The following is a 115,343-nucleotide window of genomic DNA, read 5'->3' as shown; positions in this document are numbered from 1 at the left end:
GTGCACCACTTCGCTCGTCGTCGCGATCATTTTACAGCTTCGACGCGATTTCGGCCGCGGCGGGGCACGCCGACGCGCATCGCGCCGCTGACAGCGGCGATCGTCTCGGTCTCCGCCATGCCGCTCTCGATCGAAACGCCCGGGGTAAAGCCGGGGTGGAGAGCCAAGCAAAAAGCTGGCTCGCCACAACCGGCCCATAACCGCCGCGCTAGCGAAGGATCGGTTCGAAAGCCTTCAGAGTGCCGAACCGCCGAGCTTGTAGGTCAACTGCAGAAACACGCTGCGCCCGACGCTGTCGAACCAGCTGGTGTTGTAATAGGGATAGCTCGACCAGGTCGGGTCTTTCACCGGGTTGGTGTCGAACAGGTTCCGGATCGTCAGCGACCCGCGCATATGATCGGTGAAATCATATTGCAGCGTCGCGTTGAACAAATAGCTCGCCTTCAGGAACGCGTCCTCGTCATAATTGGGCAGCTTGCCGAGACGGGTGCCCGAGAAAGTGAGCTGCAATCCGTCGCTGGCCCAGGTGATGCTGCCGTTCGACTTGTCGCGCGGCAGGTAGAATCCGCTGTCGAACGCCAGCTTGTTCTCGATCGGATCGCCCGGATATTGCTGGAAGCTGTGCTTGAACACATGGCTGTGCGCGAGCGACAGGGTGAAATCGCCGAAGCTGGTGGGCAAGGTGCCGCGGAAGGCGATGTCGATACCGCTGGTCTTTTCGCGCGCAATATTGATCGGGTTGACGCGGATCGATTCGATCTGTCCCGCGAAGCTGCCGCCGGTGAAGCGCGACACGCGCGCGATCGCGTCCTGACAGGTCGGCGAGGCGGGATCGAGTTCGGTGTTGCCATTGGCGTCGGGCCGGCAGGCGGCCTCGTCGCGCGCGATCTGGTCGATGCTGAGGTCGTCGACCTGATTGTCGAGCGAGACGCGGAAATAGTCGACCGACAGGTGCAGGCGGCTCGACGGAGCGAAGACGATACCGGCGGTCAGCGTCTTGCCCGTTTCGGCCTTGAGATCGCGGTTGCCGGTCCGGTTCACGACGACGCCGGTGCCCGAATAGCTGCAGTCGCCGATGTCCTCGTCGGGTTCTTCGATGCCGCAGAGGTAATAATCGTCGACGCCGCTCGACACATTACCCGGTCCGGTGAACACATAATGGAGGTCGGGCGCGCGGAACGCGGTGCCATAGGCGGCGCGGAACAACAGGCTGTCCATCGGCCGCACTTCAAGGCCGCCATTATAGGTGAATTTGCCGACGTTGCGGCCCGCAAAACCGAAGCGATCGTAGCGTCCGGCCCCGGTCACCGTCACAAAATCGAGCACCGGCACGCGCAATTCGCCGCCCAGGGCGGCGTGGCTGCGCTTGCCCTCGCCATCGCTGTCCTTCCAGCTGTAATAATAGTCGGTGAGCGCCAGCGGATCGGGCCGGAGATTATAGCCCTGCTTGCCATATTCGGCGACCATCGCGAAGCCGACCGGACCGGCGGGCAGCTCGAACAGCTCGCCGTTGGTCAGCGTCGCCTGCAAATTGTTGGTCCAGGCGTAAGGGCGATAGACGGTGTCGGCCGAAATGCTTTCATATTCGGCGCGCGTCAGCGGCGTGTAGAGCCGCGCCGGGTCGGCGTTGTAGATCGGATAGCCGCTGTCCTCGTCGAAGCCGACCCGGTCGCCGAGGAACAGCTTCTGCGCCTTGCTGTTGATGATCTGCGGCCAGCGGACGGTCGACTGGTAGCGGCTGTAATTGAACGACAGCTCGTAATTCCATTTATCGGCAACCGTGCCGCGGATGCCCGGCGTGATGCTGTAGGTCGTCTGCTTGATCCGCTGCAGCTCGAACCCGCCGGTTTCTTCCGGCGTGAACTGGCGCGACCAATCCTCGAGCTGGTCGGTGAAGCTGTTGTAGAAATAATTGTCGGCGCTCGAAGACGATTGTTCGAACGCCCAGGCGGTGACGTCGTACATCAGCCGCACCTTGCTGATCCCGAACTGGAAGTCGGTGAACAGCTTGGCATTGTCCGACAGCTCGTAGGACATGGTGCCAAAGCTGTTGAAGCCCTTGCGCCCCGAAATGATCGTCCCATAGGCGATCGATTGCTTGCTGCCGCAGAAATCGCCGTAGCGCGGACGGTTATATTGCTGGATCGTGCCCATGTTGAGTCCCGACAGCGCGGCGCAGGCGCCCGGCGGCGGGGTGATATAGTCGACATTGTCGTCGATGCGCAGGAAGGTACGCCGCGCCAGCGTGTTCACCGGATTGTCGTCGGTGCTGTCCTGGATGCTGCGGTCGAACGCCCATAGCGGACGCTGGTCAAGATATTCGATCCCGCCGGCGATGTTGAACCGATCGGTCGACCAGCCGCCCGTCGCGGTGACGCGGTGCGACATGCCGCCGCCATGCTCGGTGCGTCCGTGGCGATAGTCGAGCGTGATGCCGTCGAGCTTTTCCTTCATCTTGAAGTTGACGACACCGGCGATCGCGTCCGAGCCATAGATCGCCGACCCCGCGCCGCTCAGGATTTCGACCTTGTCGATCAGGCTGACGGGGATGTTCGAAATGTCGGTGAAGTTGCTGCGCCCGATATAGGGCAGCGGGAAATCGGCGATGCGGCGCCCGTTGATCAGCACCAGCGTATGGTTGGGGCCGAGACCGCGCAGGTCGACCTGCTGCGCACCGGGGGTGAAGTCGGCGCTGCTGCCCGATTGCGGGCTCTGCGTTTCGCCACTGTTCTGCGTCATCGCGGCGAGCAATTCGGGGACGCTGGTATAGCCGTTGGCGCGGATCGTATCGGAATCGATCGTCGTGACCGGCGACGGCCCCTGGTCGCGGATCGTGGGAATGCGCGACCCGGTGACGATGATTTCCTCGCTGCCCGCCTCGGCGGAGGCCTCCTGCGCAAAGGCCGGCGCGGACAGCGCCGGCACGCAAACGCCCAACGCCAGCAGAACCCGCATCGGACGCCTCGAGAAATTCGTCATCATACAACCCCTTGTTTGCCCGGCTCGACTCGATGCCTTACGCGCCCCGCGTACCGGATGTTTCGCGCATCCCACCAGAAAACGTCGATAATTTCAATCAATATGTCGAATCTGGAAATCATATTGTCTTTTCAGGTCGACATTATGTAACATCCGCCCGTTCATTGGGAGAAGGAAAGCCATGCTGCGCGCGTTCATCAGGGGAATCCGGCTGCTGTCGATCGCGATGCTCGGTATCGCCCTGACCCCGGCCGCCGCGAAGGAGGCGAAGGAAAAGCCCGTCGAACATTATGTTTTCGGCAAGCTCGACACCCCAACTCCCGGCCCCGTGTCGGGCGGCCTGCTGCTGATGGGCGGCGGCGACCGCAATATCGACGCGATGAAATGGTTCTTCGGCAAAGCCGGGCGCGGCCATATCGTCATCATCAGCGCCTCTTATGGCGAGGAGATGGGCAAGGAATTCTTCGACGAGATCGGCGGCATCGAGTCGGCCGAAATCTTCGTCTTCCACGCGCGCTCGCAATCGACCGACAAGAAGATACTCGCCCGGCTGCGCAAGGCCGACGGCATCTTCATCGCCGGCGGCGACCAGGCGCGCTACGTCCGCTACTGGCGCGGCACCCCGGTCGCCGAGATTCTCGACGCGCATGTCGCGGCGGGCAAGCCGCTCGCCGGGACCAGCGCCGGGCTCGCGATGCAGGGCGAAAAACTTTATGGCGCGATGGACGACGGCAGCATCCGGAGTCCCGAGGCGCTTGCCGACCCGCTCGGCCCCGCCAACACGATTGAGGGCGATTTCCTCCATCTCGCGCTCTTGAAAGGCGTCGTCACCGACACCCATTTCAAGGAGCGCGAGCGGCTCGGCCGCCTCTTCGCCTTCGTCGCCAAGGCGCAGGTCGGGCGCGACCCCGCGCTGCCCCCGATGCTCGGCCTCGGCGTCGATGAAAGCGCCGCGCTGGCGGTCGAACCCGACGGCCGCGGGCGGATCTATGCGACCGCGCCCGACGGCTATGCCTGGGTCGTCGACGGCGCCGGGTTGAAAGACGTCACCGCCGGCCGCCCGCTTGACGCGCCGCGTGTGAAGGTGACGGGGGTGGGCCCGAACTCGGTGATCCACCTGCCCTCGGGCCGCGTCGACAATCCGGTGTTCGAGCGCCACTATGCCGCGCGCGCCGGGGCGATCGCCGAAGTGCCGCGCTGGTCGCTCGCGATCCATGGCGGCGCCGGGGTGATCGAACGCGGATCGCTGTCGCCCGAAAAGGAGGCCGCCTATCGCGCCGGTCTCGACGAGGCGCTGCGCGCCGGCAGCGCCGTGCTCGACAAGGGCGGCCCCGCGCTCGACGCGGTCGCCGCGGCGGTGCGCGTGCTCGAGGACAATCCGCTGTTCAACGCCGGGCGCGGCGCAGTCTTCACCGCCGAGGGCAAGAATGAACTCGACGCGGCGATCATGGACGGCAAGACGCAAAAGGCCGGCGCGGTCGCAGGGGTCACCCGCACCCGCCACCCGATCGACCTCGCGCGCGCGGTGATGGACCGGAGCCCGCACGTCATGCTGGCGCGCGACGGCGCCGACCGTTTTTCGGTCGAGCAGGGGTTGGAACAGGTCGACCCCAACTGGTTCCGCACCGAGGAGCGCTGGCAGCAATTGCTGGCCTGGCGCAAGAAGCAGCAGGCGGCGATCGATCCCACCCATTTGTTCGGCACCGTCGGTGCGGTCGCGCTCGATGCCGAGGGCCATCTCGCCGCTGCGACCTCGACCGGCGGCATGACTGGCAAGCGCTGGGGCCGCATCGGCGATTCGCCGATCATCGGCGCCGGCACCTATGCCAAGGACGGCCAATGCGCGGTGTCGGCGACCGGGTCGGGTGAATATTTCATCCGCGAAAGCGCGGCACGCCAGCTCTGCGATCGCGTCGCGTGGAAGGGCGAAAGCCTGAAGGACGCGGCGCAGGCGACGATCATGGCGGTCGGCGCGATCGGCGGCGACGGCGGGCTGATCGCGATGGGCCCCGACGGCGACCCGGCCTTTGCCATTAACGACCTTGGCATGTATCGCGGGCGGATGAGCGCCGGGGGGACTCCACAAACCGCGATCTTAGCCGACGAAAAGCTGGCCGACTGATGGCCAGCGGGGGCGTCACGCTCGACGAGATCGACGAACGCCTGCTGACCCTGCTCCGCGACGACGCCCGCCAGACGATCGCGCAGCTCGCCAAGGAATTGGGCATCTCGCGCGGGCAAATCTATTCGCGCCTCGCGCGGCTGGAGGAAGGCAAGGTCGTCGCGGGCTACACCGTGCGGCTCGGCCATGCTTTCTCGGCAAGCCGGGTCCGAGCGCATATGATGATCAAGACGCTGCCCCGCTTTCACCGTGAGGTCGAGCAGGCGCTCGCTGCGCTGCGGCAGGTTCAGGCGGTCCACGCGATCAGCGGAGAATATGATATCATTGCGATGCTCGAGGCCGAGGACGGCGTCCAACTCAACGAGCTGATCGACGATGTCGGCCTCCTTGAAGGTGTCGAACGCACGACCACGTCGGTCATTCTCGCCACCAAGATCGAGCGATAGCGTAGAGCGAGTTCGCCGATTTTATCGAAAGCTATTGAGAGCGGCGCCGGAAACCGGGCGACGGCGCGTGATCGCCGCTGGTCCGGTCAGCCGTCGTTGGCCGCCGCCAGTTTCTGCGCGCGAATATCCTTCTTGAGCACCTTGCCGACCTTCGATCGTGGCAGATCGGTCCAGATTTCGAGGGTCTTCGGCGCCTTGACGCTGCCGATCGCCGCCTTGACCGATGCGATGATGTCGGCCGGGTCGGCACTTTGCCCCGCGCGCAATTGCACGACGGCGCAGACGCGCTCACCCCATTTGTCGTCGGGCAGGCCGAACACCGCGCTGTCCTGCACCGCCGGATGCGCGAGCAGCGCCGCCTCGACCTCGGCCGAATAGACGTTGAAGCCGCCGGTGATGATCATGTCTTTGGCGCGGTCGACGATGAACAGGAAATTGTCGGCATCGAGATAGCCGATGTCGCCGGTGCGGTGCCAGCCGTTCACCGTCGCCTCGGCGGTCGCAGCCGCGTTCTTGTAATAGCCGTCCATGACCAGCGAGCCTTTGACGACGATCTCGCCGCGTTCGCCCTGCGGTAGCTCCTTGCCATCGCTATCGATGATCGCGACTCGGACCAGCGGCCCCGGCCTGCCCGCCGATGACAGGCGGTGGCGCGCGACCGATCCGTCGGGGTTGAAATGATCCCGGGGCGCCATCATCGAAATCATCATCGGTGCCTCGGTCTGGCCGAAGAGCTGCGCCATCACCGGGCCGATTTTCTCGATCGCCTCCTCCAGCCGGACGGCGGAAATCGGCGCGGCGCCGTACCAGAAGCATCTCAGCGACGAGAGGTCGGTCGCGGGCAGCGCGGGGTGGTCGAGCAGCATGTAGATCAAGGTTGGCGGCAGGAATGTGTGCGTTGCGCGGTGCTGTGAAGCGAGCGACAGGAATTCGCCGATATCGGGATAGGGCATGATCACGACTTCGCCGCCATGCGCGAGAATCGGGAAGGCGAGCACGCCCGCCGCGTGGGTGAGCGGCGCCATCGCGAGATAGACGGGGCGGCCCTCGAACGGATAGCCCATCAGGGTGAGCGCGGTCATCGCCTCGAGATTGCGATTGGTCAGCATCACCCCCTTGGGGTGGCCGGTGGTGCCGCCGGTGCCGGGGAGCATCGCGAGGTCGCTGACGGGGTCGGCGGTGAAGGGGCTGTCGTCGGCGCCCGCCAGCCACTCCGCCAGCGAAGGCGCGAAGGGCTGTTCGGCGTCGAGGCAGACGAGCAGTTTCAGCTTGGGCAATTGCCCGCGCAGTTCGTCGACGAGATCGGCGAACTTCGAATGGAAGATCAGCGCCGAGCAGTCGAAATTGTCGAGAACGAAGGCGTTTTCGGCCGCTTCGTTGCGCGGGTTGATCGGGCACCACACCGCTGCGGCGCGCGAGATGGCGAAGACGCAGGCGAAGGCGGTGGGATCGTTGCCCGACAGGATCGCGACATGCTGACCCGGCAAAATGCCCGACGCGTTCAGTCCGTGCGCGACGCGGTGCGTCAGCGCCTGCACATCCGCATAGGACAGGCTCTGCCCGTTCATCGTCAGGCAGGGGGCATCGGCGCCCAGCGACGCCCCCTTGTCGAGCCAGTCGACCAGCCGCATCAGGCGCTCTGGTCAGTCATGGACAGTGACGATCGGTTTCAGCACCAGCCCGAACTGGCGCAGGCTGCCGAGGATTTCGCGGTGTCCGAAGGCCTGGCAAGCCGAGGCGAAGCCGGTGCGGCGCGGGGCCTGCTGGAGCAGGTTCGCCGCGGCCCAGGCCTGCATCAGCCCGGTCTGCTTGTAATTGCAATTGCCGTGGATCAGCACATGGACGCGGCCGAGCGGACCCGAGGCATAGACCGAGTCGATGCTGGTGTTGAGCCGCGGATTTTCGCGCGGCGGCATGTCGCCCTGTACCGATTCCGCCATTTTTGCGAGCGCCGCCTCTTGTTCGGCAAAGGGTAGCGGCTTGATGTCGGTGTCGATCATCTTGGTCATCGCGACGACATTGTCCATGACCTCGCGCGCGAAGACGCCGCCATAGACCTTGACCGTCGAGACGCGCGGATCGGTCTTGAACCAGATCGGGTGCGAAGTGCCGCCCCAGGGCAGGGTGAGCGCGGTGGCATGCTGGCCCGGCACCTGACATTCGGTCGTCGTCAGCGTCGGCCACTGAACATATTGGTTGTTCTCGAGATAATACCAGTCGGCCTTGAGGATCGTAAAAATCGTCTGGACCGAGGCATAGGTCGGGAAGCCTTTCCACAGCACCAGCATGTCGAGCGTGTCGAGGCCGGGCATGGTTTCGAGCGCGATATTCGCCGCGATTTCGCCGGTCGTGTACATTTGCGCGACGCAGGGCGAGAGGAGGAGGCCCTTCTTGGCGAAGGCGTCGCCCCATTTTTCCTGCGCGAGCAGCATCCAGTCCTGTTCGCCGGTCGTGTCGAGATAGTGGCAGCCGGCGGCGAGTGCAGCTTCGACCGTCTCGGGCCCATATTTGATGAAGGGGCCGACCATGTTGCACACGACCTGCGCGCCCTTGAACAGCTTGGTCAGCGCCGCGACATCATGCTCGACCTCGGCGACCTCATAGTCGGCGGTCTCGATGCCGGGAACCTTGTCCATCACCTCTTGCACACGCTTGGCGTCGCGCCCGGCGGCGATGAACGGGATGCCGAGTTCGCGCAGATATTCGCAGACGAGGCGACCGGTGTAGCCCGAGGCGCCATAGACGATGACCGGCTTCTTGCTCATGTCATTATTCCCTAGTTTGAAAGAGTTGGAGATCAGATCGCGGTGTAGCCGCCGTCGACGATCAGCTCGCTGCCGCACATGTAAGCGGCATCGTCGCTAGCGAGGAACAGCAGCGGACGGGAGATTTCGCGCGTCGTCGCCATCCGGCCGAGCGGGATCGCGCCGACCGTCGCGGCGGCGAAATCGCCGGCGGCGTCGCCAAGGCTGCCGACCGCGTCGGCGACCAGCTTGGTCTCGCAATAGCCCGGATGAAGCGAGTTGATGCGCACCGGCCAGCCCTTGCGCGCGCAATCGACCGCCGCGGCCTTGGTGAACATCGCGACCCCGGCCTTGCTGGCGTTATAGGCGGGGAAGAGTGGCTCGGCGACATTGGCGGCGATCGAGGCGACGTTGACGATCACACCGCCCTTGTCCTTCATCGCCGCGATCCCGGCGCGGGTGCCGAGGAAAACGCTCTCCAGATTGACCGCCATCAGCCGCTGCCATTCGCCGAGGCTGGTATCGACGACCGATTTCAGGAACCCCATGCCGGCGTTGTTGACGAGGATGTCGAGCCCGCCCTCGCGCGCGACGATATCGGCGATCAGCACGCCCCACGCGGCCTCGTCGGCGACGTCCTGCCGCCGCGCCTCGGCCTTGTGCCCCTCGGCGCGGATTGCGGCGGCGGCAGCCTCCGCCTCGTCGCCGTCGATATCGGTGATCGTCACCGATGCGCCTTCGCGGGCGAATTCCTGTGCCGCCGCCAGCCCGATGCCGCGCGCGGCGCCGGTGATCAGCACGCTCTTGCCTGAAAACCGCATCATCGGATGCTCCTTGCCTGGTCGGGGGTGGGACCGGCGGGCGGGAGGAGGGGTGCCCGCCGGTCCCCGGGGGTAAGCGATCAGAACTTCGCCGTCAGCTCGACGCCATAGGTGCGCGGGGTGCCGCGATTGAGATAGTCGAGACCGAAGATGTCGATATTGAGCCCGTAGCTGTAGTAGAATTTGTTGGTCAGATTCTTGACCCACAGGCTGGCGGCATAATTACCATGCTCGAAGGTCAGCCGGCTGTTGACGAGCCAGTATCCGGGGTTGCCACAGGTGATCGCAGGACCGGCGGGGCGGACGTTGCCGGGCGCGCCGGCGCGGTCGCACGGGTTCTGGCCATAGTCGCCGAACGGGTCGAAATAATATTTGCCGGTGTAGGCGGCATCGGCGCGCAGCGTCAGCTTGTTGTCGCCGCTGTCGATCACGTCCCAGTCGACCCCTGCCGAGAAGGTGGTGCGCGGGGCGTTGGGGAAAGGATTGCCGTTGACGTTGCGGGTCGGACTCGACGGATCGGTCGGGTCGATCACATTGCCCTTATATTTGCTGCGCAACAGGCTCATCGACGCGTCGAAGCGCAGGAAGTCGGCGGCCTGGATCGTCAGCTCGGCCTCGCCGCCGTAGAGGCGCCCGTTGGCGCTGCGGGTGAAGGTCGTCGCGCCGATGACCTGCGTCACCTGATGGTTCTTATAGTCGTAATAGAAGCCCGCGAGATTGAGCTGCACGCGGCGGTCGAGGAAGCGCATCTTGAGTCCGCCTTCATAGGCGTTGATCTGCTCGGGCTGGATATAATAGACCTGATTGGTGCCCTGATAGGCGAGGCCGTTGAAGCTGCCGCTGCGGTAACCGCGGCTGTAGTTCAAATAGCCCATCATATCGTCGGCGAAGTCATAGCTGATGTTGACGCGGCCGGTCAGGCGGTTCGCCTTCTCATTCTGCTCGAGCGCCGGAGCGTTCGGGTTGTAGGGGAAGGTGTAAGGGATGGTGCTGGCGCGGATCGTGCCGCCGAGGTCGTAGAGTACCGTGCGGCCGTTCTGATATTTGACCTTGTCCATCGTGTAGCGGAGGCCGACGCTGACCGTCAGCGCGTCGGTCAGGTCATAGCTGCCGTCGAAATAGATCGCCGCCGACGGTCGTTTGATTGTGTAGCTCTGCTCGCCGCTGATCGGGCCGAAGGGCGGGGCGCCCGCTGCGCGGCACGCCGCCGAGATCGCGCCGCCGAAGCCGCCGCCACCCGAATTATTGACCTGGATATCGGTGAGCAGCGCGATCAGCGACCGTGCGTCGAGGAAGCCGTTGGGGTTGCCCGTCGGCACCGCCGAGCAATTGGCGGGGTTGGTCGGATCGAGCGCCGGGTTGGCCGCGAACGCCGGGATGATCGCCGCCGCCTGCGGCGCTGACACCGGGGCGTTGAAGAAGGAGGTCGGTACCCCCGCACCGAGCAGGATCGGTTTCAGCACCCCGAAGAAATCGATCTCGTTGCGCGTGTCGATCTTGTCGACGCCATAGTAGAGGCCGGCCACCAGATTGAGCCGGTCGCCCTTGTAATTGAAGCGCAGGTCCTGGTTGAAGTTCTGGCTGACCGAATTGTAGCGCAGCGCGCAGACGCTGTTCGGCGAACCATCGCAATCAAAGGGCGAATTGCGATATTTGCCGCCGTCATAACCGGTGATCGAGGTGACCGAGACCGTATCGCTGAGCTCGACCGCGATGTTGAGCGCGACCCCGCGCGACGAGGTGAAATAACGCCCGCCGGTGTCAGCCGCGACCTCGTTCTTGCCGAGCGGCGCGCCGCCGTTCTGCGCCGGATCGAAGCGCGAATAGCCGAGCACGTCGCGCCCGCCCGCGAGCTGGCCGAGGGCATAGGGGTTTGGCGCGAGCGGATTGTCGCGCGCGAAATAGCCCTTCAGGTTGATGTCGACCGTATCCGACGGTTTCCAGCGCAGCGACACGCGGCCGGCGACGGTGTTGGTCGTGCCGACATGGCGGTCCTGCACCGGGTTATATTGCCAGCCATCGCCCTTGGCGAAGGTGCCGGCGAAGCGGATGCCGAGCTTGTCGGGGACCAGCGTCGCCTCGAGTGCGCCCTCGACGGTCTTGGTGTCGTAATTGGCGTAGCCGACGGTCAGCGTGCCGTTGCTCGCGCCAAGCTGGGGCTTGTTGCTGAAGAAGCTGATCGCGCCGCCGGTGGTGTTGCGGCCGTACAGCGTGCCCTGCGGCCCGCGCAGCACTTCGACGCGTTCGAGGTCGTAGAGCTGCTGGCCGTGGCTGGCGCGGAAGCTTTGATAGACTTCGTCGACATAGACCCCGACCGGCGACGCGGTGGAGGCAGAAAACTCGTTTGCTACCGACACGCCGCGCAGCGAGAAGTTCGGCTGGGTGCGGCCATAGGGCGTCGTGATCTGGAGGCTGGGAACAAAGCCCTGAAGGTCGGAGGTTTCGCTGACCCCGCGCGATTCGAGTTCGTCGCCGGCGAGCGCCGAGACTGCTACCGGAACGTCCTGCAAATTCTGCGCGCGTTTCTGCGCAGTGACGACGATTTCGGCGATGCCGCCGCTTTCGGTCTGCGGCGCCGCGGTATCCTGGGCGAAGGCGGCACCATGCCAGCCGATCAGCATGGTGGTGGACAGGCAGGTCGCCAGAAAGGCTTTCTTGGTCATATCGTCTCTCCCAAGGATCGCGACCCGGTTCTTTGCGGGGCCGTCGATGGAAGGAGGCTATGGCGGTGGCGGTCGCGGCGACAGGCCAAGCGGCGGGGGGAGCGATGGGGGGGATGGCTGCGCGCCGCTTGCCGGGCGGCCTCGCGCGGCGTAGCCAGTGGGAATAAGGGAGGGGCACACGCATGACCGTCCAATCGGGATCGAGGATCGAAGCGAAGGCGCTGCTGCGCGCGGTGCCGCCTGCCGATCGGCCGCGTTTCGTCCGTCGCCAATATGTGCCGCCGCGCTTTCCGCCCGATCTCGTCGGACTCGATTCCATGCGGCCTTGGCTCGACAGGCTGGCGGCCCACGAACTGTGTGTCGTTCGTGCGCCGGCCGGCTATGGCAAGACCGCCTTTTGCGCGGCGCTGTTTGCCGAGGCGCAGGAAGCGGGCTGGGACACGGCCTGGCTATCTTTCGAAGCCGACGGCGATGATGCGGGCGCCGTCGAGCGAATGGTTCGGGCGGTGATGCTGGCGCGCGGCGATGCGGTTTCGGACGACGGATCGGAACCGACGCCGGCGGCGGAACTCGCCGATGCGCTCGCCGAAAAGATAGACGCGGGCAACCAGCCGCTGCTGCTTGTCCTTGACGACATCGACCGGCTGGGCGACGCCCATGCGCTCGATGTGCTGGGTCGGCTGCTTCGCCATCCGCCCGCGCAATTGCGGCTGGTGCTCGCGAGCCGCGCGATACCGGCGGTGGCGATCGAGGCGGCCGAACGGCGCGGCATGGCGCTCCACATCGGCCGCGCGGACCTTGCGCTGACGGGCGAGATGCTGCGTGCTTTCCTGCAAGGTGCGGGGGTGAGGCTCGATGCGCAGGGCCATGTGTCGCTCAGCGCCCTGCTCGAAGGCTGGCCGACCGGGGCGCGGTTGGCGGCACAACAGGGCGAGGCGCTTTCCCGCGATCGCGACTGGAACGGCTTGACCGGCCGGATCGAGGCGCATCTTGCGACGCTTGTGAGCGAATTGTCCGAAACGAAGCTTCGCTTCCTTGGCCGTGTTGCGGTCGCCCCGAAACCGGATACCGATCTAGCGCGATTGCTCAGCGGCGATGCCGATGCCGCTGGCCTGCTACGCGATCTCGCCGCCGAGGGGCTGTTCGTCGAGCCGGTCGCCGACGGCGGTGGCGGCTACCAACTTCATCCCGCCTTTCGCGCCGCATTGCTGCGCGGCGTCGATCGCGACAGCCGGGCGCAGTTGCACCGCGTCGCCGCACGTCATTATGCCGCGCAGGGGATGAAAGGCGAAGCTGTCGATCAGGCGCTTGCCGGTGGCGATCCGGCGCTGGCCGCCGGGTTGCTGGCGCATATCGCGATGCCGATGCTGGCGCGCGGCGAGATTGGCCGGGTGGCCGACTGGATGGGTCGGCTGGCGCCCGAAGATATCGCCGAAACGGCGGGCCTTCGCGTCGCCGATGCCTGGCTTTCGGTGCTCACCGCGCGCCCTTATGCGGACGTCGCCATCCAGGCGGCCGACGGCGAGGAGGCAGAGGCCGCCGCCATCACCCTGTTCAATCGGGCCTATGCCGGCGACCGGATCGACGAAGTCGCCGAGACCTGCGACCGGCTTCTCGCCGCGCCTGACGATCTGTCCGATTTTGCGGTCGCAATGCTACGCGCGATGCGCGCCCATGGGGCATCGCGGCGCGGCCTGTTCGGGCTGGTCCATGATTCGGTCCGTCCGCTGATGCTGCGCGGCGCGGGACAACCGCTCGACCTGCCGTTGGCGATGGCGGTCTGCGCGCGCGCGGCGGCATCGCGGGCGCTGGGGCAGCTCGGTGAGGCCGAGCGGCTGTTGCGCGATGCGCAAAGGGCCGCTGCCGGTGCCAATCTCGCCGCCGCGCTGGTCGATGCCGCGCTGGCGCGCTGTTGTTACGAGCGCGACGATCCGTTGGCCGCTGCCGCGCTGGCCAATGCGGCGCTGCCATTGCTCGAAAACAGCGCCTTCCAGGATGCCGTGACCCATGCCTTCCTCGTCGCGATCCGCGTCGCGGCGAGCATGGGGCGGACCGATGAGGCCGCGGCCCTGACCGACCGTGCCGAACTGCTTGCCTTCAAGCGAGGCTGGCTGCCGCTCAAGGCGCTTTGCATCGTCGAACGCGCGCGGTTGCGGCTGCCGCCGACGATCGATGCCGAAGCGGTGGTGGCGATCGCCGACGAGGAAGCTGCGGTGATCGATCCGCTGTCGGCGCAGGGCCGCGCCTTTGCCCTGCTGTCCGAAGCCCGCGCCTATGAAGCGATCGCACAGGGCGACCGGCCGCGGCTGACGACGGTCGCCGAGCGACTGCTGCGGCTGGCGTCGAACGCCGACGATGCCGAACTGCGCGCCTCGGCAACGTTGTTCAATATCCTGCCGCAGCTCAGCGGCCGGTGCGACAAGATGGTCGAACTCGAAACGGTGCGTTTTCTCAACCACGCCGCGAGCGTCGGCTTCCGCCGCACGATCGTCGACGTGCTCGACGTCACCGGGGTGCGCGCGGTGCAGAATTTCTGCAGCGAGGCCTATAGCTCGGATTGTTTCCTCGCCTTGCTCAAGCTCGCCGATCCGGCGCGGCACGATCCGGCGCTCGAAGGCGCACACGTGCCCGCGCCGGGCGAGGCCTTTTCCTTCCTCACCGAGCGCGAGATCGAGATTTTGAGCGCGCTCAATGCCGGCGAGTCGAACAAGGAAATCGCGCGCACGTTGCAGCTCGCGCCCGAGACGGTGAAATGGCACCTCAAGAATGTGATGCGCAAATTGCGCGCGACGAGCCGCGAGGAAGCGGTGCTCAACGCGACGACATTGGGACTGAAGCTGATCGAGAGCGCCGCGCGCTAGCGCATAACCTAGGCCGGACGCGCTGGCCTGCCGGTGTCAATGGCTGGCCGAAGCGCCCGCTGCTTCGGCCTCGCCGACAGCCGCCCGCATGGCGCGCAGTCCGCACAAGAAGATGATGGTGACGATCGTTCCGCAGGCACCGAAGGTAAGAGCGAGCGACATCCCGATCGCGGCGGGGTCGCCGAACCAATGGTCGGTCATATAGCCGACGATCGCAGGGCCCGCCGACATCCCGATGATGCTGACCGCGAACAAATAGACTGCGGAGACCCGCCCGCGCAGCGGCGCGGGGGTGACCATCTGGATCGCCGACGCGCCGATCGCCCCCATGGCGAGAGGGAAGGAGGGGAGTGCCATCGCGAGGAAATAACCGCTCGGGCTCGATGCGAGATAGGCGGCGCTGCCGAGCAGCGCCAGCACCACGCCGCCTACGACATAATATCGGAAATGCGCGTCGTGCATGCCCTTCTGGAACAGATGATCGACGACCCGGCCACCCAGAAGCAGGCAGCACGCCCCGACGACGAAGCCGTAGGTCGACAGCGCATAGCTGGTCTCGCTGACGCTCCAGCCAAAGCTGCGCATCATGAAGGTCGGGGTCCAGGCGAGCCGCGCGTAGACGAGCGCCATGACCACCGAGAACCCAAGGATCTGGACGAAAAAGAACAGCTTCCTCGCGCGGATGAAGTCATAGACTTCGCCCCATCCCCGATGCTGCGTCTGGGCGATTTTCGGACGGGCGGGTTCATAAATGAACAGCGCGAGAAACGCCATGAAGATGCCCGGCAGGCCGGTCACGATGAAGGCGAACCGCCATCCGGCCGTCGGCCCGAGCAGGGGCAGGTCGACGCCATCTTTCGCCAGTTCGAGAATGGTGCCGCCGATGGCGAGCGAAAGCTCCGCGCCGAGCAGCGCCCCCAGCATGAAAACGGCGATCGCAAAGGTCAGCTTGCGGCGAGGGAAAAGATCGGCCAGCAGCGAATAGCAAGCCGGGGCGAGCGCCGCCTCTCCCGCGCCGACCAACATGCGCGCGAAGAGCAATTGTTCGAAATTCTGCGCCAGCCCGCACGACATCGCCGCGATCGACCATATCATGACGCCGCCGAGGATGATGTAGCGGCGCTTGTACCGGTCGACGGCCTGGCCCAGCGGCAAGCCGCAGACCGCGAACAATAGCGCGAAGGCGAACCCCTGGAGCAGACTGATCTCGAAATCGCCGACGCCGAATTCGGTACTGATCGGTTCGACCATCAGCGAGACGATCTGGCGATCGAGATAGGCCATCGCGAACAGCAACGTCATCAGGGCGGTGCTGGCCCAGGCGCGCGACGCCGGCGGATAGCCCTGCACCGCCGCATCGTCGTCGCGGGGACCCGCTTCCTCATCAACCGACGCGTCGTACCGCATTGTCTCTCATCCCATTCGCTAGCGCTTTTCTTTTATATGTTAGCGATATGGATTAAATGCGAAAGCGATTTCTCACTCGAAGGGAAAAGGCTTGAGTTTCCGGAGCGAGTTGGGCGTGATTTCCTGAAGGTTTTCGAGATAGCGCCGAAGGTAAAGCCGCCACAGGTCCGCTGCCGTATCGGCGTCGCGGCGTTCCATCGCGGCGATCATCTCCTCCTTCACCCCGATCGCCGCAAGATAGCGTTCGACCTGTTGTGGATGATGAGGCAGCCGGACAGACAGCAGCGACAACTGGCGGTCGGCGATCCCGCCGATCATCAGGCCCATCAGCCGCAGCGTCTCGCTCCCGCAATTTTCGACCAGCGTTTCGCGGAAGAGTCGGCCGCGGGCATAGAATTCGGGACGGTCGTGGACAAGGTAGCGCTGCGACGCCGCATTCTGCGCCAGTGCGGACAGAATGGCCGGCGTGACGTTGCGCGTCAGCGATGCGACCGCCGCGGTTTCGATCACGATGCGTGTTTCGAAGACTTCGGAAATCGTCGCGTTGCGCATCTGCAGAAAGACCGTGCAATAGGAAGCGAGGCGCGCTGCGTCGGGTTCGCGGACCCGGGCGCCGCCACGGCTGCCGCGCTCGACGCGAACCAGTCCTTCGGATTGCAGGATGCGCAGCGCCTCGCGGCACGACGGGCGCGACACTTCGAAACGCTGCATCAGTTGATGCTCGGCGGGCAGCATCGCGCCGACCGGCCATTCGCCGGCGGCGATTTCCTCGCGCAGATCTTCGGCCACACGTTCGGCGACGCTCGCCTTGTGGCCGCCGTTCGCTTCGTTTTCGATCAAATCCTGGTCGGTCATTGCAGAGCCATAAGGTCGCCGGTCGAATGTGACAAACACTATGGTATATCGATAGCGATTAAATCTAAATCGCTTGACAATTATGGCGTATGGCATTTGAAGCACGCCAAGCCGGCGTGTTTGACCGGCAGGATGGGAGAGAGACGATGACGAAGACGGTTCTGGGAATTGCCGGCATTGCTGCCACGCTCGCGGTCGCCGCGCCGGCCGCGGCGCAGATGAACGACGAAACCTCCGTCGCCAGCCCGGCGTCGGACGAAGGCGCAGCCGCAGCGGGCGATGGCGACATCATCGTAACCGCGCAGCGCCGCTCGGAACGTCTCGTCGATGTCCCGGCGTCGGTCGTCGCGATCAGCGGCGAGGCGCTGGCCCAGGCGGGAGTCAACGGGATCGAGGACCTGACGCGGCAGGCACCGGGCGTGCTGATCAACAAGACGGGCGCCTATGTGCAGCCCACGGTGCGCGGGATCGGCGCGAGCGTCCAGGGCGGCGGCGCCGAATCGAACATCGCCGTCTATGTCGACGGTGTCTATTTCGCGAGCCAGACGGGCGCGATGTTCGACCTGGTCAACCTCGAATCGGTGCAGGTCCTGAAAGGACCGCAGGGCACGCTGTTCGGCCGCAACGCGACCGGCGGCGCCTTGCTGCTGACGACGTTGACCCCATCTTTCACGCCGACCGGCAAGGCGTTCGCGAGCTTCGGTCGCTTTAATGAATATAAGCTCAGCGCCTATGCTTCGACCGGCCTCACCGACACCCTCGCCGCCGATATTTCGGTCTATCGCCGCCATACCAACGGGTTCATCCGCGACCTGCGGACCGGGGAGCGCCGGGGCGAGCAATCGAGCTTCGACATTCGCGGCAAGCTGCTTTTCGAGCCGAGCGACGCGGTGCGGTTCATCCTCGCGGCGTCGCATACCGAAACCAAGGATCCGTCGGGGCTGACCTATACGACGCTCAACGGCAATTCGGTCGGGCGGAATTTCCCCAATTCGGGTCCGATCGCCGTCGAGCGCGGCACGTCGTCGCAGGAAATCGCGACGCGGATTGAGGCCAAGGTCAACACGGTGTCGCTGCGCAGCGAGATCGACCTGGGCTTTGCGACGCTCAACACGATCAGCGGCTATATCGACGAACAGGACTTCATCGACGCCGACCTCGACTCGAGCTACGCGCCGTCGTCCTTCGCAACCTATGACCAGTTCAACGAAAGCTTCAGCCAGGAAATCAACCTGACCTCGCCATCCGGTGGCGATTTCTCGTGGGTCGCCGGCCTCTATTATTACTGGAACGCCGCCGGATCGGAGAATTGGCGCCTCAACGGCAACCCCTTCTATCGCGCGCGGATCACCAGCAACAGCATCTCGGGCTTCGCCGACGGGACCTATGACCTGGGTCCGGTGTCGCTCATCGCCGGGCTGCGCTACAGCAAGGAAAAGCGCGGGTTCCAGCGCGGCTTTCCGGGCGGCGCCTATACCGTCGATACCGACGTCACCTATACCAGCTGGACGCCGCGAGCGGGCCTCCGCGTCGACGTCGGGCCGCGCAGCAACGTCTATGCGACGTTCAGCCAGGGCTTCAAGAGCGGCACCTATAATCTGTCGTCGCCGAGCACCACGCCGGTGCGTCCGGAAAAGATCACCGCTTATGAAGCCGGCTTCAAATCGGCGAGCCGTGCGATCGATTTCAACATCGCCGCCTATCACTATGATTATCGCGACATCCAGGTGACCGCCTATGACTATACGTCGGGGGTCAGCCGGCTGTTCAACGCGGCGCGCGCCCGCGTCCACGGGATCGAGAGCGACGCGACATGGCGTCCCGCCGACAATTTCGACCTGCGTGCAGGGTTCGCCTGGACGCACGCGCGCTTCAAGAGCTTCCCCGGCGCGCCCGCCTTCTTCCCGCGGACGACGCTGACGAACGGCACGCCATGCCCTGACCTCAATTGCGGCAACGCCCAGGTCAACGTCGATGCCAGCGGCAACAAGCTGCTGCGCGCGCCCGAGTTCACCATCAGCGCGGGCGCCAATTATCACCTCGAACTCGCGGGTGGCAGCAAGATCAGCTTCGGCGTGCGCCCCTATTGGTCGAGCAAGATCAATTATTCCTTCCAGGAACGCATTTCGCAGCCGTCCTACTTCACGGTCGACGCCGACATTTCCTATTCGCCCAACGATCAGTTGCGCCTGTCGATCTGGGGCCGCAATCTGACCGACACCAAATATGCGACCTCGCGGTCGGAATCGTCGGCGCGCGACGCGATCGCCTGGGCGCAGCCGGTCACCTACGGCATCTCCGCCAGCTATAATTTCTGATATGGGGGCGCCGCGCGCGAGCCGCGCGGCGCCTTTGCCTAGAGGATCGTCGATGCATCCCAGAATTCACGCCGCCCGCAACCCCGATCAGGCCGCCGCGATCCTGTCGGAAACGGGGGAGACCCTGACCTATGGCACGCTCGAGCAGCGCGCGAACCGCGGCGCGCATTTCCTGCGCAGCCTCGGCATCCAGGCCGGCGATACCATCGCGATCTGGCTTCCCAATGTCCTCGAATATTACGAAATCTACTGGGCCGCGCAGCGGGCCGGCCTCTATATCACCCCGATTTCGACCAAGCTGACGGTAGAGGAGGTCGCTTATATCCTGCGCGATTCGAGCTCGCGGTTGCTGGTCACGAGCGGGGACATCGCCGAACTGGGGGCCTTCATCGACGTCGCAAGCGCAAGCGCACCGGATCTGCAGCATATCTATGCGCTGGGTGCGGGGCACGGAACGCTGCCCGGCTGGGATGCCATCGCGGACTTTCCGGCCGATCCGATCGCCGACGAAAGCGCGGGCTTTCACATGGTCTATTCGTCGGGCACGACCGGGCGGCCAAAGGGCATTCGCCTGCCGTTGACGGGCGGACCGGCGACCGAGCCGCATATGCTCGCCGAACGGCAGGCCGCCCGTTACGGCACGGGCCCGCACAGCGTCTATCTGTCGCCGGCGCCGCTCTATCATACCGCCCCGCTCGCGATCTCGACCGCCGCGCAGCGGCTGGGCGCGACCGTCGTGCTGATGCCGCGCTTCACCCCCGAGGCCGCGCTTGCCGCGATCGCGACCTATAGGGTCACGGTGACCCAGATGGTGCCGACGATGTTCCTGCGCATGCTGCGGCTGCCCGAACAGCAGCGGGTCGCTGCCGACGTCTCGTCGCTGACCCATGTCATCCACGCCGCCGCGCCTTGCCCGATCGAGGTCAAAGACCGGATGATCGACTGGCTCGGGCCGATCATCTACGAATATTATGGCGGTTCGGAAGGCAATGGTTCGACCTTCATCACCTCGGAGGAATGGCTCCGCAAGAAGGGTTCGGTCGGCCGCGCCGATTGGGGCACGATCCATATCTGCGACGAAGAGGGGCGCGAGCTTCCAGCCGGTGAGCAGGGGCTGATCTATTTCGAGGGCGGCTGGAACTTCCAATATCTGAACGATGCCGAGAAGACCCGCGACTCGCGCCATCCGACCGAGCCGGGCTGGTCGGCGCTCGGCGACATTGGCTATCTCGACGCCGACGGCTATCTGTTCCTGACCGACCGCAAGAGCTTCATGATCATCTCGGGCGGGGTGAACATCTATCCGCAGGAGATCGAGAATCTGCTGACCGTCCACCCGAAGGTCGCCGATGTCGCGGTCATCGGCGTGCCGAGCGCCGAGATGGGCGAAGAGGTGAAGGCCGTCGTCCAGCCGCGCGACCCGGCCGATGCCGGACCCGAGCTCGAGGCCGAGCTGATCGCTTATTGCCGCGAACGGTTGAGCGCGGTCAAATGCCCGCGCAGCATCGATTTCGAGGCCGAGCTGCCGCGCCACGAAACCGGCAAGCTCTACAAGCGCGAGATTCGCGAACGCTATTGGGCGGGTTTCGCACGGCGGGTCGCCTGAGATGGCGGCGGTGCCCGGCAGCCTGATCGGGGCGATCCTGGAAGCCGAGGCCCGCGCGCCGGGCACGCCGCTCGTCGTCGCGTCGGACGGGCAGCCGAGCCATACCACGCTGGCCGAGGTCGTGGCGGCGGGGCGACGGATGGGGACGCGGCTCTCCGATGCCGGGGTCGCGAAGGGCGACGTCGTCGCCGCGATGCTGCCCAACTGGCGCGAATGGCTGGTCGTTGCGGTCGCCGCCGCGCAGTCGGGCGCGGTACTGCTTCCGATCGTGACCATCTATGGCGCGACCGAGCTGGGTTTCATCCTGCGCCAGTCGGGTGCGAAATGGCTGTTCACCCCCGAACGCTTTCGCGGCGTCGATTTTGCCGCGCTGATCGGAACCTGTGGTGCGCTCCCGGCGCTGCGGCATCATGTGGCCGTCGGGCCGGTGTTCGACCGGCTCACGGCCGAGGGCGTGATTGCCGATCCGGTGCCGTGCGATCCGCGGGACATGGCGCTGCTCGTCTATACCTCGGGAACGACCGCGGCGCCGAAGGGGGTCATGCATTCGGCTGCGGGCATGCTGGCCGAGCTCGCCTCGATGCGCGCGCTGCGGGCGCGGGGGAAGCTGGAGGTCGTGCTCTCGCCCTGGCCGCCGGGCCATGTCGCGGGCGCCTTGGCGATGTACCGCTTCCTGTGCGACGCGGTGCCGCTCGTCCTGATGGATCATTGGGACGCCGCGGTCGCCGCCGGCCTCATCGAGACCCACCGGGTGACGACATCGTCGGGAACGCCCTTTCACCTGTCGGGCACCATCGCCGCGGCGGGAGCCGAGGGCCGTGACCTGTCGTCGCTCGAGCAATATCTGGTCGGCGCGGCGCCGGTTCCGGCGTCGCTGGTCGAACGGTGTCGGGCACAGGGCCTGGCGGTCTATCATTGTTACGGATCGAGCGAACATCCGACGGTCACCTCGGGCGTGGTCGACGATCCGGTCGAAAAGCAGCTTCATACCGAGGGGCGGCCGACGCCCGGTACGATGCTCCGCTTCGTCGACGACGCAGGCGTCGACGTCGCATCCGGCGAAGAGGGCGAAATCTGCACCCGCGGCCCGGACCTGTTTCTCGGCTACCTCGACCCGGTATTGAACGACGCGGCCTTCCTGCCGGGGGGCTGGTTCCGGACCGGCGATATCGGCCGCCTCGATGCCGAGGGCTATCTTCACATCACCGACCGCAAGAAGGACATCATCATCCGCGGCGGCGAGAATATCTCGTCGAAGGAAGTCGAAGCGGTGCTGCTGACGCATCCGGCGATTGCCGATGCCGCGGCGGTCGCGGCGCCCGACGACCGGATGGGTGAGATCGTCCGCGCCTGCGTCGTGCTGAAGCCCGGCGCCACGCTCGATTTCGAGGGGCTGCGCACGCATTTCGCCGCGGCGGGCATCGCGAAACAAAAGACCCCCGAACGCCTGACGATCGTGACGGAACTGCCCCGCAATGCGACCGGCAAAGTGCTGAAGCATATGCTGCGTCTTGCGGGGTGATGGATATAGCGAGCATCCAACCTTGCCGGCGAGCGGTGCTCGCCGGCTATTTTTTGGCGTGCGTCTGGGCGGCGGGCTCGACGATCGGCTCCATCTGATACGCATCAAAAGGCGGGGAAGGCCATGACCAGTACCACCTCTCTTTCCAAATCGCGCCACGGCCGCGTTCTTAAACTGACGCTGGAAAGCGATTGCGGCCGGCATCCCGTGTCGCCCGAACTCGGCCTGGCCCTTCACAGCAGCATCGCCGACGCCGAAAGCGATGACGCCGTCGGCGCGATCCTGTTGACCGGCAGCGGCAAGACATTTTCGGCTGGCGGCGACATCGGCGGTTTGATTGCCGGGCTCGACGCGGCGCGGCCCGACGCGGAAACCAGCGCGCTTCTCGCGCGGTCGGCTTCGGGCTGTCTCGCGCTCATGAACGCCACCAAGCCGACGATCGCACTCGTGAATGGCGCCGCGGCAGGGGGCGGGCTGGCGCTGGCCGCCGCTTGCGACATACGGCTCGCGAGCCACAGGGCCAAATTCGCCTTCGCTTATCCCCGGATCGCCCTTGCAGGTGACCTTGCGGCCTGCTGGAGCCTCAACAGGATATTGGGACCTTCGAGGGCGCTCTATTTCGCGCTGTCGGCCAAGCGGCTTTCGGCAAGCGAGGCCCTGGCGCTCGGTTTGATTGCCGAGGTTCATGCCGATGATGGTCTTCAGCAAGCCGGGCTGACGCTCGCGCAAGACATCGCCTCGATGTCGCCTATGGCGCTTGCGCAGGTGAAGATGAATTTTCGGGCGGCCGCCACGGTCTCGAGAGACGAGGCGATCGAAATCGAAAGCGATAATTTTCTGCTGGCACGCGCCCATCCCGACCATCGCGAGGCGGCGATGGCCTTTATCGAAAAGCGAAGGCCGCGATGGACGCAGGGCGCGCGTTGAACCCGGGGCTTTGTCGCCTAGCCTGTCGGCAATGGTCGATCATGTCGACACGGGCAATCGCAGGGCATGACGCGCAGCGCTTGAGGACGATCGAGCGTCCTCATCGCTGGCACGGCCGAGAGGGCAGGTTCGTGTCTGGCTGATCAGATGGGCGAGGGCGCGCGCCGGCCCATGGAGGGGTTCGGTTCGAACGGCCGTCGATCGGTAAAGCGCCCGGAGCTGCGCCGCGTTGCGGCTGCAATCTCTCCGATGCCTGATTTCCCAGGTCCCGCAGGACTGAGTGGTGCGGTCGAGAAGACTCGAACTTCCACGGCCTTTCGGCCACAACGACCTCAACGTTGCGCGTCTACCAGTTCCGCCACGACCGCACATCATGATGGGGCCGAACGGGTCCGGCTCCGGGTAGGAGCGGGCGCCTAGCAAAGCTTTTCGGGCGATGCAAGCAAGCTGTGCCGCATTTATTTTCGCAGCTGCGAACAAGTCGCGTGACGCGCTTTGGTGCTTGTCACGAAACCGACTCCAAAGAGTCACTCAAATGTCATCGCTCTGGCGTCAGACCGTCACCGAATCACCCTAGTGGCGGCGTCACCGGGGGCGCGGCGGGGCACTCCTCTCGAACCGGCCGGTGATTTTTCAGCAGGGGCGCCGACCGATCCGGCGGCGCACAGCGGATAACGGAGAATTTCATGGCGGCTTTCGCGCGCGTTCGTTTGGTCATGCTCAGCAGCGTGGCCTGTTCTATTCTGGCCGCCTGCGGTGCCGACGGTGTCGCTTCGCCCGGTGAAGGCGTCATCGTGATCCCGGCGCCGACCCCGACCCCCACGCCGACCCCGACCCCCACGCCGACCCCGACCGGCGTCACCCCTGCCGCCGCTTGCCCGAGCATCGCCGGCCCCGCGCTGTCGGATCTCGGCACCATCACCGGTCCGCAGGGTACCTGGCGCAACTGCGGCTTCCCCGCGCGCTTCACCGCCTCGACCGCGATCCCCAAGGTCGCCGGCGTCATTTACTCGCTCCCCGGCCGCGTCGATGTCGGCACCGACCAGGGCGCGACCAGCACCAACACCGACGTCACGCTGACGATCGACCCGGGTGTCACCATCTTCGGTGCGACCGGCGTTTCCTACCTCGTCGTCAACCGCGGCAACCGCATCGACGCCGTCGGCACCCCGGCGCAGCCGATCATCTTCACGGGTCGCGGCAACGTCGTCGGTTCGGCCGACGACAATACCTCGCAGCTGTGGGGCGGCGTCGTCCTGCTCGGCCGTGCGCCGGTCACCGACTGCCTCGCGCCGGGCGCCACGCCGGGCACCGCCGCGTGCGAACGCGACACCGAAGGCACGTCGAACGCCCTTTATGGCGGCGCGCAGCCGGCCGACAATTCGGGCCGCATGTCCTATGTCCAGATCCGCTACTCGGGCTTCATCCTCAGCGCCGACAAGGAACTGCAGGGCCTGACCCCGTCGGGCGTCGGTTCGGGCACCACGATCGAGAATATCCAGGTCCACAACAGCTCGGACGACGGCATCGAAGTGTTCGGCGGCCGCGTCAACATGCGCAACCTGGCGATCACGGGCGCCGAGGATGACGGTCTCGATACCGACGTCGGCTACAAGGGCAATGTCCAGTTCCTGCTCGCGGTACAGCGCGCCGGCGGCACGGTCGGCGACTCGATGCTCGAAATCGACTCGAACGGCAACGAAGACACCACCCCGCGCCAGAATGTCGCGCTGTCGAACTTCACCTTCATCCACCGCGCCAATGCGGCGGGCAACACCGCGTCGGTGCTGATCCGCGGCGGCGCCGACTATCGCCTGATGAACGGTCTGATCGTGGCGCCGGGCATCTCGTGCGTGCGTATCAACTCGGCAACGACGATCCAGACCACGGGTGCCGACGAAGCCGGGCCGCCGAAGTTCGACTCGGTCAATATGCAGTGCGGCGGCGCCAGCGCCTTCCTTGGCACCAGCGGCGTCACCAACGATCAGGTCGCGACGATCTTCAACGGGGGCACGAACAACAGTTCGACCTATGTCCCGACGCTGTCGAACGTGTTCATCAACGGCGCCACCGAAACCGCCCGCCCGGCGTTCAACCCGGTTCCGATCAACGCCTTCTTCGTGAACGCGGGCTATGTCGGCGCGGTGCGCGATGCCAGCGACACGCGCTTCACCGGCTGGACCTGCAACAGCGCGACCGCGAGCTTCGGTTCGTCGAGTGCCGCGTGCACGCTCATCCCGGTCTGACGCGCCTTCGTACCTGAATTGGGGCGGGGCGCACCACAGAGGCGCGCCCCGCCCCGCTTATCATCCGAATTATAGGGGTTTTTAGGGCCATGACCAAACGGTCGATTTTCGCCAGCATGCTGCTCCTCTCGTCGGCGTTGGTCGCGCCGGCCGCACTGGCACAGGACGCCGGACCCGCGGGTTCGAGCACCGAAGCCACGCCGCCGACCGCCGATGCCGCCGATCCGGCGCCGGCCGACGACGATCAGCCCGATGTGTCGATCCCCGGCGGTTCCGATCAGGAAATCGTGGTCACCGGCCGCTATACCCCCAATGTCGTCCGCGCGACCCCCGAGGTCGTGTCGGTCCTTTCGTCCGCCGACATCGCGCGCACCGGTGAGGGCGATATCTCGGGCTCGCTCCAGCGCGTCACCGGCCTGTCGGTCGTCGGCGGCGGCTTCGTCTATGTCCGCGGCCTCGGCGATCGCTATTCGCTCGCGCTGCTCAACGGTTCGCCCTTGCCCAGCCCCGAGCCGCTGAAGCGCGTCGTGCCGCTCGACATCTTCCCCTCGAACGTCATCGACTCGACGCTGGTCCAGAAAAGCTATTCGGTGAACTTCCCCGGCGAATTCGGCGGCGGCGTGATCAACCTCACCACCAAGTCCACCCCGCGCGAGAATTTCCTGACTTTCTCGGGTGGCATCGGATGGGACAGCGAGACGACCAACGAACTCGGCTACACCTATTATGGCGGCGACGCCGACTGGACGGGTTTCGACGACGGCACCCGCGATGTGCCGAAGTCGCTCGCCGCGGCCTTTGCCAGCGGCAAGCCGATCATCGAGGGCGCCGATTTCAGCAAGGACGATCTCGAAGCGATCGCCATGGACCTCGTCAATGCGCCGACGACGCTGCTGCAACAGAACAACCATATCCCGGTCAACTGGTCGGCGGGCGTCACCGGCGGCCTGACCATCCCGATGGCCGACGGCGAACTCGGCATCATCGCGACGGCGGGGATCAGCAACAAGTGGCGCACACGCGACACGCTGCAGCAGACCTCGGTCGAGGCCGACCTGTCGGGCGATCCGCAGACCAGCTACAACCGCGTCGTCACCGACAATCGCGTCGTCGTCAACGGCCTGCTCGGCTTCGGGCTCGAGATCGGCGATCACAAGCTGCGCTGGACCAACCTCTATATCCGCGACACCCTCAAGCAGGCGCGTCTCGCGCTCGGCACCGACCAGAACCAGTCGGGTCGCGACATCATGAAGCAGGACACGGCGTGGTACGAACGCCAGCTGATCAACACCCAGTTTGTCGGCGAATTCCATTTCGACCGGCTCAAGCTCGACCTGCGCGGCGCCTATGCCAATTCGCAGCGCGAAGCGCCCTATGAACGCAGCTTCACCTATGTCCGCACCAATCTGCCGACCGCGCAGGACCCCGTCGGCGACAAGTTCGTCAACGACCTTGGCGGCAACAAGGGTGACGCGACGATCGCCTTTTCCGACCTGAACGAAGATCTGTGGTCGGGCGGCGTCGACCTGTCCTACGAAATCGCCCCGCGCATCACCGGGACGGTCGGCTATGCCTATAGCGATACCAGCCGTACCTCGGTGCGCCGCGCCTTCCAGTATCGCGCTTCGAACCTGCCGATCCCGGTGCAGCAATTGCGCCCCGACTATCTGCTTTCTGACGCGTCGATCCAGCTTTACGACATCACGCTGCTCGAAACCTCGGCGCAGGACGGCACCGCGGCGTTCGACGCGGCGCTGACCACCCATGCCGGCTATGCGCAGGTACAGGCCGAACTGCTGTCGGGTGTCAACATCAACGCCGGCGTCCGGTACGAGGATGCCAAGCAGACGGTGTCGCCGATCGACCTGTTCAATTCGGGCGCGTCGTCGATCGTCGATACGAACCTGAACAACGACTATTGGCTGCCCGCGGTCACCCTGACCTGGGAAGTCGCCCCCGATATGCAGCTGCGCGTCAGCGGGTCGAAGACGATCGCCCGCCCGCAGTTTCGTGAGTTGGTGGCGCAGGTCTATCAGGATCCCGAATCGAACCGTCTGTTCCGCGGCAACCCGTCGCTGACCGACAGCAGGCTGACCAACGCCGAAGCGCGGTACGAATGGTATTTCGCCAAGGATCAGCGCCTGACGGTCGCGGGCTTCTACAAGTCCATCGACAATCCGATCGAGGCCTATACCTCGATCTCCGACTCCTCGGTCAACACCAGCTACGCCAACGCGCCGAAGGCGACGCTTTATGGCGTCGAGTTCGAACTGCAGAAATATTTCCCGCTCGACACGCTGTCGGATGCGCCTTTCTGGTCGAGCCGCCGCTTCGTATTGATCGGCAACTATACTTATACCCAGTCCGACATTTCGGTCGCGGCGGGCGATACCACGACGATCAACGGCGTGGTGCAGGATGCGAGCAACTTCTTCTTCGACGGCTCGCCGCTTACCGGTCAGTCGGACCATCTGGTCAATTTCCAGATCGGGCTCGAGGATCAGGACCATTTGTCGCAGCAGACCCTGCTCGTGACCTATGCCAGCCCGCGCGTCACCAGCCGTGGTCCCTCGGGTCAGCCTGACCTGCGCGAAAAGCCGGGGATTTCGCTCGATTTCGTCGCGCGCCAAGGCATCAACCTGCTGAACAAGGAAATCGAACTGAAGTTCGAGGCGCGCAACCTTACGGGCCGCAATTATGAAGAGGTACAGGAGTTCGGCGACAACCGGATCTTCTTCAACCGCTACAAGATCGGCCGCAGCTTCTCGCTGAGCGCGTCGCTGAAATTCTGATGAAACATCCTCCCTGCCGCGAAGCGGTGGGGAGGGGGCCGCGCCCGAAGGGCGTGGTGGAGGGGCATCGACGCTGCGTCAAAGCCCCTCCGTCAGCCCTTCGGGCTGCCACCTCCCCATGCCCGCGGCACCGGGAAGATAGATACGGCGAGCCGCCACAGGCCGGACTCGCCCGACTGTCAAAAAACTGTAATCTTCCCGTCAGCTGATTGTCACCAATCGCCCCTAGGCGATTCGCGAGGCACCATGGTGATGCGGGGGATAAACAGGTTTTCATGGCGACGCTGATGTCCGGATCGGCCGTTCGGTTGCCGCGCGGATTGCCCGCCTGGCTGCGCGCCGGTCGGCGCTCGCCGCGCGCGGTCTGGCCGATGCTGCTCGTCGGCCTGCTCGCCTTGCTGCTCGCGGTGCAACTCGTACGGCTCGTCTGGACGCTCGTCACCCCACTGTCGCCGCTTGGCGCCTGGCAGACACAGACCGCGGTCATCGCGTCGCCCGCCGAGCGCCGCGCGCTCTTCACCAGCTTCGATCCCTTTTTCCGGACCGGCGGACAGGGGCCCGCCTCGGCGACGGTGACCGCTCTCGGCCTGACGCTGTTCGGCATCAATATCAACGAAGCGACCGGCGGCGGATCGGCGATCATCGCCGCCGAGGACGGGATCCAGAACAGCTACGCCGTTGGCGACGAGATCGCGCCGGGGGTGAAGCTCGTCGGGGTCGCTTTCGACCATGTGCTGCTCGACCGCGGCGGTGCGCGCGAAAGCCTGTTCCTTGACCAGAGCGGCGCGGCGCCTGTTGCGACGCCCGCGACTCCGCTGCCCGCGCCGACCCCCGAGGTCGGGTCGGCGCCTGGCAATGATGCGGTCGCCGGCGAACTCTCGCCCGCCGCGTTGAAAAGCGGCGTCGGCTTCGCACCGCGCAGCGAAAACAGCCGCGTCACCGGGGTCGTCGTTCAGCCGCAGGGCGACGGCGCCGCCTTCCGCGCCGCGGGCCTGCGTCCGGGCGACGTCATTCGCGGCGTCAACGGCCGCCCGATCGGCTCGGCGGGCGATGCCGCCGCGCTCGCCAATCAAATCACACCGGGGGCACGCCTCTCGCTCGAAGTCGAGCGCGGTGCCAACGTCGTCCCGATCGCCATTTTTGTTTCGAAGTAGGGTATATGCGCCTCAAACTGTCCCTGATGCTTGCCGCCGCACTGGTTTCGGCCACGCCGACCGCCGCGCTTGCGCAATATACGCTCAACGTCCGCGACGCCGATATCCGCGCCTTCATCCAGGATGCGGCGCGGATCACCGGGCGCACCTTTGTCATCGACGGGCGCGTCAACGGCAAGGTGTCGGTGGTGACCGACCGCCCGCTGTCGCGCAGCGAATATTTCGAAATCTTCCTCGCCACCTTGCGCTCGAACGGTCTCGTCGCGGTATCGGGACCGAACGGCAGCTATCGCATCCAGCCGATCGACGGCGCGGCGTCGCAGCCCGGCCGCATCGGCAGCGACCGCGCGGCGCAGAACCAGTTCGTCACCGAAATCATCCGCCTGCGCCATATCGATGCGGTCGCCGCGGTGGAGACGTTGCGTCCGCTGGTCAGCCCCCAAGGTTCGCTGACGGCGAACCGCAACGCCAACAGCCTGGTTGTTGCCGACTTCGCCGATAATATCCGCCGCATCCGCGCGCTCGCGTCGAGCATCGACCGCGACAGCACGACCAGCCAGATCGTGACGCTGAAAAATGCCGGCGCGCGCGAAATCGCCGCCGCGCTTCAGGCGCTCGCGCCGGCGGCGGGGGAGGGCGCGCAGGCGCCGGTCGCGATCGTTCCGATCGACAGCAGCAACGCCATCGCGCTGCGCGGCGACCAGGCGCTCGTGGCGCGCTTTGTCCAGATGGCGAACGACCTCGATCAAAAGGCGGCGGGCGGCACCGAGCTGCGTGTCTATTGGCTCGACCATGCCAACGCCGAAACCTTGCTCCCGACCATCCAGCAGCTCATCGGCGGCGGCAGCGATCCGGCGCAGAAGGCGGGTCTGCCGGCGGCGTCCTCGTCCTCGTCCTCTGGCGGCAACGGTGCATCGACGGCCGCCCCGGCCCCGGCCGCGGCGCCCGTCTCGACCGGCGGCGGCGGGAGCGGCAGCATCGCGACGCGCGGCCCCGCGATCGTCACCCGCTACGAAGGCGCCAACGCGATCATCGTCGCCGCCAACCCCGACGTCCAGCGCATGCTCGGCGAACTGATCCGTCAGCTCGACAGCCGCCGGCCGCAGGTGCTGGTCGAGGCGATCGTGGTCGAGATCGGCGACGATGCGGCGAAACAGCTCGGCGTCCAGTTCCTGCTCGGCGGCAAGAATATTCCCTTCGTTGCGACCAGCTACGGCAACGCCTCGCCCAACATCCTGACGCTCGGCGGGGCCTATGCCGCCAACCAGTTGTCGCAGCAGACGACGACGGTGAACGGCAACACCACGGTGACGCAAACGAACAGCTCGCTCGGCAACAGCCTGCAGGAAGCGGCGGCGGCGTCGCTGCTCACCGCGACCGGCGGGTTCGCGGGATTTGCGGGCGACATCGGCAAGAATACGGTGTTCGGGGCGATCATCAACGCGGTGAAGTCCGACACGACGTCGAACCTGCTGGCCACCCCGCACATCGTCACCCTCGACAATCAGGCGGCGAAATTCCTTGTCGGTCAGGAAGTGCCGATCACCACAGGCGAAGCGCTCAGCGACAATTTCGACAACGCCTTTCGCACCGTCCAGCGCGAAGAGGTCGGCATCAAGCTCGACGTCACGCCGCAGGTCAATGGCGCGGGCGAAGTGAAGCTGTTTCTCCGCCAGGAAGTGTCGAGCGTCGCGGGACCCGTCTCGTCGCGCAACGGCGACCTGATCATCAACAAGCGCTCGTTCGAAACCGTGCTGACCGTCGACGACGGCGAAATCCTCGCGATCGGCGGGCTGCTCAACGACGACGAACGCAAGACGATCGAACGGATCCCGCTGCTCAGCGACATTCCGCTGATCGGCGAATTGTTCAAATCGCGCAGCCGCTCGCGCTCGAAGACGAACCTGATGGTCTTCATCCGCCCGACGATCCTGCGCAACCGCGAGGACAACGCCGCGCTCACCGCGCGCCGCTATGGCTATATTCGCGACACCCAACTGCGCCGCAATCCCGACGAGGAACCCGCGCTCGACACGCTGGTCCGTGACTATATGGGCGCCACCCCGCCGTCGCCGCCGACCGCGACCGACATCACCGTCGGCCCGGTCGATCTGCCGGCGCTGCGCGGCCCCGACGGCAGCGTCACGACGACCGATGTGCCGCCCTCGATCTCGAACGCCCCCGCCCCGCCGCCGGGAGATTATCCGTGACCGAAGGCGAACCGATCGCCGCGCCCCCGGCGCCGGTCGACATTCCCTATGCCTTTGCCCGCACCCACGGCGTCGTCATCGCGCCGGGCGAGGGCGGCGTCTGGCTTGCGACCCTGCGCGAAGGCGCCGACCCTGCGGTGTTGATCGAGGTGAAACGCCACCTCGCGCAGCCGCTACGCGTCGCCACCATCAACCCCGCCGATTTCGACCGGCTGCTGTCGGACCATTATGCCGTCGATGCCTCGGCGGCGGCGATGGCGGGTTCGCTCGACGGCAGCGACATGGATTTCAGCCTGCCCAGCGCCGAGGATCTGCTCGACAGCGCCGACGACGCCCCCGCGATCCGTCTGATCAACGCGATCATCGCCGAAGCGGTGCGGCAGGGCGTCAGCGACATCCATATCGAACCCTATGAAAGCGGGCTCGTCGTGCGCATGCGCACCGACGGGGTGTTGCGCGAACATCTGCGCATGCCGCCGCATGTCGCGCCGGTCGTGGTCAGCCGCATCAAGGTGATGGCGCGGCTCGACATCGCCGAACGCCGCATTCCGCAGGACGGCCGCATCGGGCTTACGCTGGCGGGCAAGGCGGTCGACGTCCGCGTCTCGACGCTGCCCAGCCGTGCCGGCGAACGCGTGGTGATGCGTATCCTCGACAAGGACGCGGCGGGCATCGATTTCGACGTCCTCGGCCTGTCGGGCGCCGCGGATCAGATCTTGCGCGAGGCGCTGGCCGAACCCAATGGCATCATCCTTGTCACCGGCCCGACCGGGTCGGGCAAGACGACGACGCTTTACGCTGCGCTCAAGCAACTCAACGACGGCCAGCGCAATATCCTCACTGTCGAGGACCCGGTCGAATATGCCGTCGACGGCGTCGGCCAGACGCAGGTGAACGCCAAGGTCGGGCTCGATTTTGCGGCCGGGCTTCGCGCGATCCTGCGCCAGGATCCCGACGTCGTGATGGTCGGCGAAATCCGCGATCGCGAGACCGCCGATATCGCGGTGCAGGCCTCGCTGACCGGCCACCTCGTCCTTTCGACGGTCCACACCAACGACGCGGTCGGCGCCATAACGCGTCTCAAGGATTTGAAAGTAGAGCCTTTTCTACTGGCATCGACGCTTCGTGCGGTCATCGCCCAGCGACTTGTGCGCAAACTTTGTGAAAATTGCCGCGAACCGGTGCAGGCCGACAACAGCATCGCCGCGATGCTCGGGCTCGACATCGGCACCGTCATCTGGCGGCCCAAGGGCTGCGATCATTGCGGCGGCACCGGTTATAAAGGCCGGATCGGGGTGTTTGAGGCGATCAAAGTCGACGAGACCGTCCGCCGCTATATCTATAACGGCGGCGACGAGGCGATGATCGTCAAGCACGCCTTCCTCAAATCGCCAACGCTCGCGTCGGCGGCGCGGGCGATGGTCGCCAAGGGACTGACCACCGCCGAGGAAGCGATCCGCGTCGCGCGGCGCGAGGAAATCGATGCCTGATTATCGCTATGTGGCGATCGATCCGCAGGGCCGCGAGCGCAAGGGGCGGCTGACCGCCGCCAACGATGACGCCGCGCGCGCCGATCTCGTCCGGCGGAAATTTCATATCGTCGCGGTCGAGGCGGCGGGATCGAAGCCGGCGGCGGGCCGGTCGCTGTTCGCGTTTCGCCGCACCAAATTGTCAGCCAAGGAACTCGCGCTTTTCACCCGCCAGCTCGCGACGCTCGCCGAGGTCGCGCCGCTCGAGGAAGCGCTGCGCACGCTGACCCGCCAGAGCGAAGCCGAGAGTGCGCGCACCGTCATCGGCGACGTCCACGCCGGACTGCTTGAAGGCCGCCGCCTCGCCGATGCGATGGCGCGCCAGCCGGGCAGCTTTCCGCCGCTGTACCGTGCGATGGTCGCCGCGGGCGAAACCACCGGCAGCCTGACGACGATCCTCGCGCGGCTTGCCGACCTGCTCGAACGCCAGGCCGAAGTGCGCGGCAAGCTGATCGCTGCGCTTGCCTATCCGATCGTGCTCGCCTTCGTCGCGATCGGCGTCGTTGCGGCGCTGATGATCTTCGTCGTCCCGCGCGTCGTCGAACAATTCACCGACTCCGGCCAGCAACTGCCGTTCCTTACCCGCGCGGTGATCGCCATTTCCAGCTTCGCCGCCAACTGGTGGTGGCTGGTCGCGCTGCTGTTCGCCGCCGCGGTCTTCGGCTGGGTGACCGCGATGCGCCGCCCGGCGTTCAAGGCCCGGATCGATGCGCGGCTGCTGCGTCTGCCGCTCCTCGGCCGCCTGCTCCGCGATCTTCACGCGGCGCGCTTCGCGCGTACCCTGTCGACGATGGTGTCGAGCCGCCTGCCGCTCGTCGAGGGGCTACGCCTGACCGTGCCGACGATCCGCAACGCCGCGCTGGCGGGCGCGACCGCGACGATCGTCGACCAGGTGCGCGCCGGCGGCGGTCTGTCGGCCGCGCTGCGCGACGCCGGGGTGTTCCCGCCCTTGCTCGTCTATATGACCGCCAGCGGCGAAAGCGCCGGGCGGCTCGAGCAGATGCTCGAGCGCGCCGCCGACTATCTCGAACGCGAATTCGACCGTTTTACCGCCGCCTCGATGGCGCTTCTCGAACCTGTCATAATTGTCGTTATGGGGTCGTGCGTCGCCCTCATCATCCTCGCCATCCTGCTACCGATCCTCCAGTTGCAGAACCTTGCCGGATTATAATAATGTCGCTCATGCAGCTTTTCATTCGCCTGATGCTCGATCCCTCGCGCCCGCCCGTCGACCGGCGCCGCAAAAGGGACGAGCGCGGTTTCACTCTGACAGAGATGATGGTGGTGATCTTCATCATCGGGCTTTTGTCTGCGGTGGTGATGCTCAACGTATTTTCAAGCAAAGACAAAGCGATGGTGACCACCGCGAAAGCCAATATCGCGACTATCGAGAATGCTCTGGAATTGTACAAGCTCGATAACTTTACCTATCCGAGTACGGCAGACGGTTTGAACGCTTTGGTTTCGCCGCCGCCCTCGATTGCGCAACCAGAGCGTTACGCTCGGGGTGGATACATCAAGAAGCTTCCGTCCGATCCTTGGGGACGTCCATATCAATATCAAATGCCGGCCTCTAACGGCCAGGCGTTCGATGTCTTTTCGTTCGGCGCCGACGGCGCGCCTGGCGGGGCCGACGACAATGCGGATATCCACGGTGGAGCGAACTAGGGCGCCGAAGACCCGGGCGAACGGCTTCACCCTCGTTGAGCTGATGGTCGTGCTCGCCATCATGGCGCTCGCCGCGACTGCGGTGGTACTCACCATCCCCGGCGAGGAGCGCAATGTGCGCAGCGAAGCCGACCGGCTCGCCGCGCGGCTCGCCGCCGCGCGCGACGTCGCCGTGATCGAGGGACGCAGCGTGTCGGTCAATTTCGCGCCGTCGGGTTACGGTTTCGAACGGCGGATCGCGGGCGAGTGGCAGCCGCTGCCCGGCCGTTCGTTCGACCGGCGCAACTGGCCCTCCGACGTCCGGTTCGCCGCAGGCAACGGGCAGGGCGCGGCGCGCATATTGTTCGACCGCGTCGGCACCAGCCCGACCCCGCAGGCGATCGTGCTGAGCGGCGGCGACGCGCGCGAGGTCGTGCGCGTCTCGGCGACCGGGGAGGTCAGCCGTGGCGAATGAGCGCGAAAGCGGTTTCACCCTGCTCGAAATGCTGGTCGCGCTCAGCATCATCAGCATCGCCGCGCTGACCCTCGTGCGCCTCGACGCCTTTGCGGTGCGCACCGCCGGCGACCTCGACGAGACCACCATTGCGGGCATCGTCGCGCAGAATCGCGCGGTCGAATTGTGGACCGACCCCGCGCCGCCGACGATCGGCAACAGCGCGACCGGGGTTTCCAATGCCGGGCGCAACTGGCGCGTCGAACAGCGTGTCGCGAAGACCGCCGACGACAGCCTGCTGCGCATCGACCTGATCGTCCGCCCCGAGAATGGGCGCGGGCAGGCGGCGCTGACGATCATCCGGCCGTCGCGATGAAGGACCAGCGCGGCTTCACCCTCGTCGAGATGCTCGTCGCATTGTCGCTGTTCGCGGCGATCGCCGCGATCGGCGTTGGCCTGCTGCGCAGCAGTATCGATACGCAGGATGCGGTGCAGGACCGGCTGAAGGCGATGGGCGGGGTCAACCGGTTGCGCGCGCTGATGGCCAACGACCTTGCGCAGGCGCTGCCGCGTTCGACGCGCGGCCCCTCGGGCGAAACGATCCCCGCCTTTGCCGGCTCCGAAACCGGCTTTGCGCTCGTCCATGGCGGTGCGGCCTCGCTCGACGGCGGGTCGCGCCCCAATGTCGAGCGGGTCGCCTATGCGCGTGTCGGCGGCGAATGGCGCCGCGCGGTGCAGCCGATGCTCGACGGCACGGCATTGAGCGATGGCGACCGTCTGGTGGACGAAGTGGCCGGTGTCGCCGTTCGCTATCGCGACGAGCAGGGGCAATGGGGCAGCAGCTGGACATCCGATCCCGGCGATCGCCTGCCCCGCGCGGTCGAGGTGCGGTTGACCCGGCAGGGCCGCGCACCACTGGTGATGCTGTTCCTCACCGCGCCCGTACCGCCGCCGCCGCTGCCGCTCGGGACACCCGTGCCATGAACCGCGGACAATCCGATGAACGCGGCGCCGCGCTGCTCAGCGTGCTGCTGCTCGTCGCCGTGATGGCGGTGATCGCCGCGACCGCGCTGGACCGGCTGACGCTCGCGACGCGGATCGCGGGCAGCGCCGCGACGGTCGATCAGGGCCGCGCCTACAGCTTCGCCGCCGAACAGATCGCGCTGCGCCGCGTCGCCGACCTCGTCGGGCGCGATCCCGCAAAACTCACGCTCGCCGGCGATTGGCTCGGGCGCGACTTCACCCTGCCCTTGCCGAACGGGCAGGGGACGGCGCGGCTGACCGATGCGAGCAATTGTTTCAACCTGAACAGCCTTGTCGCCGAGACGATCCCGGGCCGCTTCACCCAGCGCCCCGGTGGCACCGGCCAGTTCGCCGAACTGATGACGCTGCTCGGGGTCAACGCCGACGAGGCGCGTATGGTGGCCGGCGCGACCGCCGACTGGATCGACAGCGACAGCGTTGATGGCCCGCTCGGCGCCGAGGACGGCGTCTATCGCTCGCTGCCCGGCAGCTACCTTCCCGCCAACCGCAAGATTGCCGATGTCAGCGAATTGCGCGCGGTACGCGGGGTGACGCCCAAGCTTTATGCGCGGCTCAAACCCTGGATCTGCGCGCTGCCCGCGACCGATCCGGTCAAGCTCAACATCAACACGCTGGCGCCCGAACAGGCGCCGCTCGTCGCGATGCTGTTGCCGGGACAATTGACCGTCGCCGAGGCACGCGCGGCGCTGGCGGCGCGGCCCGCCGGCGGCTATGGCAGCAGCGTGCGATTCTGGGAATCCGGACCGCTCGCCCGGCTCGATCCGCCCACCGAGGTCGCCGAGCAGGCGGGGGTGACGAGCCGCTGGCTGATATTGAAGACCGACGTGACGATGGGGGATGGTTTCTTGACTTCTGTATCGCTGATCGACGCGAACGGCGGTGCGCCAGCGGCGGGCCAGATGCCGCCGATGATCGTGCGGCGCGATTGGGGCGAAACCGACTGACATGGCGCGCACATTGGTTCTCTGGCTGCCCCCGGCGGCGATGCTCGGCGAGCGGGTCGACGCGGCGTGGCTGAGGGTCGACGATGGCGTGATCGTCGATTCGGGACAGGATGATGGCTGGGTCGACGCTTGGGAAAGGCCACAGGATGACGAGGGTGACGACCGTCTGATCGCGCTCGCACCCGCCGCCGACGTGCCGCTGCGCTGGCGCCATTATCCCGACGCCGCTCCGGCACAGGCCGCCGCGATCGCGCGCGTCGATACGCTGCGCGACAGCCTGGGCGATGCGGCGCTCTTGCATGTCGTCGCCGGCCAGCCCGCCGACGCGGGGCAGGCGGTGCCCGTCGCAGTGACCACCCACGCCGCGATGACCGCATGGACCGACTGGCTGAAGGCACAGGGGTTATCCCCCGCCGCGATCATCCCCGCCGCCGCGACCGTGCCGCCGCCCGAGCCCGACAGCCTGTGGTCGGCCGAACTCGGGCGCGAACAGATTTTGCGCAGCGACGACCGCAGTTTCGTCTCCGACCCCGAACTCGACCCGCTGATCGCCGCCGGACGCCCGATCGCGCCGCTCGATGCCGACCGAATGCGTCAGGCGCTGCTGCTCTCGCTCGCCGCGCCGCCGCTCGACCTGCTGACCGGCGCGTGGCAGCCGAGGCGCAACTGGGCGATCGATCCGGCGCTGGTCCGGTGGATGAAGCGGCTTGCCGTCGCCCTGCTCGCCGTGACGTTGCTGATCCCGATCATCCATGCGATCCGCCTCAATGCCGACATCGGCCGCGCCGACGATGCGAGCGTCGCCGCCGCCAAAAAGGCCGGCGTCACCGCCACCGACGCGGAGAGCGCCGAGGCCGAACTCGACCGGCGGCTCGCGGCTGCGGGCGGCGGGCCGCTCGCTTTCTCGGTTCCTGCGTCGGCGCTCTATGATGCGATGCGCGACACGCCAGGGGTGGCGCTCAAGAGCCTGTCGCACCGCACCGACGGCACGCTGTCGACGACGCTCGCGGCGCCGCGCACCGAGGACCTGAACGCGGTGCTGCTGGCGCTACAGGCGCGTGGCTACAAGATCACCGCGCAGCCGATGGCCGGCACCGACGGCAACCAGATGGCGAACATCACCGTGAGGGCCGTGCCATGACCGACCGGATCGCCAACTGGTGGCAGGGCATGTCGCGCCGCGAACGCTGGATGGTCGGCGTTGCCGGGGTGCTGACGCTGGCAATTTTCATCTGGCTGCTCGGCCGTCCGGCCTATGCCGCCTTCACCAATCTCGAGGCCGATCATCGCGCCGCGATCGAGCGGCAGGGCCGCGTCGCGGCGAAGGTGCAATTGCTCGCGCAGCGTCCGGCATCCTCGGCGGCCGCGGCGAATGACGCGGTCGCGATCGACCAGTTTCTCACCCAGTCGGCGGGCGAGATCGGGCTGACGCTCGACCGCAATGAAGCGCGCGGGCAGGGGCAGGCGACGATCGCGATCGCCACCGCGCGCGCGCCGGTGCTCGCCGACTGGCTCGCTTCCTTGGAAACGCAGGGCTTCGTTGTCGACCAGCTGACGATCACCCCGGCCGCCGACGGCACCGTCGGCATGACCGCCGAACTGCGGCGGGGGAGCAAATGATGCGCCGCCGGGTCATCCTCGCCGCCGTCCTGATCATTCTGATCCTGATTATCGCGACCTTCCCGATGCGCCTCGCGCTCGCTATGGCGGGCGCCGAAAAGTCGGGGCTGACCGCGCGCGAGGTCAATGGTTCGGTCTGGGCGGGTGAATTGATCGAAGCGCGGCTCGGTGCCTTGCCGCTCGGCAATGTGCAGGCCAGCCTGTCGCCGCTGGCCCTGCTCGGCGGCGATGTCGAGCTGGCTTTCAGTCGGCCCGATGCGCGGCTCGGCGAACTCGCGGGGCGTCTCCATGGCAGCAACCCGCGCGGCCTTTCGGATCTCAACGGCACGACCACGCTCTCGGGTGGCCTCGGCCTCGTTCCGGTCGACAGCCTGCGCTTCGAGGGTGCCGCGGTACGGTTCGACGATCGCGGGCGCTGCGTCTCGGCGAGCGGGCGCATCCAGCTCAGCGTCGGCACCTCGATCGCCGGGCTCGACCTGACGCGTGGCCTTACGGGGCCGCTGCGCTGCGTCGAGGGCCGCGCACAGGCGGCGCTCGTCAGCCAGTCCGGCATGGAGCGACTGACGCTCGGCTTCGACGGTAGCGGCGCCTGGCGTGCCGAGTTCGCCATCACCGCTGATGACCCGGTGATGGCGTCGGCGCTGTCGGCGATCGGTTTCCGCGCCGCGGGCAACGGCTTCGTGCTGGTCAGTTCGGGCCGTTTCTGACCGATGACGGCGGCGCTTGACGCCTTGCCCTTTGGCGCGGGCGTCGGCCTCGCGGCGTTGCTCGGGCTGGTCCTCGGCAGCTTTATCGCGACCCTGGTGCTGCGCTGGCCCGATGGGCGGTCGCTGCTGGGGCGCTCCCACTGCGACGGCTGCGAGCGCGCCCTCGGTCCGCTCGATCTCGTCCCGCTCGTCTCGGCGCTCGTCCAGCACGGCCGTTGCCGGACATGCGGCGCGCGGATCGATCCCTTTCATATGCAGGTCGAGCTGGCATCGGGCCTGATCGGCGCGCTGGCGCTGACGATCATGCCCGGCATCGCGGGGTGGCTCTGGGCGCTGTTCGGCTGGCTGCTGCTGCCGCTCGCTTTGCTCGACGCGCGGCATATGTGGCTGCCCGACCGGCTCAATGCGGTGCTGGCCATCGCCGGCCTGCTGCTCGCCGGGCCGTTGCTCGATACGGTGCTGCTCGACCGCTGGATCGGTGCGGTCGCGGGCGGGGTGCTGCTCGCGCTCGTCGCGTTCGCCTATCGGCGCGGACGCGGGCAGGACGGCATGGGCGGCGGCGATCCCAAGCTGGTCGCGGCGATCGGCTGCTGGCTCGGCTGGCAGGCGCTGCCGCTGATGCTGCTGCTCGCCAGCGTCGGCGGCATGGTCTGGGCGCTGACCACACAAAAGAAAGGGGACCAGCCGCTGGCGTTGCGACAGGTCCCCTTCGGTCTCTTTGCTACCGTGGCCGCTTGGGCGACGGTGGCGCTGTGGCCGTTGCTTAGCGCTGGATGACCACGGTCACCGCACGGCGGTTCTTCGCATAGGCTTCCTCGGTCGACGCGGTGTCGGCCGGGCGTTCCTTGCCATAGCTGATCACCTCGATCCGCGACGGGTCGACGCCCAGCGAGGCGAGATAATTCTTCGCGGCATTGGCGCGGCGTTCGCCGAGCGCGATGTTGTAATCGCGGGTGCCGCGCTCGTCGGCATGGCCTTCGAGCAGGACGCGAACCGCCGAATTGCGCTGCAGCCACTGTGCCTGGTTGCTCAGCGTCGCCTGATCCTCAGCATCGACATTATATTGGTCGAAACCAAAGAAGATGCGGTCGGACGAGACGCTGTTCAGGAAGTCCTGCTGCGAACCCGGGATCACGGCATTGCCGCCGCCCGAATTGCCGCCGCTGCCGTCGTCGATGCCGTCGGGGTTGGGAGGCAGGACCTCGGGTGCCTTTTTCGAGCAAGCGCCCACGGCGAGCATTGCGATCGCGGCGATCATGGCGGTGGTTTTCCGTATCGTCATGTTGTCGTCCCTTTCGTGTTAATCCGGATGGTCCTGTTCATGTTGAGATTAACCCATGTTGAACCTGTGGGTTCAACCCGAGGCTGCAACATTGGTTCCGCCGCACATTTGGTGCGGATTGGCCGATTACGGCAGCACGGGTCCCCAACTCGGGTCCGACCCGTCCTGCGGAGTCTGCAGCTTGCGCATGTTCACGCCGGTCAGGTCGACCTGCCACAGGCTCGACTTGCCGGAGGCGCCGCGCGAGGTACGGAAGAATTGCAGCACGCGGCCGTTTGGCGACCAGGTCGGCGCTTCGTCCTGCCAGTCGTTGGTCAGCAGGCGCTCGCCGCCGCCCGACGGGGTCATCACCCCGATGCGGAATTCGCCGCCGCCCATCTTGGTAAAGGCGATCAAATCACCGCGCGGCGACCATTCGGGGGTGGCATAGCGCCCGCCGCCGAAACTGATCCGCTGCTGGTTCGACCCGTCGATGTTCATCGTATAGACCTGCTGGCCGCCCGACCGGTCGCTTTCGAACACGATCTTCTTGCCGTCGGGCGAGAAGCTGCCGCCGACGTCGATGCCGGGGTTGTTGGTCAGCCGCACCGGCGTGCCGCCGTTCGCCGAGATGCGATAGATGTCGGTATTGCCACCGGTCGCCATCGAGAAGAGAATCTGCGTGCCGTCGGGCGACCAGCGCGGCGCGAAGGTCGCGTTGCGGCTTTCGGTGACGAGCTTTTGCGTGCCCGCCGCCACGTCATAGATGAACACCCGGACGCGGTCGTTCAGATAGCTGACATAGACGATCTTTTGGTAGTCGGGTGAGAAGCGCGGTGAGATCGCGAGCGCCTGACCGTTGGTGATGAAACGGTGGTTGCCGCCATCCGAATCCATGATCGCGAGGCGCTTGATGCGGTTTCCCTTGGGGCCGCTCTCGGCGATATAGGCGACGCGGCTGTCGAAGAAGGGCGCCTCGCCCGACAGCCGCGAATAGATGGCGTCGGCGCATTTATGCGCGGCGCGGCGCCAGTCGCTCGGCTGGATTTCGAACCCCTGCCGCACCAGCTCGCTGCCGAGGTCGGTATCATAAAGGTAGCAGCCGACGATCAGTCCGCCGGTGCTGTTGGTGCGCACGAAGCCGTGGACGACATTCTCTGCATTGCGGGCCTGCCAGTCGGCAAAGCGCGGCGCGGTAACCTCGGCCATCGTAATCGCGCGGACGCTGCCCGGGCCGAGCGGCGCATAGAGGCCGCTGCGTTCAAGGTCGGCGGCGATCACTTCGGCGATCTGGCGACCGAGGCTGTCGGTGCGCAACCCAGCGACGGTGGTGACCGCCGGCGTGGCGAGCGCGGGCACCGCGATGACCGTGCGGTCCTGCGACAGCGTGCCTTCGATCGTTTCGCGCGGTTCGGTCGGTGCTGGCGTGGCGGGCGGTGTCGGAGCGACCTGCGCCATGGCGGGGGAAGCAGCGAGCGCCAGCACGAGGGCGAAGGCGGTGGAACGGAGGATCATGTCACTTACCTCTTGATGAAATCGAGCGTGTAATTTTGCCAGAAGCTGTAATTTTCTTCGGGCAGGTCGAAGGGAGCGGCCAATTCCACCGCGCGCTTGGCGCATTCCTGATGACGCTGGACCTGAAACTTGTTGCTGTCGTTTTCGCCGGTCGTGGTGACACTGGTAAACCCGGCGAGCGCCCCGGATGCGGTCAATCGGAACTTCACCACGGTCTTCAATTGATCGACATCGACCCCCGACACGCGGCAACCGTTCCAGCGCGGCGCGACTGCCGCCTTGATGCTGACATCGATCGACCGGCGGACTTCGGCCGCGGTCTTGGCGGCCGGGGCGCCTTTGCTGGGTGCCTTGGTCTGTTCGCGGCCCAGCCCGTCGGTGATGCCATCGAGCCGCCCGGTCGGGCGGGCGCCGGACTTTGTGGCGGGCGCCTTGGGCGCGGCCTTCGGCGGTGCTTTGGCCACCGCCGGCGGGGTCTTTTTGGGCGGCGCTGGGACGGGGCGCGCGACCTGTTTGGGGGTTGGTGCGGGGGTTGGGCGCACGACCGGTTCGGGCAGCGGCGGCGCGGGTGTAGGCAGTGGTTCGGGGGCGGCGATATCGACGGCATCCTCCTCGCCCAATCGGGCGGCGGGTGGCGTGTCACTAAGCACCGGCGCGCTCGATTCGGTCGCGGTCTCGGCGATAAGGTCGACCTCCATCGGCGGATTGTCGAAGCGCCGCTCGCCCGCGGTCCATTGGACCGAAAGCAGGCCGATGATCAGGACGTGCGCGATCACCGCGATGGCGATGCCGCGTGCCTCATTGCCCTTCATTGCCCGTGTCGCCGCCATGATGTCAGCCTATGGAGCCGTGCCTGAACCGTCGGTGACTGCAGGCACTGGGCTTTCGGACCCGGTGGTGACCAGCGCGATGCGGGTCAGCCCGGCGCGGTTGAGTTCGCCCATCACGCGCATGACGCGGCCGTAATCGAGCCCCTTGTCGGCGCGCAGCATGATCTGCTGCGGCCGCTCGCCTTCTTTCTGCGCCGCCGCGATCGCGTCGAGCCGTGCGGGCAGCTCGGCCTCGGGCACGACTTCCTCGCCGATATAGATGGTGTCGTCGCCGTTGATCGACAGCTGCACCGGCTCCTGCTCCTCGGTCTCGACCGGTTTGGCCCGGCTTTCGGGCAGATCGACGGGGACGGCGGAGGCGAGCAACGGCGCGGTGATCATGAAGATGATCAGCAGCACCAGCATGACGTCGACCAGCGGCGTGACGTTAATTTCGGACATCGGCGCGCGGCGCCCGCTGCGTCCGCGCCGCCCGGTGGCTCCGCCCGAGGGACCCGACATTGCCATCAGGCTTCGACCTCGAGCTCGCGGCTGAATGTCGCGTGCAGCCCGTCGGCAAAACGGCCGAGCCGCGATTCGAGCCGGTTCAGACGCTGCGAGAAGCTGTTGTAGGCGATGACCGCCGGGATCGCCGCGAACAGGCCGATCGCGGTCGCGAACAGCGCCTCGGCGATGCCCGGGGCCACGACATCAAGGCTGCTCTTGTTCTGCGCCGCGATCTCGGTGAAGGCGCGCATGATGCCCCACACGGTACCGAACAGGCCCACAAAAGGCGCGACCGAGCCGATGGTGGCGAGCACGCCGATCTTGTCCGCCAGCTTGTCGACTTCGCCCGCGACGGCGGCGTTCATCGCAATGCCCAGTCGCTCGCGGGTGCCGTCGCGGTCGACGCTCTTGCCCGCGGTCGAACGGCGCCACTCCGAAATCCCGGCGCCGAGTACTTTCGCGCTGGGCAGTTCCTCTCGGCCATTCTCATCATAGAATTTGTCGATATTGCCCGCGCGCCAGAAATCGCGCTCGAACCGTTCTGACGCCTTCATCATCTTGCTGACGCCGCGGCCGTGGGTGGCGATCACCGTCCAGACATAGATGGACGCCGCAAGCAGGCCGATCATCACGCCCTTGACGACCCAGTCGGCCTGCAGGAACAGCGCGATCGGGGACAGCGTCGCCGCGTCGGCGGCCAGCGAAATATTGTTCAGCAAGGGAAATTCTCTCCATTCATGATGGCGGTGAAGCGCTGGACCCAATCGCCGGGCTGGCGGCGGGGACGGCCGGCTGGGGACAGGAAGGCCGCAGTGACACGCCCCTCGGTAAGCGTGTCGGAGCTTAACGCATCCTGACCGCGAAGGATGCGCTGAGCGATGACCACGCTCGCCCCGCGCACCGCCTCGACGGTGCTGACGACGAGCAGATCGTCGTCGAGTTTCGCGGGGGCACGATATTTGATGCTCAGGTCGGTCACCGCCCAGGCGCCTTCACCGCCCTCCATCGCCGCGCGCTGGTCGATCCCGGCAAGGCGCAGCATGTCCGATCGCGCGCGTTCCATATAGCGCAGATAATTGGCGTGATAGACGATCCCCGAGAGGTCGGTGTCCTCGAAATAGACGCGCGCACGGTAATGATGCGCGGCCCCGACAAAGGCGCCGGGGACGAAGGGGGGCGGGGCGTCGCTCATCTGGTTAACCGATAGCGATGCTTCGACTCGTCGCAAACCCCTGATCAACGGTTCGTCGCGCGATAATGCCGCTTGGTGGAAGAAAGTGGCGGATTTCCGCCTATTTTCCTTGATCGAAGAGGCCGTCCTGGGCGCCCGCAGGCGGTTTGAGCCCGAGATGTTTCCACGCGCTGGCGTTCATCATCCGGCCGCGTGCGGTGCGCGCGATCAGGCCGATCTGGAGCAGATAGGGCTCGATTACGTCCTCGATCGTGTCGCGCGGCTCGCTGAGACCTGCCGCCAGCGTTTCGACCCCGACAGGGCCGCCGCGATAAATGTCCGCGATCATAAGGAGATAGCGCCGGTCCATCGCGTCGAGGCCGAGCGCGTCCACTTCGAGCCGGTTGAGCGCGGCGTCGGCCGCTTTCGCATCGACGATCGCGTGTCCGGCAACGGTCGCGAAGTCGCGGACGCGGCGGAGCAGGCGGCCGGCAATGCGCGGGGTGCCGCGCGCGCGGCGGGCGATTTCGAGCGCGCCGTCGGGCGCGAGCGGCAGGCCGAGCAATCGCGCGGCGCGGGTGATCACCTGTTCGAGTTCGGCATGGGTGTAGAAATTGAGCCGCACCGGGATGCCGAACCGGTCGCGCAGCGGCGTCGTCAGCAGGCCTTGCCGCGTCGTCGCGCCGACGAGAGTGAATTTGGGGAGGTCGATGCGCACGCTGCGCGCCGACGGCCCCTCGCCGATCATGATGTCGAGCGCGCGGTCCTCCATCGCGGGATAGAGGATTTCCTCGACCGCGGGCGACAGGCGGTGAATCTCGTCGATGAACAGCACGTCGCCATCCTCGAGGTTGGTGAGCAGCGCGGCAAGGTCGCCCGCCTTGGCGATCACCGGGCCGCTGGTCGAGCGGAAGCCGACCCCCAGCTCGCGCGCGACGATCTGCGCCAGCGTCGTCTTGCCGAGGCCGGGCGGGCCGAAGAACAGCACATGGTCGAGCGCATCGCCGCGCGATTTGGCGGCCTCGACGAAGATGCGCAGATTCTCGCGCGCCGCAGCCTGACCGACGAACTCGGCGAGCGTCTTGGGGCGTAGCGCGGCGTCGGCGTCCTCGGGGGTGCGCTGCGGGGTGGTGAGATCGGTCACGGTGTCGCCTTATACCTTCTCCCTCGGAGGGAGAAGGATACGAAGCCTTGCCGCTGAAAGCGGCTAGGCGAAGTTGGATGAGGGGGTTCGGCGGTGCGGACTCGCGATGACGGTGATCCCCTCACCCAGCTTCGACTAGGCTGCTGCGCAGCCAAGTCTGCGCAACCGGCGCGGGGTGAACAGTCCCCCGGACTGTTCAGGTCATGCCGGGGGCATGACCGGCCCCGCGCCCCCGACGGGAGAGGGGAAGGGAGGTCGCGGCGGTCAGTCATAATGATCGATGCCCTCGCCGGCGATCGAAACCCAAGGCTCCTTGCGTTCTTCATAGACCGAATATTCGGGGACGAAGCCGTGGCCAGGTTCGAAATTGCCGAGCGGGATGGCATAGGCGTCATGATAGGGCCGCGCGCGGTACCAGACGCCCGAGCCGCAGGTGGGGCAGAAGAAGAAGTCGGCGGTGTTGCCGCTCTCCCCGGTATATTGCCACATCTTCGCTTCGCCCTCGGTGTGGACCTGCTCCTCCGGGAAACGGACCTGCGCGGCGAAGGCGCTGCCGCTGCGCGCCTTGCACTCGCGGCAATGGCAGACCGACACGCGGATCGGCTCGCCGGTGCAGGCGATGCGGAGCTGGCCGCAACGGCACGAGGCGTGGCGGGCGGGGAAGGGAGAATCAACTTGAGTGTCAGTCATCTTAGATCGCTCAATGCAAACGTCAGTGGTTTGGAGTGAGCAATTTTATCGGCGATCTTAGAAAGTATCCGATCTCTTGTAGCCGCATTCCGCAGCAGGGTGCGTGCAGAGGATTGGACATCTTCCCAGCCAATTCTAGCGATGACGTCAGTCTCACGCCGACCGTAGGTCAAGAGGCTCATTGCGAGCGCATGCACGATAATCGGCTGAAGAAAATAGTCGTCTATTGCCAAAGCATGTGATCGAGGGTCCAAATGTAGGTCATTCATTCGAGACCCTAGAACTTGGTTCTCAGCATAAATTGCAGCAACAGCAAAAAGACCGTTTTCGTCGTTGGTCGCACCCAGAAATCTGTCGAATACGGCTTCAGCCGACGGCGGGAAAAGTGGCATAGAAACTTGGGGGCCTGCCCTTCTCCTTTCGCGGATGCTTGGTTCAATCGCGTCCAAAGCGGCAATGCAAAGCTTAGCGTGAGACGCCGTTGCCGAGCTTGCAATTGGCAGTTTTGCACGTGCTACTTCGAGCGATGCCCTATTCTGTCGCTCCGCCAAATCGGCAGCCTGTTTGATCTGTTTTCTAATGTACCAAATCGTCGCTCCGCCGACGATAATCGCCAATATGCTGCCGACTAACGCCTGCCATTCGAACCAGCACAAGCTTGGATCGGAAACCCAATCGGATGGCATTCGGCAAGTGGGCGCGGAACCCCTCACTTCGCGGCCTTCTTGAGAGCCAGCCGCACCAGCGCATCCAAGCTTGCACCCGCGCCTAATTCCTCGTTTGCCGCCGCAACGGCGGCGCTCGCTTCGCCGGGTTTGAAGCCGAGACCGGTGAGGGCGGTGACGGCGTCGCCGAGGGGGCCGGGGGCGGCTCCCCGGGTAGGATTCGAACCTGCGGCCCCGGCGAATACACCCGCCTTGTCCTTCAACTCATGGGTGATCCGCTGCGCCAGTTTCGGCCCGACGCCGTTGGCGCGCGCGATCATCGCGCTGTCGCCGCTTGCCAGCGCGCGTTGTAGGTCGCCGATTTCGAGCGCCGAGAGGATCGCGAGCGCGACCTTGGCACCGACACCCTGGACGCTGGTGAGCAGGCGGAACCAGTCGCGTTCCTCGGCGCGGGCGAAGCCGAGCAGGCGCAGGAAATCCTCGCCGACGAGCATTTCGGTGTGGATGGTGACGTCGCTGCCGACCGCGCCGAGCGCGTCGAGGGTGCGCGCCGAGGCCTCGACCAGATAGCCGACGCCGCCGACGTCGATCACCGCATGGCCTGCGCCGCTACTGTCGAGCCGTCCGGTGAGTTTTGCGATCATTTCGCTGTGCTAGCCCGGCGGGAATGAAAAGGGAACAGGGAAGGAAAAAGGGTCTCACGCAAAGGCGCAAAGGCGCGAAGAGATTTGCCTTGGTCCAGAAAGCGACTTGCCACATCATCGTCACCCAGGCCCTGTTTGGCGATCATGCGCTTGGCATCCGCAGGCTTCATCGCTCCGTCATTGCGAGCGAAGCGAAGCAATCCAGAGTGTACGCAAACCGCTCTGGATTGCTTCGCTTCGCTCGCAATGACGTGATTACGGATGCAAACGGGATAAACGCCGACTTGTTTCAGGGGCCGTGGCCTGTCGTTTCCTTCGGCGCGGCGCTGGATTTGCGTTCAGGCCATGGATGCTGAAACAAGTTCAGCATGACGAATGGAGGAGAGATCGAGACAATTTCTCCGCGCCTCCGCGTGAAATATCAAAAGCGCGGCCGGTGGTTCGCGTGGCAGATCGCCACCGCGAGCGCGTCTGCGGCATCGGCCCCCGCGACCTTGGCGCCCGGCAGCAGCACGCGCAGCATTGCCTGCACCTGTTCCTTCGCCGCGCCGCCGGTGCCGACGATCGCCTTCTTGACGAGGCGCGGAGCATATTCGCCGACCGTCAGCCCGGCGCGCGCGCAGCCGAGGAGGGCGACGCCGCGGGCGTGGGCGAGCTTCAGCGTCGATTGCGGGTTGTCGTTGACGAACACCTCTTCGACCGCAGCCTGCGTCGGGGCGTGGTCGGCGATCACCGCCGCGAGCACCGTGTCGAGATGGGCAAGGCGGTCGGGCAGGGGAGCCTTGGCGTCGGTCTTGATCTGGCCGTTCGCGATATGGCTGATCCGGCTGCCCTCGACACGGATCACGCCCCAGCCGGTGCAGCTGAGCGAGGGGTCGAGGCCGAGGATGATCATGGTGACCCGTTCGTGTCGAGCGACGTCGAGACACCCAGACGGCGTGGGCGTCCGATGGGCATCTCGACGTCGCTCGATGCGAACGGGTTTTGGCGTTTAGCCAAGCTTTTCCATCACCTCGTCGGCGATGTCGTAGTTGCCCCACACGGTCTGGACGTCGTCGTCGTCGTCGAGGGTGTCGATCAGCTTGAACAGCGTTTGCGCGATGCTTTCGTCGGTGACGTCGCTCTTCAGCGTCGGGCGCCAGGCGAGTTTGACGCCTTCGGCTTCGCCGAGCTTGGCTTCGAGCGCCTTGGCGACTTCGTGCAGCCCGTCGACGTCGGTCCAGATGTCGTGGCCGTCCTCGGACGATTCGACATCGTTGGCGCCGGCATCGAGCGCGGCTTCGAACACGGTGTCGGCATCGCCCGCGGTCGCGGGATAGCTGATCAGGCCGAGGCGGTCGAAGCCGTGCGACACGCTGCCCGAGGTGCCGAGGTTACCGCCGTTTTTGGAAAAGGCGGTGCGGACGTTGGTCGCGGTGCGGTTGCGGTTGTCGGTTAGCGCCTCGACGATCAGCGACACGCCGCCCGGGCCATAGCCCTCGTAACGCATTTCTTCGTAATTATCGCCGTCGTTGCCTGCGGCCTTGTCGATCGAACGCTGGATATTGTCCTTGGGCACCGACTGCGCCTTGGCGGCGTTGATCGCGGCGCGCAGGCGCGCGTTGGCGTCGGGGTCGGGCAGGCCCATCTTCGCCGCGACGGTGATTTCGCGGCAGAGCTTGGAAAAGAGCGAGCTGCGCTTCTTGTCCTGCGCACCCTTGCGGTACATGATATTCTTATATTTGCTATGGCCGGCCACGGCGGGCTCCTGAGATCGATGAGATGACTGCCGCGCCTATTGCCGAGTGCGGCGGAATTTTCAACGGCCTTGGCGATTGTTCGCCTAGTTCGCCGGCTGGCCCGTGCGCAGGTCGATGACCTTGCCGCGATCATAACCGAGGATGCCGGGGATCGGGGCGAGGCGGTTGATCGAAGGGGCGCCCGGTTCATGGAACAAGCCGACGGCGCGAAACTCGGCGCGCTCGCGCGGCAATGCGGCGAGCGCCGCCGGTACGGGCGTGGCGTCGTTGGCGGGGACCAGCGCCTGCCCGAGGATGAAGCCATAATTGAACATCGACGGGCCGACATTGTCCTCGAGATTCGGAATCGGCGACTCCTTGTGCACCTTGTCCGCATAGAGCGATCCAAGGAGCGTCATTTCGCCTGCCTTTGCTGCGAACCGCACCGTTCCGAGGCAGTTGCATGTCGACACGCCGCGACCGCCGACCGAGATGCCGTACAGCACATAGTCGCCCGCCGGCACCTCGACTAGGAACTGCCGCATCTCGCCATCTTCGATGAAATCGCCGGCGTCGATGGCGAACACATTGCCAGGACCGGCATAGTCGAAGGAATATTCGCCGATCGTCGGTACCGGCCCGCCCTTGGCCTTCTTTTGCAGCTTGGGCAGATCCGCCGCATAGGCGGCCTGGCGGGCCACTTTCCACGCCTCGATCTCGGCGTCGGTCGGGATTCGCAGGAACACATGTTCGATATTGATCATGCCCGATTTGGCCGTGCTCGACCGGAAAAGCAGATACGCCTTGCCGGGGTCGAGCGCTGTCGGCGCAGATTTGTGCGACACGACGCCGTCGCCGCCTTTTGCGGCAGCGCTGTGCGCGGCGGACAGCATGAGGAGCGCGAGAAGAAGCGGACGGATCATTCGCTCACCTGTGCTGCGTGCGGTCGTGCGCCGGACGCGAGTTTCGCCTGCATCGCCACCAGTGTCGCTTCATCGCCCTCGTTCAGCGTTTGCCACGCTGCTTCGGGGGCCGGATACCGGGCATAGCCGCGCGGTTCCATGCAGCGGCGAAGCTTGTTGTTGCGTATCCCCCGTTCCAGTTTCGGAAGGATGATCGACGCGATGGCCGACCGCATGGCCATATCGAGGAGGCCGACGCCGGGATATTGCCGCTTCACATCGTGCCTTACCGGCTCCACCCAGGGGCGGAAACCGGGAATGGCAGCGGGCGCGCCGCTGACCAGAAAGCTCCGGCATTCCGCGATGTCGGCATAGGCTTCGTCGAAACTGACCGACGGGTTGTGAAAGTAGAAAAATTTGAAGCCGTCTTCGACCGCCTTGGGGTTCTGGTCGACCGAGACGTCGGGTAGCACGACGGCGGCCGGATCCGGCCGCGCGTCCTGCGCGGTGGCGGTCGTTGTCGTCATTAGCGCGCCGGCGAGCATCGCCGCCAGGCGCGTCTTTTGCCGCGTCCCCATCAGAGGACGACCGCCGTCCCGCTCGCCGAGACCATCAGCATCGAGCCATTCTGGCCGAGCACTTCATAGTCGAGGTCGACGCCGATCACCGCATTGCCGCCGAGCTTGGCGGCCTCGGCCTCCATCTCGCCCAGCGCTTCCTTGCGGGCGCGGGCGAGGACATCCTCATATTTGCCCGAGCGGCCGCCGACGATGTCGGTGATGCTGGCGAACAGGTCGCGGAACAGATTGGCGCCGACGATCACTTCGCCGGTGACGATGCCCAGATATTCGCGGACCGGGCGGCCCTCGACGGCGTTGGTAGTGGTGCTGAACATCGTCACTCTCTCCTGATCTGAAGGTGGGCGTCAGTCGATGCCGAGCGCCGATTTATACACGTCGAGGATCGCTTCCATTTCCTTGCGGTCGTGGACCGGCAATTTGCGCAGGCGGACGATCTGGCGCATGATTTTCGGGTCGTAACCTTGCGATTTCGACTCATTATAGGTGTCGCGGATATCGTCGGCGATGCCCTTTTTCTCTTCTTCCAGCCGCTCGATACGCTCGATGAACAGGCGTAGTTGCTGGTCGGACACGGTGGCTTCGCTCATTTTGGACTCCGGTAATGGGGATGGTGGGACGCGAGAATCGCGCTTGGCGCGTCCCTAGCGAGGTCAGGGATTCTTCGCCATGCTTTCTTCCATCCGCCGGAGCTGTTCGGGGGTCGCGGCGGTGTGGTGGAGCGCCTTCCAGTCGGCGGTCGGCATGCCGTGAACGATCGCGCGGCCATCCTCCTTGTCGATGCCGCCGGCCTCGGCGATCCAGTCGCCGAGGCAGTTGCGGCAGAAGCCCGCGAGCCCCATCAGGTCGATGTTCGCGGCGTCGCTGCGATGCTGGAGCAAACGGACAAGGCGGCGAAAGGCCGCGGCGGCGACGGCATCGTCGAGCGTGTCGAGCGCGTCGTTCGGAACATTCTGGTCTTCGCTGCACGACATGATCGTTTCTCCACTCGGCCGGTTCGGGGCGATGAATAGCTATACGCGGCTTGCCTTGGCCGCCGCAACGCGCCTAGGCAAGCGGCCGACATTCACCCCCAGATTTTTGACCGGAGCACCCCGTGGTCCAGAGCTTCACTCCCCGCCAGCGCAAGGTGCGCATCCTCGCGACGCTTGGCCCCGCCAGCGCGACGCCCGACATGATCGCCGAACTGCACCGCGCCGGTGCCGACGCCTTTCGCGTCAACATGAGCCACGGCGATCATGAAGGCCATGCGAAGGTGATCGCCGCGATCCGCGCGCTGGAGAAGGATACCGGCCGCCCGACGACGATCCTCGTCGATCTGCAGGGGCCGAAGCTGCGCGTCGGGAGCTTTGCGGGTGGCCCGGTCGAACTGGTCAAGGGCAAACCCTTCGCGCTCGACACCGACAAGGCGCCAGGCGACGCGACGCGGGTGCATTTGCCGCATCCCGAATTGTTCGCGGCGCTCGAAGCCGGAACCCGGCTGCTGATCGACGACGGCAAGCTGGTGCTGCGCGTGCAGGCGGTGTCACCGACACGGATCGACACGGTCGTCGAGGTCGGCGGGAAGATTTCGGATCGCAAGGGTGTCAATGTCCCCGACGTCGTCGTGCCGCTCGCGGCGCTGACCGAAAAGGACCGCCGCGACCTGACATTCGCGCTCGAACAGCATGTCGACTGGATCGCTTTGTCGTTCGTCCAGCGGCCCGAGGACGTCGCCGAGGCGCGGACCCTGATCGGCGGCAAGGCGGCGCTGCTGGTGAAATTCGAAAAGCCGTCGGGGGTCCAGCGGATCGAGGAGATCCTCGAGCTTGCCGACGCCGCGATGGTCGCGCGCGGCGACCTGGGGGTCGAATTGCCACCTGAAGCCGTTCCGCCGCTGCAAAAGCGCATCGTCGCGACCGCGCGGCGGATGGGCAAGCCGGTGGTCGTCGCGACGCAGATGCTCGAATCGATGATCACCTCGCCCTCGCCGACGCGCGCCGAGGTGTCCGATGTTGCGACCGCGATCTATGACGGCGCCGACGCGATCATGCTGTCGGCCGAGACCGCGGCGGGCGCCTGGCCGGTCGAGGCGGTGACGATGATGGATTCGATCGCGCGCTCGGTCGAAAGCGATCCCGATTATTTCCGCCGCCTGCATTTCACCGAGACGCTGCCCGACGCGACGACCGCCGATGCGCTGGCGGAAGCGGCGGGGAGCATCATCGCGACGATCGCCGCCGATGCGATCATCTGTTTCACCGCATCGGGTTCGACCGCGCGCCGCGTCGCGCGCGAGCGGCCGAATGCGCCGCTGCTCGTGCTGACCCCGAAGAAAGAGGCGGCGCGGCGGCTCGGGCTGCTGTGGGGCGCGCATGCGGTACCGACCAAGGACATCGGCAGCTTCGAGGAGATGATCGCCAAGGGCAAGCGCATGGCGCTGCGCCACGGCATCGGCAGGCCCGGCGCGAAGCTGGTGATGATGGCGGGCGTGCCGTTCGGGACCCCGGGGTCGACCAATGTGCTGCACGTCGCGACGCTGACCGGCGACGAATTGCGCGGTTACAGCTGAGGATTGATTCAGTCCGGCACAGATGTTCCGGACCGATACAATTTTTTCACGTCGGACCGGCGCGGGGACGGTCGAAATTGGTAAATCCTCTTTGCACCATCGGCGCGGCGCGGCATAACCCCCTCGATCAACGCGTCGGGGGGCCTTGCGTCGGGGCCTGCTGCGCCAGTTTCGGAGATGAAGCCCGCGTGTCCGCCCCGTTCCGTTTCCCGCGCTTTTTCGTCACCAGCCCGGCGCCCTGCCCGTATCTGGCGGGCAAGACCGAGCGCAAGGTGTTTACCGAACTCAGCGGCCACAGCGCGGGCGAGCTCAACGATGCGCTCGGCCGCATCGGGTTTCGCCGCAGCCAGTCGGTCGCCTATCGCCCGAGCTGTTCGGATTGCGCGGCGTGCGTGTCGGTGCGCGTGTGCGCCGGCGATTTCACGCCGAACACTTCGCACAAGCGCAATGTGCGCCGCAACGGCGACATCGTCGCGACCGCCTGCAAGCCCTGGGCGACCGAGGAGCAATATGCGCTGCTCCGCGCCTATCTTGCCTCGCGCCATCCCAATGGCGGCATGGCCGACATGGACGAACAGGATTTCGCCGACATGGTCGAACAGACCCCGGTCGATAGCTATCTGATCGAATATCGCGAACCGAGCGTCGACGGCGTGCGCGGACGGCTGATCGGATGCTGCCTGACCGACCGGCAGAGCGACGGATTGTCGATGATCTACAGCTTCTTCGATGCGTCGCACCCGCTGCGCGAGGGACTCGGCACGTACATCATCCTCGACCATGTCCAGCGCGCAGCGCAGGCGGGGCTGGCCTATGTCTATCTCGGCTATTGGATCGAGGGGTCAGCGCGCATGGCGTATAAGGCGCGCTTCCGGCCGCTCGAAAAGCTTGGCCCCGAGGGCTGGTCGCGATTCGAGCCGGTCGCGTCGGACCGTATCGCGGCGCAATTCGAACTCGCCTGACACGCGGCGTTTTTGGCGTGGTCGCGGCGCTGTTGCGAACGGCTCGCAGCAGCCAGAAACTGGACGTTCGCCGGTTGACCTTTCCCCGCTTTCAAGGGCATAGCTTGACGCTCAGGACATAAGTCCGGGTCGCATCCATATTGTACTCGCCGGGGGGCTGGCGACAGGGGGACAGGGATGCCCGTGCGCAGGTTTGTGAGCATCACGGCGACAAGGTCGGGCGGCGTATCGCGCGGCTGGCGGACGCGCGCATGAGCGAGTCGGTCCCCAATGTCGTAAGGGTCGCGATCATCGGGTCGGGTCCCGCGGGGCTGAGCGCCGCGTCGCGCGCCGGACAGCTTGGCCTGTCGCACATCCTGCTCGAAAAGACCGATCACCTTTCCGACACCATCTTCAAATATCAGAAGGGCAAGCGCGTGCTGGCGACGCCCGAGCGGCTCGACCTCAGGTCCGACTGCCGCTTCGCCGAGGGCGCGCGCGAATATATCCTCGGCAACTGGGACGAGGATGCCGCGAACAACAAGGTCCAGGTCGCCTATCATGCCGAAGTCGCCGAGGTGACCGGGCAAAAGGGCGCGTTCGCGATCAAGACCGCCAAGGGTGACGTGTTTCACGCCGAAAACATCATCCTCGCGATCGGCACGCAGGGCAATCCGAACCGGATGCGCTGCCCCGGCAACGACCTGCCGCACATCATCTATACCGTCGACGACCCCGAGGATTTCAAGGATAAGCATATCACCGTCGTCGGGTCGGGCGACGCGGGCATCGAGAATGCGCTCGGCGTCGCCGAGGAGGCGCTGGAAAACACCGTCACCATCCTCAACCGCTCGAAGGATTTCGCGCGCGCCAAGGCCAAGAATGTCTCCGACATGATGGAGGCGGGCGAAAATGGTTTCATGTCGATCCGCACCGAGACCCAGCCCAAGCTGGTCGAACCCGGCTGGCTGACGCTGGAAACCCCGACCGGCGACGAGAAGATCGAGTGCGACGTGATCGTTGCGCGCCTGGGGTCGGTCGCGCCGCGTGGTTTCGTCGAGTCGATGGGGATCGAATTCACCGGCCCCGACCGCGAAGCCTTTCCCAAGCTGTCGCCGACCTTTGAATCGACCGTCCCCGGCATCTTCGTGATCGGCGCGCTCGCGGGCTATCCGCTGATCAAGCATTGCATGAACCAGGGCTATGACGTCGTCGAGTTCATCAACGGCAACACTGACCTGACCCCCGCCGACGAAAAGGATCTGGCGGCGATCTTCGAAAAGCTGCCGCAGAAGAAATCGGTCAGCGAGTGGCTGGACTATATCCGCACCCGCGTCCGCATCTTCGCCGACGTCTCGCCGCTGCAGATGCGCGAGTTCATGCTCGATTCGAAGGTCGGCTATTATCCCAAGGGGGAAGTCGTCTTCTACGCCGACGAGCCGGGATCGTCGCTGTTCGCGATCGCCGACGGCCATGCCGTGGTCGAGATCGGGCCCGACATGACGGTGCCGATCGAGCAGGGGTCGATCTTTGGCGAGGTCGGCCTGATTTCGGGCCGCAAGCGCGGCGCGACGATCCGCGCCGGCGAGGACAGCATCTTTGTCGAGGTGTCGCGTACCGCCGCGCTCAAGCTGATGGCGTCGGTGCCGGGCGCCAAGCGCGTGATCAACCGCATCTCGCTGGAGCGCCAGCTGCTCCAGATCTTCAAGGGCGGGCTGACGGTCGAGGATCTCGAACCGATCGTCGAGGACCCGGCGATCGAACGCTTTCCGGCGGGCAAGGTCGTGCTCGCCGAGGGCGACGAGGGCGACGATGTCTATGTCGTGCGCTCGGGCTCGATGGTGGTCGAGAAGGATATCGGCGGCAAGGCGATCTTCCTGCGCTACCTGCCGGCGGGCAGCTATTTCGGCGAAATGGCGGTGCTCAGCGGCGCGCCGCGCAACGCCACGGTCAAGGCCGCGGTCGCGAGCGAAGTGATCCGGCTGAAGGGGCAGCAGTTCAAGGAAATGCTCGCCAAGCGGCCGAAGGTCCGCGAGGCGACCGAGGCCGCGGTCGCCGAGCGCGCTGCGATGAATGCCTTCATCGAATCGCGCAAAGCGAGCTATTCGAGCGCGGTCGACCTGTATTCGGACACCGCCGGCTTCATCATGAAGGAAGGGCTGGGCGAGGCGACCGACGCGTTGCTGATCGACGAGAATCTCTGCGTCGGCTGCGACAATTGCGAAAAGGCCTGCGCCGACAGCCATGAAGGGCTGTCCCGGCTCGACCGCGAGGCGGGCAAGACCTTCGCGCACCTTCACGTCCCGACGAGTTGCCGCCACTGCGAGCATCCGCACTGCATGGCCGACTGTCCGCCCAACGTGATCCACCGCGGTCCCGACGGCGAAGTGTTCATGGAGCCGGGTTGCATCGGCTGCGGCAATTGCATGCGCAATTGCCCCTATGGCGTGATCCGCATGGAAGCCGCGCCGCCCGAGAAGCCGAGCCTGCTGCGCTGGCTGCTTACCGGTTTCGGTCCCGGCCCGGGCGAACCCTCGCCCAAATGGACCAAGAAGAAGCTGGGCGAGGAAAAGCCCAAGAAGATCGCGGTCAAATGCGACATGTGCAAGGGCATCGCCGGCGGTCCCGCCTGCGTGCGTGCGTGCCCGACCGGCGCCGCGATCCGCGTGTCGCCCGAGGAATTCCTGTCGATCGCGCGGCTCGAAGAGGACGCCGGCTGATGGCGAGCCTGTTTTCGAACCTGTTCCGCGGCGGCCGCCGCAGCAAGGCGACGCAGACCGAGCGCGTGCGCGAGAGGCGACACGAGGGCTTCCTGCGCTACGCCAATTTTCGCTGGGCCAAGATTTCGGGCGGGCTCTGTCTGCTCATCATCGTCAGCTATGCGCTGGTCGACGTTACGCCGCGGCACAATGGCGGCAGCTGGTATGGCTATACGCTCGGCACGCTGGGCGCCGCGCTGATCCTCTGGCTCACCGCCCTGGGCTATCGCAAGCGCAAGATGACCAGCGATTATTGGTCGCTGAAAGCCTGGACGTCGGCGCATGTCTATCTCGGGCTCAGCCTGATGGTGATCGGCACCTGGCACACCGGCTTCCAGCTTGGCTGGAACGTCCATACGCTCGCCTGGGCGCTGATGATGCTGGTCATCCTGTCGGGGCTTTACGGCATCGTCGTCTATTCGACGCTTCCCGCAGCGCTGTCGAACAATCGCGACGAGATGACGCAGATGCAGATGCTCGAGGCGATCCGTGCCTTCGACCGCCAGCTGCACAGCGCCGCACAGCCGCTGACCCCCGAGGACACCGCGCCGGTGCTCGCGGCGCTGGACGAGGACCCTTTCGCGGGCGGCATCGGCGCGCGCTTGTCGGGGCGCTATCCCAAATGCGCGACAGCCGCCGCGCTGCACACGCTCGCGGGATCGCGCAGCAGCGATGCCGAGGCGCGCGAGAAGGTCGTCGGGCTGTTGAAGCAGAAACAGGCGGCGCTCGGGCGGCTGCGCCAGCATCTGCGCATCCGCGCGCTGCTCGAAATCTGGCTTTACGTGCATGTGCCGCTGACCTTTGCGCTGATCGCGGCGCTGTCGGCGCACATCATCAGCGTCTTCTTCTACTGGTAAGGCGAGGGGAGGGGGAAATATGAGCTTCATCCTGCGCCGTATCTCGACGACGAAGACCGGCAAACAGATCATCCGCGACCAGGCGCTGCCCGGTGACGCGATCACATTGGGCCGCGAGGGCGGCAACATCATTCACATCGCCGACCTGGCGGTGAACCCGCATCATGCGACGATCACCAGCACCGACGGGCGTCATGTCCGGGTGCAGGCGCAGGAGGGGCTGGGCTTCGACATCAACGGCCGGCCCGAGACGGTCGCCGACATCGACAGCGCCGCCGGTGCCGAGCTGCGCTTCGGTGGCCACCGCCTGACGATCGCGCGCGAGGGCGAGGCGATCATCCTGCTCGTCGAACGCATCGACGAGCTGTCGCAATCGTCGAAGGACGTCGACGAAGCCAAGGCTTTCTCGCTGCAGGGGGTGATGCCGGGCAAGCGCGTCGGCGCCTGGACCTTCGCGATCCTGATGCTGCTCGCTTTCCTCGTCGGGCCGATCTGGGCCTGGCAGAGCTACAAGAATGTCGACGAGCGGCCGAAGGGTTATCATGCCGACACCGCCTGGCTGTCCGGGCCGCTGTCGAGCGCGCACGCCAATCTGAAGAACGACTGCCAGTCGTGCCATGTCGAGCCGTTCGTGGCGGTGACCGACAAGGCGTGCGTCGGCTGTCACACCGGCGAGCATAAGGCGATGAGCACCGCGCACGCCAATGCGCCGACCGCGATGCTGCTCGCGGCGCGCGCGCCGCCGGGCGGGTTCGACAAATTCCTCGCGGGGGTCGGGCAGGCGTTCAACCGGCCGCAGGGTCGCTGCGTCGAATGTCATACCGAGCATGAGGGCGCGGGGCCGATGGCGGCGACGCCGCAGAAATTCTGCGCCGATTGCCATGAGGGCATGAACGGCCGGCTGAAGGCCGCGGGGCATCCGACCGAGCTTGCCGACGCCGGCGATTTCGGCACCAGCCATCCCGATTTCCGTCCGCTCGTCCACGCGGCGCCGGGCGCCAAGCCGGTGCGCGCCGCGCTCGGCAAACCGCCGCTCGACTATAACGGCCTGAAATTCCCGCACGACCTGCACCTGCAGGCGGCCGGCGGGGTCGCGCGCATGGCGGCGAGCTTCCGGGGCCGCTACGACTTCGGCAAGAAGCTCGAATGCGCGAACTGTCACAAGCCCGACGCCGACGGGGTGCGGATCAAGCCGGTCGAGATGGAGCGCGATTGCGCGATGTGTCACAGCCTCGCCTTCGAAACCGTCGGCGGCGTGACGCGGACGCTGCGCCACGGCGAGCCTGGACAGGTCGTTGCCGACCTCACCGCTTATTATCGTTCGACCCCGCCCGCACGGCCGCTGCAACTCGGCGGCATGGAACGGCGGCGGCCGGGCCAATATGCCGAGGGGCAGGTCTACAACATCTATTTCCGCGAGGTCGCGGTGCGGCCGAGCCGCGCCCAGGACGCCGTGCGTGCGGTCTTTTCGAAGGGCGGGGCCTGTTACGACTGCCACACGATCTTTGCGCCGACGTCGGGCAACGACTGGCGGGTGATGGCGGTCAACCAGACGCCGCGCTTCCTGCAAAAGGGCTGGTTCGACCATGACGCGCACAAGGAAACCGAATGCGCCGACTGCCACACTGCGGCGAGCGCGTCGAAACAATCGACCGACCTGCTCGTCCCGGGGCTGCGCCAGTGCCGCGACTGCCATGTCGGCGAGGGCGGCGCGCGGCTGGTCAAGGTCGAGACCGCGACCGAATCGCCCTGCGCGATGTGCCACGAATATCACAGCGACGGCGGCAAACCCTGGATGCCGCCGACCCAGCGCAAGAAAAAGACGGCGTTCATGACAAAACAACCGTCGCACGATACTTATGCTGTGAGCCAAATCACAGGGCGTGTGGGCCGGAATCTTTATAATGTGACTTGGCGCACTCCAGCGCTACAAGCCACTGAACAGGGCGGATGACAACAGGGCGGTCGGACCAGCCGACCAAAAGGGCCTAAACCCAAGAACTGCGCGCTCGAGGTTTGAAGCGATTTTGTTCAGGGCCAGAAAGCGAGGGGCAGGAATATGTCGATATTTCAACACTCGCTGACGCAGCCATGGACAAAATCGATCAAATCCCGAAGGGACGCCGAAATGGCTTCGATCTCGCCTGCGCGCGGCCTTGCAGATGGAACCACCATCCGCGGCGGCCACGCGAAGGCGATATCTTCGCCATTTCGACGCCTCGAACGCGCAGTTCTTGGGTTTAGGCCCTGAGACAGGGGACGGATATGCTGATCGCCCAGATCACCGATATCCATATCGGGTTCGATCCGGACAATCCGGCCGAATATAATCGCAAGCGGCTGGACGAGGTGCTCGACCTGCTGATCGAGGGGCCGAACCGGCCCGACCTGTTGCTCGCCACCGGCGACATCACCGATCGCGGCGATCCGGACAGCTATCGCCGTCTGGCGACGGCCTTTTCGCGCTGCCCCTTTCCGGTGTGGCCGAGCGTCGGCAACCACGACCTGCGCGACAATTTTCATGCGCAGTTTCCGGGCTTCGACGACGGCAACGGCTTTATCCAGTACAGCATCGACCTGCCCGAACTGCGGCTGGTCACCGTCGATACGCTTGAGGAAGGGCGCCATGGCGGCGCCTTTTGCGAGGCGCGCGCGGCGTGGCTCGACGCCGAACTGGCGAAGGACCCGGCCAAGCCGACCTATGTCGTGATGCACCATCCGCCGATCGAAAGCGGCATCGAGTGGATGAACACGCATCCCGACGAACCCTGGGTCGCGACCTTCACCGACGTGATCCGCCGCCACCCGCAGGTACGCGGGCTGATATGCGGGCATCTTCACCGCAGCGTCACCGTGTCGTGGGAGGGGCGGACCATCGCCATCTGTTCGTCGACCGCGCCGCAGGTGTCGCTCGACCTCAGGCCCATCGACGAGAACAAGCCCGACGACCGCCCGATGATCGTCGCCGAAGACCCCGCCTATGCGCTCCATCGCTGGAACGGGCGCGAGCTGGTGAGCTTCTACGACCACGCCGGATCGCACACGATGCTGGCGAAATATGACGAGCGGCTGCAACCGCTGGTGCGCGAGTTGAAGGCCGAACGGCCGGGCTAATAGCCCAGCGTCAGGTCGACGCGCGGCTCGACCGCCTCGCCCTTGTGCCAGCGGCCGAGATTTTCGAGGAAGCGCTCGGCGGCGCGCACGAACATCTTGTCCTGCGCGCGGCCCGACAGGTGCATGGTGATATGCGCATTGTCGAGGCTCCACAGCACATCGTCGGCGGGCAGCGGTTCGGGGCTGGTGACGTCGAGGAAGGCCGCGGCGATTTGCTTGGCGTCGAGCGCGGTCACCAGTGCGGCCTGGTCGACGACGCTGCCGCGTGCGATGTTGATCAAAGTCGCGGACGGCTTCATCGCCGCGAGTTCGGCGGCGCCGATCATGCCGTCGGTCTCTGGCGTCGCGGGGACGGCGAGGATCACCCAGTCATAATCGCCGAGGCGGTCGCGCCACTGGTCGGGGGTCAGCGTGTTGGGGCCGGGTGAACGGCGCACGACGGTGACGTCGACGGCGAAGGCCTTCAACCGCTCCTCGACCAGCTTGCCGATCGCGCCATAGCCGAGCAGCAGCGCCTTCGACCCGTAGAGTTCGACCTTGCCGGGCGAATCCTGGAGCCACTCGTGGCGTTCCTGCGCGCGCACGACTTCGCGGTACCCCTTGGCGACGGTGAGCATGCCCATCACGACATATTCGGCGATGGTGATCGCGTTGATGCCGACGCCGTTGGTGAGCACCGTGCCGCGCTCGGCGAGCAGGCCCAGCGGGATGCCGTCGACCCCGGCGTAGATCGAGTTCAGCCAGCGCATTTTCGTCGCGGCGGTGATCGCGGCGGCCATGTCGCGCTTGTCGTACATGTCGAACCAGCCGATGTCGGCCTCGGGCGCGAGCGCCATCGCCTCCTCCTTCGACTGGAAAAAGCGCGGCTCGACCCAGTCGGGCAGGCGGCTTTCGATGAGCGGACGGACGAGGCCCGAGAGGACGGTGACGGTCTTGGTCATTGGTTGGCGATCCCGTGTTTCAGGCGGGGGAGAAGGCCCGCCACACCACTATGGCCAAAAAGGGCAGTCCGGCAAGGTCGGCGAACGCAATGGTGCGGAGCGACGGGGGCGATCCGGCCTGCCAATAGAGCCACAGGAAGGAGAGCATGCTGATCGCGGCGGCGACGCTGGCGGCACGGCGCGTGCCGGGGTCGAACGCCGCCCAGACGCAGAGGGTGCAGACGACGACGAACAGCGCCGCGCGGTGGTGGAGCAGCAGAAAGGTCGGGCTTTGGGCGTCGGTCGCGTAGAGGCGCGTCAGCATCGCCGGGCGGAAGAAGGCGAGCGCCGGGGCGAGGTGGATGAGCGCGAGGATGAGCCAGGCGATGCGGTCGAGCATGGCGCGAGTTTATCACTTACATATGTGTAAGCAAGGGGCGTGGTGCTGGATTCGGGGTGGTTTCCAGACCGTCCTCTATTTCCGTTCGTGTCGCGCGAAGTCGAGACACCCATCGGTAGCGCACGCCTTCGGGGTGTCTCGACTTCGCTCGACACGAACGGGACTTTTGGTCTGCTTTCGCCCGCAATCGGTCGTAACCGGACCTCACCCATGACTGGTCGGCTATGCCTCCAGCCGCCACTCCCAGCCGAGCGGATCGCCGTCCATCACCTCGACCCCGGCGGCGATGAGGTCGTCGCGTAGCGTGTCAGAGGCGGCGAAATCCTTGGCGGCGCGGGCTTCCTTGCGGCGCGTCAGCGTGGCTTCGATGTCGGACTCGGCGATCGTTGCAGCCTTGGGCCGCACTCGCAGCTCGCTGCGATCCAGCAAAAGCAGGTTGAGTCCCAGCACCGCATCCATCGCCGCCAGCGTCGTGCGCTTCGCGCCCGCGTCGACCTTTTTCATCGCGGCGGCTTCCTCGAGCAGGGTTAGCGCCACCGCAGTGTTGAGGTCGTCGGACATGGCGGCGTCGAATTTGGCGAGCAGGTCGGTCAGGCGGTGGTCGGCAATCGGCGCGTCGTCGGTGTCCCGCGCCGATGCCGCTGCCATCACCAGCCGCTTGAGCCGTGTGAGCGCGGCGCCAAGCCCCTCCCAACTGAACTCCAACTCGCTGCGATAATGCGCCTGTAGGCACATCAACCGATACGCTAGCGGGTGGTAGCCCTTGTCGATGAGCAACTGCACACGCAAAAACTCGCCGCTCGATTTCGACATTTTACCGCTGCGTTCGACGAGGAAATTATTGTGCATCCAGAAGCGCGCGCCGCTGGCGTCGCTGCAGCTGTGCGCCTGGTTCTGCGCGATCTCGTTCGGGTGGTGGATTTCGCGGTGGTCGATGCCGCCGGTGTGGATGTCGAAGGGAAAGCCGAGCAGCGCCTCCGACATCACCGAGCATTCGAGGTGCCAGCCCGGCGCGCCGCGGCCCCAGGGCGAATCCCATTCCATCTGGCGCGTCTCGCCCGCGGGCGTCTTGCGCCAGATCGCGAAATCGGCCGGCTGGCGCTTGCCGTCGACGGGGTCGATGCGGCTTTCACCCTCATCGGTGCCGTGGCGCGCGAGCCGACCGTAATTATTGACACTCGCGGTGTCGAAATAGAGGCCGCTGTCCAGTTCGTAGCAATGTTTGTCGGCGATCGCCTTGGCGAACTCGATCATCTGCGGGACATAGTCGGTGGCGATCGACCAGTGCGCGGGCTGGCGGATATTGAGCGCCTTGATGTCGGCCCAATAGGCCTCGGTATAATGGCGCGCGATGTCCCAGATCGACTGCGCGCGCTCGGCCGCCGCTTTTTCGAGCTTGTCCTCGCCTGCGTCGGCGTCGTCGGTCAGATGGCCGACGTCGGTGATGTTGATGACGTGGGTGAGCTTGTACCCCTTGAACGACAGTGTCCGCCCCAGTGTGTCGGCGAAGACATAGGCGCGCATATTGCCGATATGCGGATAGTTATAGACCGTCGGCCCGCACGAATAGACGCGCGCTTCACCCGGATGGACGGGGACGAACTCCTCGAGGGAGCGCGTCAGGCTGTTGAACAGCTTCAGCGGCAGGGCAGGGGCGTCGGTCATCGACCGCGCCATGCCCCGCGTTGTTGGGGCGCGTCAACTGCGTTGACGCGAAGCGGCACCGGCCCGCTCCCCCACCCGGCCTCCCCACCATAGTATCCTATGGGAGGCCGGGTGGGGGAGCGGGCCGGTGCCGCCCTCCGACAAGGACGCCTTATTCGCTCGGCGGCGTCCACAGGTCGTCGTTGCCCGCGCCGGTCACCGGATCGTCGAGCAGCGGCTCGCCGGTCAGCGGGTCGAGGCTGCGCATCGTGATCAGCGGCACCGGCAGGCTCATGCCCTCGGCGTCGTCGCTATCACCTTCGTCATCGTCCTCCTTGTTGATGACGTCCTGCACCGGGAAGGAGGATTCGAATTCGAGGAAGGCGCAGGTCGTCGAACTGACGATCAGGCACCCGTTCATCGTCGATCCCGAGTCGAAGGCGAGGCCGCTGCCGCTCAAGGGACCGCTGCCGATCACGAAGCCGTCGATCGACAGCAGCGGGATGGCGTCGAGTCCGGTGACCTGGCCCGACGGACCGAGGTGGACGCCGTTGATGACGATCCGCGAATCGGACCCCTCGACGTTCACATTGAGCCCGAGCGCGCCGAAGGTCAGCCCGCGGCGCTGCGCGAAGCGCGTGCCGAGGCCGGTATTCTGGACATAGAAGCCGCCGACGACGCTGACGTCGATACCGCCCGCGACCAACGCGCCTTCGTCGCTGGTTACCCCGTCATTCTGTGCGAGCCGGTCGTCGATCGCGTCGATGTCGGCCGCCGCCGCGACGTCGGCGATCGCGCTGGCGGTCGCGACGATGACATCCTCCGATTCGAGCGTCAGGAGGCCGCCGGGGGTCGAGGCGCCGCTGGTGCTGCCGCCGCCGGTGAGCCGGATCGTGCCTTCGCCCAAAATGACTTCGAGCGCGTCACTGGCGCGGATCGCGAGGCCGTTGTTGTCGCCCATGCCGGTGAGCAACACGTCGCCGAGCACGCGCGCCTTGCCGGGGGTTTCGATCGTCAGCGTGCCGTTGGTGCCAAGGTTCGAGGTCGGCGATCCCGCGGTCATCGTGAAATCGTCGATGATCACGTCGGGCTGCGCGCTGCTGCCCACCGAGCCGATCGGCAGTCCGCCGGGCGCCGCCGCGACGAAGCCGCCATTGTTGTCGTCGACCTGCGGGGCGAAGATACGGATGTCGGTGCCATAGAGGCGCGCCATTTCGGCCGCGTCGATATGATAGCCGTCGCGCGTGCCGGTGCCGCCGATGAAGGTCTGGCTGTTGCCGTCGGTGTTGCGCACGTCGAGCACGGCGGTGGTGCCGGCGGTGCCGAGGCGCCCGCCGGACCCGATGACGATGTCCGCCGATCCAAACGACATTTCGCGCCCGGTGACCGCGCCATTGACCGTCAGCACCCCGCCCGCTTCGCCGAGCAGGCTGTTGGTCGCGGCCACCGCGCCGAGCGTCATGTCATCGTCGGATTCGAGCTGCACGTCGGCGGCGCCGAGCTGCGTCACGCTGAGGTCGCCATTGGTCGACCGCAGCGATGCGCGGCCCGCCACGGTACCGGCGGTGACCGACAGATTGCCGCTGTTGGTGATCGACGCGTCGCCGACATCGGTGGTCAGCGTGCTGAAGACCAGATTGCCGCTGCCGCTGCCGATCGCGATGCTGTTGCCGCTCGCATCGACCGGTCCGGCCGAACTCAGGCTGGCGATCTCGATCGCGCCGTCGGCGCTGTCGAGCGAGGTGGTGCCGCCGCTGGCCACAGTGCCCGCAGCCACGCCTTCGCCGCCGCTGAGCGTCAGCGAGCCGCCGGCTCCCGTCACGGCCCGGGTGATGTCGATCGTCGTCCCGGCGGCGAGTTCCAGATTGCCGCCGGCGCGCACCGCGCCGCCGCTGATCGCGCCGCTTGTCGTGACCTGCAGGTTGCGACCGGCGCTCAGGCTGTCGATCCCGTCGCCGACCGGGGTCGTCAGGCTGGCGATATCGACCGACGCTGCGGCAATGGTGATGTCGCGGCCTGCCGTCGCCGGCGCGGTCACCGCGACATTGCCCGACGCATTGATGCGGACATCGTCGAAAGCGGCGAGGCCGGCAAAGGTGCCGCTGCCGCTTTGCGTCCGGATGCTGCTGTCGCCCCCGGTCTGGCCGAGGCCGAGCGTCGTCGCGCCGCTGACCGACAAGGACGTGGCGGCGCCCAGGATGATGTCGTCGCCCGCCGACAGTCCGGCGGCGGCAATCGACCCGCCGGTCGAACGCAGGTCGATGTCGGCGCCGTCGAGCGACGAGACCCCTTCGCCCTGGCCGATGGTGAAGCCGTTCGCCGTATAGTCGAGGACGAAGCCGTCGGGTCCCGCAGCGGTCGCGCGAATGCCGGTCGCAGTCACCGCGCCGTCGGCCCGGACGTCGAGATCGTCGCCGACGGTGATACCCGAGAGGTTGGCGGTCGTTGCCGCGAGCACGAGCATATCCTCGCCCGCCGTGACATTGGTCAGCGTCGCCGACCCGCGGGCGTTGACGCCGACCATGCCGGCCCCGCTGCTGTCGACCAGCGTTACATTGCCGCCGGCGTCGACGAAGACATTGCCCGCCGTGTCGACGTCACCGTTGCTCGGGTCGGGGGCGCCGCCCGCGGCATTGGCGGTCACATTGATGTTGCCGCCCGCGCTCAGTTCGATGTCGCCGCCGGCCGCATAAGCGCCGCTGATATTGCCGCCCGCCAGCACGCCGATGTTGCCCGCGGCCGTGCCGTTGGCGATCGCGACGTCGCCGCCGCTGCCGAACGCCGACAACAGGCCGCCGGAGTCGATGTTGCCGACCGTGATGCTGTTGCCGGTCAGGAAGACGTTGCTTCCCGCTAGGATCGTCGTCCCGGCGATTCCTTCGGCGCCGAGCGCGGTCCCGGTGGCGTTGAGGTCGACATAGTCGCCCGCGTCGAGCGCGGCGAAGGCGATCGATTGGGCATCGACGTCGATATGCCCGCCGGCGGTCGAATTGCCGAGGTCGGCCGCGCCGCTGGCGGTGATGTCGATATTGCCGTCGGTGATGATCGAGTTGAGTCCGGTGCGGATGCGCGCGACGTCGGCGGTGAAGTCGCCCGCCGCCTCGGCATGGTCGACGTCGAAGGCCCCGGCGAGCGCGATGTTGATGTTGCTGCCGCTCTCGCCGCTGTCGGGGTTGTCGCCGGTTGCGTCCATCAGCGCGACGGTGACGTCGCCGCTGCCGCTGATGCCGATGTCGTCGCCCGCGATCAGCGAGCCGAAGCTGCCGCCTTGCGTCGTCGCGATGACGATGTCGCGGCGGGCGTCGATCGTTCCGGTGGCCGTGACCGCGCCGCTGGTCGCGGTCAGGCTGACGTTGCCGTTCGTGCCGGTCACATCGCCGACGGCGATGCTGGCGCCGGAGAGGCTGGCGTTCTGGAACGCGGTGACGCCGCCGGTCAGGCTGACGGCGCCGGTGGCGTTGGCGGCGACATTGCCGCTGGTTGCGATCACCGCTCCGGTCGCGGTGATGCCGCCGTTCGTCGCGGTCAGGTCGGTCGATACGACGCGCACCTCGTTGGCGCCGAGGTCGATCGAACTGCCCTCTGCCGAGAAGACGCCGCCGCGCACATTGCCGCCGACGGTTACCGCGCCGCCCGCTTCGACGCGGGCCGAGCCGGTGATCGATCCGGTGCTGATGAACCCGGGCGCCGAAATCTGTGCGCCGCCCGAGATGATGTTGCCGACCGCGATGTCGCCGCCGGCGGTCGCGGTCAGATTGCCGCTCGTCGCGATGCGGCTGGCGCTGGTTTGGGTGATGTCGCCGGCCGAAGCGATGGTGACGCCGTTGAAGCCGTTGACGCTGCCGCCGAGGTCGACATCGCCGACCGTCGAGGTGATCGAGACGATATTGCCGTCGACCCCCTGCGTTCCGACGCTGGTGCCGCGCAGGGTAACGTTGTTCGCCGCCGAAACGGGGCCGCTGGCGACCAGCGCGCCCGACGAAAGCAGGACGATGTTGCTGCCGTTATTCTCGTCGTCGATGCCGCCGCCGGTCGCGTCGACGCTGCCGACCGTGACGCTGCGACCGCCGGTGATGCGGATGTCGTCGCCCGCGCCGGCGATGCGGACATTGGCGTCGCGCGATGCGCGCACCGTCAGGTCGCGGTCGGCGCCGAGTTGCCCGGCGACGAGGACGTCGCGGTTCGCGTCGAGTGCGAGCGTGCCGTTCGCAAAGGCGCGGTCGTTCGCGTCGAGGACGATGTCGCGCGCCGAGGTATAGCTGATGTTGAAGCCGAAGACGTCGCCGTCGGTGCGGATGTCGCCCGTCGTCGAGGTCAGCGCGACATTGCCCCCCGCGGTGATGCTGCGCAGGCCGAGGCTGGCGCCGCTGGCGGTGGTGTCGCCGCCCGACTGGAGCCGCCCGGTCGCGGTTACTGCACCGGTCGCGGTCAGGCCGATATTGGCGCCGACGTCGGCGCTGGTCAGCGTGATCGGCCCGCCACTCGCGCCTGCGGTGAACGAACCGCCCGCGGTCACGTCCTGGAGCGACATGCTGGTCGCGCTGAAATTGACGTCGTCGTTGGCGAAGGTGCTGCCGGTCACGGTCAGCACGCCCGCGATGGTGCCCGAAACGTTGCTGCCGATTTCCTCGCCTTGCGGGTTGCTGCCCTCGGCGGTGATCGAGGCGATGGTGACGTCGCCGCCCGCGCCGATCGACACATCGTCGCCCGCGGTGATCGCGTTGAAGGTGCCGCCCGTCGCGGCGTTGATGAAGACATCGCTGCCCGCCGAGATCGTCCCGGTCGAATTGATCGCGCCGCTGTTCGAGCGCAGCGTGACGAAGCTGTTCGAGCTTACGTCGGCGACGTCGATCGAGCCGCCGGTCATCTCGACGAAATTGCCGCCGTTGGCCGCACCGGTGATGGTGATCGCGCCCGTCGCCTGCACCTGCAGGTCGGCGAGCGTCGTGACATTGCCGTTGGCGGTCACGTCGCCGGCGGTCGCGCGCAACAGGATCTGGTTGGCGAGGCCGTTGGCGTTGCGCAGCGCGACGCTGCTGCCCTCGATGAACATGCCGCCGCTGGTGACATCGCCGGTGATGTTGACCGCGCCGACCGCGTCGATGAACGTATAGTCGGCGTTGATCGCACCCGTGTCGACCGTGCCGCCGGCGGTCAGCCGGGTCTGGCCGACGGTGTTCGTCGCCCCGGTGATCGCGATGCTGCCCGGGGTGGTGATATAGGCGCCGGAGTTGTCGGCCTCATTGTCGGCACCGCCCGCCGTCGTCAGCAGGGTTGCCGCCGAGACATTGCCGTTGGCGGTGATGCGGATATCGTCGCCCGCCGACAGGTCGGCGAAGCTGCCGCCGGCCGCCGAGGTGATCGTCAGGTCGTGCCCGGCCGACAGCGCACCGATCGCGCCGATGCCGCCGCTGGTCGAGGTCAGGATGATGTCGGTGCCCGCGGTGACCGATTCGAGATCGAGCGCGCTGCCGGTGATCGTGGTGACGAGGCCCGAGCGAATGGTGTTCGTCGTGCGTACGACATTGCTGGCGGTCGCGGTCAGATTGTCGAAGGCGACCGCGTTCGACGCGTCGATCGTCCCCGCCGAGGCGGTGAGCACGATGTTCGACAGGTCGGTGGGGCCGGTCTGGATCTGCCACATGTCGGGTCCGCCCGCGCTCGACGGCGCGAGGACCAGGCTGCGCCCGTCGGGTCCGGCGCCGGTGGTCGAGACATTGTCGACGATGACGCAGCAGGTGCCGGTGACGATCAGGTCGTCGCCCGCGAGCGAATTGGTCACGGTCGCGGTATTGCCCGCGACGACATAAAGATCCTCGCCCGCGGTCGCGCCGTCGACATTGGCGTTGGTGCCCGCCGCGACGCCGATCATCGTCGCAGCGCTGCTGCCCGCGAGCAGGTTCGCATCGCCCGCAGCGTTGATGAAGACATAGCCTTCGGACGGGCCGTTGGGGCCCACGTAGGTGCCGGCGGCGGTCGCCTGTGCGGTGATGTTGGTGGCCGCGGTCAGGCCGACATTGCCGCCCGCCGCGAAATTGCCGCCGATGTCGCCGGCGCTGTTGATGATGATGTCGCCGTCGGTGGTCGCCGACAGGCGCGCGTTGCCGCCGGTCGAAAGGGCGAACAGCGAGGCCGAGGTGACGACGCTGTCGTTGATCCGGATCGTGTTGCCGAACAGCGCGACATTGCCGCCTGCGGTGATGCCGTTGCCGAGGATGCCCTCGGCCCCCGGCGCGGTGCCGGTCGCGTTGAGGGTGACCGTGGTCCCGGCGCCGATCGTATCGAAGACGATCGACTGGCCATCGACTGCGACGAACCCGCCCGCCGTCGAATTGCCTAGGTCGACCGCGCCCAGCGCGTTGATGTCGATGTCGCCGCCGGTGATGATCGAATTGGGGCCGGTGGCGAAGCTGCCGACATTCGCGGTGAAATCATTGTCGGCCTCGGCATGGTCGACGCTCGCCGCGCTCACCGTGCTGAAGAAGATGTTGCTGCCGTCGACTTCGGAATCGAGCCCGGTGCCGGTGGTGACCAGCCGCCCGGCGACGATCGTGTTGCCGGTCAGGCTGATGTCGTCGCCCGCCGTCGCGGCGTTGATCGCCACCTCGTCGCGCGCATTGGCGGTCAGGTCGTCGCCGCTGGTCGTGGTGCCATAGACGTTGATGCGGCCTTCGGTCGCGAGCAGCAGGGTCAGCGTCTGCGCATCGAGCGAATCGACGTCGATCGCACTGTTGGTGCCGGTCGCGATCATCGACAGGCTGGTGCCGCCGCTGACCAGGCTGCCCGGCGCGCTGCGGATCGAGTTCACCGCGGTGAAGGAGGCGCTGGTGCCCGACTGGATCGTCGGCGCGGTGCCGGTGCGGAAATCGTGGCGGATATCGACCTGGTCGCCCGCGTTGACGGTGAGCGCACCACCGGCGTTGAGCTGGCCGGTGCCCTGGGCATAGACGCCCACCGAACCGTCGGTGTTCAGCGACACGGCGCCGTCGGTCTGGATCAGCCCGTTGGTGACGCCGAGGAAGATGCCGTGCGGCGCGACGTCGGTGTCGTTGTTGGTCAGCGAGGTGCCGCCGAACGCATTGGCGGTCAGGCTGGCCATCTGGATCGTGCCCGCGCTCCGCAGCTCGATCCGTCCCGCGACATCGCCATTGGCGTCGATCGTCGTGTCGCCGAGGGTGATCGTGCCGGCAGCGGTCCCGTTGCCGAAGGTTTCGATCTGGACCCGGCCGCCGATCGTGCCGGTAAAGGCATTTCCGGCGCCGTCGCCCCCCGAGCCGACGCCGCCCGCGCCGCCCGCGCCCGAGGTGCCGCCGACCGCGATGGAGACCGGCGCTCCGCTCGACGAAATGCTGCCGCTGCCATTGGCGACCAGGTGAACGAGTCCGCCGGACCCGGCGCCGCCAAGGCCGCCGTCGCCGCCGCTCAGCCCCATGACCACATCGTCGGGCGTGCCGGGGATACCGTCGGGGCCGGGCAGGGTGATGGTGCCGGGATTGTCGGCGCCGGTCCCGCCGTCGCCGCCGGTCCCGAAGCTGCCGAGCGCGACGGCGCTGAGCCGCCCGAAGGTCAGCGTCACCGCGCCGTCGTCGGCGATGACTTCGACCGTGCCGCCGGTGCCGTTGCCGCCGCCGCCGCCGGCCGGGCCGACGCGGGGATTGTTGCCCGCTGCGAGTGCCGCATTGCCGCCCTGGCCGCCCAGTGCGCCGGCCGTGAAATTGTCCTGCGAGATGGTGGCGCTGCCATTCGCGCCGGTCACCCGGACGCGCGATATGCCGCCAAAGGCCGAGCCGCCGAAACCGCCCGCGCCGTCGATCCCGTCGCCGCCGTCGCCGCCCTCGGCGCTGGAATCGAGGATCACGTCGACCCTGCCGGCAGCGATATTGTCGACGATCAGCTCTGCGGTTCCGCCTTGCCCGAAACCGCCGTCGCCGCCGATATTGTTGGTGCCGCCGATGCCGCCGACCCCCAGCGCATAGCTGCCCATGGTGCCCGTTGCGGTGACCAAAGTCGCGAGGTCGATCGTCGCGGTGCCGCCCTGGCCGTTGCCGCCGTTGCCGCCGCGTGCGACGCCCGACACCGGACCCGAATTGAGGTTGAGCAGCCCGCCGCCGTTGCCGCCGAAACCGCCGGCGTCGGCGGTGATGTCCCCCGAGGTCAGCGTTCCCGCGGTCAGGTTGATCGCGGCGGTGCCGCCCTGGCCGTTGCCACCGTTGCCGGCGTTGCCGACGACGCCCGCGGCGCTGATGAAATCGCCGCCGTCGCCGCCGATGCCTGACGCAAGGGCGCTGAGCGTGGTGGTGGTGACGACCGCGTTGCCGTTGAGGTTGATCGTCGCGGTGCCGCCCTGGCCAAAGCCGCCATTCTGGCCGTCGACCGGGTTCGCGGGGTCGCTGTCGTCGCCGATCTGCCCGGCGCCGCCGGCGCCGACCGCCTGCGCGGTGATGTTCGTGGCGTCGAGCGTGCCGCCCAGCAGGTCGATCGTTGCTGTGCCGCCAAAACCCGCTCCGCCGGTCGACGCGCGCAGGTTGCCGCCGCCGACACCATCCGCCGACACGACGAGGTCGCCGACGTTCACGGCGCCGCCGGTCTGCGTATAGGCCGCGATGCCGCCGCTGCCGACGCCGTCGTCCCCGGCGACGGAGCCGCTGAAGCCGCTGGCCGAAAGCTGAAGTTGTCCGCCGGTCACCTGGCCGCCCTGGACGTCGACGGTGATGTCCCCGCCATTGCCTGCGGCGGTCCCCGGCATTTGTGCCGGCCCCTCGAATATCTGGGCCGCGCGTCCGTCGGCGCTGACGGAAAGGCTCTGGAAATTGAGGATGCTGGTGTTGAGATTATTGTCGAGCACCTGAAGCAGGATCGAGCCGCCGCGGCCGACAACGATGTTGCCCGCGCTGCTCGCGTCGCCCCCGGCGATGCCTGTCGAGCTGAAAAAGGCGGGGGCGCCGAAGCTGACGGTCCCGCCGTCGACGACGACGCCGATCCGGCCACCGGTGGCCGAGGCGCCGCCCTGCGAAAAGCCCGTTGCCGCATCGGTCGCGAAGGAGCTGGTTCCGGCGCTGTCGGTTGCCGAAAAGACGCCGGTGTTCGCGGCGCGAATGTCGATCGTGCCGCCCTGCGCGGCGCCGCCGGCACCCGCGCTGTTGCCGGAGGCCGCGGTGGCAGCGATATCGAAGGATCCGGCGGTGATCGTGCCGCCATCGGCGGTGAAATCGATGTCGCCGCCGGTTGCCGTGCCGGTGCTGTTGGGCAGGGTGCCATTGGCCCCGCCGACGCTCGCATTGGCGGTGATCGTGGTCAAAGCCGTCAGGCTGCTGTTGCCGCCACTGCCGATCGCGGTCACGGCGATGGTGCCGCCCCGCGCATTGCCGCGGTTCTCGCCCGACGCGGCCTGCGCGCTGGCGTCGAAACCGATCGAGCTGTCGGACGCGAGGGTCGCGCCCCCGTTGATCGTGACATTGATCGTGCCACCGACGGCGTCGCCGGTGGTCGAACTGGTGCCGTTGACGCTCGATGCGCCGCCGCTGAGCGCGCTCGCGTCGACGGACAGGGAGTTTTGTTCGGCGTTGATGCCATTGTCGGCGGTGATCGTCACCGTGCCGCCCGTCGCATTGCCGCCGGTCGCGCCGTCGCCGGTGGCGTTGCCGCCGGCCCCCGACGCATTGACCGTCAGGTCGCCGAGCGCCGCGGTCGAGGAATTGTCGGCGGTGAAGGTCAGTTCGATCGTGCCGCCCTGTCCGTCGCCGCCGTTCAGCGAGGGGAAGGTGCCGATATTGGGGCTGGATACGGAGCCGCCACCGGTGCCGCCCGCCGCGAGCGTCGTGGTGGGCGAGGTCATCGAGCTCAGCGCGCCGAGCACCTGGATGCGCGCGGTGCCGCCGGTGCCATTGCCCGACTGGACGTTGCCGATCTGGCCGGCGCCGTTCGCGGTGACGCTGAGGCTGGTGTTCGCGGTGAGCGTGCCGCCGCTGTCGACGGTGACCTCGGCGGTGCCGCCCTGGCCGTTGCCGCCCTGATCGGCGATGATCGGCGCACCCAGCGACGACAGGGTGACGCCGCCGCCGCGACCGCTGGCCGAGACGGCGATCGTGTCGGCGGTCAGCGAACCGCCGTTCTGGACGGTGAGGCCGGCGGTGCCGCCGGTGCCGGTGCCGCCGATGCCAGTGGCGCTGAGGTCACCCGTCCCGGCCGCCGAAATCGCAATGCCGTTGCCGACGACGACGGTGCCGCCGTCGACCGTGAACTGGGCGCTGCCGCCGGTGCTGTTACCGGTGACGGCATCGGGCCGCCCGGCGCCGAGCAGCGACAGATTGCCGAGCACCGCCAGCCCGCCGCCCGGATTGACGTTGATCGCCGCATTGCCGGCCTGACCGCCGCTGCCGTTCGATGCGACGACAAAATTGCCGGTGGCACCGACGATCTGGTTGTTGCCGACCGAGACCGTCGCGCTGGCGTCGCCGATGAAGGTGGCGTTGCCCTGGACGATCAGGCGGCCGAGATGCGGCGGCGGCACGGCGACGACAGGGCCGCCAGCGGGGATCGACGCGATCGGCTGGCCGACGAAAGCGCCACTGGCGTGCGCCGTGACGTTGCTCTGGAATATCGTGTCGTTGACGGTGATGTTCGCGGCGGCGGTGCCCACCGGCGCGCCGGCGATCACACCATTGGCGACATTGTAACCCGCCGACAGCACCACCGCGCCGTCGGGGTCGGTTTGCGCGGTAACCGCGTCCCGATAGCCGACCTGACCCGAAATCAGCATCGTGACGGCGTCGTTCTTCGGGATCGCGACCATATAGACGCGGCTCTGGTCGGTATCGCCCTGCTGGTGGGCCGGGCCGCCGGTGATGCCGGTGTGGGTGATGGCGTTGCCACCCTCTGCCCCGACCGTGACATTGATGTCGAACAGGCCGTTGTTGATCGTAATGTCGGCCTGTTCGGCGGCGACGAGCGCGGCCGAACCATCGACGTCGATGATCCCGCCCTGGTTGATGCGCGGGGCCACGAGCGCGACATAGCTGCTGCCCGGATTGCCGGGGTACGAAGCGCTGATGAAGCTTTGCGGGCTGATGTCGATCGACGCCGTGCTGCCCGATGCGCCGCGAAACCGGATTTCGCCGCCGGGGCCGAACAGGCCGCCGGTGGTGTCGATATCGTTCGCGGTCAGCACCAGGCTGCCGACGTTGATCGCCGCGCGCGCGCCGATCAGGATGCCGCCGGCGTTGTAGAACCAGATATTGCCGCCCTGCGGGTTCCCGGCGCTCGAGAACGGCGATCCGTCATAGCTGTTGACGGTGCCGTTGAGCGCGATCTGGCGGCTGATCGGGATCGGCGCGCCGGTGATCGGGTTGACCGCGACGAAGCGGTTGAGGACGGTGTATTGGCCGGTGCCATAGAATTCGAGGGTGTTGCCCGTCGGCAGGAAATCGATCGGCGCGCCGGTCGCTGCGCTGTCGGTCGGGGTCCAGTTGATGATCGTCTGCGCGCTGGTGGTCACGACTTGGGTGGTGTTCGGCGGCGCGATGCCGGGCGCCGGCGGGGAAATAGTCGCAGTGCCCGTGACGACCTGCCCCGTTCCCTGGACACCCTGCGCGCGCGCCGGGCCGCCGAAGGCGATCGCGGCCAGCCCCGCCGCGATCGCGCAGCTCGCCAACAGGTGCGGCTTGCCCGTGCGGACGGTCGGGATCGAAGCGGTGGCACGCATGGCGGATGTCCTCGATGAAAAACTCATGTCAGCGCGCCTTCACGCCGAACTGGGTGGTGAAATTGAGCAGAAAGCGGGGTTCGGGCTTTTGGGTCAGGAAGCCCGCGCGGTTGAGCGGCACCGCGACGGTCAGGTCGAGCCGCCCAAAATCGCCATAAGCAAGGCGGATGCCGCCGCCCGCCGAATAGAGTTTCTGCGGATTGAGCCCGGCAAAGGCGAGGTCTTTGTTCCACACCCAAGCGGCGTCGAAAAAGACGAAGGGCTGGAGCGCGCCGCTTTCGGTGTTCGCGGGGACGAGGCTGCCGTAGCGCGCCTCCACCGACACCGCGACGCCGCTGTCGCCGATCACCGTGCCGGGGTCGAAGCCGCGCCCGACGGTGAAGTTGCCGCCCGAAAACTCCTCATAGGCGAGCAGCGGATCGCTCGCCCATTGCGCGCGCGGCGCCGCCGACAGGGTGAAATTCTTGACCGGACGCCATTCGGCGATCGCGTTCGCGCGCACCAGGAAGGCGTCGGGCTTGCCCTCGATGCGGGTCAGCGGGATCGCGCCGGGGACAAAACAGGCGGCGCCGGTGGGGCCGCAATCGTCGCTCGCGCCGAGGAAATTGACGCCCTGCCGCGCTTCGAGCGAGGCGCCGAGATACCAGCGCGGCTCGGCGGGGCTGAACCCGCTGCGGCCGCCGATCGATGCCGGGTCGGTCCAGCTGCCATCGGCGCGCAGGTTGAAGACGCGCAGCCGGTCGCGGTTGAGCGGCACGCCGCCCAGCCCGATGTCCTGATCGATCAGGTCGAACCCGCCGCCGACGGTCAGCCGGTTCGCCTGCGTCAGTACCAGCGTATAGGATGCGAACAGGCTGATGATCTGGGTTTCGGACTTGATCGGCAGCGTCGCGACGCTCGGCCGCGTCCAGGCATAGGTGTAGCTGGCGCCGAATTTCAGCCCCTCGTCACCGACGCGGAATTCATGCGCGACCTGTGCGACATTCTGCTCGTCGAGATCGGGAGTCGTATAGAAGCTGACCGTGGTCATGTCGCCCATGCCGGTCAGGCCAAAGACGCGCGCGCGGGCGATGCCGCCCCAGCGACCGACGTCCTTCGACCCGAAATTCTGGACGTTGAAGTCGAGGATCGCGGCGGTGCGGTCGACCGTCACCTCGCCGACCACTTCGCCCGGCGCGGCGCCGGGGCGCAGGGTCAGCCGCGCCGACAGGCCGGGAATGTCGCGCGCGAGCAACAGATAGCGCTCGGCATCGGCGATGTTGAAGACAGGCTGGTCCTGAAGATGCGACAGATAGCGCTGGAGCAACCCTTCATTGGCGCCGGCGTCGCCGCGCACCTCGATCCGGCTCATCCGCGCGGCGAGAATGTCGAGCTTGACGATGCCGTCGTCGATCGTCTGGGGCGGGACGCGGACAGCGGCCAGATAGCCCTTCGCGCGCAGCATCGTCGCGGCGCGGTCGCGAATGTCGCAGACCACCGAGATCGGCAGGTCCTGACCGACGCGGTCGGACCAGGTCGAGGCGAGCGTCGCCGGGTCGATGCCTTCGACGCTGGAGAATTGGACGTCGCGCAGCGTCACGCGGATATTGGCGAATTCGGGGTTGGCGAGCGGGCAGGGCGCGCGTTCGATGGCATCGTCGGCGGTGACGACCTGTTCGTTCGCCTGCGGAACCGGCGGCGGCGCCGGGCGCTGGATTTCCTCGCGGGTCGGGATTTGCGGGGTCGCGACCTGCGCGTGTCCGACGACGGGCAAGGCCGCGACGATCAGGCCCGACCCGGCGACGAAGCGCCGGAAGGCCCGCCGCCGCGTTTCGGCTTCGCGCGATTGCCCCTGATAGCCGCTGCCGATCATCTCCACCCCTTGCGTTCGACGGCGCGCGGCGTCGCCGCCGCACGTCCAATTCATCATGCCCAGCCCGGTGACGGGCTGCGCGAATTTTCGACCCAAGGAAAGGACTTGCCGCTCGTACGGCAGCTTTTCATCCCATTGTTATCAGATGGATCGGGCGGGTTCAATCATTCCCGCCCGTTTCCGTCAACCGCCCGTCGCTTCCGATTCGGCCATCGCGTCGACCAGCCTGTCGAGCTGCGGCGTGCAGCCCTTGCCGAGCAGCATTTCGCCGGCGGCGTCGGGGGTTTCGGGCATCGCCGCGAGCGCGGCGAAGCGGACCGTCACCGGCGCGGCGAGCCCGCCGCCCGAGAGGCGATAGTCGACGTCATATTGCACGGGCAGGCTGTCGGTCGGCCATTTGCGGAATTGCGCGCCGCTGACGATCGCCACCGTCTCGCTCTTGTCGCCGCTGGCGATGGTCAGCGCGGTGTCGCTCGTCATGTCGGGGCGCCACAGCATCAGCGTCGCCGGATCGGCGACGCAGAAGGTGCCGCCGGCGCGATAATCGAGCAGCCACAAATTGGGCGCGCGGTTCTCGGCGCTCATTTCCTCCGGCCCGCGCGAGGCTCCGCCGCGCGTCGCCATCGGCCGCTTGGCCATCATGCGGGTGACGGTGGTGCCCATCGACTGGCTGGCGACGACGGTGGCGCCGGCGGTGAAGGTGCCCGCGCCGGTCAGCGTCTTGGTCTTGCCGCCCTGGATCAGCACGACCTTGTCGCCAGCGACGAGCGTCACGCGGTCGCTGTTCTTGAGCTTGGTGCCCGCGGGATATTTGGAGGCCGACGGCCCGGTCGAGCGGACCACCATCGATTGCGCCGCGGCGGTGCCGGTGACGGCGATCGCGACGAGCGCGGCGGCGGCGGTCAATCCCAGCCGGCGCGTGCGGATCTCAGGACAGGACATAGCTTTCTCCACTTTCGGTCTCGTTCAGTCGTTCTATCAAGAACAGGATGGATGTATCGTGACTGAATTCGGCGCCCACCGCTGTGGCGCAGGTCACATAAAGATTTTTATCGCCCGCCGCGTGCGCCGCAACCATTTCGGCGATGCGCGCGCGCTGGTCGGCGCTGAGGTCGGGGCGCGGGGTGAAGGTGTCGACCGGTTGCGCGCGGCCGCGCAGCGTCACCCGGCCCATCGGCACCAGATCGTCGCGCTTCGCGCGCGCCTCGGCCTCGGCCGAGATCAACACCCCGGTCTTCAGGCTCTTGTTCGCGGCTTCGAGCCGCGAGGCGGTGTTCATGCTGTCGCCAAGCGCGGTGTACTGGATGCGGCCCTCCCCGCCGAAATTGCCGACGATCGCGTCGCCGACGTGGAGTCCGACGCGCGTCATGCCGAGCGGCGGCACATCCTCGGCGGCGAGGTCGACGCGGAATTTCTCGCCCGCCTCGTACATCGCGATCGCCGCGGCGGCGGCTTGCGGTCCGTCGTCGGGCCGGCTCAATGGCGCCCCCCAGAAGGCGACGACCGCGTCGCCGACGAATTTGTCGATCGTGCCGCCGTGGCTCAGCACGACGTCGGACAGGCGGTCGAGATAGGCGTTGAGCAGGCGCGCGACGGTTTCCGGCGTCGTCGCGTGGCTGAGCTTGGTAAAGCCCTCGAGGTCGGTGAAGACGCAGAAGATGTTGCGCCGCTCGCCGTGCAGCGACAGCTGTTCGGGATCGCGCATGATCTGTTCGGCGACGTCGGCGGGCAGATATTTGCCGAGCGCCGATTGCGCGAAGGCGCGCTGGCGCGAGCCGACGGCGCGCGCCGCCGAGCCGACCGCGACGAAACCGAACAGCCAGCCGAGCGCCTGTCCGAAGGCGGGCAGGCCGGTGGTATCGACCCCGATTTTTTGCAGCCAGAAGGGATAGGCGAGGAAAAACAGCATCTGGGCGATGAAGATCGCGATCACCCAGCGCGCCTTGAGGTCGATCAGGCTGGTGAGCCCGCCCGCGATCACGACGAGCAGCGCGAGCGCCCACAGGCCCCAGCCCGGAACCGGGTTCGACCATGCGCCGTCGAGTTGCTGCGCCAGCATATGCGCGTGCACCTCCAGCCCGATCATCTGCTCACGCTCGCCCGTTTGCAGGTCGGGCAGGCGCGATAGCGGGGTGGTGAACAGGTCGTTGTCGACGATGTCGCCGCCGATCAGCACATAACGGCCGCGCACCAGTTCGGCGAAACCGGCGCGCGTCTCGTCGTCCATCGGGATGGCGAAGCTGTCGATCGGGATATTGGCGAAGACCGGCTCTTCCTGCTCCGCATCGGCGCGGGCGGGCAAGCGGAAGCGGATATTGCCCTGATAGTCGGCATGCGCCTTGTCGACCGGCGCCAGCGCATTGGCCATCAGCGGCGGCAGCCCCTTGGGCCGGTCGGGCCAGTTGCGCATCACCCCGTCCTCGTCGGTGCGGAAGCGCACGCTGGTCGGGTGGGTCCTGGCGGTGGTCACATCGGCCAGAAAGGCGTCGAGGAATTGCTGTTGCTGATATTGGATGGTGGTCGGGTTGTCCGATTGCGAGAGATAGGCGAGCCAAGTGGGCGTCTTCATCGCGCGCAATTGCGCCTTCAGCGCGTCGTCGTCGGGGCGCGGTGAGTCGTACAGGATATCGATGCCGATAGCCTTGGCGCCCATCCCGTCGATGTTGGCGAGCGCCGTCGTCAGCAGGGTGCGGTCGAGCGGCGAGCGGATCCCGGTGTTGAACAGCGTCTCGTCATTATAGGTGATCATGACGATGCGCGGGTCTTGCCCCACATGCTGCGCCGTCAGCGAGGCGCGGCTGTCGTAGAGCGCGCGTTCGGCGTCGCCGGCGAGCGGCAATTGCCAGCTCATCCGCGCGACGAATATCGCGACGATCAGGAAGATCAGCGTCGTCGCCAGCCGCGCCGGTCCGAGCTGGGTGAACAGCCGCCGTACCTGTTTGCGCAGCGGGATGGCTGCGCGCTTTTCGGCCGCGGCTTCGGGCGCCGCCTCTGCTTCGGTCGTCGGGGTTTCGGTCATCGGATCAGCGGGCGGCGCGGCCGGCGGCCTCTCCGGTCTGCGGTGCCGCTGCGGTCGCGGTGCCGCCGTGGAGGAGCGCCTGGCCGCCGTCGCCGATGATCGCGAAGCCCGCCCAATAATAAGGATGCGAGGTCTGTTTTTCGTCCATCAGCAGCGTCTGCGTTGCCCACAGCGCGTCGCCGACGCTTTCACCCTGCCGCGCCGCGAACAATCCGCCGATCAGTCGCTTGGTCGCGTCGAAATCGTCGGGGGCGGGCCAGTGGCTCGCGATCACCGACCGGCCGCCAGCGCCGATGAAGGCGCGGACCAGCCCGTCGAGCGCATTGCCGCCGCCGCTCGCGACGCCGGCCTCGCGCGTCGCGCTGACCGAGGCGGCGCCCGCGGTGTCGCAGGCGGACAGGATCACCAGGTCGGCGTTGATCTTGAGGTCGTAAATTTCCTGGAAGGTCAGCAGGCCGTCCGAATCGCTGTCGCCGAACGAGGTGACGAGCGCCGGCCGCGCCGGGCACGATGGCCGCGGCGCGGTGACGAGGCCGTGGGTCGCGAAATGGATGATGCGATAGTCGTTGAGGTCCGCCCGCGCCTTGACCGCCGTATCGGTGAAGGCGCCGCCGGTCAGCAGCGCCGCCGCCCGGTCGCCCATCGCGACGCGCGCCGTGTTCAGTTCGTCGGCCGAGATCGGGCGGTTCCACTGCGAGGGCGCCCATTGGCAATTGTCGTCGACCCCGCCGGCGGCGCCGCGCGACCCGAGCGAGGGGAGGGTGGCCCCCACCGGCAGATTCTGCCCGAGCCCGAAATATTGGTGCGCCGCGTTCGACGGTGCCGCCTGGCGCGCGTTGCGGAACGCGAGCGCCGACACCGCGGTGCTCGGCCGCGTCGTCCGCCCGAGCCAGGCGATCCGGCGCATGTCGAACGCGTCGGCCCCCGGATCGAGCAGGCGCTGCTCATAATCGGCGAGCCCGGTATCGGCGGTGATCAGCAGGTTGATCGGCAGCCGCAGCATCGCGCCATCGGGTTCGAAGATCAGGTTGGCGATCGTCGGCAGCCGGTCGGCGACCGGGCCGAACAACTGGGTGTAAAGGCTGCGCGCGGTCGCGGCGTCGAAGGGATAGGTGACGCGGCGGCCATTTTCGACGATCGAGATCGTCGAGCGGACGCTGTCGACCGCATTTTCGAGCTGCGTCGTGCTGATGTCCGAGCGCCACAGCTGCGCGCCCTTGGTGTCGATCAGCATCGCATAAACGGCATCGCCGACGACGAGCATCTTCAGATACCCCTCGTCGGGACGCAGCACCGCTTGCAGTTCGGCAAGGTCGAGCTTGCCCGGCGCGACGACGCGATATTGCGGATAGGCCGACAGCGACGCGACGGTTTCGGCCTGCTGGAAGCCAAGATTGTCGAGCCGCGTCTTGAGATCGGCACGCAGCGCGTTGATTTCGGGCGTTTCCACCATTTGCGCGAGCCGCGCATCCTCGATCCGGGCGCGTTCGATGTCGCGGTTCAGCGTCGTCGCCTGACGGAACAGCCGCGATCCTTCGGCGCTGCCGCTCGACAATTCGCGCGCCAGCACCGCCTGGGTATCGGCGACGCCGGGGCGGACCTGCAACTGGCTGGCGACGAAGAAGTCACCGACCGCGGCGGGGTCGCTCGCGGCCTTGGCGGCGAGCAGCCGGTAATAGGGCGCCATCATGTTCGCCATGCCCGAGGTCGAGCGCTGCGAACTCGCGAGCGCGCCGACGACGTCGTGATAGATTGTCATCGCCTCACCATCACGACCCTGACGGGTCAGGAAGGCGGCATAGCGCGCGCGCGCCGAGGCGAGCGCGTTGGTTTCGGGATATTCGACCGCGAGCGCGTTGATCGATTCCAGGAAGCGCGCATCGGCGGCGTCCTTGTCGCCTGCGGCCTCTTCGGCGAGCGCGAGTTCGCCGAGCATTTGCGAGCGCAGCCGCACGATCGAGGTCACGCGGCCTTCGCGGACCGCCATCGCGTCGGCCAGCCCCTTGAGTTGCGCCGCTTTCGCCGCCGCCGGATTGCCGCGCAGCCGCTCGACGGTGCCGAGCAGGTGGACCGCCTGCGCGTCGATGATCTGCGCGCGTTCGAGTGGGGTCAGCCGCTCATTGTCCGAACTTTGGCGGATCGCGCGCGCATTGCTGCCGCTGTTGACCCCGGCGACGATCTCGGGGGTCAGCGTCACCGCGTCGCCCGCCACGGTGACCGCGCTGGCCAGCGGCGGGATCGGCGTGTTGAGCAGGTCGGCGGCGCCGGCATAATCGCGCTGGTTGAGCGCGTGGATCGCGCGGAAATTGCGGCGCAGGCGCAATTGCACCGCATCGGTGGTCGGGATCGCCTCGACCTCGCCGAACAGCCGCTCGGCCTCGGCGAATTCGCCGAGGTTCGATTTCTGCAGCGCGCGGTTGAGGGTGAATTCGGTCGGGTCGATGTCGGCGGCGGCCTGTTCCTCGAGCGCGCGACGCGACAGCGCTTCGAAAAATTCGGCGGCCTCGGCATAATCGCCGCTGTGGTTGCGGCGATAACCCTCGGCGAGCGCGCGATCGACGTCGATCGTCCCCGCGAGCGTGCGGGCAAAGCCGTCGTTGCCGCCGATCGAGGTGGTCGCGACATTGATCGTGCCGGAGGCGACCTTGCGCTGGCGGATCGATTCGAGCGCGAGGTTCAGCGCGTCCTTATAGGCGGTAAAGCCCTCGACCGCGTAGCTGGTGTTGCCCTCGCCCTCGATGCGCGTGGTCCATTGGACGTCGCTGTCCTTGACCATGCAACTGTCCGTCGCGGTACAGGCGATCGTTCCGGCCCGCGCGCGATCGACGCGGGCCTGGGTTTCGGCCGGGGTCGCGCGCAGCATCCGGACATAGCCGACGGGCTGGCCGGCATCGCGGCAGACGATCATCCACGCGCGGTCGAACATGCCGGTGATCACCGAGTCGCGCACCGTCGACTGGACCTCGCACAGCGACCCGCCCTTGTCGCCGATCGCGAAGCTGTCGCGCAGCGTCGGGTCGGACGCCTGCGCCGACGCCGTCCCGGGTGCGGCAAGCGCCAGCATTCCCAGAAACGAGACGAAAAACGGACGTCGAGCGGCCATGAACGTAATCCCCCAAACACAAACGCAAGGGCGCCGTGCCAGCCCGATGGCGGCAAGGCGCAGTCTTTGTTGCTGCGGTACGACCCATAACCGTTGGCGCGAACCCTAACCCCTTCGCATTCAAAAGGGAAGTGATCTGGCGCACAGGCGCCTTGCGTGCCTTGGCCGCCCGACCTATCTGCAAGCCGACAGGTTTCAAACCAAGAGGATATGATGAGCGCATTCGACGATCGCGAAAAAGCATTTGAGGCGCAGTTCGCCCGCGACCAGGAGGTGCAGTTCCGCATCACCGCACGCCGCAACCGGCTGGTCGGCGAATGGGCCGCCGAGCGTATGGGGCTGACCCCCGAGGAAACCGACGCCTATGCCAAGGCGGTGGTCCAGGCCGATTTCGAGGAAGCCGGTGACGAGGACGTGATCCGCAAGCTCGCGGGCGACCTGACCGCAGCGCAGGTCGAGATCAGCGACGCCGAAATCCGCGCAGCGCTGAACGACAAGGCGGTCGAAGCGCGCCGCCAGTTCATGGACAAGCAGTAAGGCGCCGCGCGATGGCGATGCGCGAATCCGATCTGCAGGCGATGATCGCCGCCGCTTTTCCGGGTGCGGAGGTGACGATCACCGACCTTGCCGGCGACGGCGACCATTATGCCGCGCATGTCGTCAGCGAGAGTTTTCGAGGGCTGACCCGCGTCGCGCAGCATAAGGCGGTGTACGCCGCACTCGGCGGGCGCATGGGCGGCGAACTTCATGCCTTGCAATTGACCACCGGCGTTCCTTCATAGGGACCAGATGATTTTCGGGCGCGACATCGCGCCCAACCGGAGACTGCACCATGACCGAAGCCACCCATGATCGTATCGCCAAGCTGGTTGGCGACCATGCCGTCCTGCTCTTTATGAAGGGCACGCCCTTGTTCCCGCAATGCGGCTTTTCGTCGCGCGCGATCGCGATGCTCGACCGGCTCGGGGTCGAATATGACACCGTCGACGTGCTGCAGGACATGGAGATCCGCCAGGGCATCAAGGAGTTTTCCGACTGGCCGACGATCCCCCAGCTCTATGTGAAGGGCGAATTCGTCGGCGGCAGCGACATCATGATGGAAATGTGGGAGGCGGGCGAACTGCACACGCTGGTCGCCGACGTCCCGGCGCGCGCCGAATAAGGGAACATCGCCTTTCCGAACAAAAGGGCCCGCCGACGCTGGAGTGCGTCGGCGGGCCCTTTTGTGCCGGTACGCGGCTTCGGGACGCGTCGGGGGTCTCACAGGCCCGCGGAGACGGTGCGCATAGGGGCTTTGTCCTGAACCAGATGAAGGTCAGCTGGCCTGGACGCCAGGATCTTCGAGGCGAAAGAAAAGCGCGAGTTGCAGGCTTTCGGCGATGCGGGCGGCCTTCGCCTGCAGTGCGGCAGCCGCCGCGGGCGCGAGCAGTTCGTCGGTGGTCGCGGTCCAGATCGCGAGCCAGCGGTCGAACATCGCGGGGGTGATGTGCGCCTTGTGCTTCAGGTGCGCGGCCATCGGGCTGCCCTTGTAGCGGCCGCTGGTCAGCATCACCGACGACCAGAACGCGACCAGCCTTTCCAGATGGCCGGGCCAGTCGTGCACCGCGTCGTTGAACAGCGGGCCGATCTCCGCATCGGCGCGCACGCGGTCGTAGAAGGCGGGGATCAGGCGCTCAAGCGCGGTTTCGTCGATCTGCTCGTCCCGTTCCATGACTCGCTCCGAACATGCATATGACGCGCATCTATTCGCGGAACTTAAAACATGCAACAAAAATACATATTATGACGAAGGCTGGGTTTTCGGAGGATTTGCGGCAGCGGCTTGATCGCACGCATTTCGCGGCGCTGTTTGGCGTGCCGCAGCGTCAAGGGGCTGAAAGTGCGTCCGGGGGGCGGGGCCTTTCGGCCGCTCCGCCCCCCGTCGCGTCGGGGGTAAGTGGGGATGTCCTGAGTGGGGGCAGGGGACATCAGGGACCAGACTGATGTCCCCCACCGCTCCTTTGAGCGGAACACTCGGGAACATCTGATACCATACAAGGGGCGTGCCAGTTTGGCGACATCGCGGTTTTCGGGGGAGATGCTGGTTAGCAATTCCTTACCGGGCATCGGGGGTGTCAAAAATCCCGACAGGTCGGTCCTCCCTGTGGCGAAGCCATGGGGAGGGGGACCGCTCGCGAAGCGAGTGGTGGAGGGGCCGCGGCCTTGTGCTGCCGCTCGACGGCGTCGGCCCCTCCGTCAGCGCTGCGCGCTGCCACTTCGCCATGCCTTCAGCCCAGGGAGGATCGTTCCCTCAGCGCCGGTCCGCGTCATTCATCATCGGTTCAGCCTATTGACTACATCTGTAGTCGTATCGCAGATGAGGCCGAAGGGAGGGGTTCCACGATGGCAGAACGCGCCAGCGAATCCGAAATGCAGATCTTGTCGGCGCTGTGGGACGAATCCCCGCAGAGCGCGACCGATCTTGCGGAGAATGTCGGGGCCGCCAACGGCTGGACGCTCGCGACGGTCAAGACGCTCGTCGCGCGCCTCGTCCAGAAGGGCGCGGTGACCGCCGAAGCGCAAGGACGGCGTTTTCTCTACAGCCCCGCGGTCGAGCGCGCCGATGCGGTGGGCGATGAATCGCAGCGCTTCGTCGACCGCCTGTTCGGCGGCCGGGTCAGCCCGCTGATCGCCCATCTCGCCGAGCGCGAGGCGCTGTCGGACACCGACATCGCTGAGATCGAGGCGCTGCTCAGGAGGCTCAAGTCATGAGCGCCGATATGGTCTTCCAGGCCTGGGGCGACACGCTGGTCACGACCGCCGTGCTCGTCCTGATGATCCTGCTGATCCGTAAGCCCTTCGCGCGCCATTTCGGCCCGGGGCTCACCTATGCGCTGTGGGCGGTGCCCGCGCTGCGCCTGTTGCTGCCGCCGCTGCCCTTCGCGCAGCCCGAGGTCGTCCCCGCCATCGCGGCGGCGATCCCTTCGGCGGCCGAACCCGTTACCGAACTGATCATGCTCGCCCCGACCGATACGGTCGCGGCGGCGCCGACGGTGCAGGCGGCTCCGCTGCTGACCATGGCCGACGTGCTGCCGGTTCTTTTCACCGCCTGGGCGGCGGGCATGGTTGCGGTGCTGATCGCGGCCATGGTGTCGCACCGTCGCTTCCGCCGTCAGGTGCTGACCGGCGCGGTGGTGCTCGAACCGATCGGGACGATCCGGCTGGTGATGACCGACGCGGTCGACGGGCCCGTCGCCTTCGGCCTGTGGCGCCGCTATGTCGCGGTGCCGCAGGACTTCTTCGCGCGCTATGTGATCGAGGAACGCGCGCTCGCGATCGACCATGAACTGGCGCATCACCGGCACGGCGATCTGTGGGCGAATGCCGCCGCGCTGCTGCTGCTGTCGGTGCAATGGTTCAACCCCTTCGCCTGGCGCGCGCTCCGCGCCTTTCGTTTCGACCAGGAGGCGGCGTGCGACGCGCGGGTCCTCGCGCTGACCGACAGCGCGCCGCGCAATGTTCGCACCGCGCGCTATGCGACGGCCATTGCCAAGGCGGCTGTCGGCTCGCGGCTGTCGCTCGCAGCGCCGATGGCGGTGCATGACAATTTGCAGGAGAGACTGACGATGCTGATGCAGCAGGATATTTCGAAGAAGCGCGGCCTCGTCGGACGGCTGCTCGTCGGCGGCGCGACGCTCGCGGTGCTCGCGACGACCGCGACGCTGGTGCCCGCCGGCATGGCGACGGCGCAGAGCGACATGGCCGCGCCGCCCGCACCCCCGCCGCCGCCTGAAGCGCCTGACGCCCCGCTGCCGCCCGAGGCCCCCGAGGCGATCGACGGCGCCCACCGGGTGATGATCTTCACCTCCGAAAACCATGGCGAAAACGATGGCGAAGGCGATGCGGCGGCGAAGGATGGCAAGAAGCGCGAAGTGCATCGCATCGTGATCCGCGAACGCGGCGACGGCGATGAGGCCGGCAATGTGCATGTCTTCGCGCCCGACGGCTCGGCGCCCAAGGCACGCCGTTTCGAAATGCGTATGCCCGGAGCGCTGTCGCGCGACGACATCCTCGCGACGCTGAAGGAACAGGGCATCACCGGCGCGCAGGCCGATGCGATCGCCGACAAGCTCGAGGCGAAGCGCAAGGAAAGCTTCCGCACCGCGCTGGCCCCGATGCCGCCCATGGCCCCCATAGCCCCGCTCCCGCCCGCTGCATGGTCGTCGTTCGACGGCAAGGCGATGGCGATCGGCCATTGCGGCAACGGGAAAAAGCCGGTGTCGCTGGTCAACCGCGACGACAAGGATGGCGGGCAGCGCAGCCGCGTCGTGATGATGGCGTGCGGCGAAGAGGGCAAGGCGGCGCGGCTGTCGGCACTCAAGAAGGCGCGCGAGAGTTTCGCGAAGGGCGACACGGCCGGCCACATGTCGGCCGAGACGCGCGCCAGGGTTGCCGCCGACCTCGACAAGGCGATCGCCGAGGCGGAAAAATCGGGCCACTGACGGGTTCAAAGCTTTGACGCAGGCGCCTTCTCCCCGGTGGGGGCCTGCGGCAGGGGCGGGGAAAGGGAGCGGGCAACCGCTCCCTTTTTCCTTTGCGGGCAGCATAAACGATGTCGGCTTTGGGGTGGTGAGCGGCCGTTCCTTGATGGCGCAAGTCTCATAGGCTAGCCACCACCGAATGAAAACAGACGAGCTACCGCCCAAGGTCCATACGACAATTCAGCGTCTTTGCGCTGATGGTGACAAGCTTGCGGCTGACGGAAAGTTCGAAGCAGCAATCAGCCGGTATGATCGCGCTTGGCAACTTATTCCCGATCCCAAGAACCACTGGAACGCGTCCACATGGATTCTGGCCGCGATTGCAGACGCAGCATTTCTCTCAGGGTACAAAACGTCCGCCCGCGAGGCGCTTGAATACGCGATGTCGTGTCCAGGAGCGGTTGGGAACCCGTTCCTACATCTCCGCCTCGGTCAAGTTTTCTATGATGCCGGAGAGCATGGTCGCGCGGCTGACGAGTTGATGCGAGCCTATCTGGGCGGGGGCCCAGAGCTATTCGAGACCGAAGATGCCAGCTATCTATCGTTTCTTCGGAGTAGGGCGGCGTTAGACTGAACGTCCGCTACCGCTCGAAAACCGCCATCCCCAAAATCGGGCTTTCCTAGTTTATCTCGCCATGATCTACCCTTGCGGATGAGCCAGCCGACCGCTCCGGCGCCTTCGCGCAAAGATGCGCTCGCCGCCTCGTCCGTCGCCTCGCTTAAAGCCACAAAGGACTCATTTGCAGGCGCGTCATGCGGGGCTTTTGTGGCTTTAAGGCCCGCCGCCGTCCGAATTTCTTCGCCAATCCCCTTTTGCTCCGCCGCCCGCAATGCCACATGCACCCCATGAGCGACGAAAAGCCCTGGCCCGACTCCATCCACGCCGGCGATTGCGAGCAGCATGAACCGCTCGTCCGCCGCGTGCTCGCGCCCAATCCTTCGCCCTATACCTTCACCGGCACCCAGACCTGGATCGTCGGGGCGGGCAGCGACGTTGCGGTGATCGACCCCGGCCCGACCGGCAGCGGCTTCAGCGTCGGCGATCCCGGCGATGCCAATGGGGTTGGCCATGTAGACGCGATCCTGCGCGCGGTTGGCGATGCGCGGGTCGCAGCGATCCTCTGCACCCACACCCACCGCGACCACAGCCCCGCCGCTGCGCCGCTGAAGGAAGCGACGGGCGCGCCGATCATCGGCTGCGCGCCTTTGGTGATCAGCGACAACGGCCCGCGCGCCGACTCCGCCTTCGATCCCGACTATGCCCCCGATCGCGTCCTCCTCGATGGTGAGCGGATTTCGGGCGATGGCTGGACGATCGAGGCGGTCGCGACCCCGGGGCATACGTCGAACCATCTCTGCTTTGCGCTGCTCGAAAGCAGCGCCTTGTTCACTGGTGACCATGTCATGGCCTGGTCGACCAGCGTCGTCAGCCCGCCCGATGGCGATATGGCGGCCTATATGGCCAGCCTGTCGAAACTCTATGATCGCGACGACCGCGTCTATTATCCGGCGCACGGCCCCGCGGTGACCAAGCCGAGGCAGCTGGTGCGCGGCATGCTGGGCCACCGTAAACAGCGTGAGCGCCAGATTTTGAAGGAACTCGAACGCGGCACGACCATTATCCCCGATATGGTGTCGCATATGTACAAGGGTCTCGACCCGCGCCTGACCGGTGCTGCCGGGCGTTCGGTGCTCGCGCATCTGCTCGATCTCGAGCAGCGCGGCCGCGTCGCGCGCGAAGACGAAGCATGGCGGCTGGTCGCATGAGCCGCTCGCTCTTCCGCATCCTGATCCTCGTCGTCCTAGCGGTCGGGGTCTTCCTCGGCTGGCGCGCCTGGCAGGACTGGCAGCGCGGTTATGAGCCCGAGACCGTCGTCGCCGCGAGCCTGCAGGGCCTGCAGGAGCAGAATGTCCTCGTCCCCTTCACCGCGCGTTATGTCGCGGTGGTGACCTCGACGCAGAGCCGGCTCGGGTTAAGCGCCAAAAAGACGCTGATCATGCCGGGCACGGTGCGCTACGAACTCGACCTTGCGAAGCTCAAGCAATCCGACCTCGACTGGAACGCCGAGGCGGGCACGCTGACCGTGACGCTGCCGCCGTTGCGGCTCGCCGGACCCGAGATCGATATCGACGCGATCAGCGAGTTTCGCGACGGCGCGATCCTGCTGACGCTGACCGATGCCGAAAAGACGCTCGACGACGCGAACCGCAGGGCGGCGCAGGACGAACTGATCAAGCAGGCCAGGGCCACGACCCCGATGCGCCTGGCGCAGGGTGCGGCGCGCACCGCCATCGAGCAGAGCTTTGCCATGCCGCTGAAGGCGGCGGGCATCGACGCCAAGGTGACCGCGCGGTTCGCGGGCGACGCGGCCGACTGAATCGGCCTTTGCGCGCGGCCTTCGCTGCGCTAGTCCTGCCGCGCAACCAACCTGGGGGGGTATGGCATGGCGACGTCGGCGGCGGGGGTGATTCCCGCGGAGCGTTTCTGGCAGCGGATGGCGATCGGCCTCGCGGTCTTCATTATCTTCGGCTTTGCGCAATTCGCCTTGCGCGGGTTCGTCGACCCCGTCGCCGCGCCCTTCTGGGTGCATCTCCACGGGATCGCGATGCTCGCCTGGCTCGGCCTGCTGATCGTCCAGCCGACGCTGGTGTCGCGCGCCGAGCTGCCACTGCACCGGCGGCTCGGCTGGATCGGCGGCGGGCTTGCGCTCGTCATCACCGGGCTGGGGATTTTCACCGGGCTGGCTTCGCTGGTGCTGAACCGCTTTCCCCCCTTTTTCTCGCCGCCCTATTTCCTCGCGCTGACGACGGTCGAGGCGCTGGTCTTTGGCGCGATGGTCTGGTGGGCGGTGCGCCGGCGGCACGCGACGCAATGGCACCGACGGCTGATGATCGGCGCGACGATCGTCATCCTCGAACCCGCGCTCGGGCGCATCTTGCCGATGCCGTTGATGATCGGCTGGTCCGATATCCCGATCGGACTGATCCAGCTCGCCGTCGTCGGCATCATCGCGCTGCACGACCGCCGCACCTTCGGGCGGGTTCATCCGGCGACCAAGGCCATCTTCCTCATTGTCATCGCGGTGCGCGCCACCATCTATCTCCTGTCGCTGGCGCCGCCGGTGATCGCGCTGGCGGCGCGGCTGATCGGCGGCTGACGCGGCGAATTGCCCCGCTGGCGGGTGACGTGTAGAGGGGCGGGAAATTCCTGCTCTGACAAGGAAATAAGATGACTGCTCCGATCCGTGAAAACCTCTCCGGCCTCGACCTGCGCGCCGAAATCGACCGGCTCCGCAAGGAACGCAACGCGGTCATCCTCGCGCATTATTACCAGAAGCCCGAGATTCAGGACCTTGCCGATTTCGTCGGCGACAGCCTCGAACTGTCGCGCAAGGCCGCGGACACCGACGCCGACGTCATCGCCTTTTGCGGCGTCAAGTTCATGGCCGAGACCGCGAAGATCCTGTCGCCAGAAAAGATCGTCATCCTGCCCGACATGGACGCCGGGTGCAGCCTCGAGGACAGCTGCCCGCCCGAACAGTTCAAGCGCTTCCGCGAAAAGCATCCCGACCATATCGCGCTGACCTACATCAACTGCTCGGCGGCGGTGAAGGCGCTCAGCGACATCATCGTCACCTCGTCGAGCGCCGAGATGATCATCAGCCAGATCCCCGAGGACCAGAAGATCATCTTCGGCCCCGACCGGCACCTCGGCGGTTATCTCAACCGCAAGTTCGGGCGCGACATGCTGCTGTGGCCGGGCGTGTGCATCGTCCATGAGGCGTTCAGCGAGACCGAACTGCTCAAGCTCAAGGCACAGCACCCCGGCGCGCCGGTCGCCGCCCACCCCGAATGCCCGCCGCATATCGTCGATCATGCCGATTATGTCGGGTCGACCAGCGGCATATTGCAATTCGCCAAGACCTTCCCGTCGGATACGCTGATCGTCGCGACCGAACCGCACATCATCCACCAGATGGAACTGGCGATCCCCGAAAAGACCTTCATCGGGGCGCCGGGGGCCGACGGCAACTGCAACTGCAACATCTGCCCGTACATGGCGCTCAACACGATGGAGAAGCTCTACATCGCGCTCCGCGACCTGCAGCCGCGGATCGAGATGGACGAGGAACTTCGCCTCGCCGCGCGCAAGAGCCTCGACCGGATGCTGGAGATGGCGTCGGGGACGGTGGGCAAGGGCGATTTGGGACGCGCCTGATGAAGGTCTCTGAACGGCTCAAAATCATCGACCGGTTGGCCGACGAGTTGCAGGAGCGATATAGTTTCCTCGAAACGAGCACGTTTCTTCGCGCTTTTCTTCCTAACTTCAGCGGGCATTTTGACGATTATCACTCTCCGCGCGAAATGGCAGCTTACGCCCTCGTCGACGCAACGCCGTCGATTTTGGGAGAGATGGTAGATGATCTTGGCATCGAATCTCTTGCCGTAGTCGCTGCTCGGGTCCAGCGCCCCGCGATATGGGCCGACGAGACGAAGCTGCGAGTTTTTGTAAGTCACCTGTCAGTCGAGAAAGACAAGGCGACTCGCCTTCGGGAAGCGTTTTCCGGCTATGGAATGTCTGCATTTGTAGCACATGAAGATATTGAGCCGACTTTGGAGTGGCAGGTCCAAATTGAAAGAGCACTGCATTCCATGGAGTTGTTCGTTTCGGTTCATACAGAAGGTTTTTCAAAGAGCTGCTGGACACAACAAGAGATCGGGTTTGCCACTGCGACTGGCGTCAAAATCATCTCCATCAGGATGGGGGAAGACCCGACCGGGTTCATCTCAAAGCATCAGTCACTTTCTCGCGGTAAGAAGACTGCCGATGAAATCGCCTCTCACATAGACGTTCTTCTCCAAAAGGATGAGCGTATCAATCAGCGCTATCTCCGCTGCAAAGAGCAACATCTCGACGACAGCGTACCTTTCTGACTTTACGGGGCGTTGCGCAACGCGCTTAGCACAACACCGTGAGCGAACTTGCTATCGACATTTGGGCGATTCGCGGCTGAGTCGCAATTCTAGGGTCCAAAACCGAATCCGAAAATGCTGCGGCCTTGTTACAAAAATGCTGCAGTGAATCCGCTAATTGCTAATGCCGGACTTATCCACAGTCGGTCGCGCAATCGCGCGTGAATCGCGGCTTTTTCTGTTGGCGACCCCGCCGACTCATGTCAGCTTCCAATCATCGGACGACGGAGACGACGGACCGCCGGGACACGAAGGAAGGTTGCAAGACCAGCCGGAAGGAAACGGACCGGAACGACGAGGAAGTGGACCGATACCCTGGTCACGGAACGCCGCGATTCCCACGAGTTGAGGCGGACCCGATCGGGACAGGAAATGCAGTCCATCGCTTGGGCAGCGATTGCTTCGGCAGACGCATAGAAGAGATGATGAAGGGCTTTCCAGGTGCGGCCGGCCCCCGAAAGGGGGCCGACCAAACCATCGCCGGATAGCTCCGGAACGCGCCGCAAGCGTCGTTTTGCGGGCCGCCGATCGAAAGAGAAGCGGACCGGGATGAAGGCAAGCGGGCAGCGACCGGAAGGATACCGGATAGTGGGGGTTGGCAGCGATGCCGGCCCCCATTTCGCGTGCGCGCGATGCGGGTGGGGCAGTGGCCTCGACTGATGCAGGGCAGGCAGTCGTTGGAACGTCGGCTTTCGGGCGCAAGCGGACGTAAATATCCTCCCTGTGGCGAAGCCATGGGGAGGGGGACCGTTCGCTAAGCGAATGGTGAAGGGGCCGAAAGGTTTCGCGACGCCTGACGGCGTCGGCCCCTCCGTCAGCGGCTTTGCCGCTGCCACCTCCCCATCGCTGCGCGACAGGGAGGATTTAAGGACCATCCGCGCCCCACCCCGAAACCGACCTGTCCGCAACCGCCGCCAAATATTTCGTGCGCCCTGTGACTTCTGTCACACCGCCGTCGCCCCCGCCTGCTTATCCCTCCGCTTGCGACCCGGAGAAGTTCCCAGATCGGAACGGATCCCACTTTCCCGGCCGCGTCCTTGCGGACCGGCCGGGAACCTTTTGCGCTCCCATCGCATTGTGCTGACATCGGCAAAACGAGGTTCGGACGCCATCAGGCGTTGCCGGAAGTCACCCGGTCTGCGTGCTCCGCAGGTCCGGCAATAAGGGAGTGTGTCTATGGGTATCATCATCACGCTGATCGTCGGCGGAATCATCGGCTGGCTGGCCAGCATCGTCATGCGCACCGACGCACAGCAGGGCATCATCCTGAATGTCGTCGTCGGTATCGTCGGCGCTTTTCTCGGCAATATATTGGGCGGCATGTTCGGCATGGGTGCCAGCCTCAGTACCTTCAGCCCGATCGGTTTGCTGTGGGCCTTTATCGGCGCTGTCGTGCTGCTCGGCCTGATCAACCTGGTGCGTCGCGGCAGCGTCCGCTGACACCCGTGGCGGCGGCGTTCGGCGTCGCCGCCATATCGCTAGGCGGTTGACGCGATTTGGTTTACCATCGCGTCTGCCCGGTAATATTCGGGCATCCAAAACGATCGTAGGGGGTCATATATGACTTGGATTATCGCAATTGTCATGGGCGGCGTCATCGGCTGGCTCGCGAGCATCGTGATGCGCACCGACGCGCAACAGGGCATTTTCCTCAATATCATCGTCGGCTGTCTCGGTTCGATCCTCGGCCGTTTCCTGTTCGGCCGCTTTCTCGGCGGCGGGCATTTGCGCGGCGACGCCTTCGATCCGATGACCTTGCTCACCGCCTTCATCGGCGCGGTGGTCCTGCTTGGGATCGTCAATCTCGTGCGGCGCGGCAAGGTCCGCTGATCCCGCTGACATAGACGGTCCTTTCCGGATCGGTTTCCAAAAGGCGGTCGGCGCGAGTCGGCCGCCTTTTTTGGCGCCAGGCCACTGGAGTTCGGCCGCCGGGCCGATTATGAAGCGCCGCGCCGTGAGCAGCGGTGCGGTCGCGTTTCCCCCTTGTCAGGGGTGATTTAATTGGATAATACACCGCGAAGAATGGCCGAGGTTCCGGCGCCCCCCTTCGCGGGCACGGACGACGCGGCCCTCGCATGCCATGGTTGGGGCGGGACAGAGGAATTTGGCGTGAACTACGAGCGGAAAGTGGATGTGATGGACAGCCTCGCGGGCTATGATGACGAGGCCGGCAATCGTCGGCGCCGGATGCTGCTGATCGTCGCAATCGCGCTGATCCTCGCGGCACTCGCCGCGGCCTATTTCGCCTTTTCGGCGGGCAAGGGCGATGGCGCCGCCGCCGCTGGCGGGTCCGCCGGCGGACCGTCGAGCGAAAGCATTCCGAACATCACCGTCGTGATCCCGGGCAAGCAATCGGTTCAGGCGCAGATCTCGGCCAACGGCACCATCGCGGCGCGCCGCGAAATGCCCGTCGGCGTCGCCGGCGAGGGCGGCCAGGTCGTCCGCGTGCTGGTCGAGCCGGGCCAGTGGGTCGGCGCGGGGCAGACGCTGGCGGTGATCGATCGGTCGGTGCAAAGCCAGCAGGCCGCGGCGCTGTCCGCCTCGATCCGCGTGGCGCAGGCCGACGCCGATCTGGCGCAGGCCGAACTCACCCGTGCCGAGGCGCTGGTATCGCGCGGCTTCATCTCCAAGGCCGACATGGATCGCAAGCGCGCGACCCGCGATGCGGCCAATGCGCGCGTCCGCGTCGCGCAGGCGCAATATGGCGAAGCCCAGGCGCGCAACGGCCGGCTGAACATCGTCGCCCCGGCGGCGGGCCTGGTGCTGACGCGCCAGGTCGAACCCGGGCAGATCGTCAGCTCGGGCAGCGGTGTGCTGTTCCGCATGGCGAAGGGCGGCGAGATGGAAATGATGGCGCAGCTGGCCGAGGCCGATCTGGCGCGCATTCCGGTGGGAACGCGGGCGACGGTGACCCCGGTCGGCGCCGCGCAGGGCGTTGCGGGCCAGGTCTGGCAGAAGTCGCCGGTCATCGATCCGCAGACCCGACAGGGCATGGTGCGGATCGCGATCCCGTACAGCGCCGAACTGCGCCCCGGCGGATTCGCCGATGCCAAGTTGGTCGCCGGTTCGGCCGAGGCGCCGTTGCTGCCCGAAAGTGCGGTTCAGAGCGGCCCCGAGGGCAGCTTCGTCCTGATCGTCGGCAACGACAACAAGGTCGAGCGCCGCGCGGTCCAGGTCAGCTCGGTCTCCGATGCCGGGATCGCGATCGCATCGGGGTTGACCGGCAACGAGCGCGTCGTCGTGCTGGCCGGCGCCTTCCTGAATCCCGGCGATACCGTGAAGCCGGTCCTTCAGAAAACGTCGAACTGATATCCGATTTTTGCCGGACGTGCGCACAAGGGCGTTTGAACCATGAGCTTCCGTAATATCTCCGCCTGGTGCATCCGCAATCCGGTGCCGCCGATCGTCCTGTTCGTGCTGCTGCTGCTGGCGGGGGTCGTCAGCTTCAACCGGATGGACGTCAACGACAACCCCGACGTCGAATTCCCGGCGGTGCAGGTCCTGGTCGCGCAGCCGGGCGCCGCGCCGACCGAACTCGAGACGCAGGTCACGCAGCGCGTCGAGGCCGCGGTGCGGGCGGTCAGCGGGGTCGAGGACATGTCGTCCTATGTCGGTGAGGGCAGCAGCAGCACGATGGTGCAGTTCGCGATCGGTACGCCGATCGACCGCGCCTATAATGACGTCAACCAGGCGGTTCAGCAGATTCGTAGCGACCTGCCCGACGGAATCCTCGAACCGCAGGTCGTGCGCGTCGATTTCTCCGGCGGGCCGATCACCTATTTCGCGGTCGAAGCGACCGACATGACGCTCGAACAGCTGTCATGGTTCGTCGACAACAATGTCGCCAAGGATCTGCTGTCGATCCCCGGCATGGCGCGCGTGCGCCGGTCGGGCGGCGTCGACCGCGAAATCCGCGTCATCCTCGATCCCGCGCGCATGCAAAGCTATGGCGTGACCGCGAGCCAGATCAACCAGCAACTGCGCCAGGTCAACGTCAACGCCGCGGGCGGGCGCACCGAAATCGCCGGGTCCGAACAGGCCGTGCGCGTGCTGGGCAACGCCGGGACCGCGAACCAGCTCGGCAATTATCAGTTGTCGCTCGGCAATGGCCGCACGATCCGGCTCAGCGATGTCGCGACGGTCACCGACGGCTACGCCGAACAGCGCAATCTCGCCAAGATCGAGGGGCGGCAGGTGCTGTCCTTCTCGATCGAAAAGGCCAAGGGCTCGTCTGACGTCACCGTCCATGACGAGACGATGAAGAAGCTCGCCGAGATCAAGAAGAACAACCCCAAGGTCAATTTCAAGATCCTCTTCACGCGCACCGAATATACCAAGGAACAATATCGCAGCTCGATGGCGGCGATGATCGAGGGCGCGATCCTCGCGGTCATCGTCGTGTTCCTGTTCCTGCGCGACTGGCGCGCGACCTTGATCTCGGCGCTCGCGATCCCGCTCTCGGCGATCCCGACCTTCTGGTTCATGGACATGATGGGCTTTTCGCTGAACGGCCTGTCGCTGCTCGCGCTCAGCCTCGTCGCCGGGGTGCTCGTCGACGATGCGATCGTCGAGATCGAGAATATCGTCCGGCATATGCGCATGGGCAAGACCGCCTATCAGGCATCGATCGACGCCGCCGACGAAATCGGCCTCGCGGTGGTCGCGACGACGATGTCGATCGTCGCCGTGTTCCTGCCCGTCGCGCTGATGCCCGGCGTGTCGGGACAATTTTTCATCCAGTTCGGGATGACGGTCGTCTTCGCGGTGCTCGTCAGCCTGGCCGTCGCGCGCATGATCACGCCGATGATCGCGGCCTATTTCCTGTCGGCGCAGGGCGAGCAGGACCACGCGTCGGGCCCGTGGGTCGACCGGTACGAAAACATCCTGCGCTGGACGCTCGACGACAGCAAGCACAAGGCGGTGCGGGCGCGCTTCGAGCCGACGGCGACGCGGCCGACCTTCCTGATTCTGCCGCTGCTGGTAGCGTTCGGCGCGCTGGTCGTGATGACGATGAAGTATTTCCAGCCGGTGCCGGTGGGGCAGAGCGGGCCGAATGCGGCTCTCCATTTCCTGCTGCTGACGCCGATGGCAGCCGTCGCTGCTTTCCTCCTGAGCAGTCTGGTGATGATCCTGTTCGGCGCATTCGTCGCATGGATCAACCAGACCACACTCAGGTCGGCTTTGCGCGCCTATGCGTGGGTCGGCGGGATCGTTGCTGTGCTGTGCGGGATTCTGTGGTTCCTGGGCAAGCTGGCGCCAGCTCAGATGGCGATCACGTCCTGGGCCATGGTCATGGCCGCGGCGATCCTGCTCGGAGCGCTTGCCTGGCTTCTCGGGCGCCTGTTCGGAATGCACCACTGGCGCTTCACCCGATGGGCGCAATATATGACCCAGCGCGCGTATGCGCGCCTGTTCGATCACCGCGTGTGGATCGTCGGGATCGGCGTCGGAGCCTTTGTGTGGAGCATCATTCTTTTCGCGACGCTTCCGAGCCAGTTCCAGCCGACGATCAACAGCGACTACAGCCAGATCACCTATGAATTGCCACCGGGGTCGACGCTGGCGCAGAGCGAACGGATCTCGAACCAGGTCAACGCGATCCTGGCGGCCGACAAGTCGGTGGAAAACGCCTTTTACGACGTCAATGTCGGCGGCGGCAGCGTCTATATCACGCTGAAAAAGGACCGTGAGACGAGCAGCGTCGATTGGGAACGCGGTCTGCAGCCGAAGATGGCGGCGATCCCCGACGCGCGCGTGTCGTTCCAGAGCCAGGCTGGCGGTTTTTCGGGCCGCGACATCAGCTTCATCATCGGCGGCGACGATCCGGTCGCGCTCGAAAAGCATGCGCTCAAGATCGTCAAGGAGATGAGCGCGCTCAAGGAACTGCGGGCGGTGCGGATCGAGGGCGATATTCCGCGGCCCGAGATCATCATCAATCCGCGCATGGACCTTGCCGCCGACCTCGGCGTCACGACAGCGGCGCTCAGCCAGACGATCCGCATCGCAACATTGGGCGACATCGACCAGAATGCGGCGAAATTCTCGCTGTCCGATCGCCAGATCCCGATCCGCGTGCTGCTGTCCGAAGATTCGCGCCGCAGCCTGGCGACGCTTGAAAATCTGCCGGTACCGACGACACGCGGTACGACGGTTCCGTTGAAATCGGTCGCGGCGATCAGCTTCGGCGCGGGGCCAACCGAGCTGCGCCGGTATAACCAGACCCGCCGTATCGTGATCGGTGCCGATCTGACGAAGGGCCTCGTGACCAGCAACGCGCAGACCAAGATCGATGCGCTGCCGTCGGTCAAGAACATGCCGCAGGGCATCCGCAAGATCGTGCAGGGCCAGCAGAAGTTCATGGAGGAATTGATCCTCAACTTCGCGATCGCGGTCGTCGCGGGCCTCGCGCTCGTCTTTTCGACGCTGGTCCTGCTGTACCGCCGCTTCCTCTCGCCGCTGGTCAATATGTCGTCGCTGTTGCTCGCCCCGCTCGGCGGCCTGCTCGGCCTCTGGATCACCGGCATGGAAATCTCGATGCCCGTCTATATCGGCATATTGATGCTGCTCGGGATCGTGGCGAAAAACTCGATCCTGCTCGTCGATTTCGCGATTGAGGAGATGGACCATGGCATCGCCAAGGGACCGGCTTTGCTCGACGCGGGGCGCAAGCGCGCCCAGCCGATCGTCATGACGACGATCGCGATGGTCGCGGGCATGGTGCCGACGGCGATCTCGCTGTCGGGCGATGGCGCCTGGCGCGCACCGATGGGCGTGGTCGTCATCGGCGGGTTGATCCTGTCGACGATGCTGACGCTGCTGATCGTGCCGGCGGGCTTCAGCCTCGCCGACAGCATCGAAAAGCGCCTGGGCCGATTCTTCTCGCGCAACCTGCTGACCTATAAGCCGGGCGACGACACCAAGCCGCACGGCATTCCTTCTGAACCGCACCCGGCGGAGTGACGCGAAAGCGCGCGGCGCGGCGCCGGTTGCAACCTTTGCCGCGCTTCGCCATTGGATGGTCATGACGGACAGCGTTTCGCCGCAAACCGATACCGGTCGCGCCCACCCCCCCCATATCAACCGGGGGGTGGGCGTTGCCGTTCCCACGGGCGGGCTTAATATCCGCGCCGTGGCGACCGGCATGCTCGTCGTGATGGCGATCGTCTTCGTCAGCGCCAAATATTTCCAGGACGTCCATCCTGCCGTCGGTTTCGTGCGCGCCTTTGCCGAGGCGGCGATGGTCGGCGGGCTGGCCGACTGGTTTGCGGTCACCGCGCTGTTCCGCCACCCGATGGGCATCCCGATCCCGCACACCGCGATCGTCCCGCGCAACAAGAACCGCATCGGCGACACGCTGGCGCGCTTCCTGCTCACCAATTTCCTGCTGCCGCGGTTGATCGCGCGCAAGATGCAGACGGTCGACATCGCGGGCGCGGTCGGAAAATTCCTGTCGCAGCCCGGCGAAGGCGGCGGGCGACTGAAACGCGGCGCGTCGCGGATCATCGCCGACGGTCTCGGCGCGCTCGACCAGCAACGGCTGGGCGGCATGGTCAAATCGGCGATCGCCGACCGCTTGCGCGAACTCGACGTCGCGCCGCTGCTGGGGCAGGCGCTGCAGGCGGCGCTGGCCGAGGGGCGGCACCAGCCCCTGCTCGACGCGATGGTCAAATGGGGGTCGAAGACGCTCGAACTCAACGACCATCTGATTCACCAGATGGTGCACGACAATTCGAATGCGATCGTGCGCTTCACCGGGCTCGACGAAAGCATTTCGAACCGCATCGTCGCGGGGCTGGGCAAGCTGCTCAGTGAAATGGCGGTCGAACCCGATCATCCGCTGCGCATCCGCGTCGAGGAGGGGCTCGCCAAGATGGCGCTCGACCTCCAGCACGACCCCGAAGTGCAGGCGAAGGTCGCGCGCGTCCGCGACGAACTGCTCGAGAACAAGGCGGTCAAGCGCTGGCTCGACGGACTATGGGAGCAGGGCCGCGGCGCGCTGCTGAAAGCCGCGCGTGATCCCGACACCATGCTCGCCGGCAGGCTGGGCGAACTCGTCACCCAGTTCGGCGCGATGCTGGGCGAGGATGCCCATATCAAGCGCACGCTCAACCGCTACGCGCGGCGCGCGGTCGTCGGCGCGGTCGACAGCTATGGCGAGACCGCGCTCAAGCTGGTGTCGGACACGATCCGCGGCTGGGATGCCAAGACGATCACCGACCGGCTGGAAAATGCCGTCGGCGACGACCTGCAATATATCCGCATCAACGGGACGCTGGTTGGCGGGCTGGTCGGGGTGCTGATCCACACGGTGGATGTGTTGATCTGACTCGTCGCCCCCGCGAAGGCGGGGGCCGCTGTCGGCGTAGTGGAAGGTTTCCAGCGCCCTCCCCTTCGCGGGGGCGACGGTTACAGACAGGCTGCCAACCCCTCTCGAAAACTCGGATAGCGTGGAGCCCAGCCGAGCAGGCGTTTAGCCTTGCCGTTCGCGACGCGGCGATTCTCGGCATAGAAGGCGCGCGCGGCGGGCGACAGCCCGGCTTCGTCGAGCGTCCGGAGCGGCGGCACCGGCGCGCCGAGCATCGCGCAGCCCCATTCGACGAGGCGGTTCTGGGGACAAGGTTCGTCATCGGCGAGGTTGTACACGCCCGGGGGGGCGCCGAACGACGCGATTACGCCGCTCGCGATGTCGTCGATATGGATACGGCTGAAGACCTGATCGGGCAGGGCGATGCGGTGCGCGCGGCCTTCGCCGATGCGGTCGAGGATGCTGCGGCCGGGGCCATAGATGCCGGGGAGGCGAAACACGCACATGTCGCCGCGCAGCGCCTGCCAGGCCGCGTCTGCGGCGTTGCGGTCAGCACGGCGGCCCTTGATCGGGGCGGTCTCGTCGACCCACGCCCCGCCGGTGTCGCCATAGACGCCGGTCGACGAGAGATAGCCCGTCCATGTGGCGCCGGCGAGCGCGATGGCATCGCCATAATGGTTGAGTACCGGGTCGCGTCCTTCCGAGGGCGGGACCGACGAGAGGATGTGCGTCGCCGGGCGCAGCGCGGCGAGCACCGCATCGCGGTCGCCGAACGCGAGCGTCCCGCCGCGACCATCGCGCGTCGTCCCGCTCACGTCCCAGCCGCGCGCCTCCAGCCGCCGCGCGAGGTGGCTTGCGGCATAGCCCATTCCAAAGATCAGCATCTGTCCCATCGCCGCGCCTTATTGCGCAGGCTGCGGCCCGCGCCTAGACCTGCCGACATGACCGAAGCCTCCTCGACGCCCGTCCTTCCCGTCACCATCCACCGCGGCGATTACCGTCCGCCGGAATGGCAGGTCCCCGACGTCGCGCTCGATTTCGCATTGGGCATCGACGAGACCAAGGTGTCGGCCAGCCTGTCGGTCGAGCGCCGTGCCGATACGCCGGTGCCGCTGACGCTGCGCGGCGACGCGATCACGCCGGTCGAGGTGCGCGTCGACGGCGCGGTGTGGAACGACTGGCGCATGCAGGGCAGCGACCTGATCGTCGATCTCGGCGATCGCATAGCGGCGACGGTGGAGGTCGACACCGTGATCGACCCGAGCGCCAACACCAATCTGATGGGCCTGTTCGCATCGAACGGCATGCTGTGCACGCAATGCGAGGCCGAGGGCTTTCGCCGCATCACCTTCCATCCCGACCGTCCCGACGTGATGAGCCGCTATCGCGTGCGCATGGCGGGCGACAAGACCGCCTTTCCGATCCTGCTGTCGAATGGCAATTGCGTCGAGCAGGGCGATGGTCCGGAGGGCACGCATTGGGCGTTGTGGGAAGACCCCTGGCCGAAACCCAGCTATCTCTTCGCGCTCGTCGCGGGCGACCTGGTGGTCAACCGCGACAGTTTCACCACCGTTTCGGGGCGCGAGGTCGAACTCGGCATCTGGGTGCGCGCGGGCGATGAGGGCCGCACCGGTCATGCGATGCAGGCGCTCAAGGACAGCATGGCGTGGGACGAGCGCGTCTATGGCCGCGAATATGACCTCGATCTGTTCAACATCGTCGCGGTCAGCGATTTCAACATGGGGGCGATGGAGAATAAGGGGCTCAACGTCTTCAACACGCGTTACATCCTCGCCGACGCCGATACCGCGACCGACCTCGACTATGACGGGGTGCAGGGCGTCGTCGCGCATGAATATTTCCACAACTGGTCGGGCAACCGCGTCACCTGCCGCGACTGGTTCCAGCTCAGCCTGAAAGAAGGCTTCACCGTCTTTCGCGACCAGAGCTTTTCGGCCGACATGGGATCGCCGCCGGTCAAAAGGATCGAGGATGTCCGCCTGCTCCGCGCGGCGCAATTCCCCGAGGATGCCGGACCGCTCGCGCACCCGATCCGTCCGGACAGCTTTCAGGAAATCTCGAATTTCTACACCGCGACCATCTATAACAAAGGCGCCGAGATCATCCGGATGATGGCGACCTTGCTCGGCCCCGAGCGGTTCCGCGCCGGCACCGACCTTTATTTCGAGCGCCACGACGGCGAAGCCGCGACGTGCGAGGATTTCGTCCGCGCGATGGAGGAGGGCGGCGATATCGACCTGTCTCTGTTCCGCCGCTGGTACGAGCAAGCGGGGACGCCGCGACTGACGCTGGCGCTGGCCGAAGAGGATGGCGACTGGTTCCTCGACGTGGCGCAGACGGTGCCGCCGACCCCGGGCCAGCCCGACAAGCAGCCGATGATGATGCCGCTGCGCCTCGCGGCCTTCGCGATGGACGGCAGCGGGGCGGCGATGCCCGATACTTTGGTGACGCTGACCGGCGCGAGCCAGCGCGTGCCGCTCGGCGCATTCGCGGCGCGGCCGGCCTTGTCGGTCAACCGCGGTTTTTCGGCGCCGGTGATCGTCGATTATGTCCGCGCGCCGGGCGAACTGGCCTGGCTCGCGGCGCATGATGATGATCCGTTCGCGCGTTACGAGGCGCTGCAGCAACTGATGCTCGACACGCTGGTTGCGGCGGTGTCGGGTGAAAAGGCCAATCCTCATGCGGTGATCGACGCGGTCGCGGGAACGCTCGCGGGCCGCGCCGACGATCCGGCCTTCGTCGCCGAGGCGGTGCTGTTGCCGAGCGAAGCCTTCATCGGCGACCAGATGGTAACGGTCGACCCCGATGCGATCCGCCGCGAGCGGCTGGCGCTGCAGGCCGCGATCGGCCGAGCGCTCGAGGGCGAATGGCGCGCGATTCTGTCGGGAACCGGCCCGCCCGCGACCGACCTGTCGCCCAAGGCGAAGGGCGGCCGCCGCCTGCGCGGCGTCGCGATCGCCTATCTTGCCGCGACCGGCATCGTCGATGTGCCGGCGCTGGTGTTCGGCATCTTCTCGAACGCCGACGGCATGACCGAGCGGCAGGCGGCGCTCGCGACGCTGGCGCATGGCGACAGCGACGAGCGGACGCACGCGCTCGACATCTTCTACCAGCGTTACCGCGACAATCCGCTGGTGCTCGACAAATGGTTCCAGGTGCAGGCCTGGTCGATGCGCCCCGACACGGTCGCGGCGGTGAAGGACCTCGCGGGGCACCCCGATTTCACGCTGGCGAACCCCAATCGCGTGCGCTCGCTCTATGGCGCGCTGACCGGCAATCAGGCGGCGTTCCACCAGGCCGACGGAGCGGGCTACAAGTTGATCGCCGACCTGGTGATCGCGCTCGATCCGAAGAACCCGCAAACCGCCGCCCGCATGATCCCGCCGCTGGGGCGCTGGAAGCGCTTCGACGATCAGCGCGCGGCGATGATGAAGGCGGAGTTGGAGCGGATATTGGCGCAGCCGGGGCTGTCGCGCGATACCACCGAGCAGGCGAGCAAGAGCTTGATGGGGTGACGGCTGTTTTGGGGTGGGAAGCGGGCGTTCGTAATCCTCTCTGTCGCGAAGCGATGGGGAGGTGGCAGCGGCGTTAGCCGCTGACGGAGGGGCCGGCGCCGTCAGGCGTCGTGCAAGCTTTCGGCCCCTCCACCACGCCCTTCGGGCGCGGTCCCCCTCCCCATGGCTTCGCCACAGGGAGGATATTTACGTCCGCTCCTGCCCGAAAATAGACGCGCGTCAATTTGCCGCGAAAAGCTTCGTTCCGGCGACGCCGATCACGATCAGCGCCATGAAGCCGATCTGCACCGCGCTGATGCGTTCGTCGAACAATATGATGCCGCCGATGATGACCCCGACCGCGCCGAGGCCGGTCCAGATGGCATAAGCGGTGCCCGCCGAAATGTCGCGCATCGCAAAGGCGAGCAGCGCCATGTTGAGGAAGCTCAGCGATACGGGCACGGCCGAAGCCTGCCATGTTCCAAGCGTCGCGGCCCATTTCAGGCTGAGCGCCCAGCAAATTTCGGTAAAGACGGCGATAGCCAGGATGAACCATCCCATGGCGGATTCCTTTCGAGTGCGGGCTCGAAAGAAAAGGTGCTGGCCGGAAACCCGTAAGAGGCCGCACGCGTCGACGAATGATCGTCGTGGCGGGGCCATTAGGGTGGCGGCGGTGAAATGGCAAGCCGCGTGGCGCGGAGCGGGTTCAGCCCCCCAGCCACTCCGCGACATCGACCGCGACCTTGTTCGCCGCCCTCTGCAGCGCTTCGCCCACCGGCTTCGCTTCGACCACGCCGCCCAGGCTTTCGCGCGCCTCGAAGCGGCGTTGGGTCACGCTCTTGCCGCCGGCGGCGACGAGCATCGCCTGATAGACCACCACCGCCTCGCCGGTGCGGGCGTCGACGCCGAATTCCATCAGCTGGCCCGCGAGTTGTTCGCCCGGCGCCGTCAGATATTGGCCTTCATCGAGCACGACGCGGCCCGAGCGCGCGGCGACGGTTTCGCTGATCAGGCGCTGGAACAGGCGCTGCGGCGCCTCGACCCATTGCGCATCCTTGACATAGGCGACGCTGGCGCCGTCCTGCTGCACCGGGATGCGCTGGGTGCGCAGTTTCTGCGGCGCGGTGGGGATAAGGATCGTCAGCGTCGCGGCCTCGCCTGCCGTGCGCGCGGCGCCTGCGGGCGGGGCGGCATCGGCGTCGAGGGTCAGCAGGAAGGGCGGCGGCTTGGCGCCGAAGCTGACGCAGGCGGACAGCGTCGCCGCACCGAGGATGAGCAGCAAGGGCGTGCGGAGACGGCGTGTCATGCGGAAAATCCTCATTGCTTGTAGTCGGGCAGCTTGCTGCCGCTGATGACGGCGCCGGCGCCCTGTTGGTCGAGCTTGTCGGTCAGGCTGGACAGCGAGGTCGACGTGCGGCGCAGGTCGCGGATCAGGGCGTTCGCCTCGGGGATCGTCGTCTCGCTGAAGGTCTTGAGGCCGGGCCGCGCGTCGGCGATGGCGCCTTCGAGGGTCTTCATCGAGGTGTTGGCGGCCTTCAGCGTGTCGGCGAGATTTTTCATCGCAGGATCGACATTGCGGTCGATCGTGCCCTGCGCCGACGCGGCGAGATTGCCGATCTGTTCGGCGGCGACCCCGGTCTGCTGGATCGCGATGCGCGTGTCGGCGAGCGCGCGTTCGATCGCCGGACCGTTGCGTGCGAGGATCGCGGTCGATTGCTCGACATTGGCGAGGATGCCGGCGAAGCTTTCCTGATTGCGGTCGTCGGCAAGCTCGGCGAGGCGTTCGGTGAGCGTCGACAGGCGCTGGAGCAATTGCGGTGCGGTATTGAGCAGTTCGCCAAGGCCGCCGACGCGATTGGGGATGACGGGCTTGCCGTCGGGCCCCTTGTCGGTGATCGGCGGCGCGCCCTTGACCCCGCCGGCGAGCGAAATCTGCGATACGCCGGTGAAGCCGACGCCTTCCAGTGCCGCGGTGGTACCCTGTACGATCGGGACGCCCTCGTTCACCTCGATGCGGACGCGGACGAATTGCGGGTCGTCGGGAAGCAGCGCGATCCGGGTGACCTGGCCGACCGGGACGCCCGAATATTGCACCTGAGCGCCCTTGTTCAGCCCATCGACCGACTGCTTGAAATAAATGTCATATTCGCGCTTGTCGCCGCCGCTGTCGTTGGCGAGCCAGACGACGAAAAAGGCGAGCGCCGCGGTAAAGAGAAGGACGAAGGCGCCGACGAGGACGTTGTTCGAGCGAGTTTCCATCAGCTGTTCCTATCGCCGCTGCGCGGTTTGGTTCCCGCTTGCCGCAGCCCGGCCGCGCGGTCCGTTGAAATAATCCTGTATCCATGGATGCTCGGTGGCAAGCAGTTCCGGGATGGTGCCGATCGCGATCACCTTCTTCTCGGCGAGCACCGCGACGCGGTCGCAGGTCGCATAGAGCGAGTCGAGATCGTGGGTGATCAGGAAAACGGTGAGCCCCATCGTGTCGGCAAGCTCGCGGATCAACTCGTCGAACTTGGCGGCGCCGATCGGGTCGAGGCCGGCGGTCGGCTCGTCGAGGAAGAGCAGCGCAGGGTCGAGCGCCAGCGCGCGCGCGAGGCCGGCGCGCTTGACCATGCCGCCGGAAAGCTCGGCGGGATATTTGGGCCCCGCGTCGGGGGGCAGGCCGACCATCGCGACCTTGTAGGCGGCGATCTCGTCGAGCAGTTTCTGGTCGAGGCGCGGGTAATATTCGCGCAGGGGGACCTGGATATTTTCGGCGACGCTGAGCGTCGAGAACAGCGCCCCGCCCTGGAACATCACGCCCCAGCGGCGGCGCAGGTCGCGCGATTCCTCTTCGTCGGCGATCGTATCGAGCGACTTGCCATAGACCTCGATCTCGCCGGCGTCGGGGGTCTGCAGCCCGATGATCGAACGCATCAGCACCGACTTGCCGGTGCCCGAACCGCCGACCACGCCGAGGATTTCGCCCGACCGGACGTCGAGGTCGAGATGGTCGTGGATCACCGCGTCGCCGAACTTGTTGACCAGCCCGCGCACGCAGATCGCGCGGTCGAACTGTTCGGGGCGCACCGCGTCGGCGGCGGCGATTTCCTCGCGGACTTGCTGTTCTTCGGCTTCGTCGGCCATCAGTTCCATCCGATCGATGAGAAGAAGACCGCGAAAAAGGCGTCGAGCACGATGACGAGGAAGATCGCGGCAACGACCGCGGAGGTGGTGCGCTGGCCGACCTCCTCGGCATTCTGGCGCACCTGCATGCCCTCGTAACAGCCGGTGACGCCGATCAGCACCCCGAACACCGGCGCCTTGATCAGCATCGCCCAGAAATCGGTCATCGGGATGATGTCGCGGAGCAGCTGAATGTAAGTGAGCGGCGGGATTTCCAGCCCGATCCAGCAAAAGACGCCGCCGCCGATGATCGCGCAGATGCTGGCATAGAAGCCGAGCAGCGGCATCAATATCGTCGCGGCGGCGACGCGCGGCAGCACGATCGCCTCCATCGGCGAGACGCCGATCGTGCGCATCGCGTCGATTTCCTCGGTCAGCTTCATCGTACCGATCTGCGCCGCGAAGGCGCTGCCCGAGCGGCCCGCGACCATGATCGCGGTCATCAAGAGGCCGAGTTCGCGGATCGAGGCGCGGCCGACGAGGTTGATCGTGAACACCTCCAGCCCGAATTGCCGCAGCTGCACCGCGCCCTGTTGCGCGATGACGATGCCGATCAGGAAGGTCATCAGCCCGATGATGGGGAGGGCGTCGACGCCGACGGTCTGGAACCGCGTGACGATGGCGTTCCAGCGCAGGCGGCGTCGCGCCCGGATCTGGGTGCCGAGCGCCATGATCATCGAGCCGAAGAAGCCGATGATGCCGAGCAGTTCGCGCCATATCGCGCTGCTGGCGACGCCGAGCTGTTCGAGCATGCGGATCAACGGCGGACGGCGGTCGCGATGAACGCGATATTCGCTCTTGTCGCTGGCCAGCGCTTCGAGCAGCCGCTGCGCTTCCTCGCTGGCGCCGGTGACCGTCGCGCCATGGTCGCGCACGGTGCGGGTGACGATCCACGCGCCGACCGTGTCGATGCGTTCGATCGCGGAGAGGTCGAGCGAGGCGATCGGGCCGAGCGCATCGAGCCGCGCGGGCAGGTCGCCGAGCCGCGCGAGCGTCAGCCGCCCGGTGAAGCGGACCGCGACGCCGTCGGCGCCGTCGCTTTGTTCGAAGTCCGCCCTGGCCACCATCGTGTGACGACATTGTATTATTTGGCGAATAACGGCAAGCCATTCCACGGGTCGGCTCGTCGCGATCTGGTGGCCTTGGCCGCCGCGCCGCCGCGCGCTAAGGCGTTGCCCATGGATGATAATATCGTCGTGTCCGAACCAGCGCCCGCGCACCGCATCGCGATGTACGATATGGACCGCACGATCACGCGTGCGGGAACCTACAGCGGTTTCCTGATGCATGTGGTGCGCCGCCGCCAGCAATGGCGGATGTTGCTGACCCCGCTGGTCGGGCTGGCGGGCCTCGCCTATTCGCTGCGACTGATCGACCGGTCGCGGCTGAAGGCGATCAATCTGCGGTTGCTGGTGGGGCCGCGTTTCCGCCGCGACGAGATCGCGCCGCTCGCCGAAAGCTATGCCGACAAGGTGGTCGCGCGCGGATTGCACGGCGCGGCGCTCGCGCAGTTGGAGGCCGATCGTGCGGCGGGGTACCGCGTGCTGCTCGCGACCGCGTCCTTCCATCTCTATGTCGATGCGATCGCGAAGCGGCTGGGGATCGCCGACGTTCTCGCGACCCGCCTCGACGAGCCCGACGGGGCGGATCATGTCCACGCCCGGCTTGCGGGTGACAATTGTTATGGCGAGGCGAAGTTCGCGCGCATTTCGGACTGGATGGCGGCGAACGCGATCACGCGCGATGCCGCGCATATCCGTGCCTATTCGGACCATGTGTCCGACCATCCGATGCTGCGTTTCGCCGACGAGGCGGTGGCGACGACGCCATCACGCGGCCTGAAGAAGCTGGCGCCGACGATGGGGTGGTCGGTCGTCGATTGGCGGGGACGGAAATAGGTTTAATCGGTTCCGTCATTGCGAGCGAAGCGAAGCAATCCAGAGCGGTTTACGCCTGCCCTAGATTGCCGCGTCGCTTCGCTCCTCGCAATGACGAATTTAGACCGCGTCCAGCGCCTGCGCGAAATCGGCGATCAGGTCGTCGGCGTCCTCGATGCCGATCGAGATGCGCACCAGATTGTCGGTGATGCCCAGCGCCTTCTTGCGCGCGTCGGGGACCGACAAATGCGTCATCGCGGCGGGATGGCTCGCGAGGGTTTCGGTGCCGCCGAGGCTGACCGCGAGCTTGGCGATCTTGAGCGCGTCGAGGAAGCGGAAGCTTTCCTCCTCGCCGCCCTTGATGAACAGCGAGAAGGTCGAACCGGCGCCGGTGCAATGGCGGTCGAAGATGTCCTTCTGCGATCCCTCGGGCAGGAAGCCCAGATAGCCGAGTCCGTCGACCTTCGGATGATCGCGGAGGAACGCGCAAACCTTTTCGGCGTTTTCGCCGGCGCGGCTCATGCGCAATTCGATCGTTTCGAGGCTGCGCAGCAGCATCCACGCGGTGTTGGGGTCGCAGATCGTGCCGATGGTGTTGCGCATCATGCGGATCGGGCCGAGCCAGTGCTTCGAACCGACGACGCCGCCCGCGACGAGGTCGCTGTGGCCGCCGGCATATTTGGTCAGGCTGTAGAGGGTGATGTCGGCGCCATGCGCGAGCGGCTTCGACCAGAGCGGGCCGAGGAACGTATTGTCGATCGCGATCGGCGGGCGGGCGCCTTCGGCGAAAGCGGCGTCGGTCGCGGCGCGCATCGCTTGGACGTCGACGAGCGCATTGGTCGGGTTCGCCGGGCTTTCGAGATAGACCATCGCGACCTTGCCGCCCTGCGCCTCGGCCATCTCCTTGGCGCGGATCAGGATCGCGTCCATCTCGGCGCGCGAAGCTTCGGCGGGGAAATCGACGTACGTCGCACCGAAGCGCGACAGGATGCGGCCGATCAGCGTTTCGGTCGCGGCATAAAGCGGGCCCGAATGGACTATGACGTCGTTCATGCTGACATGCGCGAGCAGCAGGGTCGCGATCGCCGACATGCCGCTGGAAAAGACGAGCGCATCCTCGGCCTTTTCCCAGATGCCGAGGCGCGCTTCGAGGATTTCCTGGTTCGGGCCGTTGAAGCGCGAATAGACGAGGCCGTCGGCGCCGCCGGGACGCTTGCCGGTGATCCCCTCGAAATGGCGCTTGCCCGCGGCAGCGCTTTCGAAGGCGAAGGTCGAGGTCAGGAAGATCGGCGGCTTCAGCGAGCCTTCGGACAGCGTCGGGTCATAGCCATAGCCCATCATCAGCGTCGTCGGAGACAGCGCGCGGCCGCCGATTTCGGTGACGTCCTTCTTGGGGGCGCGGCGCGGGGTGGTGCCGGTGAGGTCGGCGTTGTCGATGGGGGGCATAAGAAAGACTCCTGCGCAATATAGTTTCAAATGCCACTAACGCGCTTTTGACCGCCGGTCACCCGGCGATTGGTCAATCCTCGACGATCAGGCTGCGGTCCTTCGTTTCGGGGAGCATCAGCGTTGCGACGCCTGCGGCGGCGATGATGAAGGCCACGTAGAAATAAAACAGCCACTCGACCCCCGCGCCCTTCAGTCCGAGCGCGACCATTTCGAGCGTTCCCGCAAACAGCGCATTGCCGATGGCATAGGGCAGGGCGACGCCAAGACCCCGGATATGCGCGGGGAACAGTTCGGCCTTCACCAGCGCATTGTTGGCGCTGTAGCCGCTTTGCAGTGTGATCGGGATCATGATCAGCAAGGTCGCGACGATCGGCGAGGTCACCGTCTCGAGGGTCAGGAAGGTCGGCACCGCGGCAATCGCACCGCCGATACCGAACAGCAGCAGCATCGGCTTGCGCCCGAATTTGTCGGCGAGCGCCCCGAACACCGGCTGCATCGCGGTAAACCAGAGGAGGACGGCGGCGATGATATAGGTGGCGGTCGCCTTGTCGAAGCCCACGGTGTTGAACAGATATTTCTGCATATAGCTGGTGTAGGTGTAGGCGCCGAGCCCACCGCCCGCCGACAAGATGCCGACGAGGATCGATTCGCGGCGATGCTCTTTCCACAACAGCTTCGCGGTCGAGGCGGGGCGGTCGACCGCCTGATTCTGGAATGACGGCGTTTCGGCGAGGTTGCGGCGGAGCACATAGACGCCGAGCGCAAGCAGCGCCCCGATGACGAAGGGAATGCGCCAGCCCCAGGCGGTGAGTTGCTCCTCGGTCAAAAAGCCCTGCAGCACCACCGCGACGAAGATCGCGCAAAGCTGGCCGCCGATCAGCGTCATATATTGGAAGCTGGCCCAGAAACCGCGATTCTTGCGCGGCGCCATCTCGGAGAGATAGGTGGCGCTGGCGCCATATTCGCCGCCGAGCGACAGGCCCTGTAGCATGCGCGCGACGAGCAGCGTTGCGGGGCCGAACAGCCCGGCGACCGCATAGGTGGGGGCGACGGCGATCAGCAAGGAGCCGCTGAACATCAAGGCGACCGACAGCGACAGCCCCGCCTTGCGTCCGCGCGTGTCGGCGAACCGCCCCATCACCCAGGCGCCGATCGGCCGCATGATGAAACCGACGGCAAAGATCGCGGCGGTGCTCAGCAACTGCGCGGTGGGGTCGGCCTTGGGGAAGAAGACGGGCGCGAAATAGATCGCGAAAGAGGCGTAGGCGAACCAGTCGTACCATTCGACCAGATTGCCGAGCGACCCGCCGACGATCGAAACCAGCCGTTTGCGCGGTATCGCCAGGCTCTTCATCCGCATCCCCCTTTTTTGCCATCATCCCGGCGAAGGCCGAGCTCTCGCCGGCGCGTCACGATGCGGGGCTGAGATCCCGGCCTTCGCCGGGATGACGGATGATTATGTATCAGCGGATTCCAATCACCGATAGCTGGCGGCCATAGCTGTTCTCGGCTTTATGGCAGGCGCGGCGATAGCTGAAATAGTCTTCCGCCTCGGCATAGGTGTCGTGTCCGCCGATGGCAATTCGCGTCACCCCGGCGGCGGCGAGGCGCGCGGCGACATAGGCCGCGATGTCGAACATCGCATGGCCGGGCTTGCCGGCGGCGAAGAAGCGCTCGTTGGCGCGATCGTCGGTCAGGAAGGTGGCGACGAAGCCTTCGTCGACCTCGTAGGAGGCGCGCCCAATGCACGGGCCGATCGCGACCGCGATATTGGCGCGCGCGGCGCCCAGGCTTTCCATCGCGGTCAGCGTCGCGTCGGTCACCCCGGCGAGCGCGCCCTTCCAGCCGGCATGCGCTGCACCGACGACGCCGGCTTGGCGGTCGGCGAAAAGGACGGGGACGCAATCGGCGGTCAGGATGCCGAGCAACAGGCCGGGCGTCCGGGTCGCGAGCGCGTCGGCCTCGGGGCGGGCGGCGAGGTCGGTTTCGCCGTCGACGACCATGCAGCGATTGCCATGGACCTGATAGAGTCCGGTCAGCGCCGCGCCGGGCAACACGGCTTCGGTAACGCGGCGGCGGTTCTCGGCGATCAGCGCCGGGTCATCGTCCGATCCGAGGCCGCAGTTGAGCGACGCGAGGTCGCCGGTCGAGACGCCGCCGCGCCGGCCGAAGAAACCATGGGGGACGTCGGCGAGCGCGTCGGACCGGACGAAGGGGACGCTCACAGGTCGAGCCGGAAGAAGCGGTCTTCGTCGACATGGTTGCCGACACGAAACGCATTGCGGCCGACGTCGTAGAAACCATAGCGGCGGTACACCGCCTGTGCGCGCGGATTGTCGGTGAAGACCGAGAGATAGAGGATCGAGGCGCGCGCGCGCGCCCAGCCGATGCCCCAGTCCATCAGCGCGGTGGCGACGCCGGTGCCCTTGGCGGCGTCGGCGAGATAGATCTGGTGGAGTTCGACCGCGTCGTCGGTCGGCTGGTCGGCGGGAAGCTCGAAGTCGAGCGGGCCCATCTTGGCGTAACCGAGGATCGCGCCGGCATCGTCGCGGACCATCGCGATCGACCAGTCGGGATCGGCGATCTGGGCGCGGAACCGGTCGGGCGGGTTCCATGTCGACAGGAAGAGCGCGAGGTCGGCGGGGTCGTAGATATGCCCGAAGGTGGCGGTAAAGGCCGTATTGGCGAACGCCGACAGTGCCTCGGCGTCGGCGATGGTGGCGGGAGTGAGGACGATCATGCGGCAAATCCTGCGGGGTGGGGCCAGGGCGGGGCGAAGGCGGTGAGGATCTGGAACAATTCGCCCATCTCGCCCGCCTCGACGAGGCGGTGGCGCTGGCCCTCGAGTTCTTCGGCGCGGGCGGGCGAGGCGGCGATCAGCGATTGGAGCCGCGCGTCGATCCCGAGCCGCTGGAGCCACAGGCCCTGGCCGACGGGACCGGCGACGGTGAGCCCGCCGCGCCGCGCCGCCGCGGTGAGTGCGGTGAAATCGACATGCGCGGTGAGGTCGACCTCGCCGGCGCGCTCGAAGGGGTCGGCGTAGCGGTGGCTGGATACCGCTTGCAGCGTGTCGCCCGCCGCGGGGCCGCGATAGCCGTAATCGATCGCGAGTATCGCGCCGCCGCTGTGCGCGATGCGCAGCGCGCAGCCGTGCATGACCGCGGACGCGGCGGGGCTGGTTTCGACGACCGTCCCGACGGGCTGGGTGCGGAGCAGGGGCGCGACGTCAGCGTCGACCGGGGTGTCGCCATGCTGCGTCACGAGCCGCGCGCCGTCGCGTGCGACCAGCCGCTCGCGCCAACCCTCTGGGGTCGCGACGAGTTGGCGGATCGGCAGCGCGTCGAAAAACTCGTTGGCGACGATGAGCAGCGCCGCGTCGCCGGGCAGGCTTTCGATCGTGTCATGGTGCGTTCCGTCGGGGACGCGCGACAATTGCGCCGCACGCAGCGCCGGGC

The 115,343-nt window shown here is 66.4% G+C and carries 91 protein-coding genes and 2 tRNA genes (2 of these 93 cut by a window edge); 48 read left to right on the top strand and 45 right to left on the bottom strand.

What is annotated here, in order from left to right; genetic code table 11:
- Window positions 1-8 (top strand) — tRNA-Arg (locus AC07U1_RS00740) (it extends 69 nt beyond the left edge of the window).
- A gap of 226 nt (window positions 9-234) precedes the next feature.
- On the opposite strand, the gene AC07U1_RS00735 is transcribed toward AC07U1_RS00740, so the two are convergent.
- Complete coding sequence (locus AC07U1_RS00735; RefSeq protein ID WP_495197619.1) at window positions 235-2,979, bottom strand: TonB-dependent receptor domain-containing protein; 2,745 nt, start codon at window positions 2,977-2,979, stop codon at window positions 235-237.
- 181 nt (window positions 2,980-3,160) lie between these two features.
- Here AC07U1_RS00735 and AC07U1_RS00730 point away from each other — a divergent pair, with 181 nt between their 5' ends.
- On the top strand, window positions 3,161-5,101 hold the full coding sequence (locus AC07U1_RS00730) for an isoaspartyl peptidase/L-asparaginase (protein WP_495178584.1): 1,941 nt from the start codon (window positions 3,161-3,163) through the stop codon (window positions 5,099-5,101).
- The gene (locus AC07U1_RS00725) at window positions 5,101-5,547 is read left to right on the top strand and encodes an Lrp/AsnC family transcriptional regulator (protein WP_056343352.1); all 447 of its coding nucleotides are present in this window, start codon (window positions 5,101-5,103) and stop codon (window positions 5,545-5,547) included. Before AC07U1_RS00730 ends, AC07U1_RS00725 begins: the two co-directional genes overlap by 1 nt.
- An 86-nt stretch (window positions 5,548-5,633) precedes the next feature.
- Here AC07U1_RS00725 and AC07U1_RS00720 read toward each other — a convergent pair whose 3' ends face one another.
- The 4 genes from AC07U1_RS00720 to AC07U1_RS00705 all read right to left on the bottom strand — a co-directional run bounded on the left by AC07U1_RS00720 (window position 5,634) and on the right by AC07U1_RS00705 (window position 11,775).
- On the bottom strand, window positions 5,634-7,178 hold the full coding sequence (locus tag AC07U1_RS00720; RefSeq protein ID WP_495178583.1) for an AMP-binding protein: 1,545 nt from the start codon (window positions 7,176-7,178) through the stop codon (window positions 5,634-5,636).
- Between the two features lie 12 nt (window positions 7,179-7,190).
- Window positions 7,191-8,312, bottom strand: coding sequence for a DUF5938 domain-containing protein (locus tag AC07U1_RS00715; protein WP_187142040.1), 1,122 nt, complete (start codon window positions 8,310-8,312; stop codon window positions 7,191-7,193).
- A gap of 32 nt (window positions 8,313-8,344) precedes the next feature.
- Window positions 8,345-9,115 carry an SDR family oxidoreductase gene (locus tag AC07U1_RS00710; RefSeq protein ID WP_495178582.1) on the bottom strand — a complete coding sequence of 257 codons (771 nt, stop codon included), beginning with the start codon at window positions 9,113-9,115 and terminating at the stop codon, window positions 8,345-8,347.
- Between the two features lie 77 nt (window positions 9,116-9,192).
- Window positions 9,193-11,775: a TonB-dependent receptor gene (locus AC07U1_RS00705; RefSeq protein ID WP_495178581.1), complete on the bottom strand. Its 2,583-nt coding sequence runs from the start codon at window positions 11,773-11,775 to the stop codon at window positions 9,193-9,195.
- A gap of 182 nt (window positions 11,776-11,957) precedes the next feature.
- Here AC07U1_RS00705 and AC07U1_RS00700 point away from each other — a divergent pair, with 182 nt between their 5' ends.
- Entirely contained in the window at window positions 11,958-14,636 is a 2,679-nt protein-coding gene (locus tag AC07U1_RS00700) for a LuxR C-terminal-related transcriptional regulator (RefSeq protein ID WP_495178580.1), read from the top strand.
- 36 nt (window positions 14,637-14,672) lie between these two features.
- Here AC07U1_RS00700 and AC07U1_RS00695 read toward each other — a convergent pair whose 3' ends face one another.
- Window positions 14,673-16,043, bottom strand: coding sequence for an MFS transporter (locus AC07U1_RS00695; protein ID WP_495178579.1), 1,371 nt, complete (start codon window positions 16,041-16,043; stop codon window positions 14,673-14,675).
- 72 nt (window positions 16,044-16,115) lie between these two features.
- Window positions 16,116-16,898: a FadR/GntR family transcriptional regulator gene (locus AC07U1_RS00690; protein ID WP_495178578.1), complete on the bottom strand. Its 783-nt coding sequence runs from the start codon at window positions 16,896-16,898 to the stop codon at window positions 16,116-16,118.
- A gap of 146 nt (window positions 16,899-17,044) precedes the next feature.
- Here AC07U1_RS00690 and AC07U1_RS00685 point away from each other — a divergent pair, with 146 nt between their 5' ends.
- The 4 genes from AC07U1_RS00685 to AC07U1_RS00670 all read left to right on the top strand — a co-directional run bounded on the left by AC07U1_RS00685 (window position 17,045) and on the right by AC07U1_RS00670 (window position 23,271).
- Window positions 17,045-19,216: a TonB-dependent receptor gene (locus AC07U1_RS00685; protein WP_495178577.1), complete on the top strand. Its 2,172-nt coding sequence runs from the start codon at window positions 17,045-17,047 to the stop codon at window positions 19,214-19,216.
- A gap of 52 nt (window positions 19,217-19,268) precedes the next feature.
- The gene (locus tag AC07U1_RS00680; RefSeq protein ID WP_495178576.1) at window positions 19,269-20,822 is read left to right on the top strand and encodes an acyl-CoA synthetase; all 1,554 of its coding nucleotides are present in this window, start codon (window positions 19,269-19,271) and stop codon (window positions 20,820-20,822) included.
- 1 nt (window position 20,823) lies between these two features.
- The gene (locus AC07U1_RS00675) at window positions 20,824-22,344 is read left to right on the top strand and encodes an AMP-binding protein (RefSeq protein WP_495178575.1); all 1,521 of its coding nucleotides are present in this window, start codon (window positions 20,824-20,826) and stop codon (window positions 22,342-22,344) included.
- Between the two features lie 207 nt (window positions 22,345-22,551).
- Complete coding sequence (locus AC07U1_RS00670; protein WP_495178574.1) at window positions 22,552-23,271, top strand: enoyl-CoA hydratase/isomerase family protein; 720 nt, start codon at window positions 22,552-22,554, stop codon at window positions 23,269-23,271.
- Between the two features lie 281 nt (window positions 23,272-23,552).
- On the opposite strand, the gene AC07U1_RS00665 is transcribed toward AC07U1_RS00670, so the two are convergent.
- Window positions 23,553-23,639, bottom strand: a tRNA-Leu gene (locus AC07U1_RS00665).
- A 318-nt stretch (window positions 23,640-23,957) separates the two neighbouring features.
- Here AC07U1_RS00665 and AC07U1_RS00660 point away from each other — a divergent pair.
- The 15 genes from AC07U1_RS00660 (at window position 23,958) to AC07U1_RS00590 (ending at window position 40,395) form a co-directional block, all read left to right on the top strand.
- Window positions 23,958-25,517 (top strand): beta-helix domain-containing protein, encoded by a 1,560-nt coding sequence (locus tag AC07U1_RS00660; protein WP_495178573.1) that lies wholly within the window; start codon window positions 23,958-23,960, stop codon window positions 25,515-25,517.
- An 89-nt stretch (window positions 25,518-25,606) separates the two neighbouring features.
- Complete coding sequence (locus tag AC07U1_RS00655) at window positions 25,607-28,309, top strand: TonB-dependent receptor domain-containing protein (RefSeq protein WP_495178572.1); 2,703 nt, start codon at window positions 25,607-25,609, stop codon at window positions 28,307-28,309.
- Window positions 28,310-28,596: 287 nt separating this feature from the next.
- Window positions 28,597-29,463, top strand: a complete 867-nt coding sequence (locus AC07U1_RS00650; protein WP_495197618.1) for a type II secretion system protein N — start codon at window positions 28,597-28,599, stop codon at window positions 29,461-29,463.
- Between the two features lie 5 nt (window positions 29,464-29,468).
- Entirely contained in the window at window positions 29,469-31,673 is a 2,205-nt protein-coding gene (gene gspD / locus AC07U1_RS00645; RefSeq protein WP_492736373.1) for a type II secretion system secretin GspD, read from the top strand.
- Entirely contained in the window at window positions 31,670-33,163 is a 1,494-nt protein-coding gene (locus tag AC07U1_RS00640; RefSeq protein ID WP_495178570.1) for a GspE/PulE family protein, read from the top strand. Before gspD ends, AC07U1_RS00640 begins: the two co-directional genes overlap by 4 nt.
- On the top strand, window positions 33,156-34,373 hold the full coding sequence (gene gspF, locus AC07U1_RS00635; RefSeq protein WP_495178569.1) for a type II secretion system inner membrane protein GspF: 1,218 nt from the start codon (window positions 33,156-33,158) through the stop codon (window positions 34,371-34,373). The genes AC07U1_RS00640 and gspF overlap by 8 nt, the downstream gene beginning before the upstream one ends.
- A gap of 11 nt (window positions 34,374-34,384) precedes the next feature.
- Entirely contained in the window at window positions 34,385-34,870 is a 486-nt protein-coding gene (gspG, locus tag AC07U1_RS00630; RefSeq protein ID WP_495178888.1) for a type II secretion system major pseudopilin GspG, read from the top strand.
- Entirely contained in the window at window positions 34,857-35,324 is a 468-nt protein-coding gene (locus AC07U1_RS00625; RefSeq protein ID WP_495178568.1) for a GspH/FimT family pseudopilin, read from the top strand. The genes gspG and AC07U1_RS00625 overlap by 14 nt, the downstream gene beginning before the upstream one ends.
- A complete protein-coding gene (gene gspI, locus AC07U1_RS00620; protein ID WP_495178567.1) occupies window positions 35,314-35,679 on the top strand; it encodes a type II secretion system minor pseudopilin GspI in 366 nt (121 codons plus the stop codon). Before AC07U1_RS00625 ends, gspI begins: the two co-directional genes overlap by 11 nt.
- Window positions 35,676-36,287 carry a GspJ family type II secretion system protein gene (locus tag AC07U1_RS00615; protein ID WP_495178566.1) on the top strand — a complete coding sequence of 204 codons (612 nt, stop codon included), beginning with the start codon at window positions 35,676-35,678 and terminating at the stop codon, window positions 36,285-36,287. Before gspI ends, AC07U1_RS00615 begins: the two co-directional genes overlap by 4 nt.
- Window positions 36,284-37,291, top strand: coding sequence for a type II secretion system minor pseudopilin GspK (gene gspK, locus AC07U1_RS00610; RefSeq protein ID WP_495178565.1), 1,008 nt, complete (start codon window positions 36,284-36,286; stop codon window positions 37,289-37,291). Before AC07U1_RS00615 ends, gspK begins: the two co-directional genes overlap by 4 nt.
- Window position 37,292: 1 nt before the next feature.
- The gene (gspL, locus tag AC07U1_RS00605; RefSeq protein WP_495178564.1) at window positions 37,293-38,432 is read left to right on the top strand and encodes a type II secretion system protein GspL; all 1,140 of its coding nucleotides are present in this window, start codon (window positions 37,293-37,295) and stop codon (window positions 38,430-38,432) included.
- Window positions 38,429-38,911 carry a type II secretion system protein M gene (locus AC07U1_RS00600; protein WP_495178563.1) on the top strand — a complete coding sequence of 161 codons (483 nt, stop codon included), beginning with the start codon at window positions 38,429-38,431 and terminating at the stop codon, window positions 38,909-38,911. The genes gspL and AC07U1_RS00600 overlap by 4 nt, the downstream gene beginning before the upstream one ends.
- On the top strand, window positions 38,911-39,618 hold the full coding sequence (gspN, locus tag AC07U1_RS00595) for a type II secretion system protein N (protein ID WP_495197617.1): 708 nt from the start codon (window positions 38,911-38,913) through the stop codon (window positions 39,616-39,618). The genes AC07U1_RS00600 and gspN overlap by 1 nt, the downstream gene beginning before the upstream one ends.
- A 3-nt stretch (window positions 39,619-39,621) precedes the next feature.
- Window positions 39,622-40,395, top strand: a complete 774-nt coding sequence (locus tag AC07U1_RS00590; protein WP_495178561.1) for a prepilin peptidase — start codon at window positions 39,622-39,624, stop codon at window positions 40,393-40,395.
- Here AC07U1_RS00590 and pal read toward each other — a convergent pair.
- The 10 genes from pal to ruvA form a co-directional block, all read right to left on the bottom strand.
- The gene (gene pal, locus AC07U1_RS00585; RefSeq protein WP_200937980.1) at window positions 40,382-40,900 is read right to left on the bottom strand and encodes a peptidoglycan-associated lipoprotein Pal; all 519 of its coding nucleotides are present in this window, start codon (window positions 40,898-40,900) and stop codon (window positions 40,382-40,384) included. The two genes, AC07U1_RS00590 and pal, sit on opposite strands and share 14 nt — an antisense overlap.
- Window positions 40,901-41,026: 126 nt before the next feature.
- Entirely contained in the window at window positions 41,027-42,394 is a 1,368-nt protein-coding gene (gene tolB, locus AC07U1_RS00580) for a Tol-Pal system beta propeller repeat protein TolB (RefSeq protein ID WP_495178560.1), read from the bottom strand.
- 5 nt (window positions 42,395-42,399) lie between these two features.
- Window positions 42,400-43,224, bottom strand: a complete 825-nt coding sequence (tolA, locus tag AC07U1_RS00575; protein WP_187141902.1) for a cell envelope integrity protein TolA — start codon at window positions 43,222-43,224, stop codon at window positions 42,400-42,402.
- Between the two features lie 9 nt (window positions 43,225-43,233).
- Entirely contained in the window at window positions 43,234-43,731 is a 498-nt protein-coding gene (gene tolR, locus AC07U1_RS00570) for a protein TolR (protein ID WP_495178559.1), read from the bottom strand.
- On the bottom strand, window positions 43,731-44,429 hold the full coding sequence (tolQ, locus tag AC07U1_RS00565; protein WP_056343269.1) for a protein TolQ: 699 nt from the start codon (window positions 44,427-44,429) through the stop codon (window positions 43,731-43,733). The genes tolR and tolQ overlap by 1 nt, the downstream gene beginning before the upstream one ends.
- A complete protein-coding gene (locus AC07U1_RS00560; RefSeq protein ID WP_495178558.1) occupies window positions 44,423-44,902 on the bottom strand; it encodes a YbgC/FadM family acyl-CoA thioesterase in 480 nt (159 codons plus the stop codon). Before AC07U1_RS00560 ends, tolQ begins: the two co-directional genes overlap by 7 nt.
- Window positions 44,903-45,002: 100 nt before the next feature.
- Window positions 45,003-46,025, bottom strand: a complete 1,023-nt coding sequence (gene ruvB / locus AC07U1_RS00555; RefSeq protein WP_495178557.1) for a Holliday junction branch migration DNA helicase RuvB — start codon at window positions 46,023-46,025, stop codon at window positions 45,003-45,005.
- Between the two features lie 264 nt (window positions 46,026-46,289).
- Window positions 46,290-46,715 (bottom strand): GFA family protein, encoded by a 426-nt coding sequence (locus AC07U1_RS00550; protein WP_495178556.1) that lies wholly within the window; start codon window positions 46,713-46,715, stop codon window positions 46,290-46,292.
- Window positions 46,712-47,371, bottom strand: coding sequence for a hypothetical protein (locus AC07U1_RS00545; RefSeq protein ID WP_495178555.1), 660 nt, complete (start codon window positions 47,369-47,371; stop codon window positions 46,712-46,714). Before AC07U1_RS00545 ends, AC07U1_RS00550 begins: the two co-directional genes overlap by 4 nt.
- A 53-nt stretch (window positions 47,372-47,424) precedes the next feature.
- On the bottom strand, window positions 47,425-48,024 hold the full coding sequence (gene ruvA, locus AC07U1_RS00540; RefSeq protein WP_495178554.1) for a Holliday junction branch migration protein RuvA: 600 nt from the start codon (window positions 48,022-48,024) through the stop codon (window positions 47,425-47,427).
- 23 nt (window positions 48,025-48,047) lie between these two features.
- Here ruvA and AC07U1_RS00535 point away from each other — a divergent pair, with 23 nt between their 5' ends.
- Entirely contained in the window at window positions 48,048-48,380 is a 333-nt protein-coding gene (locus AC07U1_RS00535) for a hypothetical protein (RefSeq protein WP_495197616.1), read from the top strand.
- 65 nt (window positions 48,381-48,445) lie between these two features.
- Here the strand turns inward: AC07U1_RS00535 and ruvC are convergent, their stop codons facing one another.
- From ruvC to AC07U1_RS00500, 7 genes are all read right to left on the bottom strand, one after another.
- Entirely contained in the window at window positions 48,446-48,919 is a 474-nt protein-coding gene (gene ruvC / locus AC07U1_RS00530; protein ID WP_495178552.1) for a crossover junction endodeoxyribonuclease RuvC, read from the bottom strand.
- 96 nt (window positions 48,920-49,015) lie between these two features.
- Window positions 49,016-49,762 (bottom strand): YebC/PmpR family DNA-binding transcriptional regulator, encoded by a 747-nt coding sequence (locus AC07U1_RS00525; RefSeq protein ID WP_056343248.1) that lies wholly within the window; start codon window positions 49,760-49,762, stop codon window positions 49,016-49,018.
- A gap of 84 nt (window positions 49,763-49,846) precedes the next feature.
- Window positions 49,847-50,665: a hypothetical protein gene (locus AC07U1_RS00520; RefSeq protein ID WP_495178551.1), complete on the bottom strand. Its 819-nt coding sequence runs from the start codon at window positions 50,663-50,665 to the stop codon at window positions 49,847-49,849.
- Window positions 50,662-51,222, bottom strand: coding sequence for a hypothetical protein (locus tag AC07U1_RS00515; protein ID WP_495178550.1), 561 nt, complete (start codon window positions 51,220-51,222; stop codon window positions 50,662-50,664). Before AC07U1_RS00515 ends, AC07U1_RS00520 begins: the two co-directional genes overlap by 4 nt.
- On the bottom strand, window positions 51,222-51,539 hold the full coding sequence (locus AC07U1_RS00510) for a YbjQ family protein (RefSeq protein ID WP_056343246.1): 318 nt from the start codon (window positions 51,537-51,539) through the stop codon (window positions 51,222-51,224). Before AC07U1_RS00510 ends, AC07U1_RS00515 begins: the two co-directional genes overlap by 1 nt.
- A gap of 30 nt (window positions 51,540-51,569) precedes the next feature.
- Window positions 51,570-51,812, bottom strand: a complete 243-nt coding sequence (locus AC07U1_RS00505; RefSeq protein ID WP_056343244.1) for a DUF2312 domain-containing protein — start codon at window positions 51,810-51,812, stop codon at window positions 51,570-51,572.
- 63 nt (window positions 51,813-51,875) lie between these two features.
- Window positions 51,876-52,196 (bottom strand): DUF1244 domain-containing protein, encoded by a 321-nt coding sequence (locus tag AC07U1_RS00500; RefSeq protein ID WP_187141890.1) that lies wholly within the window; start codon window positions 52,194-52,196, stop codon window positions 51,876-51,878.
- 122 nt (window positions 52,197-52,318) lie between these two features.
- Between AC07U1_RS00500 and pyk the strand changes: the two genes are divergently transcribed.
- The 6 genes from pyk to AC07U1_RS00470 all read left to right on the top strand — a co-directional run bounded on the left by pyk (window position 52,319) and on the right by AC07U1_RS00470 (window position 61,444).
- Window positions 52,319-53,773, top strand: coding sequence for a pyruvate kinase (pyk, locus tag AC07U1_RS00495; protein ID WP_056343238.1), 1,455 nt, complete (start codon window positions 52,319-52,321; stop codon window positions 53,771-53,773).
- Between the two features lie 188 nt (window positions 53,774-53,961).
- Window positions 53,962-54,735 (top strand): arginyltransferase, encoded by a 774-nt coding sequence (locus AC07U1_RS00490; RefSeq protein ID WP_495178549.1) that lies wholly within the window; start codon window positions 53,962-53,964, stop codon window positions 54,733-54,735.
- A gap of 251 nt (window positions 54,736-54,986) precedes the next feature.
- The gene (locus AC07U1_RS00485) at window positions 54,987-57,434 is read left to right on the top strand and encodes a cyclic nucleotide-binding domain-containing protein (RefSeq protein WP_495178548.1); all 2,448 of its coding nucleotides are present in this window, start codon (window positions 54,987-54,989) and stop codon (window positions 57,432-57,434) included.
- Entirely contained in the window at window positions 57,434-58,330 is an 897-nt protein-coding gene (locus AC07U1_RS00480; RefSeq protein ID WP_262408141.1) for a hypothetical protein, read from the top strand. Before AC07U1_RS00485 ends, AC07U1_RS00480 begins: the two co-directional genes overlap by 1 nt.
- 19 nt (window positions 58,331-58,349) lie before the next feature.
- Entirely contained in the window at window positions 58,350-60,284 is a 1,935-nt protein-coding gene (locus AC07U1_RS00475; protein WP_495178547.1) for a cytochrome c3 family protein, read from the top strand.
- A 311-nt stretch (window positions 60,285-60,595) separates the two neighbouring features.
- A complete protein-coding gene (locus tag AC07U1_RS00470; protein WP_495178546.1) occupies window positions 60,596-61,444 on the top strand; it encodes a phosphodiesterase in 849 nt (282 codons plus the stop codon).
- On the opposite strand, the gene AC07U1_RS00465 is transcribed toward AC07U1_RS00470, so the two are convergent.
- From AC07U1_RS00465 to AC07U1_RS00430, 8 genes are all read right to left on the bottom strand, one after another.
- Window positions 61,441-62,385 (bottom strand): D-2-hydroxyacid dehydrogenase, encoded by a 945-nt coding sequence (locus AC07U1_RS00465; protein WP_495178545.1) that lies wholly within the window; start codon window positions 62,383-62,385, stop codon window positions 61,441-61,443. The genes AC07U1_RS00470 and AC07U1_RS00465 overlap by 4 nt on opposite strands.
- A gap of 19 nt (window positions 62,386-62,404) precedes the next feature.
- Window positions 62,405-62,764 (bottom strand): hypothetical protein, encoded by a 360-nt coding sequence (locus tag AC07U1_RS00460; protein ID WP_056343221.1) that lies wholly within the window; start codon window positions 62,762-62,764, stop codon window positions 62,405-62,407.
- Window positions 62,765-62,986: 222 nt separating this feature from the next.
- The gene (gene cysS, locus AC07U1_RS00455; protein WP_495178544.1) at window positions 62,987-64,429 is read right to left on the bottom strand and encodes a cysteine--tRNA ligase; all 1,443 of its coding nucleotides are present in this window, start codon (window positions 64,427-64,429) and stop codon (window positions 62,987-62,989) included.
- A 151-nt stretch (window positions 64,430-64,580) separates the two neighbouring features.
- A complete protein-coding gene (locus AC07U1_RS00450; protein WP_495197615.1) occupies window positions 64,581-76,109 on the bottom strand; it encodes a hypothetical protein in 11,529 nt (3,842 codons plus the stop codon).
- Window positions 76,110-76,137: 28 nt separating this feature from the next.
- On the bottom strand, window positions 76,138-78,057 hold the full coding sequence (locus tag AC07U1_RS00445) for a ShlB/FhaC/HecB family hemolysin secretion/activation protein (RefSeq protein WP_495197614.1): 1,920 nt from the start codon (window positions 78,055-78,057) through the stop codon (window positions 76,138-76,140).
- Between the two features lie 87 nt (window positions 78,058-78,144).
- Window positions 78,145-78,903, bottom strand: a complete 759-nt coding sequence (locus tag AC07U1_RS00440) for a hypothetical protein (protein ID WP_056343214.1) — start codon at window positions 78,901-78,903, stop codon at window positions 78,145-78,147.
- Entirely contained in the window at window positions 78,890-80,980 is a 2,091-nt protein-coding gene (locus AC07U1_RS00435; protein WP_495178541.1) for a CHASE2 domain-containing protein, read from the bottom strand. The genes AC07U1_RS00440 and AC07U1_RS00435 overlap by 14 nt, the downstream gene beginning before the upstream one ends.
- A gap of 4 nt (window positions 80,981-80,984) precedes the next feature.
- Window positions 80,985-84,083 (bottom strand): CHAT domain-containing protein, encoded by a 3,099-nt coding sequence (locus tag AC07U1_RS00430; protein ID WP_495178540.1) that lies wholly within the window; start codon window positions 84,081-84,083, stop codon window positions 80,985-80,987.
- A 213-nt stretch (window positions 84,084-84,296) separates the two neighbouring features.
- Between AC07U1_RS00430 and AC07U1_RS00425 the strand changes: the two genes are divergently transcribed.
- From AC07U1_RS00425 to grxD, 3 genes are read left to right on the top strand one after another with little or no spacing between them, the layout of a single operon-like run.
- Window positions 84,297-84,620: a DUF1476 domain-containing protein gene (locus AC07U1_RS00425; protein ID WP_056343429.1), complete on the top strand. Its 324-nt coding sequence runs from the start codon at window positions 84,297-84,299 to the stop codon at window positions 84,618-84,620.
- 11 nt (window positions 84,621-84,631) lie between these two features.
- Window positions 84,632-84,865, top strand: coding sequence for a BolA/IbaG family iron-sulfur metabolism protein (locus AC07U1_RS00420; RefSeq protein ID WP_056343204.1), 234 nt, complete (start codon window positions 84,632-84,634; stop codon window positions 84,863-84,865).
- A gap of 50 nt (window positions 84,866-84,915) precedes the next feature.
- Entirely contained in the window at window positions 84,916-85,245 is a 330-nt protein-coding gene (grxD, locus tag AC07U1_RS00415; RefSeq protein ID WP_056343201.1) for a Grx4 family monothiol glutaredoxin, read from the top strand.
- A 153-nt stretch (window positions 85,246-85,398) separates the two neighbouring features.
- Here grxD and AC07U1_RS00410 read toward each other — a convergent pair whose 3' ends face one another.
- Entirely contained in the window at window positions 85,399-85,794 is a 396-nt protein-coding gene (locus tag AC07U1_RS00410) for a group III truncated hemoglobin (RefSeq protein ID WP_495178539.1), read from the bottom strand.
- Window positions 85,795-86,465: 671 nt separating this feature from the next.
- Between AC07U1_RS00410 and AC07U1_RS00405 the strand changes: the two genes are divergently transcribed.
- From AC07U1_RS00405 to AC07U1_RS00345, 13 genes are all read left to right on the top strand, one after another.
- Window positions 86,466-86,834 (top strand): BlaI/MecI/CopY family transcriptional regulator, encoded by a 369-nt coding sequence (locus tag AC07U1_RS00405; RefSeq protein ID WP_492736449.1) that lies wholly within the window; start codon window positions 86,466-86,468, stop codon window positions 86,832-86,834.
- The gene (locus AC07U1_RS00400) at window positions 86,831-88,564 is read left to right on the top strand and encodes a M56 family metallopeptidase (protein ID WP_495178538.1); all 1,734 of its coding nucleotides are present in this window, start codon (window positions 86,831-86,833) and stop codon (window positions 88,562-88,564) included. The genes AC07U1_RS00405 and AC07U1_RS00400 overlap by 4 nt, the downstream gene beginning before the upstream one ends.
- Window positions 88,565-88,742: 178 nt before the next feature.
- Complete coding sequence (locus AC07U1_RS00395; RefSeq protein ID WP_495197613.1) at window positions 88,743-89,177, top strand: tetratricopeptide repeat protein; 435 nt, start codon at window positions 88,743-88,745, stop codon at window positions 89,175-89,177.
- 272 nt (window positions 89,178-89,449) lie between these two features.
- A complete protein-coding gene (locus AC07U1_RS00390) occupies window positions 89,450-90,370 on the top strand; it encodes an MBL fold metallo-hydrolase (RefSeq protein WP_495178537.1) in 921 nt (306 codons plus the stop codon).
- Window positions 90,367-90,981, top strand: coding sequence for a DUF4230 domain-containing protein (locus AC07U1_RS00385; RefSeq protein ID WP_495178536.1), 615 nt, complete (start codon window positions 90,367-90,369; stop codon window positions 90,979-90,981). Before AC07U1_RS00390 ends, AC07U1_RS00385 begins: the two co-directional genes overlap by 4 nt.
- 66 nt (window positions 90,982-91,047) lie before the next feature.
- Window positions 91,048-91,761, top strand: a complete 714-nt coding sequence (locus AC07U1_RS00380; RefSeq protein ID WP_495178535.1) for an adenylate cyclase — start codon at window positions 91,048-91,050, stop codon at window positions 91,759-91,761.
- Between the two features lie 71 nt (window positions 91,762-91,832).
- Window positions 91,833-92,822 (top strand): quinolinate synthase NadA, encoded by a 990-nt coding sequence (gene nadA / locus AC07U1_RS00375; protein WP_187141638.1) that lies wholly within the window; start codon window positions 91,833-91,835, stop codon window positions 92,820-92,822.
- Entirely contained in the window at window positions 92,822-93,538 is a 717-nt protein-coding gene (locus tag AC07U1_RS00370) for a toll/interleukin-1 receptor domain-containing protein (protein WP_495178534.1), read from the top strand. The genes nadA and AC07U1_RS00370 overlap by 1 nt, the downstream gene beginning before the upstream one ends.
- Window positions 93,539-94,753: 1,215 nt before the next feature.
- Window positions 94,754-95,017, top strand: a complete 264-nt coding sequence (locus tag AC07U1_RS00365) for a GlsB/YeaQ/YmgE family stress response membrane protein (RefSeq protein WP_056343173.1) — start codon at window positions 94,754-94,756, stop codon at window positions 95,015-95,017.
- Between the two features lie 120 nt (window positions 95,018-95,137).
- Complete coding sequence (locus AC07U1_RS00360) at window positions 95,138-95,407, top strand: GlsB/YeaQ/YmgE family stress response membrane protein (protein ID WP_056343170.1); 270 nt, start codon at window positions 95,138-95,140, stop codon at window positions 95,405-95,407.
- Between the two features lie 306 nt (window positions 95,408-95,713).
- On the top strand, window positions 95,714-96,886 hold the full coding sequence (locus AC07U1_RS00355) for an efflux RND transporter periplasmic adaptor subunit (RefSeq protein ID WP_056343154.1): 1,173 nt from the start codon (window positions 95,714-95,716) through the stop codon (window positions 96,884-96,886).
- Between the two features lie 42 nt (window positions 96,887-96,928).
- Window positions 96,929-100,537 carry an efflux RND transporter permease subunit gene (locus tag AC07U1_RS00350; RefSeq protein WP_495178533.1) on the top strand — a complete coding sequence of 1,203 codons (3,609 nt, stop codon included), beginning with the start codon at window positions 96,929-96,931 and terminating at the stop codon, window positions 100,535-100,537.
- Between the two features lie 181 nt (window positions 100,538-100,718).
- The gene (locus tag AC07U1_RS00345) at window positions 100,719-101,903 is read left to right on the top strand and encodes a DUF445 domain-containing protein (RefSeq protein WP_235535555.1); all 1,185 of its coding nucleotides are present in this window, start codon (window positions 100,719-100,721) and stop codon (window positions 101,901-101,903) included.
- A gap of 80 nt (window positions 101,904-101,983) precedes the next feature.
- On the opposite strand, the gene AC07U1_RS00340 is transcribed toward AC07U1_RS00345, so the two are convergent.
- Window positions 101,984-102,775 (bottom strand): Rossmann-fold NAD(P)-binding domain-containing protein, encoded by a 792-nt coding sequence (locus AC07U1_RS00340; protein ID WP_495178532.1) that lies wholly within the window; start codon window positions 102,773-102,775, stop codon window positions 101,984-101,986.
- A 48-nt stretch (window positions 102,776-102,823) separates the two neighbouring features.
- Here AC07U1_RS00340 and pepN point away from each other — a divergent pair, with 48 nt between their 5' ends.
- Window positions 102,824-105,418 (top strand): aminopeptidase N, encoded by a 2,595-nt coding sequence (gene pepN / locus AC07U1_RS00335; RefSeq protein ID WP_495178531.1) that lies wholly within the window; start codon window positions 102,824-102,826, stop codon window positions 105,416-105,418.
- Between the two features lie 219 nt (window positions 105,419-105,637).
- Here the strand turns inward: pepN and AC07U1_RS00330 are convergent, their stop codons facing one another.
- The 5 genes from AC07U1_RS00330 to AC07U1_RS00310 all read right to left on the bottom strand — a co-directional run bounded on the left by AC07U1_RS00330 (window position 105,638) and on the right by AC07U1_RS00310 (window position 109,629).
- Window positions 105,638-105,958 carry a DMT family transporter gene (locus tag AC07U1_RS00330; protein WP_492736465.1) on the bottom strand — a complete coding sequence of 107 codons (321 nt, stop codon included), beginning with the start codon at window positions 105,956-105,958 and terminating at the stop codon, window positions 105,638-105,640.
- Between the two features lie 145 nt (window positions 105,959-106,103).
- Window positions 106,104-106,703 (bottom strand): ABC-type transport auxiliary lipoprotein family protein, encoded by a 600-nt coding sequence (locus AC07U1_RS00325; protein WP_495178530.1) that lies wholly within the window; start codon window positions 106,701-106,703, stop codon window positions 106,104-106,106.
- Between the two features lie 11 nt (window positions 106,704-106,714).
- On the bottom strand, window positions 106,715-107,656 hold the full coding sequence (locus AC07U1_RS00320; protein WP_056343132.1) for an MlaD family protein: 942 nt from the start codon (window positions 107,654-107,656) through the stop codon (window positions 106,715-106,717).
- Window positions 107,657-107,665: 9 nt separating this feature from the next.
- Window positions 107,666-108,523 carry an ABC transporter ATP-binding protein gene (locus tag AC07U1_RS00315; protein ID WP_056343129.1) on the bottom strand — a complete coding sequence of 286 codons (858 nt, stop codon included), beginning with the start codon at window positions 108,521-108,523 and terminating at the stop codon, window positions 107,666-107,668.
- On the bottom strand, window positions 108,523-109,629 hold the full coding sequence (locus AC07U1_RS00310; protein WP_495178529.1) for an ABC transporter permease: 1,107 nt from the start codon (window positions 109,627-109,629) through the stop codon (window positions 108,523-108,525). Before AC07U1_RS00310 ends, AC07U1_RS00315 begins: the two co-directional genes overlap by 1 nt.
- Window positions 109,630-109,740: 111 nt before the next feature.
- Between AC07U1_RS00310 and AC07U1_RS00305 the strand changes: the two genes are divergently transcribed.
- Complete coding sequence (locus AC07U1_RS00305) at window positions 109,741-110,460, top strand: HAD family hydrolase (RefSeq protein ID WP_495178528.1); 720 nt, start codon at window positions 109,741-109,743, stop codon at window positions 110,458-110,460.
- A 99-nt stretch (window positions 110,461-110,559) separates the two neighbouring features.
- Here AC07U1_RS00305 and AC07U1_RS00300 read toward each other — a convergent pair whose 3' ends face one another.
- The 5 genes from AC07U1_RS00300 to AC07U1_RS00280 all read right to left on the bottom strand — a co-directional run.
- The gene (locus tag AC07U1_RS00300) at window positions 110,560-111,885 is read right to left on the bottom strand and encodes a cystathionine gamma-synthase family protein (protein WP_495178527.1); all 1,326 of its coding nucleotides are present in this window, start codon (window positions 111,883-111,885) and stop codon (window positions 110,560-110,562) included.
- Between the two features lie 73 nt (window positions 111,886-111,958).
- The gene (locus AC07U1_RS00295) at window positions 111,959-113,242 is read right to left on the bottom strand and encodes an MFS transporter (RefSeq protein ID WP_495178526.1); all 1,284 of its coding nucleotides are present in this window, start codon (window positions 113,240-113,242) and stop codon (window positions 111,959-111,961) included.
- Window positions 113,243-113,351: 109 nt separating this feature from the next.
- Window positions 113,352-114,113 (bottom strand): purine nucleoside phosphorylase YfiH/LACC1 family protein, encoded by a 762-nt coding sequence (gene pgeF / locus AC07U1_RS00290; RefSeq protein WP_495178525.1) that lies wholly within the window; start codon window positions 114,111-114,113, stop codon window positions 113,352-113,354.
- Window positions 114,110-114,628 carry a GNAT family N-acetyltransferase gene (locus tag AC07U1_RS00285; RefSeq protein WP_187141626.1) on the bottom strand — a complete coding sequence of 173 codons (519 nt, stop codon included), beginning with the start codon at window positions 114,626-114,628 and terminating at the stop codon, window positions 114,110-114,112. The genes pgeF and AC07U1_RS00285 overlap by 4 nt, the downstream gene beginning before the upstream one ends.
- Window positions 114,625-115,343 carry the 3' portion of a class I SAM-dependent methyltransferase gene (locus AC07U1_RS00280; protein WP_495178524.1) on the bottom strand. 322 nt of this gene lie beyond the right edge of the window, so the window shows 719 of its 1,041 coding nt (coding positions 323-1,041); its start codon lies off the right edge, out of view; its stop codon occupies window positions 114,625-114,627. Before AC07U1_RS00280 ends, AC07U1_RS00285 begins: the two co-directional genes overlap by 4 nt.

This window comes from Sphingopyxis sp. GW821-FHT02C12 (genome assembly GCF_059421785.1).
This window is presented reverse-complemented; position numbering and strand designations above follow the sequence as displayed.

Coding starts and splice junctions, on each gene's coding strand:
- AC07U1_RS00330 (WP_492736465.1), bottom strand. CDS start 105,958: ATGGGATGGTTCATCCTGGCTATCGCCGTCTTTACCGAAATTTGCTGG.
- AC07U1_RS00360 (WP_056343170.1), top strand. CDS start 95,138: ATGACTTGGATTATCGCAATTGTCATGGGCGGCGTCATCGGCTGGCTC.
- AC07U1_RS00590 (WP_495178561.1), top strand. CDS start 39,622: ATGACGGCGGCGCTTGACGCCTTGCCCTTTGGCGCGGGCGTCGGCCTC.
- tolB (WP_495178560.1), bottom strand. CDS start 42,394: ATGATCCTCCGTTCCACCGCCTTCGCCCTCGTGCTGGCGCTCGCTGCT.
- AC07U1_RS00685 (WP_495178577.1), top strand. CDS start 17,045: ATGACGAAGACGGTTCTGGGAATTGCCGGCATTGCTGCCACGCTCGCG.
- AC07U1_RS00340 (WP_495178532.1), bottom strand. CDS start 102,775: ATGGGACAGATGCTGATCTTTGGAATGGGCTATGCCGCAAGCCACCTC.
- AC07U1_RS00615 (WP_495178566.1), top strand. CDS start 35,676: ATGAAGGACCAGCGCGGCTTCACCCTCGTCGAGATGCTCGTCGCATTG.
- AC07U1_RS00705 (WP_495178581.1), bottom strand. CDS start 11,775: ATGACCAAGAAAGCCTTTCTGGCGACCTGCCTGTCCACCACCATGCTG.
- AC07U1_RS00695 (WP_495178579.1), bottom strand. CDS start 16,043: ATGCGGTACGACGCGTCGGTTGATGAGGAAGCGGGTCCCCGCGACGAC.
- ruvC (WP_495178552.1), bottom strand. CDS start 48,919: ATGATCATCCTCGGCCTCGACCCCTCGCTCAGCTGCACCGGCTGGGGC.
- AC07U1_RS00470 (WP_495178546.1), top strand. CDS start 60,596: ATGCTGATCGCCCAGATCACCGATATCCATATCGGGTTCGATCCGGAC.
- gspD (WP_492736373.1), top strand. CDS start 29,469: ATGCGCCTCAAACTGTCCCTGATGCTTGCCGCCGCACTGGTTTCGGCC.
- AC07U1_RS00410 (WP_495178539.1), bottom strand. CDS start 85,794: ATGGAACGGGACGAGCAGATCGACGAAACCGCGCTTGAGCGCCTGATC.
- AC07U1_RS00725 (WP_056343352.1), top strand. CDS start 5,101: ATGGCCAGCGGGGGCGTCACGCTCGACGAGATCGACGAACGCCTGCTG.
- AC07U1_RS00690 (WP_495178578.1), bottom strand. CDS start 16,898: ATGACCGACCAGGATTTGATCGAAAACGAAGCGAACGGCGGCCACAAG.
- AC07U1_RS00345 (WP_235535555.1), top strand. CDS start 100,719: ATGCTCGTCGTGATGGCGATCGTCTTCGTCAGCGCCAAATATTTCCAG.
- AC07U1_RS00385 (WP_495178536.1), top strand. CDS start 90,367: ATGAGCCGCTCGCTCTTCCGCATCCTGATCCTCGTCGTCCTAGCGGTC.
- gspK (WP_495178565.1), top strand. CDS start 36,284: ATGAACCGCGGACAATCCGATGAACGCGGCGCCGCGCTGCTCAGCGTG.
- AC07U1_RS00350 (WP_495178533.1), top strand. CDS start 96,929: ATGAGCTTCCGTAATATCTCCGCCTGGTGCATCCGCAATCCGGTGCCG.
- gspN (WP_495197617.1), top strand. CDS start 38,911: ATGCGCCGCCGGGTCATCCTCGCCGCCGTCCTGATCATTCTGATCCTG.
- AC07U1_RS00715 (WP_187142040.1), bottom strand. CDS start 8,312: ATGAGCAAGAAGCCGGTCATCGTCTATGGCGCCTCGGGCTACACCGGT.
- AC07U1_RS00655 (WP_495178572.1), top strand. CDS start 25,607: ATGACCAAACGGTCGATTTTCGCCAGCATGCTGCTCCTCTCGTCGGCG.
- AC07U1_RS00395 (WP_495197613.1), top strand. CDS start 88,743: ATGAAAACAGACGAGCTACCGCCCAAGGTCCATACGACAATTCAGCGT.
- AC07U1_RS00550 (WP_495178556.1), bottom strand. CDS start 46,715: ATGACTGACACTCAAGTTGATTCTCCCTTCCCCGCCCGCCACGCCTCG.
- AC07U1_RS00390 (WP_495178537.1), top strand. CDS start 89,450: ATGAGCGACGAAAAGCCCTGGCCCGACTCCATCCACGCCGGCGATTGC.
- AC07U1_RS00315 (WP_056343129.1), bottom strand. CDS start 108,523: ATGGCCGACGAAGCCGAAGAACAGCAAGTCCGCGAGGAAATCGCCGCC.
- AC07U1_RS00320 (WP_056343132.1), bottom strand. CDS start 107,656: ATGGAAACTCGCTCGAACAACGTCCTCGTCGGCGCCTTCGTCCTTCTC.
- gspG (WP_495178888.1), top strand. CDS start 34,385: ATGCAGCTTTTCATTCGCCTGATGCTCGATCCCTCGCGCCCGCCCGTC.
- AC07U1_RS00475 (WP_495178547.1), top strand. CDS start 58,350: ATGAGCTTCATCCTGCGCCGTATCTCGACGACGAAGACCGGCAAACAG.
- AC07U1_RS00400 (WP_495178538.1), top strand. CDS start 86,831: ATGAGCGCCGATATGGTCTTCCAGGCCTGGGGCGACACGCTGGTCACG.
- AC07U1_RS00520 (WP_495178551.1), bottom strand. CDS start 50,665: ATGATCCGTCCGCTTCTTCTCGCGCTCCTCATGCTGTCCGCCGCGCAC.
- AC07U1_RS00435 (WP_495178541.1), bottom strand. CDS start 80,980: ATGACCGAAACCCCGACGACCGAAGCAGAGGCGGCGCCCGAAGCCGCG.
- gspF (WP_495178569.1), top strand. CDS start 33,156: ATGCCTGATTATCGCTATGTGGCGATCGATCCGCAGGGCCGCGAGCGC.
- AC07U1_RS00485 (WP_495178548.1), top strand. CDS start 54,987: ATGAGCGAGTCGGTCCCCAATGTCGTAAGGGTCGCGATCATCGGGTCG.
- AC07U1_RS00365 (WP_056343173.1), top strand. CDS start 94,754: ATGGGTATCATCATCACGCTGATCGTCGGCGGAATCATCGGCTGGCTG.
- AC07U1_RS00465 (WP_495178545.1), bottom strand. CDS start 62,385: ATGACCAAGACCGTCACCGTCCTCTCGGGCCTCGTCCGTCCGCTCATC.
- cysS (WP_495178544.1), bottom strand. CDS start 64,429: ATGACCGACGCCCCTGCCCTGCCGCTGAAGCTGTTCAACAGCCTGACG.
- AC07U1_RS00405 (WP_492736449.1), top strand. CDS start 86,466: ATGGCAGAACGCGCCAGCGAATCCGAAATGCAGATCTTGTCGGCGCTG.
- AC07U1_RS00440 (WP_056343214.1), bottom strand. CDS start 78,903: ATGTCCTGTCCTGAGATCCGCACGCGCCGGCTGGGATTGACCGCCGCC.
- AC07U1_RS00730 (WP_495178584.1), top strand. CDS start 3,161: ATGCTGCGCGCGTTCATCAGGGGAATCCGGCTGCTGTCGATCGCGATG.
- grxD (WP_056343201.1), top strand. CDS start 84,916: ATGACCGAAGCCACCCATGATCGTATCGCCAAGCTGGTTGGCGACCAT.
- AC07U1_RS00420 (WP_056343204.1), top strand. CDS start 84,632: ATGGCGATGCGCGAATCCGATCTGCAGGCGATGATCGCCGCCGCTTTT.
- AC07U1_RS00355 (WP_056343154.1), top strand. CDS start 95,714: ATGGACAGCCTCGCGGGCTATGATGACGAGGCCGGCAATCGTCGGCGC.
- AC07U1_RS00515 (WP_495178550.1), bottom strand. CDS start 51,222: ATGGGGACGCGGCAAAAGACGCGCCTGGCGGCGATGCTCGCCGGCGCG.
- AC07U1_RS00425 (WP_056343429.1), top strand. CDS start 84,297: ATGAGCGCATTCGACGATCGCGAAAAAGCATTTGAGGCGCAGTTCGCC.
- AC07U1_RS00460 (WP_056343221.1), bottom strand. CDS start 62,764: ATGCTCGACCGCATCGCCTGGCTCATCCTCGCGCTCATCCACCTCGCC.
- AC07U1_RS00535 (WP_495197616.1), top strand. CDS start 48,048: ATGAAAAGGGAACAGGGAAGGAAAAAGGGTCTCACGCAAAGGCGCAAA.
- AC07U1_RS00295 (WP_495178526.1), bottom strand. CDS start 113,242: ATGAAGAGCCTGGCGATACCGCGCAAACGGCTGGTTTCGATCGTCGGC.
- AC07U1_RS00675 (WP_495178575.1), top strand. CDS start 20,824: ATGGCGGCGGTGCCCGGCAGCCTGATCGGGGCGATCCTGGAAGCCGAG.
- AC07U1_RS00450 (WP_495197615.1), bottom strand. CDS start 76,109: ATGCGTGCCACCGCTTCGATCCCGACCGTCCGCACGGGCAAGCCGCAC.
- AC07U1_RS00735 (WP_495197619.1), bottom strand. CDS start 2,979: ATGACGAATTTCTCGAGGCGTCCGATGCGGGTTCTGCTGGCGTTGGGC.
- AC07U1_RS00510 (WP_056343246.1), bottom strand. CDS start 51,539: ATGTTCAGCACCACTACCAACGCCGTCGAGGGCCGCCCGGTCCGCGAA.
- AC07U1_RS00370 (WP_495178534.1), top strand. CDS start 92,822: ATGAAGGTCTCTGAACGGCTCAAAATCATCGACCGGTTGGCCGACGAG.
- AC07U1_RS00305 (WP_495178528.1), top strand. CDS start 109,741: ATGGATGATAATATCGTCGTGTCCGAACCAGCGCCCGCGCACCGCATC.
- AC07U1_RS00500 (WP_187141890.1), bottom strand. CDS start 52,196: ATGTCGTGCAGCGAAGACCAGAATGTTCCGAACGACGCGCTCGACACG.
- tolR (WP_495178559.1), bottom strand. CDS start 43,731: ATGGCAATGTCGGGTCCCTCGGGCGGAGCCACCGGGCGGCGCGGACGC.
- AC07U1_RS00720 (WP_495178583.1), bottom strand. CDS start 7,178: ATGCGGCTGGTCGACTGGCTCGACAAGGGGGCGTCGCTGGGCGCCGAT.
- pal (WP_200937980.1), bottom strand. CDS start 40,900: ATGACGATACGGAAAACCACCGCCATGATCGCCGCGATCGCAATGCTC.
- AC07U1_RS00325 (WP_495178530.1), bottom strand. CDS start 106,703: ATGACACGCCGTCTCCGCACGCCCTTGCTGCTCATCCTCGGTGCGGCG.
- AC07U1_RS00310 (WP_495178529.1), bottom strand. CDS start 109,629: ATGGTGGCCAGGGCGGACTTCGAACAAAGCGACGGCGCCGACGGCGTC.
- AC07U1_RS00480 (WP_262408141.1), top strand. CDS start 57,434: ATGGCGAGCCTGTTTTCGAACCTGTTCCGCGGCGGCCGCCGCAGCAAG.
- AC07U1_RS00600 (WP_495178563.1), top strand. CDS start 38,429: ATGACCGACCGGATCGCCAACTGGTGGCAGGGCATGTCGCGCCGCGAA.
- AC07U1_RS00700 (WP_495178580.1), top strand. CDS start 11,958: ATGACCGTCCAATCGGGATCGAGGATCGAAGCGAAGGCGCTGCTGCGC.
- AC07U1_RS00710 (WP_495178582.1), bottom strand. CDS start 9,115: ATGATGCGGTTTTCAGGCAAGAGCGTGCTGATCACCGGCGCCGCGCGC.
- AC07U1_RS00430 (WP_495178540.1), bottom strand. CDS start 84,083: ATGGCCGCTCGACGTCCGTTTTTCGTCTCGTTTCTGGGAATGCTGGCG.
- AC07U1_RS00660 (WP_495178573.1), top strand. CDS start 23,958: ATGGCGGCTTTCGCGCGCGTTCGTTTGGTCATGCTCAGCAGCGTGGCC.
- AC07U1_RS00285 (WP_187141626.1), bottom strand. CDS start 114,628: ATGATCGTCCTCACTCCCGCCACCATCGCCGACGCCGAGGCACTGTCG.
- AC07U1_RS00650 (WP_495197618.1), top strand. CDS start 28,597: ATGTCCGGATCGGCCGTTCGGTTGCCGCGCGGATTGCCCGCCTGGCTG.
- tolA (WP_187141902.1), bottom strand. CDS start 43,224: ATGGCGGCGACACGGGCAATGAAGGGCAATGAGGCACGCGGCATCGCC.
- AC07U1_RS00300 (WP_495178527.1), bottom strand. CDS start 111,885: ATGCCCCCCATCGACAACGCCGACCTCACCGGCACCACCCCGCGCCGC.
- ruvA (WP_495178554.1), bottom strand. CDS start 48,024: ATGATCGCAAAACTCACCGGACGGCTCGACAGTAGCGGCGCAGGCCAT.
- AC07U1_RS00380 (WP_495178535.1), top strand. CDS start 91,048: ATGGCGACGTCGGCGGCGGGGGTGATTCCCGCGGAGCGTTTCTGGCAG.
- nadA (WP_187141638.1), top strand. CDS start 91,833: ATGACTGCTCCGATCCGTGAAAACCTCTCCGGCCTCGACCTGCGCGCC.
- gspL (WP_495178564.1), top strand. CDS start 37,293: ATGGCGCGCACATTGGTTCTCTGGCTGCCCCCGGCGGCGATGCTCGGC.
- AC07U1_RS00505 (WP_056343244.1), bottom strand. CDS start 51,812: ATGAGCGAAGCCACCGTGTCCGACCAGCAACTACGCCTGTTCATCGAG.
- AC07U1_RS00680 (WP_495178576.1), top strand. CDS start 19,269: ATGCATCCCAGAATTCACGCCGCCCGCAACCCCGATCAGGCCGCCGCG.
- pepN (WP_495178531.1), top strand. CDS start 102,824: ATGACCGAAGCCTCCTCGACGCCCGTCCTTCCCGTCACCATCCACCGC.
- AC07U1_RS00560 (WP_495178558.1), bottom strand. CDS start 44,902: ATGAGCGACGCCCCGCCCCCCTTCGTCCCCGGCGCCTTTGTCGGGGCC.